The sequence below is a fragment of the Massilia alkalitolerans DSM 17462 genome, assembly GCF_000427785.1.
Lineage (GTDB): Bacteria > Pseudomonadota > Gammaproteobacteria > Burkholderiales > Burkholderiaceae_D > Telluria > Telluria alkalitolerans.
In genome coordinates this window covers 343080-440081 of record NZ_ATYR01000002.1, presented here as the reverse complement: position 1 = coordinate 440081, position 97002 = coordinate 343080, and the positions used below count along the sequence as shown (strand labels likewise).

The following is a 97002-nucleotide window of genomic DNA, read 5'->3' as shown; positions in this document are numbered from 1 at the left end:
ACCTGGTCCGCCTTGAAATCGCCAAGGCTGCGCTGACGGTCAAATGCGAGCCAACTGAGGTCAGCTTCATCCGTGCTTTCCACCTGATCCAGTTCGAGCTGCATTGGGCAGGCGTGACCAGATCATATGGAAAATTGCCCGCATCAATGAAGCATTTGCGGGAAAGGCTGGTTAGCCTTCTGAAAGATGAACGGCCCGGCCGCAAATGCGACCGGGCCGTCAAGGCAACGCCGAAGCGTTATGCCGTCCGGAAGGTCAAGAAGCTACCTTAACTGAACGGCATTAGCCTGCGGGCCGTTTTTTTATTGGGGTTGTCAGGTCAGAAGAAGAACTGCAGCGCCAGGGTCCAGACGTTGGGCTTGAGGACGTCCGGCTTTTTCATGGGCAGGCGCTCGTACTCGAGCGTGACGGCGGCATTCGGGGTGATCGAATACTGCAGGCCGAAGGCGCCATAGGCGCCGGTGTCGGTCTTCTTGCCGAGCGCGGTCGGCGCCGGCGGCGGCAGGGCCGGACGGCGGGTCTGGGCCACGCCGACCTTGCCGTAGGCGCTCAGTTTCTCGGTCAGCGGGATGCTGGGCTTGACGGCGATGTACATGCCGTAGCCGTTCTTCAGGTCGACGGCGCCGCCTTCGACCGCCAGGCGCTTGCCGAACTGGTAGCCGCCGAACACCTTCGGGCTGGCCTTGGTCGCCGCGCCGACGTAGTCGACGCCGGACACCGCCACGCCGGCGTAGGCTTGCCCCGCGCCGGCGCGCACCGGCTCGGCAGCCTGGACGGCGCCGGCGAATGCCATGCCTGCGAAGAGAACGGCCAACACTTTCTGCATACCTTTTCCTTCCGAATTCGAGCCGGTCCGCTGTCGTGAGGAGCGGGCCGGGTTACGGATGAGCAAGGTAACAGTTGAATGCACGCATTAAAATAGCAATTTGTAACTAATTGCAAAAGTTTGGCGCATTCGTGGCCAAGGATTTATCAGTTTAAGTAGCGCTTAAGCAAAACGCCCCGTGCAGGGGCGTTTTGCGTCGAGCAGGGGCGCAATAATCAGATCGCTTCAGCCTCGATCCTGCGCGCCAGCTCCGGCTTGTCCGGACGCAGCGCATCGGTCAGTTCCGACAGCGTGGTGCCGCAGCCGAAGACCAGCACGTCGCCCGGCTGGCACAGCGACAGGCCATGGCGGATCGCCTGGTGCGAGGGCAGCACCACGCTGAGCGAATCGTCGGCCAGCTTGCCGAGCCTGGCGCCGCGTACCAGCAGGGCGGCGGTTTCGCCGTCGGCGCGGCCGCGGTTCTCGGTCTCGTACACTACCAGGTCGTCGAAGCCGGCCGCACAGGTGCGTCCGATGTCGACCAGGTCGGCGTCGCGGCGGTCGCCCGGCGCGGCCACCACGCCGACCAGGCGGCCTGCGCTCAAGGCGCGCGCGCTTTCGGCCAGCGCGGCGTAGGCGGCGCAATTGTGGGCGTAGTCGACGATCACGGTCACGCCATCCACGTCGAACACGTTCGAGCGCATCGGGTTGTGCTTGGCGTCCGAGACGAAGCTGCGCAGGCCCTCGGCGATCTCGAGGTTGCCGAAGCCATGGGCGGTGAGTGCCGCCGCTGCCGCGAGGGCATTCGCGATGTTGTAGCGCGCCGCCCCGCCCAGCGAGACCGGCATCTGGCGCGCATCGACCAGCGCCTCGTGGCGCGCGCCGTTGGCCAGCACCAGGGTCTGGTCCTGCAGGTAGACCGCACGCCCGCCATTTTCCAGGTGGCGCAGCAGGACCGGATTGTCGGCGTCGAGCGAGAAGTAGATGACTTCGACGCCGTCGCGCAGCTCGCCCGCCATCGCCACGCAGTAGTCGTCCTCGGCATTGAGCACCACCACGCGTGAGGCGCGCTGGGCCACCACCGCCTTGACCTTGGCCAGGTCGTCGAGGGTCTCGACGCCGTCCAGGCCCAGGTGGTCGCTCGACACGTTCAGCACCACCGAGACGTCGACGCGGTCATAGGCCAGGCCGCGCTTGAGGATGCCGCCGCGCGCGGTCTCCAGCACCGCGAAGTCGACTTCCGGGCTGGAGAGGACGCTGCGCGCCGAGCGGTAGCCGGTGCAGTCGCCCTTCGTGGTGAGCACGCCGTCCACGTACACGCCCTCGGTGGTGGTCACGCCGGTGCGCAGGCCGGTCTGGCGCACGGCATGGGCAATCAAGAGCGAGGTCGTGGTCTTGCCGTTGGTGCCGGTGATGGCCACGGTCGGGATGCGGCCGTCGCACTCGCCGAACAGGGCGTCGACGATGGCCGCGCCGGCGTCAACCGGGGTGCCGCGGCTCGGGTACTGGTGCATGCGGATGCCGGGCGCCGCGTTGACCTCGATGATGCCGCCGCGCTGTTCGCGCAGCGGCCGGGCGATATCCTGGCACACGATGTCGATGCCGGCGATGTCCAGGCCGATGGTGCGCGCGGCGCGGATGCAGATGTCGCGCGTTTCTTCCGGCAGCAGGTCGGTCACGTCCTCGGCGGTGCCGCCGGTGGACAGGTTGGCGTTGCCGCGCAGGTCGGCCGTCACCCCGCTGGCCAGCACGGTGTCGAAGGCATAGCCCTGCTTGGCCAGGGTCTCCTCGGCCAGCGCATCCATCGGGATCCTGGTCAGGATATTGGTGTGGCCTTCGCCGCGCGCCGGGTTGCGGTTCTCGATCTCGACCAGCTCGCGGATCGTCGAGTGGCCGTCGCCGACCACGCAGGGCGGACGGCGCCAGGAGGCTGCAGCCACCTTGCGGCCGGTGACCAGGACGCGGTAGTCGCGACCCTGCAGGTGTTCCTCGACGATGATCTTGCGGCCGTACTTGCGCGCGTGGACGAAGGCGCGCGCGACTTCTTCCGGCGTGGCGCAGTTGGTGGTCACGCCCTTGCCCTGGTTGCCGTCGAGCGGCTTGACCGTCGCCGGGCCGGAGAGGCGGCGCGCGGCGCGCAGCGCTTCTTCCTCGGTGGAGACGGTGCTGCCGGCCGGGACCGGGACGCCGGCCACGTCCAGCAGGGCCTTGGTCAGCTGCTTGTCGCTGGCGATGCCGACCGCGATCGAATTGGTCGCGCCGGTGATGGTGGCCTGCAGGCGCTTCTGGCGGCTGCCCCAGCCGAGCTGGAACAGGTTGGCTTCATCGGTCAGGCGCAGGGCCGGAATGCCGCGCCGCAGCGCCGCCTGCACCACCGCATTGGTGCTGGTGCCGATCGCGTAATCCTCCGCCAGCTCGCGCAGCGCGTCCAGCGCCTTGGGCAGGTCATGGTAGCGGTCTTCGGCTGCGGCATGGACCAGGTCCAGCGCCACGCGCAGGGCCGCCTCTGCCACCTGTTCGGTCTGGTAGCCACAGACGACGCGGCGGGTGCGCGGGGCGCCGGCCACTGCCAGGGTCGCGCCGAAGCTGCCGGGAGCACCGGCGAGGCGTTGCAGTTCCATCACCACCGGCTCGATCGCCTCGACCAGCAGGGCGTCGTCGGCCAGGCGCACGGCGGCATCCGGCGGCAGGGCCGGGAGCAGCTCGAACAGGCGCGCCGCGAAGCCCGGGGCCTTGGTGAAGCCGTCGTCGATGACTGCCATCAGGCAGGGGCTGGCGGCGTACAGGTTAGGGCCGCGCAGCATTCGTTTTTCTCTGATTTTCATGAAAGCGGGTTCCGTTTCGTTACATTTTCCAAAAAATCGAGCAGCGGGGGCGGCAGGCCTTTGTCGGTCTGGCTGTCCGCACCGGGAAGGCGGTAGCTGCTGCCGGCGGGCAGCAGGTGCAGGCGCACGTCGATCAACTCCGGGGTGTCGCGGTCCTTGATCTCGAATACGTTGGTGATCATGGTGCGGCCGTCGACGATCGTGACGGCGCCCTGGCCCAGCACCTCGATGCCGACGCCGATATCGACCACCAGCGCGGTGTCCTCGTCGATGCCGATGCCTTGCAGGTAAGGGTTCTGGGCCACCACGCTGAGCAGGCGCGAGAGTCGCTGGCGCTCCGAGAAGTGCTGGTCGATCACCACCCGGTGCAGGAAGCCGAGCCCGGCGCCCAGGCTGACCGATCCCTTCTCGGGATGGAGTTCGACGCGGCCGGTGGCCAGCATGTGGCCGGACATCGCCGAGGCGCCGGCGCTGGTGCCGCCGATGGTTGCGCCACGCACCTTGAGTGCGACGTGCATCGCGGCGTCCAGCGCGCTGCCGCCGATCAGGGCCAGCAGGCGCTTCTGGTCGCCGCCGGTCATGAAGATGCCGGTGGCTTCGTCCACCTGGTGCACGAAGTCCTCGCTGTTGGCGTCCTGGCGGCTGGTGACCTCCAGGTGGCTGCGTTTCTGCACGCCCAGGCTGCCGAAGGCCTCGTCGTAGATGCTCCACATCTCGTCGGCGACGGTGCTGGCCGCGGTGATCACGACGATGTTGGCGTCCTCGCCGCCGGACAGTTCGACGAAGCGCTTGAGGATCTCCATCTCGCGCTTGCGGTCCTCGTGGCCGCCGATGATCACGAGGTGGCCATTCTTGTGCTGTTGTTCGCTCATCGCTGGGTCATCTTCGAATAGGGCATGCCCTGGTTGCAGTAAGCGCCGGCCTCAGTGCGGGTGACACCGATCAGGCCGACATCCACGTCCTTGTCGAACAGCTCGACGCCGCGCTTGAGCGCCTCCTCGAGCGACATGCCGTGCTCGATCCAGCCGTAGACCGTGCGCGCCAGCAGGTGGCGCACGATGTGTTCGCCGATCCCGGTGGCGGCGATGGCGCCGAGCGAGCCGACATAGAAGCCGCTGCCGATGATCGGGCTGTCGCCCACCCGGCCCAGCAGGGAGGGCGCCGAGCCGCCGGTGGAGCAGGCTACCGCGAAGTGGCCGTCCGGCCCGCGTACCACGGCGCCGACGGTGTCGCAGGCCGAGGACTTCGGCAGCTGCAGCGGGGTCTTGTAGTTCCAGAAGCGATCGAACAGGCGGTTGTCGATGCCCGGCATGAGCGGCACCGAGCCGGCCAATTCCTGCATCAGCTTGCGGTGGTCGGAGCGCTGGCGTTCCGAGATCGGCGCGCCGCCGGGCAGGCCGATGGTGCGCGCGAAGCGCTGCGCGCCTTCCCCGGCCAGCATCACGTGCGGGGTGTCGGCGATGGCGCGCGCCAGCTTGACCGGGTTCGCCACGTCGCGCACGCAGGCCACCGTGCCGAGCCGGCCGCGGGTATCCATGATCGCCGCATCCATCTCGATGGTTTCGCCGTCCAGCCCCAGCGTGGCGCCGCTGCCGGCGTTGAAGCGGCCGTCGTCCTCGAGGGTGGTGACGGCGATGATGGCGGCATCCAGCGCGTCGCCGTTGACTTCCAGCTGCGCCAGCGCGCGGCGCGCGGCCAGCACGCAGCCGTCTTCGTTTTCCGTCGGAGCGCCCGCGCCGCCGTGAACCACGACGGCGCCAGCCTGTTGATGATTGCTCATGTATTCAGTACGCCTTGTTGTTGTGTGTTGCAAAATGCGTTTTGTTGTCACGCAGTTAAGAACAGCATTATGGGCATGGGCGGGCGTGCACCAAATCGGTACAGTTGCCGTGCTTGTGTAAGAAGTTGCTTACAGGGAGCGGCCGGGTGCGCTATACAGGAGGGAAACGCCGCGCAGGGCGCTGCGCAGGGCGCGGACCAGCTCGAGGCGTGCCGAGGGCGTCAGATAACGCCCAATCTCGACGTGCACGCCGCGCGCCTCGATCAGCACCAGGGTGCGCATGCCGCTGTCGGGCAGGGTGACGCGGGCGTGGCTGGGGTCGAGCTGCACCGTCGACAGCCTGGCGCCGTCGGCACGCTCGACCAGCAGGCAGCCGTGCTCCAGGCGGACGCGCTCGTGATCGAGGGCGTGGCGGCAGTAGTGCAGGAGGGCGGCGCCCAGCGCCCCGGTCTCGAGCAGGGCGAAAGCGAGCACCATCCAGGCGCCGCGCCAGGTGAAGACCAGGGCGATGCCGAGCGTGGCCGTGCACAGCAGCGCATAGACCAGCAGCGCTTGGCGCGGCGTCATCGAGCAGTTGCGCTTCATCAGCCATTCGGCCGGGGCAGGGTCCATGGTCGCTGCTGTCATCCTGTACATACGGGGTGTGTACGAGTTTGCCACAGACCGGAAAAAGGCATCGCCCGGACGGCGAAAACCGCCGCAGATCTGTTACCATACCGCCCCCTCCATTGATAAGCTTCCTATGGCGCTCGCATGCGGCCTTGATTTCGGCACCTCCAATTCCACCGTCGGCTGGCTCCCCGGCAGCAGCTACCAGGCCGGCGCCAGCGCCTTGCTGGCCCTGGAAGACGGCAAGGCGACCCTGCCTTCGGTCGTGTTCTTCAACGCGGACGACGAGCAGGTGAGTTACGGCCGCGCCGCCCTGCTTGACTACCTCGAGGGCTACGAGGGGCGCCTGATGCGCTCCCTGAAAAGCCTGCTCGGCACCAGCCTGATCGACGGCCAGACCGAAGTGGGCGGGCGCGCGCTGCCCTTCAAGGCGCTGCTCGGCCAGTTCATCGGCGAAGTCAAGCGCCGCGCCGAACGCCAGGCCGGCCGCGAATTCGGCAGCGCCGTGTTCGGGCGTCCGGTCTTCTTCATCGACGACGACCCGGAGGCCGACCGCCGCGCCCAGGACACGCTGGAGGAAGTGGCCAGGTCGAGCGGCTTCCGCGACATCTCGTTCCAGTACGAGCCGATCGCCGCCGCCTTCGACTACGAATCCCGGATCGACCGCGAAGAACTGGTCCTGATCGCCGACATCGGCGGCGGCACCTCGGACTTCTCGCTGGTGCGCCTCGGCCCGGAGCGCGCCGGTCGCACCGAGCGGCGCGACGACATCCTCGCCAACGGCGGCGTGCACATCGGCGGCACCGACTTCGACAAGTACCTGAGCCTGGCGAGCGTGATGCCGCTGCTCGGTTACGGCAGCAGCATGCTGTCCGGTGCCGCGATCCCGTCGAGCTACTACTTCAACCTGGCCACCTGGCACACCATCAACCAGGCCTATACGCGCAAGAGCGTCGCCCAGCTGGCCGACCTGGTGCGCGACGCGGCCGAGCCGGCCAAGCTGGTGCGCCTGCAGAAGCTGATCGACGAGCGCGCCGGCCACTGGCTGGCGATCCAGGTCGAAGCGGCCAAGATCGGCCTGTCCAGCAGCCCCTCGCTCACGATGGAGCTCGACCGCCTGGCGCCGCCGGAAACCTTGACCGTCACCCGCGAAGGCTTCGAGGCCGCCATCGGCCACCTGGTCGACAGCGTCGGCGCCACCGTGCTGCGCCTGTTCCTTGATGCCGGCGTGGAACCCGATGCGGTGGACACGGTCTTCTTTACCGGCGGTTCGAGCGGCGTGTCGCTGCTGCGCGAACGGATCGCGGCGCTGGTGCCGCGCGCACGCAAGGTCGAGGGCGACCTGTTCGGCAGCATCGGCGCCGGCCTGGCGCTCGACGCGCTGCGCAAGTATGGTTAACAGCGATAACAGGAGGACGGAATATGAGTGTGTTTGAACGCCCGATCGTGATGCTCGACTTCGAGACCACCGGCCTGTCGCCCGAGATGGGCGACCGCATCACCGAAGTGGCCGCGCTGCGCATCGTCGGCGGCGAGATCCGCGAGCGCTACGTCTCGCTGGTGAACTGCGGCGTGCGCATCCCGTCCTTCATCACCCAGCTCACCGGGATCACCCAGGACATGGTCGACACCGCGCCGCCGAGCCAGAAGGTGGTGGCCGAGCTGCTCGACTTCATCGGCGGCGACACCCTGTCGGCCCACAACGCCAGCTTCGACGAGAAGTTCCTGAAGGCCGAGGGCTGGCGCATCGGCCGCCCGACCGGCCATTGCGGCCTGGTCTGCTCGCTGAAGCTGTCGCGCCGCCTGTTCCCGGGCCTGCCCAGCTACAAGCTCGGTAACCTCTCGAACCGCCTCGGCATCGGGTTCAAAGGGGCGGCCCACCGGGCCGAGGCCGACGCGGAGGTGGCGGCCCACGTGCTGCTGCACGCCGCGCGCCACCTCGGCAGCACGCACGGCCTGCAACGGGTGGCGCCGGACCTGCTGGTTTCGGTGAACAAGCTGGCCGCCGCCAAGGTCCCCGTCTTCCTGGATAAATACGCCAGCCTCGAGCGCGAGCGCGGCGCCGCCTGAGGCCAGTACCGATCCCTTACTACCACGTCCGCGCATGCATGTGGCATTCCCACGATTGTGTGGACGCAAATCACGCGAGGGTCGCTATCCTTAAAATTTTAACAACGGCGGGTGATTCTCCAAACCCGCCTTGTTGAACGGCCCGGAAGGCCGAAGGGGGTAGGGATGAATCGCCAGAACGACGCCCGCGAGGGACACGAAGTCTTCCAGTGGTTCCTGCCCGCCGCCGAGCGCGGCGATCCTTACGCACAGTTCAACCTCGGCCTGCTCTACAAGCACGGCGATGCCGTCGAGCGCGACGACGTGCGCGCGCTCGAATGGATGCAGCGCGCGGCCCGCCAGGGCCTGGCCACCGCGCAGAACCACCTCGGCGCCATGTACTGCAACGGCCGCGGAGGACCCCGCAGCGACGAGCTCGCCGCGCTGTGGTTCGGCCGCGCCGCCGCCCAGGGCGATCCCGCCGCCCAGCAGAACCTGGGCCAGCTCTTCCGTAAGGGACGCGGTGTCCCGCAATCGCACGAACTCGCCTTCGGCTGGTTCTACCGGGCCGCGGAACAGGGCCTCGCCAGTGCCCAGAACCTGCTGGGCGAATGCTACCTCCAGGGTCTGGGTGCGCCGGTCAGCCATCCGCTGGCGATGGCCTGGTTCCGCAAGGCCGCGCGCCAGGGGCATGGCCAGGCGCAGCTCAACCTCGCGCTGATGTACCGCCGCGGCGACGGCATCGAGGCCGACGATGCGCAGGCCGTGTGCTGGTTCCGCGAAGCGGCGGCAGGCGGCATCACGGTGGCGCAGCGCTTCCTCGGCCTGGCCTATGCCAACGGGCAGGGCGTGCCGAAAGACCCGGCGCGCGCCATCGCCTGGCTCGAGCGGGCAGCCGGGCAGGACGACGCCGAGGCGCACTACGGGCTCGGCACGCTGCTGGCGGCCGGCCACGGCAGCGGCGGCGACGAGCGGGCGCTCGAATGCTTCCTGCGCGCGGCGGCGCGCGGACACGTGCAGGCCCAGTACTGTGCCGGCGTCATGTATGCCACGGGGCGCGGCACCCGGCCCGATCCGGCCCGCGCGCTCGACTACTACCTGCAGGCCGCCGAGCACGGCGCGGCCAATGCCCAGTTCAGCCTCGGGGTCATGTACGCCAAGGGCGACGGGGTGCCGCGCGACGAGGCGCGCGCCGCCGAATGGTACCGGCGTGCGGCCCAGCAGGGCGACGCCAGCGCCCAGAACAATCTCGGGGTCCTGTATGCCAACGGCCAGGGCGTGCCCCACGACGACACCCTGGCCAGCTACTGGTACCGGCAGGCGGCCGAGCAGGGCCACGCGCTGGCCCAGTACAACCTGGGCGGCATGGTCAACAGCGGCCGCGGCGTCGAGCGCGACCCGCTGCGCGCGTACATGTGGATGCTGTTGGCCGCCGGCGCCGGCCAGGAAGGCCGGCGCTCGCGCGGCAGCGTGGCCGGCCGGCTGGCCGGCACCGGCGGCACCTGGGCGCGCGCCCTGGCCACCCGGGTCCGGGCCGCGCGCCGCCAGCAGAAGGGGCAGGCGTCCGTGCGCCAGGTTTCCACCCGCCAGGGGTCGAGCGGGCAGGGTATCGCCCGCTAGCGCAGCGGTAAGGCGCTGCCGTGGTCCGCCGCATATGCGAGCCCGGCAATTCGCGTTATGATGGCCGTCGGCGCAAGCCGACCCCATGAATAACTCGAACATGAGAACGACATGACCCTGAGACACGCAACGCTCGTCGCCCTGCTGGCCGCGGCCTTCGGCGCCAATACGGCGCTGGCACAAAGCTGCCCCGCAAACGGCCCCTCCCTGACCTACCCGGTCTCGAAGAAGGTCGACCACACCGACAACTACCACGGCACCGCGGTGGCCGATCCCTACCGCTGGCTCGAGGACGCGAACAGCCTCGAAACCAAGGACTGGGTAACGGCGCAGAACAAGGTGACGCAGGCTTACCTGGCGCAGATCCCGCAGCGTGCGGCGATCCGCGAGCGCCTGACCAAGCTGTGGAACTACGAGCGCTACAGCGTGCCGGGCAAGGAAGGCGGCCGCTACTTCTATTCGCGCAACGACGGCCTGCAGAACCAGTCGGTCCTGTACACCCAGAAGAGCCTGACCGACACGCCGCGCGTGCTGCTCGATCCGAATACCATGTCGAGCGACGGCACCGTCGCCCTGGCCGGCGCCGCCGTCAGCCCGGACGGCAAGCTGCTGGCCTACAGCACCGCCGCATCGGGCTCGGACTGGAACGAGATCCGCGTGCGCGACGTCGACACCGGCAAGGACCTGGAAGACCATATCAAGTGGGTCAAGTTCTCCAGCACCGCCTGGACCAAGGACGGCAAGGGCTTCTTCTACAGCCGCTACGACGAGCCGAAGGAAGCGACCAAGCTGGCCGACGTGAACTACTTCCAGAAGCTGTACTACCACCGCCTCGGCACTCCGCAAAGCGCCGACACCCTGGTGTACGACCGTCCCGACCAGAAGGAATGGGGCTTCGGCGGCCATACCACCGACGACGGCCGCTACCTGATCATCACGACGACCAAGGGCACCGCGCCCAAGTACCGCATCTCGTACAAGGACCTGTCCAAGCCGGAGTCCAAGGTGGTCGACCTGGTCGACAACTTCGACGCCGGCTACGACTTCATCGACAACATCGGCAGCGTGTTCTACTTCAGCACCGATCGCAACGCGCCAAAAAAACGCATCGTCGCGATCGACGTGACCAAGCCGGCGGAAAGCAACTGGAAAGAGATCGTCGCCGAAAGCGCCGACACCCTGGCCGGCGCCGACATCATCAACAACCAGCTGGTGCTCGAGTACCTGAAGGACGCGCGCAGCGTCGTGCGCGTGCACGACCTGAAGGGCAAGCTGGTGCGCGAAGTCAAGCTGCCGGGCATCGGTACGGTCGGCGGCCTGTCGGGCAAGCGCGATGAGACCGAGACCTTCTATTCGTTCGCCGGCTTCACCACCCCGACCACGATCTACCGCCTGAACCTCAAAACCGGCCAGAGCACGGTGTTCCGCCAGCCGAAGGTCGACTTCAACCCGGCCGACTACGAGACCCGCCAGCAGTTCTTCACCAGCAAGGACGGTACCAAGGTCCCGATGTTCATCGTCTCGAAGAAGGGCCTGAAGCTGGACGGCTCGAACCCGACCTACCTGTACGGCTACGGCGGCTTCAACATCTCGATGACGCCTGGCTTCTCGCCGGCCAACCTGGCCTGGATGGAGATGGGCGGCGTCTACGTGGTGGCCAACCTGCGCGGCGGCGGCGAATACGGCGAAGCCTGGCACCAGGCCGGCACCAAGCTGCAGAAGCAGAACGTGTTCGACGACTTCATCGGCGCGGCCGAATGGCTGGTGGCCAACAAGGTGACCTCGCCGGCCAGGCTGGCGATCGGCGGCGGCTCCAACGGCGGCCTGCTGGTGGGCGCGGCAATGACCCAGCGTCCGGAGCTGTTCGGCGCGGCGATCCCGGCCGTGGGCGTGATGGACATGCTGCGCTTCCACAAGTTCACCATCGGCTGGGCCTGGACCTCGGACTACGGCTCGTCGGAGAACCCGGAGGAGTTCAAGGCCCTGGTCAAGTACTCGCCGCTGCACAACCTCAAGCCCGGCACCTGCTACCCGGCGACCATGGTCACCACCGCCGACCATGACGACCGCGTGGTGCCGGCGCACAGCTTCAAGTACGCCGCGGCGGCCCAGGCTGCCCAGGCAGGCGCGGCGCCGATCCTGATCCGCATCGAGACCAAGGCGGGCCACGGCGCGGGCAAGCCGACCACCAAGCAGATCGAGGAAGTGGCCGATCGCTGGGGCTTCCTGGCGCGTGAACTGAAGATGGGAGACGCTGTGCCGACGGCGGTTGGCGGCAGCAAGTAAGCTGATCGCTGAGCTCTAAAAGCAACGGCCGCTCGGAATAATCCGGCGGCCGTTGTTGTTTTCGTACGTTAACGGTACGCTACGAGCGTCAAATTGGGTTCCGGCCTTCGCCGGAACGACGTGCTGTAGGTACTGGCCGAAACAGCAACACTACTTCTCTGCGCTACCCCAAAAACCGTCATGCGCGCCACTGGCGCCCATGACTTCCGGCGAAGGCCGGAATCCAGTTCTTGGATGAGCAGAGCTCAGCGTTGGACAACGACCAGCAGCGCCTTCGCCTCCGTCTTCCCCGCATTCCTGATCACATGGTCATGGTCGGCCGGATACCTCGCCGTCCCCCCATGCTTGATCTTCTTCTTCTCCGGCCCCACCTCCAGTTCGATCGCCCCGGTAATGACGGTCAGGTGCTCGCTGGTCCCCGGATCGTGGGCCTGCGACTTCAGTTCGCCCCCGGGCGCCAGGGTCAGTTCGTACCATTCGTACTTGCCCGCCAGGTCCATCGGACCCAGGATGCGCAGCGAATAGCCGGCATGGGCGCCGGGCAGGGTGGGGGTCTCGTGGGCGTCGACCACGCGGATCAGGTCCACCGAGCGCACTTCGGACGAGAGCAGCTCGCCGATCTCCACACCCAGGGCATTTGCCAGGCGCCAGGTGATGGCGATGGTGGGGTTGGCCTTTTCGCGCTCGATCTGGGACAGCATCGACTTCGAGACCCCAGCGATGCGCGACAGGTCTTCCAGGGTCAGACCGCGGGCCAGGCGCAGGCGCTGTAGCGTGGCGCCAACTTCGGGCGGAGCGTTATTTGTTAGAGTTTTGCTCATTGACTTATTACTGCCTGAATATGCTTATGCTTGTCTTGCCAAGTTCATTAGCTGGGGGTAAGATTCAATATATTGAATTTTCGTTCGACATACAGAACTCGGTTCCATGAACCGAACGGGTCCAACGATACGACATTCGCCAACCACCGGTCAAGCCGGATCAAACCAGGGAGTGGAACACCATGAGCGACGGAGCATTCTATAGCGGCCTGCAATCGAAACTCGAGACGCTGCGCAGCGACGGCCTGTTCAAGCCGGAGCGCGTGATCGCCTCGCGCCAGGGTGCGGAAGTCGTGTCCCAGGACGGCCGCACGCTCATCAATATGTGCGCCAACAACTACCTCGGCCTGTCCGGCGACGAACAGACCTCCCAGGCCGCCGCGGCCGCGCTGGAAAAGTACGGCTACGGCCTGTCCTCGGTGCGCTTCATCTGCGGCACCCAGACCGTGCACAAGGAGCTGGAGCAGAAGCTGTCCGAGTTCCTCGGCACCGAAGACACCATCCTGTACGCGGCCGCCTTCGACGCCAACGGTGGCGTGTTCGAGCCGCTGTTCGACGAGAACGACGCGATCATCTCGGACGCCCTGAACCACGCCTCGATCATCGACGGCGTGCGCCTGTGCAAGGCGGCGCGCTACCGCTACGCCAACAACGACATGGCCGACCTGGAGAAGCAGCTGATCGCCGCGACGGAAGCCGGCAAGCGCCACAAGATCATCGTCACCGACGGCGTGTTCTCGATGGACGGCACGATCGCCCAGCTGGACAAGATCGTCGAGCTGGCCGAGAAGTACGGCGCCCTGACCATGATCGACGAATCGCACGCCTCGGGCTTCATGGGCAAGACCGGCCGCGGCACCCACGAGCACTGCGGCGTGATGGGTAGAATCGACATCATCACCGGCACCCTGGGCAAGGCCCTGGGCGGCGCGATGGGCGGCTTCACCTCGGGCCGCAAGGAAGTGATCGAGACCCTGCGCCAGAAGTCGCGTCCCTACCTGTTCTCGAACACCCTGGCGCCGATGATCGCCGGTGCTTCGCTGGCGGTGCTGGATCGCATCTCGAAGTCGACCGAGCTGCGCGACCGCCTGCATGAGAACACCGCCTACTTCCGCAAGGAGATCGAGCGCATCGGCTTCACCATCAAGCCGGGCACCCACCCGGTGGTGCCGGTCATGCTGTTCGAGGCGCCGATCGCCCAGAAGTTTGCGGCCCGCATGTTCGAGCTGGGCGTGCTGCTGTCGGGCTTCTTCTACCCGGTGGTACCGATGGGCCAGGCGCGCGTGCGCGTCCAGCTGTCGGCCGCGCACACCCGCGAGCAGCTCGACACCGTGCTGAAGGCTTTCGAGCAGGCCGGCAAAGAGCTGGGCATCCTCAAGAATAACTAAGATCTAGATCGGAACAACATGGAACGCATCCTCATCATCGGCGCCAACGGCCAGATCGGCAGCGAACTGGTCACCGCCCTGGCGGGACAGCACGGCGAACAGAACGTGATCGCCTCGGACATCGGCAGCACCAACATCTACTGCGCCGCGCGCTACACCCAGCTCGACGTGCTCGACCGCGAACGCCTGGCCGGGCTGATCGAGCAGGAAGGCATCACCCAGGTCTACCAGCTGGCGGCGCTGCTGTCGGCCACCGGCGAAAAGGCGCCGCTCAAGGCCTGGACGCTGAATATGGACGGCCTGCTCAACATCCTGGAAGTGGCGCGTGAGCGCCTCGAGGCGGGCAAACCGCTAAAGGTGTTCTGGCCGTCCTCGATCGCCGCCTTCGGCCCGAACACTCCGGCCGAGAACACGGCCCAGTACACGGTCATGGACCCGACCACGATCTACGGCATCAGCAAGCTGGCCGGTGAGCGCCTGTGCGAGTACTACCATAGCAAGTACGGCGTGGACGTGCGCTCGATCCGCTACCCGGGCATCATCAGCTTCAAGTCGCCTCCGGGCGGCGGCACCACCGACTACGCGATCGCCATTTTCCATTCGGCGCTCAAGGGCGAGACCTATGAATGCTTCCTGGGGCCGGAAACCACGCTGCCGATGATCTACATGCCGGACGCGATTCGTGCGACCATCGAGCTGATGGACGCGCCGGGCGAGAAAGTCGCGATCCGTTCCTCGTACAATGTCGCGGGCGTGTCCTTCAACCCGCGCGAACTGGCCGCCGCCATCCAGAAGGCCGTCCCGGGCTTCGAGATTGCCTACAAGCCGGACAGCCGCCAGCAGATCGCCGATACCTGGCCGAAGAGCCTGGACGACAGCCGCGCGACCCTCGATTGGGGCTGGAAGGCGCGCGTCAAGCTGGACGAGATGGTCGAGAGCATGCTGAAGAACATCGACGTGGGCATCACGGCCTGAGTCGCTTCACCCACAACACAATAATAAAAAACTGAAGAGTCGAGACAACGATGGACATGAGTGTTTTTGATCTGTTCAAGATCGGTATCGGGCCGTCGAGCTCCCACACGGTGGGACCGATGGTGGCGGCGCGCCGCTTCCTGCTGGAGTGCGGTTCGCTCGAGCAGGCAGTGGGCGTCGAGGCGCACCTGTACGGTTCGCTGGCCCTGACCGGCGTCGGCCACGCCACCGACAAGGCCGTGATCCTGGGCCTGATGGGCGAAACCCCGCAAGGCATCGACCCGGATACCGTCGAGGACAAGCTGGCCGAAGCCGAGATGGACGGCGTCTTGAAACTGCTGGGCGAGAAGGAAGTGCCGTTCCAGTACGCCACCGGCCTGGTATGGCACAAGCAGTCGACCTTGCCCGAACACCCGAACGGCATGAAGTTCGTGCTCAAGCTGGCGGACGGCAGCATCATCGAGCGCATCTACTACTCGGTGGGCGGCGGCTTCATCACCGCGGCGGGCGAAAGCCAGAACCGCGCGGGCGAGCCGGCGTCAAGGCAGGTACCTTTCCCCTTCAGCACCATGAGCGAGCTGCTGGCGCAGGGCAGGGAGCACGGCCTGTCGATCCCGCACATGCTGCGCGCGAACGAACTGGCGCGCATGAGCGAGCTCGACCTGGATGCGGGCCTGGACCGCATCTGGCAGGTCATGCACGACTGTATCGCCCACGGCCTGGTCACCGAAGGCCAGCTGCCGGGCGGCCTGAACGTCAAGCGCCGTGCGGCCAAGCTGTGGAAGCAGGCGCACTGCGTTGAGGGTAAACGCGTCAACGAGCTGCCGCATGATGCGACGCACCACGTGACCCTGTATGCGATGGCGGTCAACGAAGAAAACGCGGCCGGCGGCCGTGTCGTCACTGCCCCGACCAACGGCGCGGCCGGCATCATCCCGGCGGTGCTGCGCTACTACGCCGAAGACTGCCGCCCGAGCGACCCGGTGAAGGGCATCCGCGACTTCCTCTTGAGCTCCGCCGCGATCGGCATGCTGTGCAAGAAGAACGCGTCGATCTCTGGCGCCGAGATCGGCTGCCAGGGCGAGGTTGGCGTGGCCTGCGCGATGGCGGCGGCAGGCCTGGTGGCGGCCCTGGGCGGCTCCAACGAGCGCATCGAGAACGCCGCGGAGATCGGCATCGAGCACCACCTCGGCATGACCTGCGACCCGATCGGCGGGCTGGTGCAGATTCCCTGCATCGAGCGCAACGGCATGGGGGCGATCAAGGCGATCACCGCGGCCTCGCTGGCCCTGAAGGGCGACGGCACCCACTTCGTCAGCCTGGACAACGTGATCGAGACGATGCGCCAGACCGGCGCGGACATGCAGGTGAAGTACAAGGAGACCTCGCTGGGCGGTCTCGCCGTGCACGTGGTGACGGTCAATCACGCGGCCTGCTGAGCAAACTTGGGTCCCGGCCTGCGCCGGGACGACGTGCTGGTGTCACGGACTACGGAGTTGTGACCACTAGCCCTAAGTTCGTCATCCCGGCGAAGGCCGGGATCTAATTTGGCTCTGCAGCCACCAGCTTTTTTTGCAGCACAGCATACGAAGCGCTGGGGCGCTATAATAAAAGTTCAACTTTGGCCCCAACCGGATCCCGACCCGTATGCATTACGTCTCCACCCGCGCGACCAGCGCGTCCGCAGCACGCAATCCCCAGCGCTTTTCCGACATCCTGCTTGCGGGCCTCGCCCCGGACGGCGGTCTGTACCTTCCCGAAGCATACCCGCAGGTCACAGGCGAGGAACTGAATGCCTGGCGCACGCTCTCCTACGCCGAACTCGCCTACGAAATCCTGCGCAAGTTCGCCACCGACATCCCTGACGCCGACCTGCGCGCCCTGACCGCGAAGACCTACACCGCTGAGGTCTACCGCAACGCCAGGAGCGGCGAAGCAGCCGCCGACATCACCCCGCTGCGCGTGCTGGAAGACGGCGCAGGCGGCAAGCTGGTGCTGCAGGCCCTGTCGAACGGCCCGACCCTGGCCTTCAAGGACATGGCCATGCAGCTGCTCGGCAACCTGTTCGAGTACGCGCTGGCGAAGAACAACGACGAGCTGAACATTTTCGGAGCCACCTCCGGCGACACCGGCAGCGCCGCCGAGTATGCGATGCGCGGCAAGCGCGGCGTGCGCGTGTTCATGCTGTCCCCGCACAAGAAGATGAGCGCCTTCCAGACCGCGCAGATGTTCAGCCTGCAGGACCCGAACATCTTCAACATCGCCGTCGAAGGCGTGTTCGACGACTGCCAGGACATGGTCAAGGCGGTGTCCAATGACCTGTCCTTCAAGGCACGCCACAAGATCGGCACCGTCAACTCGATCAACTGGGCACGCGTGGTGGCCCAGGTGGTGTACTACTTCCGCGGCTACCTGGCGGCTACCACCAGTAACGACCAGAAAGTCTCGTTTACCGTCCCGTCGGGGAACTTCGGCAACATCTGCGCCGGCCACATCGCCCGCATGATGGGCCTGCCGATCGACAAGCTGGTTGCCGCCACCAACGAGAACGACGTGCTCGACGAATTCTTCCGTACAGGCAGGTACCGCGTGCGCAAGCCCGCCGAGACCTTCCACACCAGCAGCCCCTCGATGGACATCTCGAAGGCGTCCAACTTCGAGCGCTTCGTGTACGAACTGGTGGGCCGCGACGCCGAGCGCACCCATGCCTTGTTCCGCAAGGTCGACACCCAGGGCGGCTTCGACCTGTCGGGCGGGCCGGGCAGCGATGGCGACGAGTGGAAGCTGGTGGGCCAGTATGGCTTCGCCTCCGGCAAATCGACCCACACCGACCGTCTCGCGACCATCCGCGACGTGGCGGACGACTACGACATCACCATCGATACCCACACCGCCGACGGCATCAAGGTCGCGCGCGAACACATGCAGCCTGGCGTGCCCATGATCGTCTTGGAAACCGCGCTGGCCGCCAAATTCAACGAGACCATCCTGGAAGCGCTGGGCCAGGATGCCGAGCGCCCGGCCGGCTTCGAGGACATCGAGTCGCTGCCGCAGCGATTCGTCGTCATGCAGCCGAGCGTGGAGGCGATGAAGGCCTACATCGCACAGCACACGGGGCTGTGAGATGAAGCCGCCCATGCTGTCCGTGCGCGAGGCCCTGGGCCAGCTGCTCGACGCGGTGCGTCCGGTGTTTGATGCCGAGACGGTCCCGACCCTCGAGGCGAATGGTCGCGTGCTCGCCGAAGACCAGCTCGCGACCATCGACGTTCCCTCCGCCGACAACACCCAGATGGACGGCTACGCGGTGCGCGCGCTTGACTGCGAGAGCGGCAGCGCGACCCTGCGCGTGGCCCAGCGCATCCCGGCCGGCAGCGTCGGCGCGCCGCTGGAGGCCGGCACTGCCGCCCGTATCTTCACCGGCGCCCTGATTCCGCCGGGCGCCGACGCCGTCGTCATGCAGGAGCAGTGCGAGGCGGTGGGCGACAGCGTCACGGTGCGCCACGCGCCGCGTCCTGGGGAGTGGATCCGCCGTACCGGCGAGGATGTCGCCGCCGGCGCCGTGATCCTGCCGGCCGGCACCCGCCTGCGCAGCCAGGAGCTCGGCCTGGCCGCCTCGGTCGGCCTGGCCGAACTCCCGGTACTGCGCCGCGTGCGGGTCGCGGTATTCTTTACCGGCGACGAGCTGGCCATGCCGGGCGAGCCCTTGCAGCCGGGCGCCATCTACAACTCTAACCGCTTTACCCTGCGCGGCCTGCTGGAGAACTTCGGCTGCGCATTCACCGACTACGGCATCGTGCCGGATTCGCTGGACGCCACCCGCGCGACCCTGCGCGAGGCGGCCCGCGAGCACGACCTGATCATCACCTCGGGCGGCGTGTCGGTGGGCGAGGAAGACCACATCAAGCCCGCCGTCGAAGCGGAAGGGCAGCTGAACATGTGGCAGATCGCCGTCAAGCCGGGCAAGCCGCTGGCATTCGGCGAAATCCGCAGGAAGGATGGGAATTGCTTCTTTATCGGCCTGCCCGGCAATCCGGTTTCGAGCTTCATCACCTTCCTGCTGTTCGTGCGGCCCTTCCTGCTGCGCCTGCAGGGCGTGCGCGGCCCGGTGGAGCCACGCGGATACACCATGCGCGCCGACTTCACCCTGCCGAAGGGCGACCGCCGCAACGAGTTCCTGCGCGTGCGGGTGAACGCGGCCGGCGGCCTCGACCTGTTCCCCAACCAGGGCTCGGGCGTGCTGACCTCGACCGTCTGGGGCGATGGATTGGTGGACAACCCGCCGGGCCAGGCGATTCTCGAAGGCGACCTGGTGCGTTTCATTCCCTTCGCCGAACTGCAGCATTAGGATGCACATGAAGATCACATTGCGGTATTTTGCGTCGGTGCGCGAGCAGCTCGGCACCTCCCAGGAAAGCCTGGAGCTGCCGGAAGGCGTGGCGACCGTGGGAGCGGTGCGCACGCACCTGACTGCGCGCGGCGGCGTGTGGGCCGAAGCATTGGGAACGGACCGGGCGGTGCGCACGGCCCACCAGCAGGTGATGTGCGGACCGGACACCGTGGTGCAGGATGGCGCCGAAGTGGCATTCTTCCCGCCCGTGACGGGCGGCTAGGCCGGGCGCTGTAGCCGCCCAGCCGTTTGGAGCATCAGATCATCGCGATCGACTGCTCCGCCAGCGCCAGCAGCTTGGCGCAGTTCGCACTGCGCTCGGCATACTCGCGCCATGCATTGGTGCGCGCTACCGCCTGCCACTTGCGCAGCGCTTCCGCATTCAGGTCGACGATCTGGGCGCCGCTCTTGGCGTACACTGATGCCACCGCGGCGTCGTCCGCACGGGCGGCCTTGAGCGCGAAGGCTTCCATCTCGGCGCCCACCGCCATCACCGCCGCCTGCTGCTGCCTGGTGAGGCGGTCGAACACGGTGCGCGACATCATCAAGGGCTCGAACATGAACCAGTAGGCGCCGCCGCGCGCCGTGGTCAGGGCGCGCGCCGATTCCTGCAGGCGGAACGAGATCAGCGACGTCGAGGAGGTCAGTGCCGCGTCCAGCCTGCCCTCGCGCATGGCGGCCGGGATCTCGTTGGACGGCATGGTGGCCACGGTGGCGCCGGCGTCGAGCAGCAGGCGGTCCATTTCCGGCGAACCGCCGCGGACCTTGAGACCGGCGACATCTTCCGGATGCACGATCGGCTTGCCGGTTGATGCGACGCCGCCGGCCTGCCAGATCCAGCTGACCACGACCAGGCCCTGGTCGTTCAGGATGCGGGTCAGTTCGCGGCCGACCGGCGCATTCTTCCAGGCATAGCCCTGCTCGTACGAGGTGACCAGGCCCGGCATCAGGCCGATGTTGGCCTCCGGCGCCTCGGCGCCGGCATAGGACAGCGGCACCAGCGCCATGTCCAGGCCACCGCTGCGCAGCGCGCCGATCTGGGCGTTCGCGGCCATCAGGCTGGCGGCCGGATGGATCGAGAACTTGAGGCCGCCGCGGGTGCGCCGTTCGACGTTGGCCGCGAACATGCGGCACAAGCGGTCGCGGAAATCGCCTTCTGCCAGGCTGGCGCGCGGGAACTGGTGGGAGATCTTCAGGTTTGGTTGCGCCCATGCGGACTGCATCCAGAGTGGGCTGGACGCGATCGCGCCCAGCATCGTCCTACGGGACATTGCTGCCCTTGTCATTACCGACATACACATCCTCCAAGATGTTGAAACGGACTGCCTTGGCGAATCGTGGCCGACCTCGTCGAGCGGGCGCCATCGTTCGTTGTAGCGGGTACAAGAATATTCCTGTTACATGTATTGTCAAGCAGAATCTTATGGATATGACAAATGCATGCATACGCCAGGGCGGCAGTATCGCCTTGCCGCCCCGCGTCCGTCTTGATGCAGCTTGGAGGAAAAGCGCATCAGCGTTTGGTGTCGGGATGGCGGCACATCGCGCAGCTCGCGCCGCGGTCGGCGCGGTAGTAGCGCGAACCGATGAAGATGGCGGAGGCCATCAGCGACCAGGCCAGCGATTCGCGCCAGCCGGTCTCGAACGCCTCGCCGCGCAGGAACACGTCGATCGAGACCAGCAGGGCGAACATCGAGCCGGCCGCCAGCAGGTATTGTCCGCTCCAGTAGATCAGCTTTTGCATCAGGTTCTCCTTCGTGTTCACAGGTGTTTGAGGAAACGCCGGACTGCATCGGCCACGGCTTCGGGCTGGTCGACCATCGCGAAGTGGCGCGCCTTGTCGATGGCTTCGACTTCCAGGCGAGGGGTGCCGCTCATCAGCTCCTGATAATACGCCAGCTTGTCGGCGATGGTGATGTTATTCAGGACCACGGCGTCCGGCGCGAAGTAGGGCACCAGCATCAAGACCGGGGCCTTGACGTTTGCGAGGCCGGGGCGCAGGTCGCGCGACAGCACCGCGCCCATGTAGGCTGCGACAGCGCCCGGATCGCTGCGCGAGGTCAGCCTGGCCGCGTCGTCGGCCTTGCCCAGGTCGACCATGCCGATGCTGCGCATGTACTGGTGCTGCTGGGAGGCAAACGCAGGACCGGCCAGCGCAGCCATCTGCTTGCGGATGCCCTCGGCCATCGCAGCGCGCTGCTCCGGCGGCATGTCTTCGGTGCGCGGGAATACCGGCAGGCCGTCGATGGCAACCACGCCGCCCACCTGCTGGGGCAGGTCCTGGGCCAGCGCGAGCGCCAGCGTGGCTCCCAGGCTGTGGCCGATCACGACCGGCTTGGACAGCTTGCGTGACGCGATCAGCTCGGCGAGCGCGCCTTTGGCCGCATCGAAGGGATCGCCGTCCACCGCGGGGCGGCCGTCGAAGCCGGGCAGGGTCACGACGTAGACGGTGTGGGTCGGCGCGAAATCGCGCACCATCTGGCCCCATACCCAGCCCCCCGTGGCGAGGCCAGGGACCAGGATCAGCGGGCGCGCGCCATTGCCGTGGCGCTCGACCAGCATGCCCTTGATCTCGAAGCGCTCGGCGGGCGTCGGCTGGGCGGCGAAGCGGTTCGGCGCCTCGGTCGGGGCCTGGGCCGAGGCGGCGGGTACAAGGGTGGCGCCGGCCAGGCCGACGAGTAGTGCGAACAACAGGGATGCTTTCATGCTGACTCCTGGTCTGGGATGAAGATCGATTCGATCGGTAGTTGAAACAGCCTGGCAATCGCGAAGGCCAGCGGCAGGCTGGGGTCGTAGCGGCCGGTCTCGATCGCGTTCACGCTCTGGCGCGAGACGTCGAGCATGTCGGCCAGCTCGGCCTGGCTCCATCCGCGCTCGGCGCGGAGGGTTCGGATATGGTTGTTCATCGGTCAAGCAGCTTGCGCAACAGCTGGACCAGGATGGTGGCGCCGCACAGCACGCACCACACGGTAAACATCGACAGCTTCGGGTAGCCGGCCGTCTCCAGGAAGCCATAGCTGAAGGTCAGGCCGGCGGTGATGGCGGCGGCCAGGGCGACGTTTTCCAGCAGGCGCATGCGCAGGTATTCGTCGATCCGGCCGAAGTGGCGCGCGATCACCCACAGGGCGGCGCAGAAGCCGATCATCGGCGACAGCAGCACCAGCGTGCGCGCCAGGCCGTCTTCCATCGGGCGGCCCCAGCGGATCGCGGCGAACAGCAGGACCATGTACAGCCCGAGTGCGCCCATCAGTTCGCGGACGTAGACTTTTCCAACCCGCTTCTCATGCATGACATCCTCCGCAAAGTAAAGTATGCTTTACATCGTAGTCAAGCGAACTTGACATGTCAAGCTCCCTTTACATCGACTCCCGCATTTTATGCAGGCTGCAAACTCGACTACAATGCCGCTCCTTCGCCTTTCCCCGATATTGCCGATGAACCAGCCGTCCAACCCAAGCAAACGCGTCGCCGTGATCGGCGCCGGTCCCGCCGGCCTGATGGCCGCCGAAACCCTGGCCGCGGGCGGGGTGCAGGTCGACGTCTACGATGCGATGCCCTCGAGCGGCCGCAAGTTCCTGCTGGCCGGGAAGGGCGGCATGAACATCACCCATTCGGAGCCGCTGCCGGCCTTCCGCAGCCGCTACCGGGAGCGCGAGCGCGAAATCGGGCGCTGGCTGGACGGCTTCGACCCGCAGGCGGTGCGCGACTGGATCCATGGACTCGGCATCGACACCTTCGTCGGCAGCTCCGGACGCGTGTTCCCGCTCGAGATGAAAGCCGCGCCGCTGCTGCGCGCCTGGCTGCACCGCCTGCGCGAAGCGGGTGTGCGCTTCCACATGCGGCACCGCTGGCTGGGCTGGCAGGACGGCCGCCTGCGCATGGCCACGCCGGACGGCGAGATCCTGTTGGAGGCCGACGCCACCGTGCTGGCCCTGGGCGGCGCCAGCTGGGCGCGGCTCGGCTCCGACGGCGCCTGGGCGCCGCTGCTGGCCGAGCGCGGCGTCGAGGTGGCGCCCCTGGTCCCGTCCAACTGCGGCTTCGACGTCGACTGGAGCACGCACTTCAGGGAAAAACATGCGGGCGCGCCGCTGACGACCGTGGCGCTTGCCTGGCGCGGCGCAGGGGGCGCCCTGGAAAAGCGCCAGGGCCAGTTCGTCGTCACCGGGTCCGGCATCGAGGGTAGCCTGGTGTACGCCGTCTCGGCGCTGCTCCGCGACCAGATCGCGGCCGCGGGCAGCACCACCATCTGGCTCGACCTGCTGCCCGATCTCGACGAAGCGCGCGTGTTGGCCGAGGTGGCGCATCCGCGCGGCTCGCGCTCGATGTCGAGCCACCTGCAGGGGCGCCTCGGGATCAAGGGCGTGAAAGCCGGCCTGCTGCACGAATGCCTGTCGAAGGAAGCGTATGCCGACCCAGGCAGGGTGGCGCGGGCGCTCAAGGCCTTGCCGCTCGTGCTTATGCGCCCGCGCCCGATCGATGAGGCGATCAGCAGCGCGGGCGGGGTGCGTTTCGAGGCGCTGGACGGGAACAGTGCGATGCTGCGCGCGCTGCCGGGTGTGTTCGTGGCGGGAGAAATGCTCGACTGGGAAGCGCCGACCGGCGGCTACCTGCTGACCGCCTGCTTCGGCAGCGGGCGCGCCGCCGGGCGCGACGCGCTTGCGTTCCTGGAACCTACTCGCTGAAGGTGACCGAACCGCTGCCGGTGCGGCTGACGCTGCGCTCGGCCGGATTGCCGTTCACTTCGATGTCGCCGCTGCCCGAGATCGAGGCAGCGACGCTTTGGCGCGCATGCACCGTGCTGCGGCCCGAGCCGGTCTGGCTCACCTCGACCTTCTCGGCGCGCAGGTGGCGCGCATCGAGTTCGCCGGAACCGCTGGCATTGGCATGCAGTTCGCGGGTGCCGCCGACGATGGTCAGGTGGCCGGAACCGGTCAGCACGGCGTCGAAGCGCTCGATGCTTGGGCCCGCATTCAGGTCCAGTTCGCCGCTGCCGCTCAGGGCCGCGTCGACCTGGCGGAAGCGCCCGTTGAAGCGCAGGCTGCCGGAACCCTGCATGCGCGCTTCGATGCGCTCGCCGGAGAAGCCGTTGACGGTGCTGTCGCCGCTGCCGTCGATCTTGACGCTGTCCAGGCGCGGGAGCACCAGTTCCACCTGCAGCGGGCGGCGATGGCCCAGCACCATGCCGCGGATGCCGATGTGCAGGACCTCGCCATCGGCATTCACGTCGACGTTGTTGAGCAGGCGCGCCTCGCCGCGCACCTCGAGCGAGGGCGCCGCGCCGTAGCGCACGTTCAGGTCGATCGGTCCATCCAGGTCGATCGCCTTGACGCCCGCCGGCACCTCGCGCTTCTCGCTGCTCACCTGGCGCCCTTCGCTGGCCGCGGCCACGCCATTGGCGCGCAGCGCCGCATAGCTCAGGCCAATCAGGACGAAGGCCAGCATCAGGAGACTGAATCCGACTTTCAGCAATGCGCGCATGTTCAGGCTCCCCGTAGCAGCGACAGGTTCATCCTGACGTAGCGCTTCAGGCCGATGAAGGTGTACTTGGTGATGACCAGCGACAGCAGGAACAGCAGGATCCCGCCGAGCACCATGGCGAAGCCGACCAGGGTCTGGGTGGTGCGCGATTCGCCGTCCATGTCGGTGCTGATCTGAATGCCGGCGTCGGCGACCTTCTCGGCGCGGCGGATGACGATCGAGGACTTGGCCACGTCGGCCGGGTCGTCGGCGCCGGCGCTGTCTTCCTGCGGCTCGTCCTCGTAGACGTGAATGCCCTGCTTGCCGATCGAGACCCGGGTGCGGCTGTTCTCGACCGTCTCGCGGCGCTCGCCGTCGGCCATGACTTCGATCCGGTGCAGCGGATTGTTCAACACCAGCTCATTGGCGCCGGCCAGGCCGCTCGCGGTGATCGCGATGCCCGACACGTAGAAGCCGAGCGCGGTGCCGTAGACCGCCACCAGCAGCGAGGCATACACGGCCGCCGGGATCGCCATGAACAGGTTGAAGACCAGCAAGCCAACGCCGGCGACCAGCATGCGCACGGCGTTGGCAGGGGACTTCTTTTCCTTGAACGCGTCCATGTGGGCGTTGGCGCGCAGCGTCACCGCGATTTTCCGCGGGTCGTCGAGTTCTTCGGCGATGCTGGCCTCGCTGCGGCCCGCTGCCACGCCGTCGACGAAGCGCTGCTCATACCAGGCCAGGGTCTTGGCCTGGATCTCCGGCGGCAGGCCGCCCAGGGCCCGCTTGAGCGCGTCGAGATATTCCAGTTTGCCCATGCTGCGGTTCCGATCAGTGATGATTGAGCGCCGGGATTGCGCCGATCGCCAGTGCGGTGTCGCGCTTGCTGCCGCCGATGAGTTCGGGCTCGACCAGGACGGCGGTGCTGAAGGCCACGACGGCCACCAGGGCCAGGGCGCGCACACCGAGTTCGAAGTTGCTCATCTTGTTCATGTTCTTGTTCAATCCGTAAGGCCTGTTTCGATGCTGCTACTTTACGGAAGTCGGCCCCTGGCCGCCATCGGTGTGCGACAGTCTGCGTTTTTCTGGGGGCAGCTTGCCGTAGGCACGGATAAGCGTGGCGGCCGCCACGCCGCTCCGCACCGCGGTCTCGAGCGTCGCCGGGTAGTCACCGGCCGTGTAGTCGCCCGCCAGCACCACGCCGGGCAGGGGTGTTTCATTGCCGGGTCGGACCAGTCCCGGGGTACAGGAAAAGGTCGCACGCTTCTCGGTGATCACCCGGGTCCATTGCGGTGTGGCCAGCTCCGGGCGGCGCAGGTCGTGCGCCAGCTGGGCCGCGATCATCTTGCCGAGCGCCCCCTGGTCGAGCGCTGCCGCCTCGGCGGCGGCGCTGACCACCACCGCCAGCAGCCCCGGCTGGGTGGCATCGAGCTGGCCCCGGTCGAAGGCGAACTGGCCCCAGCGCCCCTGCGCCGGATCGTCGAGCAGGGCGTAGAAGGGCAGCTCGAGGCGAACCGACGGATCGTATGCCAGGTAGCAGGTCGCGATCGGCTCGTAGGCCAGCGCGGCCAGCTGCGCGGCCACGTCCTGCGCGTGCGGCGCCAGGATGGCGGCCGACTGGGTGGCGGGCGTGGCCAGCACCAGCGCGTCGAATTCGGCATCGAAGCCGCCCAGGGCGAGCCGCCAGCCGCTGTCGGTGGGCGCGGCGGCCGTGAGTTTGCACCCCAGGCGCACCTCGCCGCCATGCTGCTCGACGAAGCGCGCCGCCGCCTGCGGGAACAGGGCGCCCATGTCCAGGCGCGGCAGCAGCATGTCCGAGGCCGCGCGCCGCTTCGCCCCCAGGCTGTCGCGCAGCACCGCCAGGAACACCTTGGCCGAGGCGCGTTCCGGCGGCGTGTTGAGCGCGGCGATGCACAGCGGATGCCACAGCAGGCGGTTCAGGCGCGGGGTCTGGTCGAAGCGCTCGAGCAGTTCGTCGACCGTGCAGTCGTCGTACAGCACCCAGCCCATCGTGCGCGCCGCGGTGGTGAAGCGGGCCAGGGCCAGCTTGTCGGCGCGCGCCAGTCCCTTGGCGCGCACCAGGGCGCCAAGCAGGTGCAGCGGCGCCGGCCAGCGCGGAGCGACGAAGTCCATGCCGCCGCTGCCCTCGGGATAGCGCATCTGCACGGGCAGGCGCAGCAGGGCCTGGTCCGGATCGATGCCGACCCGGGCCAGCTGGCGCAGGGTTTCGCCATAGGCGCCCAGCAGGATGTGCTGGCCGTTGTCGAGCATCTTTCCCCCCACCTCGACGGCGCGCGCGCGGCCGCCGAGGCTGCGCGCGGCCTCCACCAGGGTGACCCGGGCGCCGCCGGCCGCCAGTTCGACCGCGGCGGCGCAGCCGGCCCAGCCGCCGCCGGCCACGGCGACCCGCAGGCCGCCGCTGTCAGGTGCGGACATAGGTCTTCCAGGCCAGCCACAGCTTGCGCAGCGGCGTGAGCGAGATGCGTTGGTTCAGCACCTGGAAGTTGTCGTGCGCGATCTCGTTGAGCAGGGTGCGGTAGATGGCGGCCATCATCAGGCCGGGACGCTGGGCGCGCCGGTCCTGTTTCGGCAGCAGGGCCAGGGCCTCGTCGTAGGTGCGCTGGGCGCGTTCATTTTGAAAGCGCATCAGGGCCTCGAACTTCTCGCTGTGGCGGAAGTTGAGGATGTCGGCGGCCGTTACGTTGAACTGCTGCAGCTCGTTGACCGGGATGTAGATGCGGCCCTTGCGCGCATCGTCGCCGACGTCGCGGATGATGTTGGTCAGCTGGAAGGCCAGGCCGAGCTTCTCGGCATAGGCCAGGGTCTCCGGCCTGGTGTAGCCGAAGATGCTGGCCGACAGGATGCCGACCACGCCGGCCACCCGCCAGCAGTACTTCTGCAGGCCGGCGAAGTCGAGGTAGCGGCTCTGGTCGAGGTCCATCTCCATGCCGTCGATGACCGCCTGCAGGTGCTGTTCTTCCAGCTTGTAGGTCGCAACATGGGGCTGCAGCGCCTGGGTGACCGGGTGCGTCGGCGAGCCCTTGTACATGGTCGAGACTTCGGTGCGCCACCAGGCCAGCTTGATGCGCGCGACCGACGCATCGGAAGTTTCGTCGACGGTGTCGTCGACCTCGCGGCAGAAGGCGTACAGCGCGGTGATCGCGCGGCGGCGCTCCGGCGGCAGGAACAGGAAGCTGTAGTAGAAGCTGGAGCCGCTTTGGACCGTCTTTTGCTGGCAGTATTCGTCGGGGGACATGTATTGTTTGTTTTGTTGCTGATTGCTGAGGCGAATCCGCTATCTTAGCCGATGCGGATAGCGTTGCGAACATCGATCACATTCTGAAGGCGCGCCAGGCCACCACGATCCAGTCGGCCGCCGCCAGCGTCGGACGGCGCCGGAACACGTCGTACTCGGCCTTTTCGATCGCTTCCAGGATGCGCAGCCCACCCTGCACCATGAGGCGCAGTTCCCAGCCGATGCGGCCCGGCAGGCGGTGCACCAGCGGCGTGCCGCTGAGCATCAGGGCGCGGGCGCGCTCCACCTCGAAGCGCATCAGGGCGCGCCAGGCCGGCGTGGCCGGCCCGGAGGCCAGCTCCGCCTCGGACACGCCGTGCCGCTCCAGGTCTTCCAGCGGCAGGTAGATGCGGCCCTTGGGCAGGTCGATCGCAACGTCTTGCCAGAAGTTAATGAGCTGTAGCGACGTGCAGATCGCGTCCGAATCGCGCAGGTTGCGCTCGTCGACGGCGTCATAGAGTTCCAGCATCAGCCGCCCGACCGGGTTGGCCGAGCGCCGGCAATAGTCGAGCAGCGCGGTGTAGTCGGCATAGCGGGTGGTCGTCACGTCCTGGCGAAAGGCCGACAGCAGGTCGTGCATGGGCGCGACCGGCAGCCGGAACTCGCGCACCACGCCGGCCAGGCGCGCGAACAGCGGGTCGGCCGGCGTGAGGCCGCGTTCGATGGCCGCGAGCTCCCGCCCATAGCGCTCCAGTTCGGCCAGGCGTTCGGGCGGGGCGGCGTCGCCCTCGTCGGCGATGTCGTCGGCGCTGCGGGCGAAGGCATAGATGGCCTCGACCGCGGGCGCCAGGCGGCGCGGCAGCAGGAAGGAGGCGACCGGGAAGTTCTCGTAATGCTCAACTGGCATATTTGACTGTTGACTCTAATGTCGGTTTTCTGGCTCTTTCACTGATTATAATTGCTTGATTACAAATGCCCTAACTTGGCACATGATCGACAGGGGAACCCACGTGTCTGCATCTCCGAAGTTTCGTCCGAGCTTTTCTCCCATGCGCGCCGCATATGCCGCGCCCTTGCTGCTCTTCCTGCTGGCCGGCTGCGGCAAGGAGGAGCCCAGGCTAGAGGAGGTGCGCCCGGTGCGCGCCATCCAGCTGGCCGCCGGCACCGGCGGCCAGCGGGTCGAGTTCTCGGGCGACGTCCGGCCGCGCTATGAATCGCGCCTGGGATTCCGGGTGGGCGGCAAGATCGTCGAGCGCCGGGTCGATGTCGGCGCCGAGGTCAAGGACGGTCAGGTCTTGATGCGCCTGGATCCGCAGGACCTGCGCCTGGCCGAGGCCCAGGCGCGCGCCACGCTGCGCGCCGCCGAGACCGAGCGCGACCTGGCCCAGGCCGACTACAAGCGCCACCAGAACCTGCGCGCCCAGAATTTCGTCAGCCAGGCCGTCCTCGACGCCAAGCAGGCGGCGCTGCGCGCGGCCCAGGCCAACGTCGATGCGGCGCGCGCGGGCTTCCGCGGCCAGTCGAACCAGGCCGGCTATGCCAACCTGGAATCGGACGCTGACGGCGTGGTGACGGCGGTCGACGCCGAAGTCGGCCAGGTGGTGGCCGCCGGCGCGCCGGTGGTGCGGGTGGCCCGGACCGACGAGAAGGAAGTCGTGATCGGCATCCCCGAGGACCGGGTCGAGGCGCTGCGCCAGGCCAGCAACGTCAATGTGCGCCTGTGGGCCAAGCGCGCCGAAGCAATTCCCGGCAAGATCCGCGAAGTTTCGCCGGTGGCCGATCCGGCGACCCGTACCTATACCGTCAAGGTATCGATCCCGGCGCGCGCCGACATCCGGCTCGGCATGACGGCGACGGTGGAAATGACCACTGGCGGCGGCTCGAACGCCGCGGCGCTGCGGGTGCCGCTCAGCGCCCTGGTGCAGGACAAGGGCGTGACGGGCGTCTGGGTGGTCGACAAGGGCGTGGTGCAGATGCGGAAGGTAGAGGTGGCGGGCCAGTCGGGCAACGATATCCTGCTCTCGGGCGGCGTGCAGCCCGGCCAGACCGTGGTGACGGCCGGCGTGCACCTGCTCAAGCCGGGCCAGAAGGTGCGCATCCTGACGGCCGACGTGGCGCGCCGCGGCGATACCGAGGCCGCCGCGGTCGGCGGCGGTAACGGAGCCGGCAAATGAGGGGCTTCAACCTGTCGCGCTGGGCGCTGGAGCACATCCCGCTCACGCGCTACCTGATCGCCGCGCTCCTGATCGGCGGCATCCTGAGCTACCAGCAGCTGGGCCAGGACGAAGACCCGCCCTTCACCTTCCGCGCGATGGTGGTGAGCGCCGTCTGGCCGGGGGCGACCACGGTGCAGATGGCCGAGCAGGTGACCGACCCGCTCGAGAAGAAGCTGCAGGAGACGCCCTACATCGACCGCATCCGCAGCTTCTCCAAGCCGGGCGAGACCACCATCATCCTCGAGCTGCGCGAGTCGACGCCGCCCCATGAGACCGCGCCGGCCTTCTACCAGGTGCGCAAGAAGATCGGCGACATGGCGGCCACCCTGCCGCAGGGCGTGGTCGGGCCCTTCTTCAACGACGAATTCGGCGACACCTACGGCTCGATTTTCGCGCTCTCGGGCGATGGTTTCACGCCGGCCGAGATGCGCGACTACGCCGACTTCGTGCGCCAGCAACTGCTCAAGGTGCCGCTGGTCGCGAAAGTGGAGCAGTTCGGCGTGCAGGCCGAGAAGATCTATATCGAATTCTCCAGCAAGAAGTTCGCCCAGCTGGGCGTGCCCTTCGAGCAGATCGTCAACCAGATCGCCACCCAGAACCAGGTGGAGGCCAGCGGCGTCCTGGTGACGCCGAGCGACAACCTGCAGGTGCGGGTCACCGGCGCCCTGAAGAGTCTCGAGCTGCTGGAAAACCTGCAGCTGCGCGCCGGGAATGCCACCTTCCGCCTGGGTGACTTCGCCACGGTCAAGCGCGGCTACCAGGACCCGCCGCGCGACAAGATGCGCTTCAACGGCAAGGAAGTGATCGGCCTGGGCGTGTCGATGGAGAAGGGCGGCAACATCATCCGTCTCGGCGAGGGCCTGGACGAGACCGTCGCCCGCATACGTGCCCAGCTGCCGGTCGGCATCGAGCTCGAGCGCGTATCGAACCAGCCGCAGGCCGTCACCGCCTCGGTCAACGAGTTCATCAAGGTGCTGATCGAGGCGGTGATCATCGTGCTGGCCGTGTCCTTCATCGCGCTCGGCCTGCACACCAAGCCCAAGCTGCGCATCGACGTGCGCCCCGGCCTGGTGGTGGCGCTGACGATTCCGCTGGTGCTGGCGATTACCTTCCTGTTCATGCGGGTGCTCGACATCTCGCTGCACAAGATCTCGCTGGGCGCCCTGATCATCGCGCTCGGCCTGCTGGTGGACGACGCCATCATCGCGGTCGAGATGATGGTGCGCAAAATGGAAGAGGGCCTGTCGCGCTTCGAGGCCGCCACCTTCGCCTACACCTCCACCGCGATGCCGATGCTGACCGGGACCCTGATCACGGCGGCGGGCTTCCTGCCGATCGGCCTGGCCAAGTCGGCCGCCGGCGAATACACCTTCACGATGTTCTCGGTGAACGCGCTGGCCCTCCTGATCTCGTGGGTGGTGGCGGTGGTGTTCACGCCCTATATCGGCTACATCCTGCTGAAGGTCAAGCCGCACGGCCAGGGCGAATCCTCGCACGACGTGTTCGACAGCCCGGCCTACGAGCGTTTCCGGCGCCTCGTGAGCCGCTGCGTCGAGTGGCGCAAGACCACGATCGCCCTGAGCCTGGGCGTGTTCGCGCTGGGCGTGTTCGGTTTTAATTTCATCGAGAAGCAGTTCTTCCCGGATTCTAGCCGTCCCGAGCTGATGGTCGAGATGTGGTCGCCGGAAGGCACGAGCTTCGCGGCGAACGAAGCGGTGGTCAAGCGCTTCGAGGGCTTCCTCAGGCAGCAGCAGGGCGTGCAGAGCGTGACCAGCTATGTCGGCACCGGCAGCCCGCGCTTCTACCTGCCGCTGGACCAGATCTTCCCGCAGTCGAACGTATCCCAGCTGATCGTGCTGCCCGTGGATGCGGCCGCGCGCGATGCGCTGCGCTTGACAATCGAGGAAGCCTTCCGCAATGACTTCCCCGAGGTGCGCGGGCGCGTGAAGCTGCTGCCGAACGGGCCGCCGGTGGCCTATCCGGTGCAGTTCCAGGTGCTGGGGCCGGACATCGGCGTGGTGCGCAAGGTCGCCGACGAGGTGAGGGAAGTCATGCGCGCCAACCCGAACACGGTGGGCGTCAACGACAACTGGAACGAAGCGGTCAAGGTGCTGCGCCTCGACCTCGACCAGGACAAGCTGCGCGCGCTCGGCGTCACCTCGCAGGCGGTGCGGCGCGTGATCAACACCACGCTGACCGGCACGCCGGTCGGCCAGTTCCGCGAGACCAACCGCCTGATCGACATCGTGGTGCGCCAGCCGCTCGAAGAGCGTTCGACCATCACCCGCCTGTCCGAGGCCCTGGTGCCGACCGCCGGCGGCGGCGCCGTGCCGGTCGGGCAGGTGGCGCGCGTGGCCTTTGTCTGGGAGCCGGGCGTGGTCTGGCGCGAGGGGCGCGAGTGGGCCATCATGGTCCAGTCCGACGTGGTCGAGGGCATCCAGGGCCCCACCGTCACCGCCCAGGTGGACGAGAAGCTGGCCGCGATCCGCGCCAGGCTGCCGGCGGGCTACCGCCTCAAGGTGGAAGGCGCGGCGGCCGACAGCTCGGATGCGGAAGCCTCGATCATGGCCAACGTGCCCTTGGTGTTGTTCATCGTGTTCACGCTCCTGATGCTGCAGCTGCACAGCTTTTCACGCTCGCTGCTGGTCTTCCTCACCGGACCGCTCGGGATCGCGGGTGCGGCAATGGCGCTCCTGGTGTTCGGCCGGCCCTTCGGTTTCGTCGCCAACCTGGGCGTGATCGCGCTGTTCGGCATGATCATCCGTAATTCCGTGATCCTGGTCGACCAGATCGAGCAGGACATCGCGGGCGGGGCAGAAGCCTGGGACGCGATCGTCGAGGCGGCGGTGCGGCGCTGCCGGCCGATCCTGCTGACGGCCGCGGCGGCGGCGCTGGCGATGATTCCGCTGTCGCGCTCCGTGTTCTGGGGACCGATGGCGGTGGCGATCATGGGCGGCCTGCTGGTGGCGACGGCGCTCACCCTGCTGTTCCTGCCGGCCCTGTATGCGGCGTGGTTCCGGGTCAAGAAGCCGGTTGGCACGAAGACCGTGTAGTGTCCTTTGTTCACTCACCGCGGAGCCGTCATCCCGGCGAAGGCCGGGATCCAGGTTTCGTTGTGGGCCGCAAGCACTTGCGTGCCCCCACCAACGTGACGCAACGAACTTGGGCTCCGGCCTTCGCCGGAGCGACGGTTTGAGGGCTGACGCAGAGGCGTGCGAGCGTGGCTGCGCATACTGCCGAGCACTATCCTTCTATATAGATGAGCTCCCAACCCCCGCACGCACAGCAAAAAACGCCCCAATAGTGACAGAAAATCCAGTAAAATAATCGATTGAAGTTGTAGCCCCTAAACAGAGGAGTGCAGGGCGGCCGGTTTCACTGTCGGGCGCCCTTTGTTTTTGTGGCAAAAATGCAATCCTTCCGCGAGGATGGCGAAATTGGTAGACGCACCAGGTTTAGGTCCTGACGCCAGCAATGGTGTGGGGGTTCGAGTCCCCCTCCTCGCACCACGAATAATTATTTTTTTGGACGATTTTTATAATGGCAACTGCAGTCGAAACCCTGGGTAAACTCGAGCGTCGCTTGACGATCACTTTTCCGGTAGCTGACGTCCGTACGGAGGTCGAAAAGCGCCTCAAGAAGCAGGCCAAGACGGCAAAGGCCCCGGGCTTCCGCCCAGGTAAGGTGCCGCTCAAGATGGTCGCTGCGCAATACGGTTACCAGATCGAATCGGACGTGCTGAACGACAAGGTCGGCCGCGCGTTCAACGAAGCCGCCAACGAGAACCAGCTGCGCGTTGCCGGTTTCCCGAAAATCGAACCGAAAGAGGAAGCACCGGAAGGCATGCTGGCCTTCGACGCGACCTTCGAAGTCTATCCTGAAGTCGTGCTGGGCGACCTGGCCGCCACCGAGATCGAAACCGTTGCCGCCGAGGTGAGCGACGCCGAGATCGACAAGACCATCGACATCCTGCGCAAGCAGCGCGTGCACTACCACACCAAGGGTGAAGAGGGCGAGCACGGCACCGGCGGCGAAGCCGTGGCTGCCGACGGCGACCGCGTGACCGTGGACTTCGTCGGCAAGATCGACGGCGAAGAGTTCGCCGGCGGCAAGGCCGAGAACTACGCATTCGTGCTGGGCGAAGGCCGCATGCTGCCGGAATTCGAAGCCGCTACCGTGGGCCTGAAGGTCGGCGAAAGCAAGACTTTCCCGCTGCCTTTCCCTGAGGATTACCATGGCAAGGACGTGGCAGGCAAGACCGCCGAGTTCACCATCACCCTGAACAAGCTCGAATGGGCCCACATGCCGGAAGTCGACGCGGAATTCGCCAAGTCGCTGGGCATCGAAGACGGCTCGATCGAGAAGATGCGCGAAGACATCAAGACCAACCTGGAGCGTGAAGTCAACGCCCGCATCAAGGCCCGCAACAAGGAAGCCGTGATGGACGCGCTGGTCAAGTCGACCGAACTGGATGTGCCGAAGGCCATGATCCAGCAGGATTCCGAGCGCCTGGCCGAGATGACCCGCCAGGACATGGCGCAGCGCGGCATGGACGTCAAGGCAATGCCGTTCCCGCCGGAAATGTTCGCCGACAAGGCCGAGCGCCGCGTGCGCCTGGGCCTGATCCTGTCGCAGCTGGTGCAAGATAACAACCTGCAGGCAACCCAGGAGCAGGTCAAGGCCCAGATCGAAGACTTCTCGCAGAGCTACGAAGATCCGAAGGAAGTCCTGAAGTACTACTACAGCGACCGCCGCCGCCTGGCCGAAGTGGAAGCTCTTGTTTTGGAAGAAAACGTCGTTAACTATGTCCTCGGCAAGGCGAAGGTCAGCAGCAAGACCATCGCTTTCGATGAACTGATGGGCGGCAACGTCCCGGGTTAATGAATGCCAGCCAACAAGGCTGTTGTGGTTAAATCGTAGGGTGGGCGGGGTAATTCAGGCCAGTGGCCTGAATTACAGACGCCCACTGTTGTATTGGCGGCGAGATCATCGATAGCGAGATCGGAGCCGCCGACAATCACCGCGTGGGGTCCTCAGGTCCAGTGGACCTGAGGACGAGCTGCCCACCCTACGTTTCTGTGAAAACCACGCGCAGCTGCTAAGATTGGACTTCTGAACCCCTATTTACAAGGAACGAGACAGGTATGATTCGTAATCCGGCATTGGATACCCAAGCACTCGGCCTCGTGCCGATGGTGGTCGAACAAAGCGGCCGCGGCGAGCGCGCCTATGACATCTACTCGCGTCTCCTCAAAGAGCGCGTCATCTTCCTGGTCGGCCCTGTCAACGACCAGATGGCCAACCTGATCGTGGCCCAGCTGCTGTTCCTGGAGAGCGAGAATCCGGACAAGGACATCTCGCTGTACATCAACTCGCCGGGCGGTTCGGTCTCGGCGGGCCTGGCGATCTTCGACACGATGAACTTCATCAAGCCGGACGTCTCCACCCTGTGCACCGGCCTGGCCGCCTCGATGGGCGCCTTCCTGCTGGCTGCCGGCGCCAAGGGCAAGCGTTTCTCGCTGCCGAACTCGCGCGTCATGATCCACCAGCCGTCCGGCGGTTCGCAGGGCATGGCTTCGGACATCGAGATCCAGGCCAAGGAAATCCTGTACCTGCGCGAGCGCCTGGCACGCATCATGTCCGAGAACACCGGCCAGAGCATCGAGCAGATCCACCGCGACACCGACCGCGACCGCTTCATGTCGGCGGAAGAGGCCGTTGAATACGGCATGATCGACCGCGTGCTGACGAACCGCGCGTAAGGAAAGCGCGTTGCGACGCCGCCAAGGTGTTGCCAAAAAACGCCCGGGCGCAAAACGTGTTCGGGCGTTTCGTTTTTATTTCGGGTAGCATGTTCGTGTGCGCACTTGTTGCGTACCCGTATTAGCGTTATATTCAAGCAACTTATTAGATAACCTGCCCCATGTCTGACAAAAAATCCTCCAGCGGCGAAAAACTTCTGTACTGCTCGTTCTGCGGAAAGAGCCAGCACGAAGTCAAGAAGCTGATCGCGGGACCGTCGGTGTTCATCTGCGATGAATGCATCGATCTGTGCAACGACATCATCCGCGACGAGACTTCGAACGTCGAATCGGTGGCGGGCGCCAAGTCCGATCTGCCGACGCCTCACGAAATCACCGAACTGCTCGACCAGTACGTGATCGGCCAGCAGACGGCCAAGCGCATCCTGTCGGTGGCGGTGTACAACCACTACAAGCGCCTCAAGCACCTGGGCAAGAAGGACGACATCGAGCTGGCCAAGAGCAATATCCTGCTCGTCGGCCCGACCGGTTCCGGCAAGACCCTGCTGGCCCAGACCCTGGCGCGCATGCTCAACGTCCCCTTCGTGATCGCCGACGCGACCACCCTGACCGAAGCCGGCTATGTCGGCGAAGACGTCGAGAACATCATCCAGAAGCTGCTGCAAAGCTGCAACTACGAAGTCGAGAAGGCCCAGCGCGGCATCGTCTACATCGACGAGATCGACAAGATCTCGCGCAAGTCCGACAACCCGTCGATCACCCGCGACGTCTCGGGCGAGGGCGTGCAGCAGGCCCTGCTCAAGCTCATCGAGGGCACGATGGCCTCGGTGCCTCCGCAGGGCGGCCGCAAGCATCCGAACCAGGACTTCGTCCAGATCGACACGACCAACATCATGTTCATCTGCGGCGGCGCGTTCGACGGCCTGGCCAAGATCATCCAGAACCGTTCCGAAAAGAGCGGTATCGGTTTCGCGGCCACGGTCAAGAGCCAGACCGAGCGCGCCAACAGTGAAATCCTGATGGAAGCCGAGCCGGAAGACCTGATCAAGTTCGGCCTCATCCCGGAACTGGTCGGCCGTCTGCCGGTCGTGGCGACCTTGAGCGAACTCACCGAAGAAGCGCTGATCCAGATCCTGATCGAGCCCAAGAACGCCTTGATCAAGCAATACTCGAAGCTGCTTGAAATGGAGGGCGCGGAACTCGAAATACGTCCTGCGGCACTGCACGCGATTGCGCGCAAGGCACTGGCACGCAAGACCGGTGCCCGTGGCCTGCGCTCGATTCTCGAGCACGCCCTGCTGGACGTGATGTACGAGCTGCCGAGCCAGCAGAACGTCGTGAAGGTCGTGATCGATGAAAATACGATCACGAATGCCGCGAAACCTTTGCTGATTTATAGCGAAACGCCAAAAGCATCTGGCGAAAACTAAAAAAAGGCGCGTTCTTTTGCCACAAAAGTCTTGCCGTACGGATTCTTGAAGGTACACTACTTCATAATAAAGAACGGCTTCAATCGAAAAGCCACTCGCGGGGATTTCCTCGCGCAGTGGCTTTTTCATTTGAAAGCGCGTTCTTTATCGGAACGGCTATATTTTCTAAACATTGATATTCTTTTACTCGTAGAAAATATATTCGCGGTGGCCTTGAGATTTGCGCTGCGAGTGCCCAAGTTCAGCAACACGTTTTTATAAGGTATGCCATGACAACTTCGAAATTAACCGAACAAACGACGCTGCCTCTCCTGCCGCTGCGCGACGTGGTCGTGTTCCCGCATATGGTGATACCTCTGTTCGTCGGCCGTCCGAAATCGATCAAGGCCCTCGAAGCCGCGATGGAGCAGGGCAAGAGCATCATGCTGGCTGCCCAGAAAGCCGCCGCCAAGGACGAACCTTCCGCCGCAGACATCTACGAGATCGGCTGCGTGGCCAATATTCTGCAAATGCTCAAGCTCCCCGACGGCACCGTGAAGGTCCTGGTCGAGGGCGCCCAGCGCGCGCGCATCGATCACATCACCGATGGCGCCACCCACTTTACCGCCGAGCTGACCCCGGTCGGCTCGGAAATCGGCGACGACTCCGAAGTCGAGGCCATGCGCCGCGCCATCGTCCAGCAGTTCGACCAGTACGTCAAACTCAACAAGAAAATCCCGCCCGAGATCCTGGCTTCGCTCGCGGGGATCGACGACGCCGGCCGCCTGGCCGACACCGTCGCCGCGCACCTGCCGCTCAAGCTCGAGCAGAAGCAGGTCATCCTGGAGATCTTCAACGTCGCCAAGCGCCTCGAGCACCTGCTCGGCCAACTGGAAGGCGAACTGGACATCCTGCAGGTCGAGAAGCGCATCCGCGGCCGCGTCAAGCGTCAGATGGAGAAGTCGCAGCGCGAGTACTACCTGAACGAACAGGTCAAGGCCATCCAGAAGGAACTGGGCGAAGGCGAGGACGGCGCCGACATCGAGGAGCTGGAGAAGAAGGTTGTCGCTGCCAAGATGCCGAAAGAGGCACTGGATAAGGCGATGAGCGAGATCAAGAAGCTCAAGATGATGTCGCCGATGTCGGCCGAAGCCACCGTGGTGCGCAACTACATCGACACCCTGGTCGGGCTGCCGTGGAAGAAGAAGTCGAAGGTCACCATCGACCTCGAAAAGGCCCAGCAGGTGCTGGAAGCCGACCACTACGGCCTCGACAAGATCAAGGAACGCATCCTCGAGTACCTCGCGGTGCAGCAGCGCGTCGACAAGCTGAAGGCCCCGATCCTGTGCTTCGTCGGTCCTCCGGGCGTCGGCAAGACCTCGCTGGGCGAATCGATCGCCCGCGCCACCAACCGCAAGTACGTGCGCATGGCGCTCGGCGGCGTGCGCGACGAGGCCGAGATCCGCGGCCACCGCCGCACCTACATCGGCTCGATGCCGGGCAAGGTGCTGCAGTCGCTGTCGAAAGTCGGCGTGCGCAACCCGCTGTTCCTGCTCGACGAGATCGACAAGATGGGCGCGGACTTCCGCGGCGATCCGTCCTCGGCCCTGCTCGAGGTGCTGGACCCGGCGCAGAACCACACCTTCAGCGACCACTATGTGGAAGTCGACTTCGACCTGTCGGACGTGATGTTCGTGGCTACCTCGAACTCCTTCAACATCCCGCCGGCGCTGCTGGACCGGATGGAAGTGATCCGCCTGTCGGGCTACACCGAGGACGAAAAGACCAGCATCGCGCAGCGCTACCTGCTGCCGAAGCAGATCAAGAACAACGGCCTGAAGGAAGGCGAGATCAAGGTCGAGGAATCGGCGATCCGCGACATCATCCGCTACTACACCCGCGAAGCCGGCGTGCGTTCGCTCGAGCGCGAGATCTCGAAGATCTGCCGCAAGGTCGTCAAAATGCTGCTGCTGACCAAGGCCGAGAAGCGCGTGCTGGTGAACGCCAAGAACCTGGATAAATTCCTGGGCGTGCGCCGCTACGACTTCGGCGTGGCCGAGAAGGAAAACCAGATCGGCCAGGTGGTTGGCCTGGCCTGGACCGAGGTGGGCGGCGACCTCCTGACCATCGAAGCGGTGAACGTGCCGGGCAAGGGCGCCATCATCCGCACCGGCACCCTGGGCGACGTGATGAAGGAGTCGATCGAAGCGGCGCGCACGGTGGTGCGTTCGCGCGCCCAGCGCTTCGGCATCAAGGCGGAAGCGTTTGAAAAGACCGACATCCACATCCACGTGCCGGAAGGCGCGACGCCGAAGGACGGTCCCTCGGCCGGTATCGGCATGACGGCCGCGCTGGTTTCGGCCTTCACCGGCATCCCGGTGCGCGCCGATGTGGCGATGACCGGCGAGATCACGCTGCGCGGCGAAGTCCTGCCGATCGGCGGCCTGAAGGAGAAGCTGCTGGCGGCGCATCGCGGCGGCATCAAGACGGTCCTGATCCCCGAGCAGAACGTGAAGGACCTGGCCGAGATTCCGGACAACGTCAAGAACAAGCTCGAGATCGTGCCGGTGCGCTGGATCGAGAAGGTGCTCGAGGTTGCGCTGGAGCGCCAGCCGGAACCGCTGGCGGACGTGGCGGCGGCACCCGTGGCCGTCACCCCGAGCGCGGCGGCGGAAGGGTCGACCGAGGTGGTCAAGCACTGATCGCTTGATTGAACGATGAGACAGGCGCCTGCGGGCGCCTGTTTTTTTGTTCGGAACGTGCGATACGGGAACAAGCGGTGCTATTCCCCACGGATGTTGCTTGACAGACCAATGTTGCCCTTGTTTAATACCGGCTTGCACTTTTGCAGGAAGGCGCCCCGGCGTCCAACGTATACACGAGGGTTAGAGTGAACAAGACAGAACTGATCGAAGAAATCGCGAAGTCCGCGGACATTACCAAGGCCTCGGCGACGCGTGCTCTCGACGCCATGATCGGAGCCGTGACCGAGTCCCTGAAGAAGAACGACAGCGTCACGCTGGTCGGCTTCGGCACCTTCACCGTGGGCGAACGCGCTGCCCGCACCGGCCGCGATCCGCGCACCAAGGAACCGATCAAGATTGCAGCTGCAAAGGTTCCGAAATTTAAGGCTGGTAAAGCTCTGAAAGATGCTGTAAACTAATGCCTTCTCTGCGGTGACATGCAGAGGCACTACCTGCAAGGGTAATGCGATGTCGTGTTTTTGTTGGAGCGGTAGTTCAGTTGGTTAGAATACCGGCCTGTCACGCCGGGGGTCGCGGGTTCGAGCCCCGTCCGCTCCGCCAACATCCACCACATTAGTCTGGAGCGGTAGTTCAGTTGGTTAGAATACCGGCCTGTCACGCCGGGGGTCGCGGGTTCGAGCCCCGTCCGCTCCGCCAGAATACTAGGAGAGAAGTGTTCCCCCTGCGGGGAACACGGATTGGGCAAGAAGGGATTCCCTTGCAAGGGAATCCGCGGCCCGCGGTACGTGGGCGAGCCCCGTCCGCTCCGCCAGAATTCAGTATTGCCCGAGGTGTCCGACGATGCCGAGGGAGACAAGAAGGGGCGAACGCGAGTTCGCCTTTTTTTTTAACTTGTGCTGTTAAAGCATTATCAACCTTGAATGGCTGACCATGTTTGATTTTGTCCGTAACAACAAGCGCGTGATGCAGGGCCTGCTGCTCGTCCTGATCGTGCCTTCGTTCGTGTTAGTCGGTGTCGAGAGCTACCAGGACCGTGGCGACGCCGCGTCGAGCGTGGCGACCGTGGCCGGCCAGAAGGTTACCCAGCAGGAATGGGAAGAAGCCCAGCGCCGCCAGATCGACCAGGCGCGCCAGATGATGGGCCCGCAGTTCGACCAGAAGATGTTCGAGACGCCGGAAGCCAAGCAGGCGATCCTGAACAACCTGGTGGCCGAACGCGCCATCAACGCCGAACTCGCGCGCGCGCACATGACCGTGGGCGACGCCGCGCTGGCCAGGAGGATCGGCGAATACCAGCAGTTTCGCAAGCCGGACGGCAGCTTCGACATGGAGCAGTACAAGCAAGCGCTGGCCGCCCAGGGCATGACCCCGGCGATGTTCGACCAGCGCCTGCGCCGCGACCTGACCCTGGAGCAGCTGACCGGCTCGATCCAGGCCACCGCGTTTGCTCCGCGCTCGGTGTCCGAGCGCCTGTCGAGCATCAGCGACCAGGAACGCGAAGTCCAGGAAATGCTGTTCCCGATCGCGCAGTACCTGCCGCAGGTGAAGGTCACCGACGCGATGGTCAAGGCCTACTACGACAAGAACGCCCAGCTGTTCACCATCCCCGAGCAGGTGAAGGCCGAGTACGTCGTGTTCGACGCCGCCGCGGTGGAGAGCCAGGTGCAGGTCAGCGACGCCGAAGTCACCGACTACTACAACAAGAACCTCAAAAGCTACACCACGCCGGAACAGCGTACCGCGAGTCACATCCTGATCAACGCCGGCCGCGACGCCAAGCCGGCCGAGCAGGCTGCAGCGAAGGCCAAGGCCGAGGGGGTGCTGGCGGAGGTGCGCAAGAACCCGGCGAACTTCGCCGAGATCGCCAAGGCGCAGTCGCAGGACCAGGGCTCGGCCCAGGCCGGCGGCGACCTCGGCGTGGTCGAGAAGGGCACTTTCGTGAAGCCGGTGGAAGACGCGATCTACGCGCTCAAGGAAGGCGAAGTGAGCGGCGTGGTGCAGTCCGAGTTCGGTTACCACATCATCAAGCTCACCTCGCTGAAAGCCGCCGAACAGAAGCCCCTGGCAGCCGCGAAGGATGACATCGCCGCCGACCTGAAGAAGCAGAAGATGTCGAAGCGTTATTCGGAAATGGCCGAGACCTTCACCAATATGGTCTACGAGCAGTCGGATAGCCTGAAGCCGGTGGCCGACAAGCTGGGCCTGAAGATCCAGACCGTCGACGGTCTGACCCGCAAGCCGAATCCGCAGCTGGGCGAGGCGCCGTTCAATAACGAGAAGTTCCTGGCCGCGCTGTTCGGTACCGACGCCGTGAAGAACAAGCGCAACACCGAAGCCGTGGAAGTGTCGCCGAGCGTGCTGATCTCGGGCCGCGTGGTCGAGTTCAAGCCGGCCACCAAGCGCCCGCTGGCCGAGGTCGACGCCATGATCCGCCAGCGCGTCACGCTGGAAGAGGCATCGCGCCTGGCCAAGGCCGCCGGCGAGCAGAAGCTGGCCGCCGCCAAGGCGTCGGGCGATGCGACCGGTTTCGGCGCGCCACAAGTCGTGACCCGCACCAAGGAACCGACCATCAACACCACGGCTGCGATCGCGGTGCTGAAGGCGGATGCAACCAAGCTGCCGGCCTACGTCGGCGTGGAGATTCCGGGCCAAGGCTACGGCGTGTACCGCATCAACAAGGTGTCGCAGCCGGCCAACCCGGACGTGAACCGCCGCAAGCAGGAAGCGCAGCAGATTTCGGGCCTGGTGGGCCAGGCGGAGCTGTTCAACTATGTCGAGGCGCTCAAGACCAAGGCCAAGGCCAAGGTCAATGTGAACGCGTCGCAGCTGGGCGCCAAGCCGGAAGGCGAGTGATTGCGGTTGACAGGTAGGATGCGAAAAAGCCCGGCTGTTTGAGCAGCCGGGCTTTTTGTTTTGCACGTCGAACTAAGCAGAAGCTTCAGTCATTCAGCTGCCATGAAACGTCATTCCCGCCACTGGCGGCAATGACTTCCGGCGAAGGCCGGAATCCAATTCCCACGAACAGTGAAAACGCACGCGCTTGTGGCCATGCTTGCAAAATTGGATCCCGGCCTGCGCCGGGATGACGACTCATAGGCTAACGGTTAGCGCAGTGGGACGGGTGTTCAAGCAGCGTGCAAGCGCCGTGCCGCCGCCACGAAATCTTGCTGGGCAATGTCGTTCAACTCCAGCACCTCCGCCTTCGGAAACTGCACGAAATTCCGGTCGATCGAGCGCAGGTAGGCCGGATCGTAATGCTCCACCAGCAGCTGGTCTACCAGCTCGGCCATGGCGCCGCTGTTGGCCATGTCGCGCCAGGCCTTGATCTTCTCGTTCCCGTGCAGCTGCACCAGGTGGGCCAGCTGGCCGGTGAGCGCGTCCGGGTTCTTGCAGAAGTGCTCGTAGTCTTCCATCAGGAGCCGCACCCGGTTCTCGCGCGACAGCGAGAGCGAGATGCAGGGCGAGGCGCGCATGCCTGCCATGACCGCCTCCGGCACGCGCAGGTTGCCGACCTTCTTGCTCTCGGATTCCACGAACACGGGCTTGGCTGGATCGAAGTGCCGCAGCTTGCCCCAGACCTGGCTCTCGAACATCTTCTGGCTCGGCTGCGGCTCGTCCGGCAGGTGGCCCAGCACCGAGCCGCGGTGCGCCGCCAGTTTTTCGAGGTCGAGCACTTGCGCGCCCATGCGGTCGAGGGTCTCCAGCAGGCGGCTCTTGCCGCTGCCCGTGGTGCCGCACACTACACGGAAATCCAGTTGCGGCGGGTTCTCCAGCGCGCTTGCCACGTGCGCGCGGTAGGCCTTGTAGCCGCCATCGAGCTGCACTACCGGCCAGCCGATCTTGGCCAGGATGTGCGCCATCGAGCCGCTGCGGTTGCCGCCGCGCCAGCAGTACACCAGCGGCTTCCAGTCGCGCGGCTTGTCCGCAAACAGCGTCTCGATGTGGCGCGCGATGTTGGCGGCCACCAGCGGCGCGCCCACCTTCTTGGCCTCGAAGGCGCCGACCTGCTTGTACAGGGTGCCGACGCGCACGCGCTGCGCGTCGTCGAGCACCGGCGCATTGATCGCGCCGGGGATGCGGTCGAGCGCATATTCCGACTCGCTGCGCGCGTCGATGATGGTGTCGAAGGTATCGAGTTCGGGAAGGATGTCGGCGAAGCTGAGGACGGCTGGGTATTTCATTATTTTTTCACGAGTGGCGCGAACTGCGGCCAGATGTTGTTCAGGATGATGGGGTGGGCCGCGGCGGTCGGGTGCATGCGGTCCTGCTGGAACAGGGACGGCTTGTCGGCCACGCCCTCCAGCATGAAGGGCACCAGCGGCGATTTGGTGTCGCTTGAGAGCTTCTTGAACATGTTGAAGAAGCTTTCGGTGTAGGCGCGCCCGTAGTTCGGCGGCATGCGCATCCCCACCAGCATCACCTTCGCATTTTTCTTCTGCGCCATGTCGACCATGGCGCGCAGGTTGCCTTCGGCCGAGGCCACGGGCAGGCCGCGCAGGCCGTCGTTGGCGCCCAGTTCGATCACGACGATGTTCGGCTTGTGCTGGTCGAGCAGCGCCGGCAGGCGGGTACGTCCGCCGATCGTGGTCTCGCCGCTGATGCTGGCGTTGACGACCCTGGCCGGGATGTTTTCGGCCTTGAGCTTTTGTTCGAGCAGGGCTACCCAGCCGGTGCCGCGCGTGATGCCGTATTCGGCCGACAGGCTGTCGCCCACCACGAGTACGGTTTTTGGTGCAGAATAGGCGCTGCTCGACGCGGCCAGCGTCATGATTGCTACGAGAGACAACTTTTTAAGAATGGCTAGCATGCGTGATAACCCCGAGGTGTTCAAGAATGGTAGGACGGCCGACGCTGCAGTGCCAGGCCGGCCGGCGGCAATCGCGGTCAGCGGCCTGTCGAAGCGGGTGGCGGATGCCAGCGGCGAACTCACCATCCTGCAAAACATCGATTTTACCGTGCAACCGGCCGAGACGCTCGCGCTCGTCGGTGCCTCCGGTTCGGGCAAGTCGACCTTGCTGGGCCTGCTTGCCGGCCTGGACACGCCATCGAGCGGCAAGGTCCTGCTCGACGGCACCGACATCTTCGCGCTCGACGAGGATGGGCGCGCCGCCTTCCGCAAGGCCAAGCTGGGCTTCGTGTTCCAGTCTTTCCAGTTGCTGGCGCACCTGAATGCCGTTGAAAACGTGATGTTGCCGCTGGAACTGCGTGGGGACAATGATGCTCGTGCAAAAGCCGAGGCCATGCTGGGGCGCGTGGGCCTGTCCAGCCGCCTGCGCCATTATCCCAAGTACCTGTCGGGCGGCGAGCAGCAGCGCGTGGCCCTGGCCCGTGCCTTTGTCACCGAACCGCCGCTGCTGTTCGCCGACGAGCCGACCGGCAGCCTGGACGCCGCCACCGGCGAAGCGATCATTGGGCTGATGTTCGAACTGAACCGCGAGCGCGGCTCGACCCTCGTGCTGGTAACGCACGACCCGGCCATGGCGGCGCGCTGCGGCCGCACGCTGACGATCGCTGCAGGCCAATTGGCTTGAGTTCGTAGGGTGTGCGGGTCTCCCGCCCACGCGGCGATACGAAGTGGCTCCGATCTCGCGCTCGAAGATCTTGCTACTCACTATCGCCCTGCCCACGCTAGGTTAGGCCAGCTTTCTCCGCAACCAGCAGGTTCAGAACGGCCCGTGCCGCGGCCGGCAATTCTCCCGCCGTCATGCCGATCGGTCCGACCCCGTGCGCGACCAGCAGGTCCGCCGCGGTGCCGTGGATCCAGGCGGCACCGAGCGCCGCTTCCCATGCCGGCCAGCCCTGCGCGAGCAACGCAGCGCAAATCCCCGCCAGCACGTCGCCGCTGCCGGCGGTCGCCAGGCCGGCATTGCCGGTGGGGTTGATGAAAATCGACCCATCCGGGCGCGCGATCACCGAGCCCGAACCCTTCAGGATCACCGCCGCATTGCTGCGCACAGCGATCGCACGCGCGGCCGCCAGGCGCTCGGCCTGGATGCCGGGCGCCGTCATGCCGAGCAGGCGCGCGGCTTCCAGGGGGTGGGGTGTGAGCACGGCCGGGCTGCTTCTTTGCGCCAGGCGTTTCAACAGGTCCGGACTGGCGCCGATCAGGGTGATCGCATCGGCATCGATCACCAGCGGGCTGTCGCTGTCGAGGGCCCTGGCCAGCAGGCGCATCGCGCTGGCCGAGCCGCCCATGCCGGGGCCGATCACCAGCGTGCGCTTGTCGAACTCGAACTCGTCGGCCAGCCGGAACATGATCTCGGGCTGCACGCTGTCGTAGCCCGGCCCGGGATCGATCATCGCGACAAAGGTCCGGCCGGCACCGGCGAACAGGGCGCCGCGCGCGGCCAGCACCGGGGCGCCGGCCATGCCGTGGGCGCCGCCGATGACGGCCACGTCGCCGAAACTGCCCTTGTGGGTGTTGTGGCGGCGGGCCGCCAGGTGCTGTGCGAAGCTGTCGGCCGACCCGAGGCGGGCGGCGGGCGGCGGGAGCAGCCTTGGTGCGACGCCGAGCGGCTCGACCCGCACCTGGCCCGCATGGTCGCGGCCATCGGCCGTGTGCAGGCCCGGCTTGTCGCCCAGGAAGGTGATGGTGTGGGTCGCTCGCACCGCGATGCCGTCGGGGCCGATCACGGCGCCGGTGTCGGCATCCAGTCCGCTCGGCACGTCCAGCGCCAGGATCGGGCAGCGCAGTTCGTCGAGCGCGGCCACCAGCGCGCGGTACTCGCCCTCGATCGGGCGCGTGAGGCCGATGCCGAACAGGCCGTCGACGACCAGGCCCCACTGCGCATCTGGGGGCAGCATGTCGATGAAGCCGACCGTGCCGTCGCGTGCGCGTTCGTGCGCGCTCGCCGCCTCGTCCGAGGTCGTGCGCTGGCCGGGCAGGTAGAGCACGGTCGCATCGACGCCGGCGTCGGCAAGGACGGCCGCCATTTCCAGCGCATCGCCGCCGTTGTTGCCGGGGCCGGCCAGCAGCAGGACGGGCAGGTCGCGCTTGTCGCCCAGCAGTTCGAGCGCATACTTCGCGGCCGCCTCGCCGGCACGGCGCATCAAGCTTCCAGGTTCGAGCTCCGCATAGGCAGCCCGTTCGATCTCGCGCAGCTGCGCGACGGTATACAGGGGATTGTCCATGATCCTATTGTCATGCATTTTGGCCAAAACAGTCGCGCGCCCGGACTACAATAGGCGTTTTGGATCGCGTGGCAAGGGAGTAAGTACATGGACTGGCAGTTCTGGATCGATCGCGGCGGCACCTTTACCGACATCGTGGCGCGCAGGCCCGACGGCCGGCTGCTCACCCACAAGCTGCTGTCCGAGAACCCCGAACAGTACCGCGACGCAGCCGTGGCCGGCATCCGCCACCTGCTGGGCGTGGCAAAGGGCGAGGCGGTGCCGGTCGCGCAGGTGGAGGCGGTCAAGATGGGCACCACGGTCGCCACCAATGCGCTGCTCGAGCGCAAGGGCGAACCGACCGTGCTGGCGATCACCCGGGGCTTTCGGGACGCTTTGCGCATCGCCTACCAGAACCGGCCGCGCCTGTTCGACCGCCACATCGTGCTGCCCGAGCTGCTGTACGCGGAGGTCATTGAAATCGACGAGCGCATGGGTGCGCACGGCGAGACCGTTCGGCCGCTGGACGAAGCCGCCACCCGGGCCGCGCTGCAGCAGGCCTATGACCGCGGCCTGCGCTCGATCGCCATCGTCTTCATGCACGGCTACCGCTACACGGAGCATGAAGCAGCGACAGCGCGCATCGCGCGCGAGATCGGCTACACGCAAATCTCGGTATCGCACGAGGTCAGCCCCCTGATGAAACTGGTGGCGCGCGGCGACACCACCGTGGTCGACGCCTACCTGTCGCCGATCCTGCGCCGCTACGTCGACCAGGTTGCCGGCGAGCTGCCGGGCGTGAATTTGCAGTTCATGCAGTCCAGCGGCGGCTTGACTGATGCGCGTGCCTTCCAGGGCAAGGACAGCATCCTGTCCGGCCCCGCCGGCGGCATCGTCGGCATGGTGCGCGCCAGCCAGCTGGCCGGTTTCGAGCGCGTCATCGGCTTCGACATGGGCGGGACCTCGACCGACGTCTCGCATTTCTCGGGCGAGTTCGAGCGCGTGTTCGAGACCCAGGTCGCCGGCGTGCGCATGCGCGCGCCGATGATGAGCATCCACACGGTGGCCGCGGGCGGCGGTTCGATCCTGCATTTCGACGGCACCCGCTACCGCGTCGGCCCCGACAGCGCCGGCGCCAATCCGGGCCCCGCCAGCTACCGCCGCGGCGGGCCGTTGGCGGTCACCGACTGCAACCTCATGCTCGGCAAGATCCAGCCGCGCCACTTCCCGCGCCTGTTCGGCAAAGGCGGGGACGAAGAGCTCGACCTGGGCGCCGTGCGTGCAGGCTTCGCCGCGCTGGCGAAGCAAATCGGACAGGCTACGGGCGGCACGCCGGCACCGGAAGCGGTGGCCGAGGGTTTCATCCAGATCGCGGTCGGCAACATGGCCAACGCCATCAAGCAGATCTCGGTGCAGCGCGGCCACGACGTGACGGAATATGCGCTGACCAGCTTCGGCGGCGCCGGCGGCCAGCATGCCTGCCTGGTGGCCGACGCGCTAGGCATGAAGACGGTGTTCATCCATGCGCTGGCCGGCGTGCTGTCGGCCTACGGCATGGGCCAGGCCGACCAGACCGCGATGCGCGAGCAGGCGGTCGAGCTGCGCCTGCAGGACGCCGGCGTCGACGCCCTGGCGCTGCGCCTGGCGACGCTTGGCGCCGGTGCCCGCGACCAGTTGCTGGGGCAGGGCGTGGCGCCCGGCCGCATCGAACTGGTGCAGCGGGTGCACCTGCGCTACGAAGGCACCGACTCGGCCATCATCGTGCCCTTTGGCGAGACCGATGCCATGCAGGCCGCGTTCGAGGATGCTTACAAGCGCCGCTATTCCTTCCTGATGCCCTCGCGCGCCCTGGTGGTGGAGGCCGTCTCGGTCGAAGCCATCGGGCGCTCCGACGCGCCCGTCGAGGCGCTTGCAGCGGCCACTTCGCCCGGCGCGCAGCCGGCGCCGGGCGAAGTGGTGCGCATGTTCAGCGGCGGCGCCTGGCGCGACACTGACGTGTTCCCGCGCGACGCTATTCGAGCCGGCGACATCGTGCGCGGCCCGGCGATCATCGCCGAGGCGAATGCGACGACGGTGGTGGAACCGGGCTGGCAGGCCCAGGTCACGCCGCACAATCACCTGGTGCTGCGCCGCGTGGAGGCGCTGCCGGAACGGCGCGCGATCGGCACCACGGCCGACCCGGTCATGCTCGAAATCTTCAACAACCTGTTCATGTCGATTGCCGAGCAGATGGGCCTGCGCCTGCAGAATACGGCGTACTCGGTGAACATCAAGGAGCGCCTCGACTTCAGCTGCGCAATCTTCGATGCTGACGGCAACCTGGTCGCCAACGCCCCGCACATGCCGGTGCACCTGGGCTCGATGGGCGAAAGCATCAAGACCGTGATGCGCAAGAACCTTGGGCGGATGAAGGCGGGCGACGTCTACGTGCTGAACGACCCCTACAACGGCGGCACCCACCTGCCGGACGTAACGGTGATCTCGCCCGTGTTCGATGAATCTGGCGAGGAAATCCTCTTCTACGTCGGTTCGCGCGGCCACCACGCCGACATCGGCGGCACCACGCCGGGTTCGATGCCGCCGGACTCGGATCACATCGAGCAGGAGGGCGTCCTGATCGACAACTTCAAGCTGGTCGACGGCGCGGACGGGATCCTGCGCGAGCAGGAAGCGCGCGAACTCTTGAGCGGCGCACGCTACCCGGCGCGCAACCCCGACCAGAACATGGCCGACCTGCGCGCGCAGGTGGCGGCGAACCAGAAGGGCGTCGAGGAACTGCACCGGATGGTTGGCTACTATGGGCTGGACGTCGTGCGCGCCTACATGGGCCACGTGCAGGACAACGCCGAGGAAGCGGTGCGCCGCGTGATCTCGGCGCTGAAGAATGGGCAGTACAGCTACGATCTCGACAACGGCGCACGTATCGAGGTGGCGATCCGCGTCGACCGTGGCAGCCGTAGCGCCGAGATCGATTTTACGGGCACTTCCGGCCAGCTGCCCAATAACTTCAATGCCCCCTCGGCAGTGTGCATGGCGGCGGTGCTGTACGTGTTCCGCACCCTGGTGGACGACGAGATTCCGCTGAATGCCGGCTGTCTGAAACCGCTGAAGGTGATCATTCCGCCGGGCTCGATGCTCAACCCGCACTATCCGGCCTCGGTGGTATCGGGGAACGTCGAGACCTCCACCTGCATCACCAACGCGCTGTACGGCGCGCTGGGCGTCATGGCCGCGAGCCAGGGCACGATGAACAACTTCACCTTCGGGAATGCGCGCTACCAGTACTACGAGACCATCTCGGGCGGCTCCGGTGCGGGCGAAGGCTTCGTCGGCACCGACGTGGTGCAGACCAACATGACCAACTCGCGCCTGACCGATCCCGAGATCCTGGAATTCCGTTTCCCGGTGCGGCTGGAGAGCTACGAGATCCGGCATGGTTCCGGCGGGGCGGGGCGCTGGCATGGCGGCAATGGCGGCACCCGCAAAGTGCGCTTCCTGGAGCCGATGACGGCGGCGATCCTGTCGAACAACCGTATCCATGCGCCCTTCGGCATGGCGGGCGGGGAGCCGGGCGAACGCGGGAGGAACACCGTGCTGCGCGCCGACGGGACGGTCGAGACCCTGGGCCATATCGGCAAGGTGGGCATGGAAGCGGGCGACCTGTTCGTGATCGAGACGCCCGGTGGCGGAGGCTATGGCGCCCCATAGCGCCTGAGGCGTGCTTTCTCTTCAGGGGCCGGTCCGGCGCGGCTTCCTGGTATATTTTTCCGGAGGCGGCGTATCGATGCTATCGCGCCAGAACTGGTCGAAACTGCCACACAAGGCGGGATGCTCTTCTCGGTTCCGTGCGGCGCAATTCACCATGGATGGGCCGATCGAATCCGAGATGAGGCCGCCGACCACGGCGCCCTTCTCGATCCTGGCAATCGAGTACAGCTCGGTGCCGTTCAGCGCTGCGTCTTCCGCCAGCCAGGCATAAGCGCATCCGCTGAAGTCTTTCGCCAGGCGCTCGGGGTAGAGAACCAGCAAGGGCAAGGGCGTGTTTTCTTCGCCGATGATCACGCTGTCCTCCGGGACCGGGATCGCCGGGCAAGTTCGGGGCTCCCCCGCGCGCTCGACGAGGCGGCATCCTGCCTGGCTGGAGATCGCCAGCAGGAGGATGATCAGTTTGCCGAGTCGCATGGGGCTCCGGTTCACTCCACAGTTCCTCGAGTTCGTCGCACGGTCCGGGTCGAGCCCAGGCTCATGGTGATATTGTCCGGCACCTGAAGCCAGGACGGCGCCAGCCACCATCGACGACATCACCATGCACATCCTGCCGACATCCCCGATCCCCCATCCAGGCCGCGGCCGCCTGCTCCTGGTCGCAGCCGCCCTGTTCGGGTTTTACCAGTTGCCGCAAGCTGCCGGAAACCCCTACCTGATGCTGTTGTTCCCGCCGGTGGCATGGCTGGCTTCGCGCGCATTGGGCTTCAGGGGCATGCGCGCCTGGTACCTGGACGCGCGTCCGGGATGGCTGCGGCTGCTGGCGCTCGGGCTTGCGCTTGCGATCGTTGCCAAGTTCATTGCTGTCGCGGTCGGTACCTGCACCGGTGTCTACAATTTTGCATGGGCGAGCGCTACGCCGGGCATGGCAATGGCGGGGACGCTGGCCTTTCTGGCGTTCTCGACCTTCATCGCGTCTACCGCGGAGGACATCCTCACGCGCGGCCTCGTGCTGCGCGCCTTCCCGCAGCTGGGCCAGCGCTGGATCTTCGTCGTGGTATCGGCGGCACTGTACGTGCTGAACCACCTCCATCGCCTGCATCAGGGCCCGGTCGAGTGGATCATGCTGTTCTGCTTCGGACTCGCCTATGCGGCGGCCTTGTGGCGCACGCGCACGCTGTGGGCAGCGGTCGGGCTGCACTGGGGCTGGAACCTGGCCAATGGACTGCTCGATACCTTCGCCCGGACCGAAGTGGTGCAACCCGCGCTGGCGCCGCTGTATTCCGGCGCCGCTCACCTGATGCTGCTCGCCTGCGCCTTCACATTGATGCGGCCCGCCAGCGCAGGCCGCCCTGGCGTATTGAGTACGCCGGAGCGCCTCAGCCAATGAGCCTGCGCAGCAGCTTAGGCCTCAGCAACTGGGCTGACGCGTCATAGGCGATGCCCACACCGAGCACCTTGGTCCCATTGCTGGTTTCCGCGTCGATCCCGTAGCCCACGGCGATGTCTTTCACGTCCAGGCGCTTTGCGCCCTGGTTGTCGTCCGAGAGGCCGCTCCAGGGGCCGTTTTCGATTTTTTGATATTCGAATGCGAGCCGCCGTTTCGACGATGGCGACACATGGATGCGCAGGCGGATGGAATAGATCGGATCCTCCGGCAACAGCAGGAAGCGTCCGTCGACATCGACGTCGCAAGCGCCGTCTTCGTCGCAAAGAAAATCGCGGTCGACCGCATCCTGGTCCGGCTCATCCTTCAGTTCCACCGTGTCTGCACCATTCTCCCGCATGACAGAAATGCGCATTCTCATGCGGGAATATTCATTCAGACTGATCCTGCCCTTGCCCCGCTCCTCGAGAACGAATTCGATTCCGGTCAAGTAGCCATCGACCTTCAGTTCCCGTTTGTCGACAGTCTTCATGCGCTCGCACTTGCTCGTCGTCTGCGTGGAGAAACCGACAGAATAGGTAATGGGGCGGGTGCCGCCTGGAAGCAGCTCGAATGTCAAGGCCCCGCGCTCATCAAGGACTGGCTCCACGCGTTGACCCGAGATGTCGGCGTCGACGACGGCACTCAGATACATGGGCTTGTTCGCGTCATCGGCCGTACAAGCCTGGCCCTTCCCGTCGGTCGTGAATGTCTTCGCTGCGGTGTTCTGCGCCTGGGCGACGATCGATTTATCCGCAAGCTGGGCGAGATAGACATCTCCTGGCGTCGACGCGCTATTGCTCGAGATTGACAATGCCGAGACGATCACGCCGTCGGACCTGAGGTGCCACAGCTGGTGCTTGCCGCCATTGTCCGGTTGCAGCAACACGCGGCGCCGGTCTGAAAGGACGAACGATCTGGTGTTGTCCTCGTAGCCGTCGATTGCCAGCACCAGCCCGCTTGGATGCCTCAGCTTACCGCACACCCTGCGCGACTCGATCTTTTCCATATCCGCAGGCATTGCCCGCTGCGTGCTCCAGAACGTCGGTCTGTCGTCGTCGCCCTGAACCCGCTTCAGCACCGGTTTGTCGTCCAGGGGCATGGCCAGTGCGTACGCGGATCCGAATGCAGGGTTCCGGAGTTCGCCGCGGCCCGTGAATTCCCAGGTCTGATACTTCGCGCTTCCCAGTTCGCGCAGGCCGACCTCCAGGGTTTCCGGTGGTTTTGCGTCCTTGTCAGGTAGGCCGCCCAGGACGGTGAGCGCGAAGTCGACCGTCTTCTCATGGCCGGGGAAACCGGTATTGACGGGGATGGCGCTGACGATGTTTCCATTCGGTGTAACACGCCAGAGGAACTGGTAGGCCCAATCGAATGGCTTTCCGGTGACCCCTCCGTTTTGCGGCGTTTCCCCCACCATGGCCAGGTAGTGCTGGCTATTGTTGTTCTTGAAAATGACGATGTCGCTTCTGGTCAGCCGGCCGACCTTGAGGTCGTAGTCTCCGTAGAACAGGAAGTAGACCTTGTATTCTTCGATCAGCTGCATTGCCGAGTTTTTCGCGGCGAAGGACTTCAAGGTATTCCAGGCGCGCAAACTCAAATCCTTGCTCAGCACGTCGATACTCGGGATCAGCTTTTCCCGTTGCACCGCCGACCATCGCCGATAGTCATACAGGGACTCCGCCCACTGACCGGCGTTCTCGACGACAGCGCCTTCGCCGCCAACGGCCTGAATCGTGTGGTTCTGTTTCTCGTCCTTGTCGTTCCCGCGACTGTTCGTTTCCTTGCTGCGCTCGACGCTGGTGTCGGAATCGAAGGAGGCCGTGACGGATTCGGCGCTGACCTTGAGGCGCCCTGCGTACCGGCTTGCCACGTCTGATTCGGATTCGTTGCCGATGAATTCCTTGACGTCGGTAGCGAACAATCGGCCACCCACAAGGGTTTGGGTCGGCACAAACTGGCCAAATTTACCGAGGATCGACACCAGGGCGGTAAAACGGTCTTTTTCCGTGTCGGCAGATAGCGCTTCCTCACACGCCGTTTCGAATTCTGCACTTGCACAAGGGCGCGAATCGTCGAAGGATAACTCGACCTTGGGCAGCAGGAAGTTGGCGGTGATGTACAGTTTCTTCTTGATCGCTGCGTCAGTCGAACCCTGCGCATCGTAATACGCTCCGGAGATACCGACGCCGACCGATACGGCCTTTCCGCCGACCACGTTCAGCGAGGACTTGATGTCCACCACACCGTTCTTCTGGACCTGATGCAAGGACTCCGAGGAGGTGTAGTAATTTTCGTAGTAGCCCGAGAAGTTCGGTTTCCGGTACAGGGGATTGGCGACCGCATTCTGTTGCGCAGCGGAGCCGGTTCCAGGTGCTTGCCGCTGGAGGACTTCCCTGAATCCGGTCTCCACCGGATTGGAAAGACTGTGGTCGATCACAATCCCCTTGTAGAATCCGATCCTGCCGAGAAGGTCCTCGCGCTATACGGGATTGAGATCGAAGAAGTCCGGCGAATTCTGAAGTTTCGCATTGTTCTCGAATATATTGACGTCCGGCCCCTGGGCGAAATCGTGCTTCTCCACGCCGGGCTGCGGGCTGCGGGGTGGGCTTGGCGGGAGCTTTACTGACGTCCGGTGCGGGAACCTGGACCGCTTTCCGCACTTGGGAACGCCGATCCTTGGCTTCTTTCTCCTGCTTTTCCAGTGCCGCTTTCGCGTCGTCCTGCGCCTTCTTGTCCTTCGGCGCGCTCTCGGGGGGCTTGTCCTTGGAGGATTTTTCTTCGCTTGCAGGCGGCGATTCAGGCGCAGGTGCAAGCTCGGGTTCAGGCGCAGTCTCGACTTCGGCCTTGGGCTCGGGTTTGAGCTCAGGTTCGAACGCGGGCTCCAGCTCGGGCTTTTCATTCGCCTCGTCGACGACTCCTTGTGCTTGGTTCGGGGATTGGGTCTCCTGCTGACCTGCCTGCACCGGATCTGCCTCAGGTTGACCGTTCTGTGGAGCTGGACTGGGTGGTTTCGTCATGTGTACGCTTGTTCGAATACTGGTGTTGTACTGCTGGCAAAAGCCCGGCCGGCCGGCTGGCAGCGAGCGCTGAGCCAATTGCCCCGTCCGTCATGGAAACACATTATGTGAATCGGCGTCGTCCGCTTTTCGACGCGCAGCCTTGCAAGGACGGGCAGCGCGATCGACGCCGCGTGCCTAGGTCGACATCCCGTACTTGCGCCTGGCCTGCTGGAGCTCTTCCGTGAGGGCCGCCAGGCGCGGATGCCCCGCATCCATCGCCCGCAAGCGCTCGATCTGCTCGGCGGCCACTTCGCCGAGCGCATGGTCCCACCCCAGCTCGTTTACCTGGCGCAGGATGCCGCCCGCCACCGCCACCATCACCTGCAGGTTGCCAGGCGCCATGTGCAGCGCTTCGAGCAGGGTCTGCACCGCGCCGCGCACGTCGCCCATGTTGCGCTTCTCGTCCGCCACGCCGAGCAGGATCTGCGCCTGGGCGCGCAGCTGCTGGCCCATGCCGTCGGCCAGGTCCGGCCGGCCGGCGCGCACGAACACGTTCATCGCCTGGTCCACCGTCACCTGGCTGGAAGCGTCGCCCATCACGCTCATCATGACGTTCGAGGCCTGCTCGTCCATCTGGTGTTCGAGGCAGGCCTGCGCCAGGCCGATCTTGAGGGTCGGCGACAGCCCGCTGCTGGTGCGGGCCGCGCTGACGGCGTTCGACAGTTCGGCCACGGCGGCGCTGACCTTGCCCATCTTTTCCAGCAGCAGGGCGCTCGAGTAGGCCTTGCAGGCATCGACGTTGGCGTTGCCGCGCATCGAGCGCTCCAGGTCGCGGATCACGCCGCCGGCACCCGCGACGTCGCCGCGCGTGACCATTGCCTTGACCAGGTTGACGTGGTCTTCGGGATTGCGAAATTCCGAGTAGCGCGCCTTGCTCACCACCTGCTTGAAGGATTTCTCGGCGGCCTCGGCATCGCCGTTCTCCAGTGCGACTTCGCCCAGCTTACGCAGGCGGCGCACCATGTGCGGGGAGATCGATACGGCCTCTTCCAGCACCTTCTGCGCATCGAGGCTGCTGCCCAGCTGCTCGTGGCAGCGCGCCAGCAGGTCGTAGGCCGCCATCAGGCGCGGATTGGCCTGCACCAGCGCCCCCAAGGTATCGCGCGCATCTTCCGCCCGGCCTTGCGCGAGCATGGTGCGCGCCAGGCCAAGGCCGGCCCAGCCCAGCGGACGCTCGGCCAGCACGTCGCGGTAGATCGCGCCGGCCTGGGCGTGTTCGCCGCTGGCCACGTGCAGCTCGGCCTTCAGGCGCAGGAAGTCGAGCGCATAGCGCGGGGTGGCGATGGCCGCGGTGGCGCAGGCGCGGATCGCCTCCACAGATTTACCCTGCGCGGCCAGCTGCCAGACCGGGAGCAGGGCGCTGCGGCGCTCCAGCGCGCGCTTGATGCGGGTGCTCAGCATGTCGACCGTGAAGGGCTTGAGCACGTAGTCGGTCGGCGTCAGCTCGGCGGCGCTGACGACCTTGTCGTACACGCCTTCCGACGTGAGCATGATGAAGATGGTCGATGCCGTGATCAGGCGGTGGTGGCGCAGGTCTTCCAGCAGCTGCTGGCCGTCCTGGCCGTCCCCCTGGGGGCCGCCCAGGTCGTACTCGCACAGGATGATGTCGTAGCCGCGCTTGGCGAGCTGCTTGATGGCCGTGCCGGCATTGATCGCCGACTCGATCCTGGTGATGCCGGCCTGGTTCAGCATGTTCTGCAGGCTGCCGCGCATGCCCTGGTTGGGGTCGACGATCAGTACCGTGAGGTTGGCGTTCTCTTGCATCTCGCTTCCGTTCCTGTGCGGTGCCCGTGCACCCTGTTTTAATTATGGTGTGCTTACAATACCGATAAGTTCCTGCAGGATCAAGAAATGTCCGTTCTACAAGGTCTGGACTGGTAGGAATGCAACGCTGCCTAGTGACACTGTATAATAGCGGGCTATCTTCCACCCAAGCAGCGACGCTGCATCAACCAACTTCTCAGCCATGTTGATTCTGCCGGGTTCCAACGCCCTGTCCGCCTTCCGTAGCCAACGCCTCCTGTCGCAACTCCAAGCCGTCGCACCATCGATTGCCGCAGTCCAGGCCCGCTTCTATCACTTCATCGACGCCAGCGCGCAACTAGGCGTCGAAGACACCGAGCGCCTGTCGGCCATGCTCACCTATGGCGAGCCTGCGGCGCAGACGCTGTACGAGGGCGTGACCGAGGAGTTCTTCGTCATCCCGCGCCTGGGCACGATCTCGCCGTGGGCCTCGAAGGCCACCGACATTGCCCACAACTGCGGCATGCAGCACGTGCACCGCATCGAGCGCGGCGTGGGCTATACCGTCGTGCTCAAGGGCGGCATCCTCGGCACCGGCATCGGCGCGCCGAAAAAGCTGGGCGAGCAGGAGCTTGCCGCCGTCGCCGCGCTGCTGCACGACCGCATGACCGAGACCGTGCTGCGCAGCGCCGACGAAGCGCAGCGCCTGTTCGACGAACTCGAAGGCCGGCCGCTCGAGACCGTGGACGTGATCGGGCAGGGCCGCGACGCGCTGGTGCGCGCCAATCTTGAACTGGGCCTGGCGATGTCGGTCGACGAGATCGACTACCTGCACGATGCATTTACCCGCGCGCAGCGTAACCCGACCGACGTCGAGCTGATGATGTTCGCGCAGGCGAACAGCGAGCACTGCCGCCACAAGATCTTCAACGCCGACTGGATCATCGACGGCGTCAAGCAGGACAAGTCGCTGTTCGGCATGATCAAGAACACCCACCAGCTGAATCCGCGCGGCACCGTGGTCGCCTACAGCGACAACTCCTCGATCATCGAGGGCGCCAGCGTGACCCGCTTCTTCCCGCGCCTCGGGCAGGAATATGGGGCGTCGACGGAACTGACCCACATCCTGATGAAGGTCGAGACCCATAATCACCCGACCGCGATCTCCCCGTTCCCGGGCGCCTCCACCGGCGCCGGCGGCGAGATCCGCGACGAGGGCGCGACCGGCCGCGGCGCCAAGCCGAAGGCCGGCCTGACCGGCTTCACGGTGTCGAACCTGCTGCTGCCGGACGCCCAGCGTCCGTGGGAGAACGCTTCCGACGTCACCGCCGGCGAAAACGGCCGCGTGGACGCCGTGTATGGCAAGCCGGAGCGCATCGCTTCGCCGCTGCAGATCATGATCGACGGCCCGATCGGCGGCGCCGCCTTCAGCAATGAATTCGGCCGGCCGGTGCTGGGCGGTTACTTCCGTTCCTACGAGCAGAACGTGGGCGCGGCCGGCAGCGTGTACGGCTACCACAAGCCGATCATGATCGCCGGCGGCATCGGCAACATCGCAGCAGAGCACACCCACAAGGACGAGATCCCGGTCGGCAGCCTCCTGATCCAGCTGGGCGGCCCGGGCATGCGCATCGGCATGGGCGGCTCGGCCGCGTCCTCGATGGCGACCGGCACCAATACCGCCGACCTGGACTTCGACTCGGTCCAGCGCGGCAACCCGGAGATGGAACGCCGTGCCCAGGAAGTCATCAACGGCTGCTGGCAGATGGGCGCGGACAACCCGATCATCTCGATCCACGACGTCGGGGCCGGCGGCCTGTCGAACGCCTTCCCGGAAATCGTCAACGACGCCAAGCGCGGCGCGCTGTTCGACCTGCGCAAGGTGCCCCTCGAAGAGAGCGGCATGGCGCCGAAGGAAATTTGGTCAAACGAGTCGCAGGAGCGATATGTGTTGGCGATCTCGCCAATGGACCTTGATAAATTTGCATCGCTGTGCGAGCGCGAGCGCTGCCCGTACGCAGTCGTGGGCACCGCCACCGAAGAGCGCCAGCTGCGTGTGATCGACCCGCAAGCAGGTAACAACCCGGTCGACATGCCGATGGACGTCCTGCTCGGCAAGCCGCCCAAGATGCTGCGCGACGTCGAGCACGTGAAGTATGACTTCCCGGCCATCGACCTGACCGGTATCGCGCTCGAGGAAGCGGCGCGTCGCGTCCTGTTGCTGCCGACCGTGGCCGACAAGTCCTTCCTGATCACCATCGGCGACCGCAGCGTGGGCGGCATGACCGTGCGCGACCAGATGGTCGGCCCGTGGCAGGTGCCGGTCGCCGACTGCGCCGTCACCGCCATGTCCTACGAGGGCTTCGTGGGTGAAGCGATGGCGATGGGCGAGCGTACCCCGCTGGCCGTGATCGACGCCGCCGCCTCGGGCCGCATGGCCGTGGGCGAGGCGATCACCAACATCGCCGCCGCTGCCGTTGATGACATCGGCGACATCAAGCTGTCGGCCAACTGGATGGCGGCCTGCGGCCAGCCGGGCCAGGACGCCGCGCTGTTCGACACCGTCAAGGCAGTGGGCATGGAGCTGTGCCCGGCGCTGGGCGTGTCGATCCCGGTCGGCAAGGATTCGCTGTCGATGCGCACCACCTGGAACGACGACGGCGCCGACAAGTCCGTGATTTCGCCGGTGTCCCTGATCGTGTCCTCGTTTGCCTCGGTACCGGACGTGCGCCGTTCGCTGACCCCGCAGCTGCGTACCGACCTCGGCGACACCGCCCTGGTGCTGGTCGACCTCGGCCGCGGCAAGAACCGCCTGGGCGCATCAAGCCTGGCGCAGGTGTTCCAGCAGATCGGCGACAGCGTCCCGGACGTGGATTCGGCCGACGACCTGAAGTCTTTCTTCAATGCCGTGCAGCGCCTCAACAAGGAAGGCAAGCTGCTGGCCTACCACGACCGTTCGGACGGCGGGCTGTTCGCCACCCTGGCCGAGATGGCCTTCGCCGGCCGCGCCGGCGTGTCGGTCAACCTCGACATCCTGACCATGGAAGGCGAGCACGCTTCCGACTGGGGCGACGCCAAGAACTGGACCTCGCAGGTGGGCGAGCGCCGCAACGAGATGACCTTGCGCGCGCTGTTCAGCGAAGAGCTGGGCGCGGTGCTGCAGGTGCGTGCGGAGGACAAGCAGGCCGTGATGGCCGTGCTGCGCGAACTCGGCCTGGGCGCCTGCAGCCACATCATCGGCAAGCTGAACGACCGCGGCGTGATCGAATTCACCCGCGACGCCAAGCTCATCTACAGCGAGAAGCGGAGCGTCCTGCACCGCCTGTGGAGCGAGACCAGCTGGCGCATCGCGCGCCTGCGCGACAACCCGGACTGCGCCGACCAGGAATACGAGCGCCTGCTGGACGAGAGCGACCCGGGCCTGTCGCCGAAGCTGACGTTCGACCTGACCGACAACGTGGCCGCTCCCTTCATTGCGACGGGCGTGCGTCCGCGCGTGGCGATCCTGCGCGAGCAGGGCGTGAACTCGCACATCGAGACCGCCTGGGTCATGCACCAGGCCGGCTTTGCCGCCGTCGACGTGCACATGAGCGACCTGATCGCGGGCCGCGCCAAGCTGGCGGACTTCCATGGCGTGATCGCCGTCGGCGGCTTCTCGTATGGCGACGTTCTGGGCGCGGGTGAGGGCTGGGCCAAGACCATCCTGTTCAACCCGCAGCTGTCGGATCAATTTGCTGCGTTCTTCGCGCGCCAGGACACCTTCGGCCTGGGCGTGTGCAACGGCTGCCAGATGCTGAGCAACCTGAAATCGATCATCCCGGGCGCGCAGGCGTGGCCGAAGTTCACCCGGAATAAATCGGAGCAGTTCGAAGCGCGTTTCGGTATGGTCGAGGTGCTGGACTCGCCGTCGATCTTCTTCGACGGCATGGCCGGCACCCAGGCGCCGCTGGCGATCGCCCACGGCGAAGGCTTTGCCGACTTCTCGCTGACCGGCGACATCGGGCAAGTGATCAAGTCGCTGCGCTACGTCGACAACCGCGGCCAGGCGACCGAAACCTATCCGTTCAACCCGAACGGTTCGCCGGGCGGCCTGACCGCGGTCACCACCGAGGACGGCCGCTTCACCGCGATGATGCCGCACGCCGAGCGCGTGTTCCGCACCGCCGTGCACTCGTGGGCCCCTAGCGGCTGGCCGGACGAGTCGCCGTGGATGCGCATGTTCCGCAACGCGCGCAAGTGGGTCGGCTGATCGGCTGAAGCCACGACGAAAAGCGCCTCCACGGAGGCGCTTTTTTCATGGTGGAGCGGGTCAGGTGGCCCAGACCGGCTGGTCCGGCGTACCGTTGCCGACCGGAGCCGGCTGGCCGCCGCCGGCGCCGGCATCGTCCGCGGCCCCGCCACCACCCGCACCTGCACCCCCGGGTTCAGGGACGAGGCCGGCGCCGCCGCTGCCGCCGCCGGCGCCCGGCATCGGCTGCGTCTGTGGATCCGCTCCGCCTTGTCCCGCACTGCCTCGGCTGGTCTGCGGCGCGCCCGCAGGCATTGCATTCGCTTCCGGCGGCGACTTCAGGAAGTCGCCCTGCTGGCTGTCACCGCCATGGGCGCCGCCAGTGTAATGACCCGCGTTCGACTGCACGCTGCCCGCGCCCGGATCCTGGGGCGGCACCTCGTACTGCCACAATCCGCCCTGGGAGGCGTTCTTGCCGTCCTGGCTGGCGGGTGCTGTTTTGGCTTGTTCCTTGTCCATGTCGTCCTCCTGTGGATCAAACGGCCCGATAGTAGCCGTCAAGAGAAAAAACAGGCGCAATGGAGGAAGCGCCCGGTGCAGTTCGCGGCGCTAGTTGCGGTCGGTGCCGGCTGAGCCGCTCATGTTGCCATCCGCATTGCTGGCGGCATCGTCAGGAAGCCCGCCAGCCGCGCCGCCCGTGGCTTGTGCTTTCCTGCTGGCCTCGATGCCGCCGATGGTGCCTGGCGCGGGGGCGGTGGCGCTGCCGGCGCCGCTGAGCGGCCGTCCTGGTGCATTGACGTTGCTCTCGGCCGGCGCCTCGACGATCCCGCCACCGTGGCCAGCCGCATTCGGCGTGTAGTGACCTGCATTCGATTGGTCGGCGCCCGTACCGCTGCCCGGCGGTGGCACCTGGTAGCGCCACACCGCCTCGGTGGACTGGTCGGCGCCGGCGCCGGCTGGCAAGCCGGTGGTCTCGGCCGGGCCTTCGCGGCCACCGTCGAGTGCTGCTCCATGCTGGGTGCGTTGTTCGGTGCTCATGCTGGTCTCCTGTTCGGTTGTCCTTGCTAGCGATCTTAGCCAACCGTGCAGGATCCTGAATAGGCGCACACTCCGCGCGGCCGTAGGAGGGTTCCGAAGCGCGCGCTTGGTCATTCCATACGTAAAAATATGGGGCGTCACGACGAGATCGAGCTGGGCAAGCGGGCAATAAAAAAGCGCTCCCTCGGGAGCGCTTTTTAGTTCGGCAAGACCGTGCTTACTGGATCTTGGCCTTCTTGACCAGGCTTTCGCGGTACTGCGCCAGCTGGCGCTGCTGCAGCGATTCCGCGACCTGCTGCTTGACTTCGTCCAGGGCCGGGATCTTGGCCTGGCGCACGTCTTCCAGCTTGATCACGTGGAAGCCGTACTGGCTCTTGACCGGGGTGTCGGTGATGGCGCCTTTTTGCAGGGCAACCATGGCCTTCGAGAACTCAGGCACGTAGTTGGCCGGGCTTGCCCAGTCCAGGTCGCCGCCGTTGGCAGCCGAGCCGTCCTTCGAATGCTGCTTGGCCAGGTCTTCGAACTTGGAGCCGCTCTTGAGCTTGGTGATGATCGACTTCGCTTCGTCTTCGGTCGGGACCAGGATGTGGCGTGCGTGGTATTCCTTGTCGCCCACCTGTGCCTTGTACTTGTCGTACTCGGCCTTGATCTCGGCATCCTTGATCGGGTTCTTCTTGACGTAGTCGGCCAGCATCGCGTTGATGATGATGCTCTGGCGGGCATTGTCGATGGCTGCCTTGACGTCGGCGCGGCCGCCGATGCCTTGCTTGTCGGCTTCCTGGATCAGGACTTCGCGGCCGATCAGGTCTTTCTTGATGGCGTCGCGCAGCTGTGGCGAATCGGTGGCGCGGCCTTGTGCGACCACTTGCTTGACCAGCTGGTCAACCTTTGCCGCCGGGATGGGCTTGCCATTGACGGTGGCGACGTTCTGCGCAATAGCAGGCGCGGCGATCATCGCGGCCGTGGCCAAGCTGATTGCCAAAGTCAGGCGGGCTGGCTTCAAAATCATTGTTAAGGTCCTATCTAAACACGAAAAAGTTCGCCGCGGGCGGCAAGAACCGGTGCCTGGCGGCACCGGCGGTAGTACATCTTACTGCACCTTTGCCTTTTTGACCATTTGGTCACGGAAGTCAGCCAGCTTTTTCTGCGCCAGGGCGTCCTGAATCTGCGGCTTGACTTCTTCCAGCGACGGCAGCTTGGCGGCACGGGTATCGTCCAGCTTGATGACGTGGAAACCGTTGGCGGTCTTCACCGGCTTGTCGGTGACGCCGCCTTTCTGCAGGCCGGTGAAGCCGGCAGCGAATTCAGGCGGGAACGAGGACGGGGTAGCCCAGTCCAGGTCGCCGCCGTTGTTGGCGGTGCCGGTGTCCTTCGACTGCTTGGCCAGTTCCTCGAACTTGCTGCCGGCCTTGATCTTGGCGATCACGGCGTTGGCGTCGGCTTCGGTATCGAGCAGGATGTGGCGCACGTGGTATTCCTTGTCGCCGGTCTGCGCCTTGAAGCGGTCGTACTCGGCCTTGATTTCGGCGTCGGTGACCGGGTTCTTCTGGATGTAGTCGCGGGCCAGCTGGTTCACGACGATGGCCTGGCGCGCGTTGTCGAGGGCGGCGCGCACTTCCGGCTTCTTGTCGTAGCCCTGCTTGATGGCTTCCTGCATCAGCACTTCGCGGGCGATCATCTCTTCCTTGATGGCCAGGCGCGTTTGCGGATTGTCCTGGGCCTGGCCGGCGGCGACCAGCTGCTTGACTGCTTCCTCGACGCGCGAGGTCGGGATGGCTTTGCCGTTGACGACGGCGAGGTTCTGGGCGAAAGCTGGTGCTGCGGACACGGCGATCAGAGCTAACAGCAGGCGTGCTGGCTTAAAAGTCATTTCTGGAATTCCTGTGGGAGGGGTGCTTGGACGAGATTTTGATTAGTTCTTGTACTTCAAGTTCTGGTACTTAGCGTTACAGATTGTCGGCCACTATTCTTAAAGTAGACTGAAGATGAGCAGGGCGGCAGGCCAGCGGCGCCAGCCATCAAGCCGGCTCCGACGGTGCGAGGGCCGTGATGGCCAGTGCATGGATTTCCGCCTTGTTGATCATTTCGTGAACGGCATCATACACAAGACGATGGCGCATGACTAGCGTGAGGCCCTGGAACTTATCCGATACGATTTTCACGCTGTAATGGCTGCCGCCCGAGGCGGCGCCGGCGTGGCCGGCGTGCAGGTGCGAGTCGTCGGTGATTTCCAGCACGGTTGGATTGAGTTCTGCCTGCAGGCGCTCGCGCAGGCGTTCGGTACGGTTAGCTTCCATTTTGAGCATCCTCCTGGATATGTTTGGAGAGGAACAGCGATTGGATGATGATAAAGGCGAACAGGATGCCGCTGATGCCGAACAGCTTGAAACTGACCCAGGCGCCGGTATCGCTACGGAAGACCACGAAAGCCATCAGCAGGTTCAGCAGGCCCAGCCCGATGAAGAAGGCGATCCATGCATACAGGACGCGGGTCCAGACCGCGTCCGGCAGGTTCATCGCGCCCCCGAGCGCCGAGCGCATCAGGTTCTTACGGTATATCAGTTGCGCCAGCAGCAGGGCGACGCCGAAGGCCCAGTACAGGATGGTCGGCTTCCACTTGATGAAGGTGTCGTCGTGGAAGTAGATGGTGGCGCCGCCGGCCACCACCACCACGCCCAGCGACAGCCACAGCATGCCGTCGACCTTGCGGCGGCGCGCCAGCAGGTAGACGATCTGCAGCACCGTGGCGACGATCGTGACCGCCGTCGCCAGCAGGATCGGCGACTGCGCGGCCGGCACCGCGCCGCCCGAGATCAGGAAACCAAGGTGCTCGGTGACGAGCCCGTGGGCCCATTCCTGGTTGTTTTCCCCATATTTGTAGATGCCGAAGAACAGGATCACCGGCAGCATGTCGAACAGGAACTTAATCATTGAGTTCTCCGCCTTCCTCAGAGGGGCTCGAAGCGCATGGCCGCCGAGTTGATGCAGTAGCGCAGGCCGGTGGGCGGCGGACCGTCCGGGAACACGTGCCCGAGGTGGGCGTCGCAGATGGCGCAGATGATCTCGGTACGCAGCATGCCGTGGCTGCGGTCGACCTTCTCGATGACATTATCCGGGTCGAGCGCCTTGAAATAGCTCGGCCAGCCGCAGCCGGAGTCGAACTTGGCGTCGGATTCGAACAGCGGGGTATCGCAGCAGACGCAGTGGTAGATGCCGTGCTCGTGGTGGTCCCAGTACTTGCCCGTGAAGGCGCGCTCGGTGGCGGCGTGGCGGGTCACCTGGTATTGCATCGGGTCCAGCTGGGCGCGCCACTCGGCGTCGCTCTTGGTCACTTTGTCGTTCATGACGGTTCCTTCTTGAGTCTCTTGTTTCTGGTGGTTCAGGACGAGCAGCTCACCTCGAGGTGGGCTGCCCAATCGGGCGGCAGGGCCGCATACGATTCGTTCTCCGGCTGCTCGTCGAAGGGGCGCTCCAGGACGGCGAGCAGCTTGTGCACGCCGCTGAAATCGCCGTTCTGGGCCTGTTCGATCGCGGTCTGGGCCAGGTAGTTGCGCAGCACGTACTTCGGGTTGGTACGGTGCATCGCGGCGCGGCGCAGTTCGTCGCTGCTGTCTTCGAGTCGCAGGCGGGCGCGGTACCGGCCGGCCCAGGCGTCGAAGGCTTCGCGGTCGATGAACAGGTCGCGCACGGGCGCATCCTGTTCCACGCCACCCTCGCGTTGCAAGTCACCCAGGCGGCGGAAGAACAGCGTGAAGTCGGCGTGATTCGCCTGCAGCAGCTTGAACATGTCGTCGAACAGGGCGCTGTCTTCGTCGCGTGCGTCGAACAGGCCGAGCTTGGCATGCAGCAGTTCGTCCAGCCTGGCGCCGAAGGCGGGGCGGTAGACGTCCAGCGCTTCCTCGGTGTCCTCCGGGGTGCCGATCAGCGGCAGCAGGGCATTGCCGAGCGCGTAGCAGTTCCAGTGCCCCACCGGCACCTGGTTGGCATAGGAATAGCGCCCGCCCTGGTCGGTATGGTTGCAGATGTGGTTGGCGTCGAAGGCTTCCATGAAGCCGAAGGGCCCGTAGTCGAGCGTCAGGCCAAGGATCGACATATTGTCGGTGTTCATCACGCCATGCATGAAGCCGACCGCCTGCCAGCCGGCGATCATGTGGGCCGTGCGGCGCGTGACTTCGGCCAGCAGTTCCTTGTAGGGATTGGCGGCGCCAAGGAATTCCGGATACCAGTTCTTGATGACGTAGTCGGCCAGGATCCTCAACTCGTCTTGTTTACCACGGTAATGCCAGTGCTCGAAGGAACCGAAACGCACGAAAGTCGGCGCCATCCGCGTCACCACAGCGGCGGTCTCGACGGTTTCGCGCATGACGCGCTGGTGCGAACCGGTCAGCATCAGGGCACGAGTGGTCGGAATGCCCAGCGCCGCCATGGCTTCCGAGCACAGGAATTCGCGGATCGAGGAGCGCAGCACCGCGCGGCCGTCGCCCATGCGCGAATAGGGCGTCAGGCCGGCGCCCTTGAGCTGCACTTCCATAGTGCCGTTCGGGCCCGGCAGGTCGCCCAGCGTGATCGCGCGTCCGTCGCCGAGCTGGCCGGCCCAGACGCCGAACTGGTGGCCCGAATAGACCGCTGACAGCGGCTGGGAACGCACCGCCACCTTGTTGCCGGTAAAAACGTCGACGAAATCGTCCCCGGCAAGCGCCTGCGGGTCGAGCCCTACCTGCGCCGCCGCGGGTGCACTGGCAGCGATGAAATAGGGCGCCGGCAAGGGCGTCGGCATCAGCCGGGTATGGAAGGCCGGCGGCAACTCGGCAAACGAGTTGTTGAAGGGGAGTTCGTCAGCAGTGATGGCAGCTCCTTCGGTAGGCGGTCGGCACGCTTATGCGTGTGGTATTGGCAGGATTCTACCGTACCGGGCCGATTCCATCGGCGCACGGCTGCATCCGGCCATGCTGCGGCGCGCAATCGAATTGCATTGACGTCAGCGCAACTGGGAGTTGAAACTCGAAATTTGTTGTACTAAGTACATGGAGACCTGATGAACGCTGCTGTGAACGCTTACCCGGCCAGTCCCCTGATAGGGCAGATGATGGACCAGCCGCTGCTGGTCTCGAACATTATCGAGTTCGCCGCCCGCCATTACGGCGCGAGCGAGGTCGTCTCGCGCCGGGTCGAGGGCGACATCCACCGCACCACCTACCGCGAGCTGGAGGCGCGGGCGCGCCGCATGGCCCAGGCCTTGCTGCGGCTCGGCGTGGGCATGGGCGACCGGGTCGCCACGCTGGCCTGGAACGGCTACCGCCACATGGAGCTGTACTACGCGGTGTCGGGTTCGGGCGCGGTCCTGCATACGATCAACCCGCGCCTGCATCCGGAGCAGATCGCCTACATCATCAACCATGCCGAGGGCCAGTACCTGTTCTTCGACCTGACTTTCCTGCCGGCGATCGAGGCGATGGCGCGCCACTGCAAGACCATCAAGGGCTATGTGGCCATGTGCGGGCGCGAGCACATGCCGCAGGAGACCGACATCCCGATGCTGCTGTGCTACGAGGACCTGGTCGACTCCGCCTCCGGCGAGTATGCCTGGCCGCAGTTCGACGAGCGTTCGGCCGCCAGCCTGTGCTACACCTCGGGCACGACCGGCAATCCGAAGGGCGCGCTGTACTCGCATCGCTCGACCGTGCTGCACGCGTATGCGTCCGCCATGCCCAACGCGCTCAACGTGTCCGCCCGCGATACCGTGCTGCCGGTGGTGCCGATGTTCCATGTGAACGCCTGGGGCCTGCCGTATTCGGTGCCGCTGTCGGGGGCGAAGATGGTGTTCCCAGGACCGGCCCTGGACGGCAAGTCGCTGTACGAGCTGTTCGAGGCCGAAGGCGTCACGTTCTCGGCCGGCGTGCCCACCGTCTGGCTCGGCCTGGTCAATCACGTGCTGCAGAACGACCTGCGCTTTTCCACCTTCCGGCGCACCGTGATCGGCGGCTCGGCCTGCCCGCCGGCCATGATGGACCTGCTCATCGACAAACTGGGCGTCGAGGTGGTGCACGCCTGGGGCATGACCGAGATGTCGCCGCTCGGCACCGCCTGCACCCTGCTGGGCAAGCACCTGGCGCTGCCGGACGAGGCCCGGCGCGCCGTGCTGCGCAAGCAGGGGCACGCCATCTACGGCGTCGACATGAAGATCGTCGACGACGACGGCAGCGAGCTGCCCTGGGACGGCGCCACCTACGGCCACCTGCTGGTGAAGGGGCCCTGGGTGGTGTCGGGCTACTTCCGCGGCGAGGGCGGGGACGTCCTGCAGGATGGCTGGTTCCCGACCGGCGACGTGGCCACCATCGATCCGGACGGATACCTGGCGATCACCGACCGCAGCAAGGACGTGATCAAGTCGGGCGGCGAGTGGATCGGCTCGATCGACCTGGAAAACATCGCCATGGCGCACCCGGCGGTGCTGCAGGCCGCCTGCATCGGCGTCGCGCACCCGAAGTGGGCCGAGCGCCCCTTGCTGGTGGTGGTCAAGCGTCCCGGCGCTTCAGTTTCGCGCGAGGAGTTGCTGGCCTGCTTCGAGGGCAAGGTGGCCAAGTGGTGGATCCCGGACGACGTGGTCTTTACCGAGGCGCTGCCGGTCGGCGGCACCGGCAAGATCCAGAAGAACAAGCTGCGCGACATCTACCAGGAGCACCGGCTGCCGACCGCCTGACGCCGTCAGGCCGGCGGCACCCGGTTGACCAGGGCTTCGCCGCGCTCAAAGGCGCTGATGCTGTCGATTGTGGTCTGCATGATCTGGCCGATCGCTTCCACCGTGAAGAAGGCCTGGTGGCCGGTGACGATCACGTTCGGGAAGGAGACCAGGCGCTGGATCACGTCGTCGCAGATGATGGTCGAGGACAGGTCCTGGAAGAACAAATTCGCTTCCTGTTCGTAGACGTCGATCGCCAGGCCGCCGAGCTGTCCGCTCTTGAGCGCCGCGATGGCGGCTTCGGTGTCGACCAGGCCGCCCCGGCTGGTGTTGACCAGGATGCTGCCGCGCTTGAGCCGCGCCAGGTTGTGCGCATTGATGATGTAGCGCGTCGCCTCCGTCAGCGGGCAGTGCAGCGACACCGCGTCGCTGCGCGCGAGCAGCTCGTCGACCGCGACGTAGCTGCCGCCGGCCTCCTCGAAGCCCCGGCTCGGGTAGGGATCGTGGCCGAGGATGGTGCAGCCGAAACCGGCCATGATGCGGGCGAAGATCACGCCGATCTTGCCGGTGCCGATGACGCCGATGGTCTTGCCGTGCAGGTCGAAGCCCATCAGGCCCTCGAGGTCGAAATTGCCGTCGCGGGTGCGGGCGCTGGCGCGCGCGATCTTCCGGTTCACGCCCAGCAGCAGGCCTACCGCGAATTCCGCGACCGAATGGGGCGAATAGTCGGTGACGCGCACCACCTCGATGCCCAGCTGCGTAGCCGCCGCCACGTCGATCTGGTTGTAGCCGGTGGAGCGGGTCGCCACCAGCCGCGTGCCTTGCCGGGCGAGCGCGGCCAGCACCTGGGCGTCGACGCTGTCGTTGACGAACACGCAGACCGCCTCGCAGCCTTCGGCCAGGCTGGCGCTCGCCAGGGTCAGGCGGTCTTCGAAAAAGCGCAGCTCGTGGCCGGCATCCTGGTTGGCGCGTGCCAGCAGGGTCTTGTCGTAGCGGCGCGCGCTGAATACGGCGGTCTTCATCGGATGGTTCCTCCCCTGGTTCAGGCCTGGCGGGTATCCCAGCCCGGCGGATCGCCCTTGCGGTACAGGGCTTCGAGTTCCTCGGCCGGCAGGGGGCGCGACAACAGATAGCCCTGGATCTCGTCGCAACCGTGCTGCCGCAGGAAGCAGGCCTGTCCGGGCGTTTCCACGCCCTCGGCGTTGACCTTCATGCCGAGCGTGCGGGCGAAGGAGATCACGGCCAGCGCCACCGCCGCGGCGCTCTGGTCGCCCTCGATTTCCTTCACAAAGGAACGGTCGATCTTCAGCTTGTCGACCCGGAAGTAGCGCAGCGCGCTCAGGCTCGAGTAGCCGGTGCCGAAATCGTCGATCGAGGTGCGCACGCCCAAGGCCTTCAGCTCTTGCATCAGCGTCGATGCGTACTCGAGGTCGTGCATGATCGAGCTTTCGGTGATTTCCAGCTCCAGGCAGCTGGGATCCAGCTTGGTGTCGCGCAGCACGGCGTCCACCACCTCGACGATGCGGCGGTCGCGCAGCTGCCGGGCGGCGACGTTGACCGCCACCGACTTGCCCGGCAGGCCGGCCCGGTGCCACGCGGCGGCCTGGCGGCAGGCCTGCTCCAGCACGTGCTCGCCGAGGGCCACGATCAGGGACGACTCTTCGGCCAGCGGAATGAAATCCCCAGGCGGCAGCAGGCCGCGCTTCGGGTGCTGCCAGCGCACCAGGGCTTCGACGCCGCGCCAGGCGCCGGTGTGCAGGTCGAGCTTGGGCTGGTAGTGCAGCACCAGCTGCCCGTGGGGAATCGCTTCGCGCAGCTCGGCTTCGCGTTCCATGCGCTCGGCGACCGCGGCGTCGCGCGTGCTGGCGTAGAACTGCATGCCGTCCTTGCCGGAGCGCTTGGCCCGATGCATGGCCGAGTTGGCGCGGCGCAGCAGCAGCTCCGGGTCTTCGCCGTCGAACGGGTAGACGCTGGCGCCGATGCTGCCCGTGACCACCAGCTCCTTGTCGTCCAGCCGCAGCGGCGCGCGCACGGCGGCCAGCATCTCGTGCAGCCAGTGGCTGCTGCGCTCGACGTGGTCGAGTCCGGCCAGCAGGATCACGAATTCGTCCGAGCCGATCCGGGCCACGGCCTCGCAGTCGGGCACCACCCGGCACAGCCGCTGGGCAGTCTCGCGCAGGAAGGCATCGCCGCAAGCATTGCCCAGGCCGGTATTCATGAAACTGAAGCTGTCGAGGTCGAGGTAGACCACCACGACCACGTGCCCGTCGCGGCGCGCGTGCGAAATGGCGGTGTGCAGGCGGTCGAGCAGGAGCGGCCGGTTGGCCAGCCCGGTGAGCAGGTCGTGGGTGGCGCGGTATTCGAGTTCGCGGGTGCGCTCGGCGACCCGCAGTTCGAGGCTGTCGCGCGCCTGGCGCAATTCCTCGTTGAGCCGGACCAGTTGCGCCTCGTACAGGCGTGACGCGAGCACCCGGCTGATCGTGCTGGAGATATTGCTGAGAAAGTCGCGGTAGGGGCGCAGGGCCGCTTCATCCGCAATCTGCACCACCAGGCAGCCAAAATGCTGCTCGGGAGTGCGGATGGGAAAGCAATGCCCCTCGTGGCCGATGTTGCGCTGCAGGTTGCCGGCGGGAGCCGGACCGGCGCCGCCCTTGCAGCATCCGAGCAGGGCCGCGATGGCCGCGGTCGGCGGCGTCGTGCGCCCCTCGAGGTGGACGTGGGCATCGGCGATGCCTGGCACGCCCGAGAGTGCGCGCCGGACGAAGCCGTCCAGGCGGGCGTCGTCGGGCAGGGCATCGATGGCCTGCTGGATCACCAGCAGGCGTCCGAGGACGGCCGCGCTGGGCTCGCCGTTGTCATGCCCCGGGGTGGTGTCCATGCCTGGCGGGCGGATGCTGGTAAAAAGGATTGCGCAGGATGTGGCCGCCGACGATCAGGATCGGATGGACGCTCATGACATCGAACATGGTGGCGCCGTCGAACTGGCGCAGGTCGTACTGGCACATCACCGTCACCGGCGCTTCCAGGACCAGGTCATTGATGCGCGACTCGCACTCGATGATCCGGTCGGCGCCGGGAATGCCGCGCAAGGCCCAGGTCATCTCGCCGGCGAAGCGGGCGCCGGACTGGCCGGCGGCGATGCACTGGTCATACGCGGCGCGCAGGCGCGCCAGCATTGCGTCCGGATCGAAGCGGCCGTCCGGATAATAGCCTTCGCTCGTGGTCGCGATGTCGATGCGGCCAGGCAGGCCGCGCCCGGCGCTCGCCAGGTCGAGTTCCTCCATGACGCGCGGCAATCCAGCGGCGTCGGGAACGTCCGCCACGTAGTTGAAGCATTCATGGTCGAGCAGCGCATGACGTGCGAACAGCGGCAGGATGCGGCGCCGCTCCTCGTCGTCGTTGTAGAGGTAACAGATGTGGGTCCCTTCCGGGTAGCGCTCATCCGTGAAGCCAAGGCAGATGTGCCGTCGTTCTTCGCTCATGCGCAGCTCCAGTGTCCTGTCCGTACAGCATACACCGGCGCCGGAGATGAAGCTGCCCGTTAGGCGCGGCCCGGCAGGACGTGGCGGAAGGTGGGCTCGATGCCCAATGCATGCAGATGGCGCACGATGTCTTCCAGCGTCGCGTCCTTCAGCAGCAGACCGTCGGGTGGCGCCGCGAGCGGAGCCAGCGGGGGCGCGCCTTCGCGCGGCCGGTGCATGGCGGCCATCGCCTGCTCGAACTGCGCAGGAGTGATGCTTTCCAGTCCTTCCAGGAAAGCCAGCTGGGCCGCCACGGGCGGCGCGATGTCCAGCCCTTCCTCCCCGGCGAACGAGGCGCCCATGCCGGGATGGATGAAGGCCGCCCATTTGCCGGTCGCGCCGTGGAGGCAGGGCGGCAGCTCGACCGCGCTGCTGGCGTGCAGGGGCAGTTCCGGGAACCAGGCGGTGCGCAGCAGGGAGAGGAAGCGGCGCACATCGGCTACCGGCACGGGCTCGCGCAGCGACAGCCACAGGCGGAAGGCGTTCGCGCCGGTGACGCTCACCGCCGGGGCCGGGAAGCCCAGCTTCTCCTGCAGGGTATTGGCGACCTCGCACAGCTGGGCCCAGTGGCGGCTCTCGTCATCAGCCGCGCGCGGGAAGTCGATGACGATGGCGCGCGTCAGGCCGTCTTCCGAGACCAGCGGCGTGGCGGCCGGATGGTGGCCGGGTTCGAGGCCGGGCATGAGATAGAGCCGGACCAGTTGTGCGAGCAGTTTTTCCATGTATCGAATGATTCAGGAGCGAGAGGCGCGTATTCTGGCACATTCGGCGCCGCCCGAAAATAATACGAACGTTCTTTTAGTTGAGGTATAGTTAAAAAATTGCGCCAGGCTGGTGCCTGGGTACTGACAAGGAGAAGAAGAGACATGAGCGCCGACTACACCGTCCAGGGCAGCGTTGCCGTAGTGACCCTGAATAATCCGCCGGTCAACGGCCTGGGCCTGGAGACCCGGACCGCCGCGGTCGCGGCTATCGGGCGCGCCGAAGCCGACGCGGCCGTCAAGGCCATCGTCCTCACCGGCGCCGGCAAGGCCTTCTCGGGCGGCGCCGACATCCGCGAATTCAATTCGCCCAAGGCCCTGACCGAGCCGACCCTGCACAGCCTGATCCGCGTGGTGGAAAACTGCAGCAAGCCGGTGGTGGCCGCGATCCACAGCGTCTGCATGGGCGGCGGCCTGGAGCTGGCGCTGGGCTGCAACTACCGCGTCGCTTTGCCGGGCGCCCAGATCGCGCTGCCGGAAGTGAAGCTGGGCCTGCTGCCGGGCGCCGGCGGCACCCAGCGCCTGCCGCGCGTGCTGGGCCTGGAAATGGCCCTGAACATGGTGGTGTCGGGCACCCCGGTGGCGTCCGAAAAGCTGGCCGGCACGGCCTTGTTCGACGAGGTATTCCCGGCCGGGACCGAGCTGATCGGCGCGGCCGTGGCCTTCGCCGACAAGGTCGCGGACTTGCGCCGCGAAGGCGGACCTCCATTGCCGAAGGTGCGCGACCGCGCCGTCGATTATCCGAACCCCGACGCCTTCGTGCAGGCCGCGCGCGAGAAGGTCAAGGCGATGGCCGGGCCGTTCCCGGCGCCTTTGGCCTGCGTCGAGACTGTCGCCGCGTCCGTGAGCAAGCCGTTCGAGGAAGGCTTGAGCTTCGAGCGCGAGCGCTTCCTGCACCTGATGCAGACGCCGGAATCGAAGGCTCTGCGCCACGCCTTCATGGCCGAACGCGCGGCCAGCAAGGTGCCGGACGTGCCGTCGGACACGCCGCTGCGGAAAATCGAGCGCGCGGCCGTGGTCGGCGCCGGCACCATGGGCGGCGGCATCGCGATGAACTTCGCCAACGCTGGCATCCCGGTGACCATCCTCGAAACAAAGCAGGAAGCGCTGGACAAGGGCCTGGCGACCATCCGCAAGAACTACGAGAACACGGTCAGGAAGGGCAAGCTGACGCAGGAGAAGTGCGAGCAGAGGATAAGCCTGATCACCGGCAGCTTGTCCTATGCCGACATCGCCCAGGCCGACATCGTGATCGAAGCCGTGTTCGAAGACATGGGCGTGAAGGAATTGGTGTTCCGCCAGCTCGACGACGCCATGAAGCCGGGCGCGATCCTGGCCTCGAATACCTCGACCCTGGACCTGGACCGCATCGCCGCGTTCACCAGGCGCCCGCAGGACGTGATCGGCCTGCACTTCTTCAGCCCGGCCAACGTCATGAAGCTGCTGGAGATCGTGCGCGGCAGGGAAACCGGCAAGGACGTGCTGGCCACCTGCCTGGCGCTGTCCAAGAAGATCAAGAAGACGGGCGTGGTCTCGGGCGTGTGCGACGGCTTCATCGGCAACCGCATGCTGGAGCAGTACCTGCGCCAGGCTTACTTCCTGCTGGAGGAAGGCGCGCTGCCGGAACAGGTGGATGGCGCGATCGAGCGCTTTGGTTTCGCGATGGGACCGTTCCGCATGAGCGACCTGGCCGGCAACGACGTCGGCTGGTATATCCGCAAGCGCCGCGCCATCGAATCGCCGCACATCGCCTATTCGAAGACCGCCGACCTGCTGTGCGAGGGGGGACGCTTCGGCCAGAAGACCGGGGCCGGCTGGTACGACTACCAGGCGGGCGAGCGCAAGGCGATTCCGTCCCAGCTGGTCAACGACATGATCGTGCAGCATTCGCGCGAGCTGGGCCTGGAGCGGCGCGCGATCGACGACGCCGAGATCGTCGAGCGCCTGGTGTACGCTCTGGTCAACGAAGGCGCGAAGATCCTGGAAGAAGGCATCGCCCTGCGCGCCTCGGACATCGACATGGTCTACCTGAGCGGCTACGGCTTCCCGCTGCACCGGGGCGGCCCGATGTTCCATGCCGAGTCCGTCGGCTTGCCCAAAGTGCTGGAAGCAATCCGCCGGTATGCCCAGGGCCGCCATGGTGACGCCTGGAAGCCGGCGCCGCTGCTGGAGCGCTTGGTGGCCGACGGCAAGGGTTTCGGCGCTTGACCCGCATGAAGAAGAAAACAGTTCCGATCGTGGCGGCGGCCGTCGCCGCCGCGCTTGCCCTGGCCACCTGGGCCAGCCCGCACTGGCAGCTCTACCAGATGCGCGCCGCGGTCGAGGCGCGCGACGCCCAGGCCCTGTCGCGCTACGTCGACTTTCCGAAGCTGCGCGAGAGCGTCAAGGTCCAGGTCATGCGCCGCCTGGGCGCGCAGGGCGCATTGGAAGAATCGCGTTCCAACCCGTTCGCGGCTTTTGGCCGGAGGATGGCGCTGGCGGTGATCGACCCGGTCGTCGATGCCGCGGTCTCGCCGGAGGGCGTGGCGGCCATGCTGGAGGCCGGCGACATCCGCGTGCAGCCCAGGCCGGAAGCGCCGTCCCAGCCGCCCGGCGAAGCGCCGCGCGAAAGGCTCAACTACGACGTCTCCTACCGCAGCTGGAACCAGGTGCTGGTCGAGCGGGCCGACGGCGGCGGTGTGGCCTTCGTGCTGGACCGTCACGGGCTGTGGCGCTGGAAGCTGGCGGGCGTCGAACTGCGCGATGACTGAGCGTGAGGATTGGTGAGTTTATCCGCCGGCCTGGGTGTTAACATCGTTGCCGTTTCGACCGGATGGAGACGAGGATGACCGATGTGATGACGACGAGCCTGGGCCGCAAGTGGTGGTTCCCAGGTATCCTGGGTTTCCTGAGCGCGGTGCTGACCATGCCGCTGCTGCGAACGGCGGGGATGGGATCGCCGGAAAGCTGGGCGCAATGGGTGGTGTACTTCCTGTGCTTCTTTACGATCTGGCGCTGCCTGGGCTTTCTCGGCTGGCTGGCCGTCTTGCTGATCGCGCCGAAGAGCAAGCTGCTCGATCCAGTCAAGCGCTAGGCGGCCTGCGCCGTTAAAAAAAATGCCGCTGTCTCCAGCGGCATTTTTCATTCGACTGACGCTCCCTCAGTCATGGGCGTAGATGTCGTTATCCTTGGTCTCGCGGACGAACAGGCCACCGATCACGACGGTCGCCAGCGCGATGATGATCGGATACCAGAGGCCATAGTAGATGTCGCCCTTGAATGCCACCAGGGCGAAGGTCACGGTCGGCAGCATGCCGCCGAACCAGCCGTTGCCGATGTGGTAGGGCAGGGACATCGACGTATAGCGGATCCGGGTCGGGAACATCTCGACCAGCATCGCCGCGATCGGGCCGTACACCATGGTCACGTAGAGCACCAGGATGAACAGCAGCAGCACCAGCATCGGTTTGTTCATCTCGGCCGGGTCGGCCTTGGCCGGATAACCGGCGGTGGTGAGCGCGCCCGTCACCTGCTTCTTGAGCGCGTCCTCCTGGGCCTTCGAGGCGGCGTCGAAGTTCAGGTTATCTGGCGTCATGACCGCGTTGAAGGACTGGAAGGTGGTCTCGCCCACCTTCACCGCCGCCACCGTGCCGGCCGGCGCTTCCTGGATGTTGTAGCTCACCGAGGCGGCGGTCAGCATGCGGGTCGCGATGTCGCACGAGGACGGGAATTTCTTGGTGCCGGTCGGGTCCACCTGGAAGTGGCAGGTGGCCGGGTCGGCGACGACCACGACCGGTGCGGTCTGGATCGCGCGTTCGAGGGCCGGGTTGCCGTAGTGGGTGATCGCCTTGAAGATCGGGAAGTAGGTGGCGGCGGCGATGACGCAGCCGCCCAGGATGATCCACTTGCGGCCGATCTTGTCCGACAGCGCGCCGAAGAAGATGAAGAAGGGCGTGGCCAGGGCCAGCGCGATCATGATCAGGATGTTCGCGGTCGGCTCGTCGATCTTCAGGGTCTTGGTCAGGAAGAACAGGGCGTAGAACTGGCCGGTGTACCAGACCACGGCCTGGCCCATGGTCAGGCCGGCCAGGGCCAGGAAGGCGACCTTGGCGTTCTTCGGCTTCAGGAAGGCCTCCGACAGCGGCGCCTTCGAGGTCTTGCCTTCGGCCTTCATCTTGGCGAAGGCCGGCGACTCGTTCATCGACAGGCGGATCCACACCGAGATGCCGAGCAGGACGACCGAGATCAGGAAGGGAATGCGCCAGCCCCAGGCCTGGAACTCTTCTTCGCCCATGGCGGTGCGGGTGGTCAGGATCACGATCAGCGACAGGAACAGGCCGATCGTCGCGGTGGTCTGGATGTAGGCCGTGAACAGGCCGCGCTTGCCGTGCGGCGCGTGTTCGGCCACGTAGGTGGCGGCGCCGCCATACTCGCCGCCGAGCGCCAGGCCCTGCAAGATGCGCAGCGTCACCAGGATGATCGGGGCCGCGATGCCGATGCTGGCATGGCTCGGCAGCAGGCCGACCAGGAAGGTCGAGGCGCCCATGATCAGGATCGTCACCAGGAAGGTGTACTTGCGGCCGATCATGTCGCCCAGCCGGCCGAACACCAGCGCGCCGAAGGGGCGCACGATGAAGCCGGCAGCGAAGGCCATCAGGGCAAAGATGAAGGTGGTGGTGGGGTCGCCGATGAAGAACTGCTTGGCGATGATGGTAGCGAGCGAACCGTACAGGTAGAAGTCGTACCATTCGAATACCGTGCCGAGGGAAGAAGCGAAAATGACTTTCCGTTCTTCCTTGGTGATCCCGGCGGAGGAAGGTGCAGCTTTCCCTCCGGCGGTCATGCCGGGTGTGATTGCCATGTGTGTCTCCGTATAGGTTTTAGTGTCACCGGAAATGCTGATTGTTTGTCAGCTGTCGCGGAGTGTGTGCCGGTTTCCTTACACGATAATTACTCCAAACTTACACGGAGCTTACAGTCGAGCTGTGCAATTGCAGCAACTCGGCAGTGATACGTGTCTTTACGCTCTAGGGATCGGCATGCTGCGGCGCGCAATGTGACTTGCCAAAATATTTACGAACGACCGTACTTCTTAGTATGCTATGCTCGATTGCCCCCCCTGATTGAAGGATTTGAAGAATGATCAAGCATATCGTGATGTGGAAGTTGAAGGATGAAGCCGAAGGCGCGGACAAGCTGAGCAACGCGCGCGAGATGAAGCGCCGGCTGGACGAGTGCGCGAACATCGTGCCGGGCCAGCTGAAGTTCGAGGTGATGCTGGCGCAGCCGGGACTGGAAGCGACTTACGACGTGGTGCTGTACTCCGAATTCGCGGACAAGGCGGCGCTGGAAGCGTACATCAACCACCCGACGCACAAGGCGGTGGTTCCTTTTATCGGGGCGGTACGGGAAGGGCGGCAGTGCATGGATTACGAGGTGTAAGCAGGCAGAAGCTTTGCTCATCCAAGCTTGGGTCCCGGCCTGCGCCGGGACGACGTGCGTGAGTCCGTAGCCGTAAGACCGTCGTTCCTGCCACTGGCAGAAACGACTTCCGGCGCAGGCCGGAACCCAGTTTCCTGCCCGAAGTCGGCTCAAGCATCAACACAACAGAACAAAACGGAGACCAAGCATGCGCACCACCCAGGAACTGTTCTCCCTCCGGGACAAGACCGCCATCGTCACCGGCGGCTCGCGCGGCCTCGGCCTGCAGATGGCCGAAGCCCTCGGCGAGCAGGGCGCCCGCGTGCTCCTCTCCGCGCGCAAGCAGGAAGAGCTCGACGAGGCCGTCGCCCACCTGGCGGGCCGTGGCATCGACGCCAGCGCCATCGCCGCCGACCTCTCGATTGAAACCGAGGTCCAGCGCTTCGTGCAGGAAGCCATCGCCCGCCTCGGCCATGTCGACATCCTGGTCAACAATGCCGGCGCCAGCTGGGGCGCCCCGGCCGAGGACTATCCGCTCGAGGCCTGGGACAAGGTGATGGACTTGAACGTGCGCAGCATCTTCCTGGTGACCCAGGCGGTCGGCAAGCTGTCCATGATCCCGCGCCGCTACGGACGTATCATCAGCATCTCCTCGATCGCCGGCCTGGCCGGCAATCCGCCGGGCACGATGCAGACCATCGCCTACAACACCTCCAAGGGCGCGGTCGTGAATTTCACCCGTGCGCTGGCCGGCGAATGGGGCCGCTATGGTATTACCGTGAACTCGATCGCGCCCGGCTTCTTCCCGTCGAAGATGACCAAGGGGGTGCTGGCCGCCTTCGGCGCCGAGAACCTGGCCAAGGATGCGCCCTTGAACCGCCTGGGCGACGACGAGGACCTGAAGGGCGCGGTGGTGCTGTTTGCGTCCGACGCCGGCAAGCACATCACGGGACAGACGCTGGCCATCGACGGAGGCGTGTCCGCGGTCTGATCAACAAGGGGAGGGAACATGAAGGATTTCCGCGGCAAGGTCGCCGTCATCACCGGCGCGGCCAGCGGCCTGGGGCGCGAGTTCGCCAACACCGCGGCCGGCCTTGGCATGAAGCTGGTGCTGGCCGACGTGCAGCCCAAGGCGCTCGAGCACGCGACCGAGGAGCTGCTGGCCCAAGGCGCCGAGGTGCTGTCGATGGTATGCGACGTCAGCAAGGCCTCGCACGTGCAGGAACTGGCCGACTCGGCGATCGCGCGCTTCCACCACGTGCACCTGGTCTTCAACAACGCCGGCGTCGGCTGCGGCGGCCTGGTGTGGGAGAACTCGGAACAGGACTGGGAATGGGTGCTCGGCGTGAACCTGATGGGTGTGGTCCACGGCGTGCGCGTGTTCACCCGGGTGATGCTCGAGTGCGCCCGGCGCGACCCCGGTTTCGAAGGCCATATCGTGAACACGGCCTCGATGGCCGGGCTGCTCACGCCGCCCGCGATGGGCGTCTACAACGTCTCCAAGCACGCCGTGGTGGCGCTGACCGAAACCCTGCACCACGACCTGAAGCTGGTCGATGCGCCGGTCAAGGCCTCGGTGCTGTGCCCGTATTTCGTGCCGACCGGGATCGCGCAATCCGAGCGCAACCGGCCGATTCAGATGGCCAGCCATGAACGCAGTACGGCGAGCCAGACGGCGGCGCGGATGCTGACCGAGAAGGCGGTCGAGTCGGGCAAGCTGACGGCGGCGGAGGTGGCGCGCATCACCTTCGAAGGCATTCGCGAGGAGCGCTTCTACATCTATTCGCACCCGCAGACGCTGGGGGCGGCGGTGGAGCGCTTCGAGGCGATGGTGCAGGGGAAGGAGCCGGCGGATCCGTATGCGGCGACGCCGCAGATCACCGAGATGTTGAGGGCCGGCGTCAAGGGCAGGCTGTAGGTACCACCATCCCCTGTTCTCTGCGCTGACTGTAAGACCGTCGTCCCGGCGCAGGCCGGGACCCAATTTTCGCAAGCAGAACTTGGGTTCCGGCCTTCGCCGGAACGACGTGCTCAAGCTAACGACACCAAAAGGCCTGGCCGAGGAGCGTCAAGCCGGCGTGCTGTCCGGCTGCACCACGCGTTCGTGCAGTTCCGGCTCGCCCTCGCGGTACAGCTTGACGACGGTGGAGGTACGGGTGCCGTAGCCTTCCATCTCGATGCACACCGGCGAGAGCATGCGTTCGACCTCGATCGGCATGCCGGTTTCCGGCAGGCGCAGGTCCGGCGCGCGAGTGGTATCGGCCAGCATCTCGAAATAGGCGTCTTCCGGCGCCGCCTGGCACAGCAGGCTGGCGAACTGCGCCTTGGTGCGCAGCACCTTGGGCCAGGGCGCGTCCAGCAGGCCGTTCGAGATGCCGTAGATGCGGCCCGGCTCGAGCGGCTGGCCGTTGCGTGGATCTTCGCCCCCGCGGTTCGAATACCAGTACAGGGTGTCGCGGTCGCCCAGCACCAGGTTGTAGCCGTTGTAGACGTCGCCGCGCGCGACGATGCTGTCCAGGTAGTCGGCTGCCGATTGCGAACCGGTGAGGAAGCCGGCCACCAGCTCGCCGCGCGAAGGCGCATCCGCGCGCCGTTCGGCGGGACCACGGATGTTGGTCAGGGCGGCGAACTTCGGGCCGTTCGGGCCGTCCGTCGTCACCCCCATCCAGCTGCCGCCGCCCTGCAAATCGCGGCCCGCGATCACGTGCGGATGCTCGGGCCAGGGCGCGGCCTTGGTTGCCGGGCGGTCGTAGTACTCGTCGCGGTTGGCGCAAGCGATGATGGGCACGCCCGGCAGCACCTGCCAGGCAAAGACGATCAGGCACATGTGTCAGGTCCCCGGTATGAGGTCAATGAATACTTCGGAGCGGCGCGCTCCCTGGATCAGGCCGGCGAGGCCGGCATCCAGGACGGCCTGTTCGACCCGGCTGCCGAAGGCCGCATCGACGCCCGGATAGACTTCCATCCAGGTCTGCAGGCCGTCGGACGCTTGCGGGCGGCGCTGGAGCAGCGTACCGCTGCCGCTACCAGCGAGCGCGAGCTGCATGGCACGCACGCGTGGCGCCAGTTGCCCGGCATCCTCGCTGCGCACCTTGTAGTAGACGTACAGGTCGATCATGCCTTAGAGCTCGAGCGCGTCGAGATGGTAGGGCATGTGCTGGAAGGCGAGGGCCGGGCCGCCGGCGGCGCCGTGGCGCACGTCTTCGCCGAGCGCATCGAGCTTCATCTCGACCAGCAGGTCGGCGCCGCCGAGGCCGTTCGCGGCGGCGTTCACCACCATGCCGCAGGGCTGGCCCGGGTCGGCCATCGAAAACACCTCGTCGCCGGCGCGCGCCGCCGGGTTGGCCACCGTGGCCAGCGCCGTGCGTCGTTTGAGCTTGCCAAGATACTGGCTGCGCGCCACGATTTCCTGGCCCGGGTAGCAGCCTTTCTTGAAGTTCACGCCACCCAGCAGCTCGAGGTTGACCATCTGCGGCACGAACTGCTCCTGGGTCGCGGCCGTCACTTGCGGCACGCCGGCGTGGATCGCGGCCAGCTGCCAGGCCTGGTTGCCGCCCAGGGCCAGCTCGCCGGCCAGGCCCGGCAGCGCGGAACTCGCGCTCTCGACCGTGGTCAGCCACAGGTAGCGCGGGGTGCCGAACACGTCCGCCAGGCGGATCACGGTGCCGAACGGGCCGTCGACCTTGCCGTAGGGCGCGGCTGGCAGCTCGGCGACGTGGCGACGCAGGGCGCTCTCGGCCCTAGCGCCGCCCAGGCCCAGCACGGCGGCAAACGGGGCTTCGCCGGTGGCGTCGCGCAGCTTGGCCTTGGCGCGCAGCACGAACATGCTCAAGCGCTTCTGCAGGGGCGGCTGGATGGCGCGCGGCAGCTGCAGGTAGACGGTGTCGGGCTCGGCGCCGGGGCTGCGCCAGTATAGCAAGGTCGCCTGCAGGCGGCCCTTGGGGGTGCAGTAGCCGGCCAGGCGGGCTTCGTTGCGGCCGAGGTGTTCGACGTCGTTGGTCAGCTGGTTGTGCAGGAAACTGGCGGCATCAGGGCCTTCGGCGGCGATGATGCCGAGGTCGGTGACCGTGGCCACGAATCCGTCGGCCAGCTCGCCAGCGGCCAGCGGGCGGCCGAAATCTTCCACTTGCGCGGCTTCGTCGATAGGGAAGCGGGCGCCGAGCGAGGATAGGGTATCTGTCCAGTTATGCATAAATCCAGTTAGTATTAGCAATTCTGTTTGCAAATAAGCTTTATCATTACGGGCTCATTATAAAGATGTCGGCAAAATCGCGCCGAGGACGGCCAAACTCAGGGTCGAACCCGCGGCGAAAACCACAACAACAACATATGGCATTCATCAAAAAACTCCTGGTCACCGGCGTCATCGTGTCGGTGGCCGCGGTCGCCGGCTTCTCGTACTGGGCCAAGATCCCGCTCGACACCGGCGGCAAAGCGGTCGAATTCAGCATCGCTCCGGGCAGCGGCGTGGGCGCGGCCGCCCAGCAGATGGCCAAGGCCGGCGTGCCGGTCAATCCGCAGCTGTTCAACATCCTGGCGCGCGTCACCGGCGAGGCCGGCCGGATCAAGGCCGGCAGCTACGAGCTCAAGCCGAATACCTCGCCGCGCCGCCTCTTGACCCAACTGGTGCGCGGCGAATTCGCGCAAGAGGCCATTACCATCGTCGAAGGCTGGACCTTCCGCCAGATGCGCGCGGCCATCGCGGCCCACCAGCGCCTGCGCCACGACACCGTCAAGCTGTCGGACGAGGAGCTGATGCAAAAGGTCTCGAGCGAGTACAAGGCGCCGGAGGGCCTGTTCTTCCCGGACACCTACCTGTTCGCCAAGGGCTCGTCCGAGCTCGAGATCTACAAGATGGCCCACCAGGCCATGATGAAGCACCTGCAGACCGCTTGGGAGGGACGCGACCCGAGCCTGCCGTACAAAACGCCCTACGAAGCCCTGACCATGGCCTCGATCATCGAGAAGGAAACCGGGCAAAAGAGTGAGCGCAACATGATCGCCGGCGTGTTCGTGAATCGCCTGCGCACCGGCATGATGCTGCAGACCGATCCGACCGTGATCTACGGCATGGGCGAGCGCTACGTCGGCGACATCCGCAAGAAGGATTTGCAGACCGATACCCCCTACAATACCTACATGCGCGCCGGCCTGCCGCCGACCCCGATCGCCTTGCCGGGCATCCAGTCGCTGCAGGCGGCGCTGGCGCCGGCCAAGACCCAGGCTCTGTATTTCGTGGCGCGCGGCGACGGCACCAGCCAGTTCTCGGACAACCTGAACGACCATAACCGGGCGGTCAACCAGTACCAGCGGCGGATCAACCAATGACGGCGCAGGGCAAGGCAGGAAAATTCATCACCTTCGAAGGCATCGACGGGGCCGGCAAATCGACCCACATCGGCTTCGTGACCGACTTCCTGGCGGCGCGCGGCAAGACCGTGGTCTCCTCGCGCGAGCCGGGCGGCACGCCGCTGGGCGAGAAGCTGCGCGAGCTGTTGTTGCACGAGAAGATGCACCTGGAGACCGAGGCATTGCTGATGTTCGCCAGCCGGCGCGAGCACATGGCGCGGGTGATCGAACCGGCGCTCGGACGCGGCGACTGGGTGCTGTCGGACCGCTTCACCGACGCCAGCTTCGCCTACCAGAGCGGCGGGCGCGGCCTGGACCGCGCCAAGCTGGAAGCGCTGGAACACTGGGTGCACCCGAGCCTGCAGCCGGATCTCACCCTGTTGTACGACGTCCCCCTCGAGGTGGCGCGCCAGCGCCTGGACGCCACCCGCACGCTCGACAAGTTCGAGCGCGAGCAGGCCGATTTTTTTGAGAAGTGCCGCAACGAATACCTGCGCCGCGCGGCGCAGTTCCCGGAGCGCATCGTGGTGGTCGATTCGACGCAGACGATCGCGGCCATCCAGGCGCAGCTGGGTCGGATTCTGACGGAAGTATTGGAGAAGTAGTCGTGACGATGTACCCCTGGCAGCAAGCGGCGTGGACGCGCCTCCAGCAGATGCGCGAGCGCCTGCCGCATGCCATCCTGTTCCACGGCCCCGCGGGCGTCGGCAACGCCGGCTTCATGGAAAGCTTCGCGCAGGCCCTCCTGTGCGAGAACGTGCGCCCGGACGGCCACGCCTGCGGCAGCTGCGCCTCCTGCGGCTGGTTCCTGCAGAACAACCACCCGGATTACCGCCGGGTGCGCCCGGAAGCGCTGGAAGACGAGCCGGCCGCCGAAGGCGAAGACGCCGCAGAGCCGGCCGGTAAGTCCAAGTCGAGCAAGGCGCCCTCGAAAGAGATCAAGATCGAGCAGATCCGGGCCCTGGCCGACTTCATGAACATCTCCACCCACCGGCAAGGCCTGCGGGTGGTGGTGCTGTACCCGGCGGAAAGCCTGAACATGCCGGCCTCGAACGCGCTCCTGAAAACCCTGGAAGAGCCGCCGCCGGGCACGGTGTTCCTGCTGTCCTCGAACAGCCTGGACCGCCTGCTGCCGACCATCCTGTCGCGCTGCCGCAAGTTCGCGCTGCCGATGCCCTCGCACGAGGAAGCGCTGGCATGGCTTAAGGAGCAGGGCGTACAGGATGCCGACAGCTGGCTGCGCGAGCAGGGCGGCGCGCCGCTGGCGGCGCTGCTTGAAGCCGAATCCGGCAGCCGCGAAGAGATGGAAGCGCTGCTGCATTTCCTGGCCAATCCGGCCGTCGACGGCGCCCTGCGCACCGCCGAGAAGCTGGCGAAGGCGTCCTTGCCGGCGCTGGTGGCATGGCAGCAGCGCTGGCTCTATGATGTGTTCTCGGTAAAATTGTCGGGCAAGATACGTTATTACCCGCGCTACCAGCGCGAACTTGCGGCCCTGGCCGGCAGGGTGTCTACTGGCAGCCTGAACCGGGCGATCAAGGCCGCCAACGAGCGCCGCGCCGTGGCCGACCACCCGCTGTCGGCAAAACTGTTTGTCGAAGATATGTTGCTTGAGTACACTTCGTGCTGCGCATGAAAGGAAGCCGATGAACGCCAACCCCGCAGAGCCGAACGTTCCGCAGCAGCCGCGGCCGTCCGTGCTGTCGCTGGCGATCAAGGAGAAGGCCGCCCTGTACGCGGCCTACATGCCCTTCCTGAAGAACGGCGGCATGTTCGTGCCGACAACCAAGCCGTATAAAATCGGCGACGAGATCTACCTGATCCTGTCGCTGATGGACGACCCCAACAAGTACCCGATCGCCGGCAAGGTGGCCTGGATTACCCCGGCGGGCGCGAACAACAACAAGGCGCAGGGCATCGGCGTGCACTTCCCGGCGGACGAAGCCGGGCAGCGCGCCAAGCTGCGCATCGAAGAAATCCTCGGCGCGGCGCTGCGCTCGGCGCGCGCCACCCATACGCTCTAATTCAGTTTCTCTCATCTTTGCTGGTACAAGATCAGCTGCGCTTAATGTCTGCCTCCATGCCGTCCTACGTCCACCGCCTCGCCACCCGCGACGACCTGCCCGTCATCGTCGACATCTACAATTCGACCATCGCCTCGCGCGAAGTCACCGCCGACACCGATCCCATCACCGTAGGGTCGCGCGAACAGTGGTTTGCCGACCATACACCCGAGCGCCGGCCGCTGTGGGTGATCCACGCCGCCGGCGATACGGCCGAGAACCCGGAAGTGCTGGGCTGGCTGTCCTACTCGAATTTCTACGGCCGCCCGGCCTATTCGGGCACGGCCGAGGTGTCGATCTACATCGCGGAAAGCGCGCGCGGCAAGGGTATCGGGCGCTACTGCCTGGAGCTGGCGATGGCGCACGCGCCGAATGTGAACGTGCACACGCTGCTGGGCTTCATCTTCGGCCACAATGCGCCGAGCCTGGCCCTGTTCGGCAAGTACGGCTTCGAGAAGTGGGCGCATTTCCCGCGCGTGGCCAACCTGGACGGGATCGAGCGCGACCTGATCATCCTGGGCAAACGGGTTGCCTGAGACTGCATTCGATCTCCCTCCGGGTACAATACCCGGATGTTTATCGATTCCCACTGCCACATCAATTTCCCGGAGCTGGCTGCCCGGATGCCCGAGATCCTGGCCAAGATGGCCGAGAACAAGGTGACGCACGCGCTGTGCGTCTCGGTCGACCTGCCGGACTTTCCGCAGGTGCTGGCCCTGGCCGAACAGCACCCGCACATCTTTGCCTCGGTCGGTGTCCACCCCGACTACGAAGACACGCCCGAACCGAGCGTGCAGCAGCTGGTCGAGCTAGCGCAGCACCCGAAGATCGTCGCCATTGGCGAAACCGGCCTCGACTACTACCGGCTCGAGGGCGACCTCGAATGGCAGCGCGAGCGCTTCCGCACCCATATCCGCGCCTCGCGCGAGACCGGTAAACCGCTGATCATCCATACCCGGGCGGCATCGAGCGACACCATCCGCATCATGAAGGAAGAGGGCGCCGGTACCGATGCGGGCGGCGTGGCGGGCGTCATGCACTGCTTTACCGAGTCCTTGGCGGTCGCCCAGGCGGCGATGGAGCAGGGCTTCTACATCTCCTTCTCCGGCATCGTCACGTTTAAAAGCGCCAAGGAACTGCAGGAAGTGGCCAAGGCCGTGCCGCTCGAGCGCATGCTGATCGAGACCGACTCGCCCTACCTGGCGCCGGTGCCCTACCGCGGCAAGATGAACGAGCCGGGCTACGTGGCCCACGTGGGCGAGTTCATCGCCAACCTCAAGGGGGTCTCCTTGCGCGATGTCGCGGCGCAGACCAGCGACAACTTCTTCACCTTGTTCAAGACTGCAAAGGCCTGACATGACCCGAGTCCGCCGCGCCATCCTCAAGAGCTGCCTTCTGGCATTCCTACTCCACCTTGGCACGGCCGCGGCGGCGACGCCCGGGCAGGTCGCCAGCTTCTTCCGCGCGGTGCAGGTCGATAACGTGTCCGCCGTCAAGGAGATGGCGGGCAAGGTAGTCAACCCGAACGGGATCAACCCGGTCGGCGGCGAGCCGGCCCTGGTGCTGGCGGTGCGCGAGGGTTCGATGCGCGTGTTCGACGCCTTGCTGCTTCAGCCCGGCATCGACCTGGAAGCGCAGGCGATGAACGGCAACACGGCCCTGATGATGGCGGCCTTCAAGAACAACCGGCGCGCCGCCGAAGCCCTGCTGGCCAAGGGCGCCAAAGTGAACCGCGCCGGCTGGACGCCGCTGCACTATGCCGCCGCCGGCGGCGCCGAGGACATCGCGCGCCTGCTCATCGATCGCAAGGCGAAGCTGGACGCACTGTCGCCGAAAGAGAGCGGCGCTTACACGCCCCTGATGATGGCGGCGCGCGAAGCCCAGCCGGGCATGGTGCGCCTGCTGCTGGAGGCGGGCGCCAATCCCGCGTTGAAGAACACCGAGGGATTGACGGCAGCCCAGATCGCCGAACGCGCCGGCCAGGCTGACATCGCGGCCACGATTTCCGGCTTCAAGCGCTAGCAATTTACATTTCCATTGGGAACTAAGCGGTAAATACCCCGCAGCTCCGCGCATGGACCGCGTGCATCCTTGGCCATAATGCCTTCACGGACAATGACCATGAAGGAAGACGGGCCAACCATGCTGAACGAACGCGAAATCGAAAGCTGCTACCTGGGGCAGTTCATTCCAGTGCACTACCATCACAATATGCTGATGGACCAGAACCGGATGCACAGCTTCAAGTCCGCGATCCATTACGCGGTCAAGCCGGGCGCGAAGGTGCTGGAGCTGGGCGGCGGCACCGGCGTACTGTCCTTCTTCGCAGCGCAGAAGGCGTCGAAGGTCTATTGCGTCGAATTCAACCCCGACATGGTGCGCGAGGCGCGCAAGTTCCTGGCGCTCAACCCGAACGGCCACAAGGTCGAGGTGATTCATGCCGACGCCTTCGACTACCTGCCGCCCGAACCGGTCGACGTCGTCATCTGCGAGATGATCCACGTCGCCATGCTGCGCGAAAAGCAGGTCGAGGTGATTGAATCCTTCAAGCGCCGCTACCTGGCCAAATTCGGCGGCCCGCTGCCGGTGTTCCTGCCGGAAGCGGTGATCATGGCGGCCCAGCCGATCGAGCAGGAATACGATTTCGAAGGCTTTCACGCGCCGATCGTGCAGTTCCAGGAAACCGGCGTGGTCTATCCGGGCACCATCGAACTGGGCCAGCCGGCCGTGTACAGCCTGATCGACTTCAACCAGCCGGTCGACAATGTGTTCGCTTGGGAAGGCGGGATCTTGATGGAGAGAAGCGGCATGCTCAACGCCATGCGCTTCATCACCAAGAACGTGCTGGCCATCGTGCAGGAAGAATCGAACACCATCGACTGGCTGAACCACTACATGACCTTGCCGCTGGCCCAGCCGGTGAAGGTGGAGGCGGGCGACCTGGTGCACGTGGCCTTCCAGTACCGGGCGGGCGGCTCGATTCCGTCGCTGCAGGCCTCGCTGCGGGCCCAGGTGGTGAACCAGCGCGTGACGGAGCAGGTGGCGGCCTTCGCCTGATCCTTCCCTGGCGTCGGCCGGCGAGCAGTCGGCCGGCGGCCTAGGGTGCCACCTGCCCGCCATTTTCATCCATTCACCCCGCTTTTTGCCCCGTCTGTCGCAGACCGATTGTCCATCCAGGCGCAGCAACTTATCCTTCTCTCGTCTTGTCAGAACTGCTAGCTGCAGCGATGACTCACCAAAGGAGCGAGAACAATGTTAGGTTTCCTGCTATGGTTGCTGCTGCTGTTCCTGTGCTGGCCCATTGCGCTGCTGGCCCTGGTGCTGTACCCGCTGGTATGGCTCGTCTTGCTGCCGCTGCGGCTGCTTGGCATCGGGGTCGAGGCCGTGTTCGAGTTGCTGCGCGCCATTGTGATGCTGCCGGCGCGCATACTCGGGGCGTCGCCGGGCCGTTGAGCCTGGCGGCTGCCTCCGGCGGCTGAGTGTGGGTCAATTAACAGACGACAGCGTTTCGATCTTCTACTGTGGAAGTGCCCGCTTTCATCGGGAAAGCGGGCTTTGACTTTGAGGAAACGACTATGCGCCTGGATATTTACCGCCGACCAGAAACCGACGGCAAACTGTCTTACCTGGCAGTGCCGGAAGCACGCAATATCCCTGAAGAAGCGACCAACACCGACTGGGAAATCGAGGCTCGCGCCATCGAGGTCGCAGACGACGCCGACCAGCTGGAAGACTACGACATCGAGAACGTGGCCGACCAGATCAGCGAAAAAGGGTATGCGATCACCTCGGTCCAGCACTGAGTAGCGTTTCTCCCGGGTCCGGCCCCTGCCGGACCCCCATGACGCCGGCGCTCCAGGATGGAGTTGCCGGCGTGCCATAGTTTCCCAGAATTACGACCCGGCCGACGACGGCCCATTGGCCGTTGTGATATCCTGCGTCCCTCATCAAGGTAAGCCAGCAAGGACGGAGGTCGCAATGAAATGGGTCGTGGTCGGTTTTTATGTTCTGTCGATCCTGCACATCCACTTCCGTGGCCGTGTGCGCCTGCCTTTCCGCCGCCAGATCTTCGACCATTCGTCGTTCATGGCGCCGATTAACATCTTCATGCACAAGTTCTCGCGGGTTCCGAGCACGCCCTTCATCCCGGTAAGCGAGTTCCCGGAACTGGCGCGCCTGCAGGAAAACTGGCCCGTCATCCGCGCCGAGGCCGAGAACCTGCTGGCACTCAAGAAGATCAAGGCCGCCGAGCAGAACGACGACGCTGGCTTCAATTCCTTCTTCAAGAACGGCTGGAAGCGCTTCTACCTGAAGTGGTACGACGCCAGCCATCCGTCGGCCGAGCGCCTGTGCCCGCAGACCTATGCGCTGCTGCAGTCCATCCCCTCGGTCAAGGCCGCGATGTTCGCCGAGCTGCCGCCGGGCGGCAAGCTGAACCCGCACCGCGACCCCTTCGCCGGCTCGATGCGCTACCACCTGGGCCTGGCCACGCCCAACGACGACCGCTGCTTCATCGAAGTCGACGGAGAACGCCACAGCTGGCGCGACGGCCAGGGCGTGGTGTTCGACGAAACCTACATCCACTGGGCCATCAACGGCAGCGAGAGCGACCGCATCATCCTGTTCTGCGACGTCGAGCGTCCGATGCGCTACCGCTGGATGGGGGCCTTCAACCGCTGGTTCGGCCGCACCGTGATGACCGCCGCCGCCTCGCCCAACGAAACCGGCGACCAGGTCGGCCTGGTGAGCAAGCTGTTCCGCATCTCCTTCTACATGGGCCAGTACCGCCGCCGCCTCAAGGCGTGGAACAAGACGGTCTACAACATCACCCGCGTGGCGCTGGTGATCGCGCTGGCCGCCTTCATCTACTGGATCTGAGCGCCGGCCGTCCATCTTCTGGCGGGTGCCGCAAAAATCCTGTTCGCAGCAGAATAGGGCTTTTGACGATCATCACAGGGAGGAAGGCATGTCGAAAGTCCTGGTGTTGTATTACTCGACCTATGGCCACATCGAGCAGATGGCCAATGCGGTGGCCGAAGGTGCGCGTGCGGCCGGCGCGACGGTGACGGTCAAGCGTGTTCCCGAGACGGTGCCGGAAGAAATCGCGAAGAATGCCCACTTCAAGCTGGAGCAGGACGCCCCGATCGCGACCGTGAACGAGCTGCCCGACTACGACGCCATCATCATCGGTGCGCCGACCCGCTACGGCCGCATGCCCTCGCAGATGGCGGCCTTCCTCGACCAGACCGGCGGCCTGTGGGCGCGCGGTGCGCTGCACGGCAAGGTCGGCGGCGCCTTCACCTCGACCGCCACCCAGCACGGCGGCCAGGAAACCACCCAGTTCTCGATCATCACCAACCTGCTGCACTTCGGCATGATCGTGGTCGGCCTGCCGTACAGCTACGCGCCCCAGATGACGCTCGACGAGATCGTCGGCGGCAGCCCGTATGGCGCCTCGACCATCGCCGGCGGCCAGGGCCAGCGCCAGCCGAGCGAGCTCGAACTGGGCGGGGCGCGCCACCAGGGCGAACTGATCGCCCGCACCGCCAACAAGCTGTTCGGCTAAAGGGGCAGAAAACCGGCCTGCTGCGGCGGGCCGTCCGGAAGTTTGCTATCGTTGGCAGTCCTGCAATCCATAGGACTTCCGCCATGCCAGACCTCAGCGCTTTCGGCATCACCGCCAAGTGGCCCGCGCAGCACCCCGACCGCATCCAGCTGTACTCGCTGCCCACGCCGAACGGCGTGAAGGCATCGATCATGCTCGAGGAGACGGGGCTGCCCTACGAGCCGCACAAGGTCAGTTTCGAGACCAATGACCAGTTGTCGCCGGCCTTCCTCTCGCTCAACCCCAACAACAAGATCCCGGCCATCATCGACCCGAACGGGCCGGGCGGCAAGCCGCTGCCCCTGTTCGAGTCCGGCGCCATCCTGCTCTACCTGGCCGAGAAGAGCGGCCAGTTCCTGCCGAGCGATCCGGCAGGGCGCTACGCCGCCATCCAGTGGCTGATGTTCCAGATGGGCGGTATCGGTCCGATGTTCGGCCAGCTCGGCTTCTTCCACAAGTTCGCCGGCCGGGATTACGAGGACAAGCGCCCGCGCGAGCGCTACGCGAACGAATCGAAGCGCCTGCTGGGCGTGCTCGAGGGCCAGCTGGCCAAGCACCGCTGGGTGGCGGGGGAGGAGTACACGATCGCGGACATCGCGATCTTCCCATGGGTGAACAACCTGGTCGGTTTCTACGATGCCGGCGAACTGGTGGGGATCCAGGACTTCCCGCGCGTGACGGCGGCGCTCGAGGCCTTCCGCGCCCGGCCGGCGGTGGCCGCCGGCCTGAAGATCCCCGGCTGAGAAGGACTCAGGTGCTGCTCAGGTGCTGCGCCGGCGGCGCAGCACGCCCATCGCGGCCAGCGCCAGGCCGAACAGCCAGAGGCTGCCGGGTTCCGGCACTTCCACCGGCGCCGGCGGCACGATCGCCTGCGGGGGCAGTGGCTCCGGCGTCGGCTTGGGCTGCACGGGTTCCGGCACCGGAGCAGGCTGCACGGGTCCCGGCGCCGGAGCGGGTGGCGCGGGCGGCAGCGGCGTCGGCGCAGGGAGCGTCGGTTGCGGCTGCGTCACGGGGCCGGGCGCGGGATTCGTGCCGGGATTCGTGCCCGGCAGCGGCGCTTCGAACCCGGGAGTGGGCGCAGGCGTGCCCGGGGTCGTGGTCGTATCGGGCAGCGGGCTCGTCACCGGCTCGCCGCCGGCCGGGGCGCCGCCAGTCGTGCCGCCATCAAGCGAGGGCGCCGGCGCGCCCGAAGAACCGCCAGTGCTGCCGGTACCCACTTCGGGGACGACTTCCGTAGCGGCAGGTGCCTCGGGCGCGGGGGCAGTGACCGGCCGGCTGGTGGGACGCGGGCGGCTGCCCATGCTGCTCGATGCGCCCGACAAACCCAGGGTCGTGACCGGCCCGATGCTGCTTGCGCTCGAACCCAGGTTCGCGGCGAGCGCGCTGGTCGCGGGCGTGGCGGCGCTGCCGCTGCCGCCGGCTGCGCCGGCGCCGCGGGCCGGGAAGCGCATCCCGGTATGGCGCGGGATGCTGCCGTTGGCGGCCATCGCCACCGGCAACCCGTCCGGTCCCAGCGCGTATTCTTCCCCCTCGGCGAGTTCGATCGCCTGGTCGAGTTCTTCCATGGCGGGCCGGTGGGCTTCCACCGGGTACTGGGGCAGGTCGGAAATGCGGTTGGCGCAGCGCGCCCGCATCTCGTTGCGGCCGTCGCTGAGCAGGGTTTCGCCCGGGGCCAGCATGACCTTGTGGGCAGTCCAGTACACCTTGTCGCCCTTGCGGTAGGACACGTGCACCGCGCGTGGCTGGTCGACCACCACGGTGCGTGCCTTGCCGGTGTCAAAGGTCGCATAATGGGCGGCCACCACGCTGTCGGTGCGGATGATGCGCTGCAGTTCGGACTGACCCGAGACGCCGCCCGGGACCACCGAATACGGGTAGATGCGGCGCAGGCCACGCTGGGGCGATTCACCGGCGCCGGACGCGCCGTTCAGGGCAAGCGCCGGCATGAAGGGCGCGGGCACGGCCGCGGCGACCGGATCTGGTTTCCATGTCAACATGAACACGGCAGCCGCGGCCAGCAGGCCGGCGCCAGCCACGGCGGCGATGCGCTTGCGCAGGCGGGCACGTGAGAGCAGGCGGCGGCTGTAGGGATAGCTGCGGTCCATATTGAACAGAAGTAGGAGTGATCCTACAGGTTAGTTCATTTCTTATAATTAAGCTAGGTTTCCTTTGCGAAAATTGATGACGATGTTGTAATTAGCGCGGGTGCATAGGGGTCTTGCGCCTGAATCACTCAAATCGCTACGTATTTCCACGTAGCGTACAGGCCGTGTTGCTGGACGGCGGATAGGATAAACTGTCCGCTCAATACCAATTCATCAACAAAGGATGGAGACTATGCGACAATTTTTCGGCAACGCCGGACGTACCACCTTGAAGCTGGCATGTCTAGCTGCGGCATCGGCGATTTCTTTCAGCGCGCTGGCCCAGAACTGGCCTGGCTCGACCGTGACAGTGGTGGTGCCATGGCCGCCGGGCGGACCCTCGGACATCGCGGCGCGTCCGCTGGCCAAGGGCCTGACGCAGGGCCTGGGCCAATCCTTCGTGATCGACAACCGCGCCGGTGGCGGCGGCAACATCGGTACGGCGGCCGTCACCCGCGCCAAGCCGGATGGCTCGACCCTCCTGATCACCTCGAGCGCGCCGATCGTGATCAACCCGAGCCTGTACAAGAACATGAGCTTCGACCCGCTGAAGGACCTGGCGCCGGTCACCAACCTGCTGCGCGTGCCGCTGGTGCTGGTCGCCGGCCCGAACGTGCCGGCCAAGAACCTGAAGGAGCTGATGGCCTTCATCCAGTCCAAGAAGGGCCAGTTCTCGTATGGCTCCTCGGGCAACGGCACGCCCCAGCACCTGACCAGCGAACTGTTCGCCAGCGTGACCAAGCTGCAGATGACCCACGTGCCGTATAAAGGGTCGGCGCCGGCGATCTCCGACCTGCTGGGCGGCCACATCCCGATGATGTTCGACAGCACCATCGCGATCATGCCGCACATTAAGAGCGGCAAGGTCAAGCCGATCGCGATCTCGAGCGCCAAGCGCTCGCCGCTGCTGCCCGACGTGCCGACCTTCGCCGAAGCCGGCCTGCCGCAGATCGAGTCCTATGCCTGGTACGGCATGTTCGCTCCGGCCAAGACGCCGGCGAATGTGATCGCCAAGATCAATGCCGAGGCGATCAAGGTCATGAAGGGACCTGAGTTCCAGAAGGTGCTGGCCGATACCGGTTCCGACTTCGTGGGCGACACGCCGGCGAACTTCGGCAAGTTCGTGCAGGCCGAGCATGCTCGCTGGGGCAAGGTCGTGAAGGACAGCGGCGCGACGGTCGACTGATCGCATTCGCGCACAGACAGGACGCCGCCCAGGGCAACCGGGCGGCGTTTTTTTAGCGTGCGACCTGGCGGATGCTGCCGTCCGCCTCGTGCTCGAGCGGTGCGATCGCGATCGAACGGCGGTGGCTGCCGCCGCCGGGCAGCAGATTGTCGTGATAGAAGAGCCAGCTTCTACCCTCATGCTCGACGATGGCCTGGAGGTTGGTCGAGATCTTCAGGTAGTCGAGCACCACGCCGCGGTACGTAAAGGGTCCCAGCGGCGAGCTGCCGGTGGCGTACAGGATCTGCCCGGGCCAGCCGCTGGAAAACGTGAAGTAATAAACGCCTCCGCGCCGGTGCAGGAAGGGCGCCTCGCCGAATTTCTTCTTCGGGTCGGAGGCAGGCAAGCCGACGATGGCCAGGTCCAGGATCGGCCCGTCCAGGCTGACCATGTCGGCTTTCAGCTTCACGACCTTGGGTACCCGGGTGCCGAAGTACAGGTAGGCCTGGCCGTCCTTGTCGACGAATACGGCGGGGTCGATCGGTTCGTCGCCGGCATTCGGGTCGCGCGCCTTGTCGACCAGCGGGTCGAGGCGCGCATCGACGAAACCGCCGTCGGGGCGGCTGGAGACGGCGACGCCGATCTTGTCGCCGCTGACCGGCGCGTAGAAATAGTATTTGCCGTTGCGGTAGGCCGCTTCCGGCGCCCAGGCCTTGGCGTCGGGCCGTGCCCATTTGAACACCGTCACGTCGAGCGGCACGCCGGCATCCTGCCAGCTGCGCATGTCCTTCGAGGTGTACAGGCGCCAGCTGACCGAATCCCAGTATTTGCCGCTATTCGAGGCGTCGTCGGTGGCGTACAGGTAGAACTTGCCGCCGTCCAGCGGGAACCAGTGCGGCGACGGGTCGGCATTGAAGCGCGGCGCGATCGGCTCGGCAGCCTGGGCAGACAGGACGAAGGCAAGGGCCAGCGGTAAGGCGGCCAGGCAGGGCATGGGGCGCTGCATCGTGACATCTCCGCAAATGGACATGCCGCCATGCTAGCGCCCGCGTGCCGCCCTGGGGCGGCCGCAGGCCACATGCTCAACGTGTTGATTGCCCGGCCCGAGCCGGGCGCGGATTTTTTACCAGTTGGTAAAAACCTCAGGCGCGCGGGCGCTGCTTGTGGAAGACCAGCGGGCTGTAAGGCACGGCCGAGGGTGGCGGCTGCTTGAGGATGTTGTCCTTCATCGCGCCCACCACGTGCATCTCGCAGGGCTTGCAGTCGAAGCGCAGGGTGTAGCGCTCGTTGCCGCTCACCAGGGTCATCGGCTCGGCCTTGACCTGGCCCTGCACGCCCTGCACCCCCTTGGCCTGCTTCGGGCACAGGTTGAAGGAGAAGCGCAGGCAGTGCTTGGTGATCATCAGGGACACCTCGCCCGGCTCTTCGTGCGACTCGTAGGCCGCGTCGATCAGCTGCACGCCGTGCTTGTGGTAGAAGGCGCGCGCCTTCTCGTTGTAGACGTTGGCCAGGTAGCTCAGCTGCTGATCAGGATAGACCGCCGGGGGCTCTGCCGCTGCCTTGCGCTGCGGACGGTCCCAGCTTGCCAGGCGCGCCGCTTCATGGGCGGCGATCGCGTCGCGGCGCAGCGCGTTGATCGCGCTCGAGGCCACGAACCAGGGCTGCGACAATTGCAGCTCG

At 65.8% G+C, this 97002-nt stretch carries 86 protein-coding genes, 3 tRNA genes and 1 pseudogene (1 of these 90 cut by a window edge); 48 read left to right on the top strand and 42 right to left on the bottom strand.

Annotated features, from left to right (window positions below; translation table 11 throughout):
• Positions 1-272 (top strand): annotated as a pseudogene (locus YWC_RS33290) (IS4 family transposase); the annotation flags it as partial.
• A gap of 47 nt (positions 273-319) precedes the next feature.
• On the opposite strand, the gene YWC_RS0103890 reads toward YWC_RS33290, so the two are convergent.
• The 5 genes from YWC_RS0103890 to YWC_RS28170 form a co-directional block, all read right to left on the bottom strand.
• On the bottom strand, positions 320-826 hold the full coding sequence (locus tag YWC_RS0103890; protein WP_027864198.1) for an outer membrane beta-barrel protein: 507 nt from the start codon (positions 824-826) through the stop codon (positions 320-322).
• 215 nt (positions 827-1041) lie between these two features.
• Positions 1042-3630, bottom strand: a complete 2589-nt coding sequence (gene cphA, locus YWC_RS0103885; protein ID WP_027864197.1) for a cyanophycin synthetase — start codon at positions 3628-3630, stop codon at positions 1042-1044.
• Positions 3627-4502 (bottom strand): cyanophycinase, encoded by an 876-nt coding sequence (locus YWC_RS0103880; RefSeq protein WP_027864196.1) that lies wholly within the window; start codon positions 4500-4502, stop codon positions 3627-3629. The genes cphA and YWC_RS0103880 overlap by 4 nt, the downstream gene beginning before the upstream one ends.
• Positions 4499-5410, bottom strand: a complete 912-nt coding sequence (locus YWC_RS0103875) for an isoaspartyl peptidase/L-asparaginase (protein ID WP_027864195.1) — start codon at positions 5408-5410, stop codon at positions 4499-4501. The genes YWC_RS0103880 and YWC_RS0103875 overlap by 4 nt, the downstream gene beginning before the upstream one ends.
• Before the next feature lie 129 nt (positions 5411-5539).
• Positions 5540-6022, bottom strand: a complete 483-nt coding sequence (locus YWC_RS28170) for a DUF2244 domain-containing protein (RefSeq protein ID WP_051306187.1) — start codon at positions 6020-6022, stop codon at positions 5540-5542.
• A gap of 130 nt (positions 6023-6152) precedes the next feature.
• Here YWC_RS28170 and YWC_RS0103865 point away from each other — a divergent pair, with 130 nt between their 5' ends.
• From YWC_RS0103865 to YWC_RS0103850, 4 genes are all read left to right on the top strand, one after another.
• On the top strand, positions 6153-7418 hold the full coding sequence (locus YWC_RS0103865) for an Hsp70 family protein (protein WP_027864194.1): 1266 nt from the start codon (positions 6153-6155) through the stop codon (positions 7416-7418).
• A 23-nt stretch (positions 7419-7441) separates the two neighbouring features.
• Positions 7442-8089: a 3'-5' exonuclease gene (locus tag YWC_RS0103860; protein ID WP_027864193.1), complete on the top strand. Its 648-nt coding sequence runs from the start codon at positions 7442-7444 to the stop codon at positions 8087-8089.
• A 165-nt stretch (positions 8090-8254) separates the two neighbouring features.
• Positions 8255-9688, top strand: coding sequence for a tetratricopeptide repeat protein (locus YWC_RS28165; RefSeq protein ID WP_051306186.1), 1434 nt, complete (start codon positions 8255-8257; stop codon positions 9686-9688).
• Between the two features lie 111 nt (positions 9689-9799).
• Complete coding sequence (locus tag YWC_RS0103850; RefSeq protein WP_027864192.1) at positions 9800-11974, top strand: prolyl oligopeptidase family serine peptidase; 2175 nt, start codon at positions 9800-9802, stop codon at positions 11972-11974.
• Between the two features lie 245 nt (positions 11975-12219).
• Here YWC_RS0103850 and YWC_RS0103845 read toward each other — a convergent pair whose 3' ends face one another.
• Positions 12220-12795 carry a helix-turn-helix domain-containing protein gene (locus YWC_RS0103845; protein WP_027864191.1) on the bottom strand — a complete coding sequence of 192 codons (576 nt, stop codon included), beginning with the start codon at positions 12793-12795 and terminating at the stop codon, positions 12220-12222.
• 182 nt (positions 12796-12977) lie between these two features.
• On the opposite strand from YWC_RS0103845, the gene YWC_RS0103840 reads away from it, so the two are divergent.
• From YWC_RS0103840 to moaD, 6 genes are all read left to right on the top strand, one after another.
• Complete coding sequence (locus YWC_RS0103840) at positions 12978-14183, top strand: glycine C-acetyltransferase (protein ID WP_027864190.1); 1206 nt, start codon at positions 12978-12980, stop codon at positions 14181-14183.
• A gap of 18 nt (positions 14184-14201) precedes the next feature.
• Positions 14202-15158, top strand: a complete 957-nt coding sequence (locus YWC_RS0103835) for an NAD-dependent epimerase/dehydratase family protein (protein WP_027864189.1) — start codon at positions 14202-14204, stop codon at positions 15156-15158.
• 50 nt (positions 15159-15208) lie between these two features.
• Positions 15209-16597 (top strand): L-serine ammonia-lyase, encoded by a 1389-nt coding sequence (locus tag YWC_RS0103830; protein ID WP_027864188.1) that lies wholly within the window; start codon positions 15209-15211, stop codon positions 16595-16597.
• 208 nt (positions 16598-16805) lie between these two features.
• Positions 16806-18281 carry a threonine synthase gene (thrC, locus tag YWC_RS0103825; protein ID WP_027864187.1) on the top strand — a complete coding sequence of 492 codons (1476 nt, stop codon included), beginning with the start codon at positions 16806-16808 and terminating at the stop codon, positions 18279-18281.
• Positions 18282-18294: 13 nt separating this feature from the next.
• Positions 18295-19503 carry a molybdopterin molybdotransferase MoeA gene (locus YWC_RS0103820; RefSeq protein WP_027864186.1) on the top strand — a complete coding sequence of 403 codons (1209 nt, stop codon included), beginning with the start codon at positions 18295-18297 and terminating at the stop codon, positions 19501-19503.
• 7 nt (positions 19504-19510) lie between these two features.
• Positions 19511-19768, top strand: a complete 258-nt coding sequence (gene moaD, locus YWC_RS0103815) for a molybdopterin converting factor subunit 1 (protein ID WP_027864185.1) — start codon at positions 19511-19513, stop codon at positions 19766-19768.
• Between the two features lie 34 nt (positions 19769-19802).
• Here the strand turns inward: moaD and dctP are convergent, their stop codons facing one another.
• The 5 genes from dctP to YWC_RS0103790 all read right to left on the bottom strand — a co-directional run bounded on the left by dctP (position 19803) and on the right by YWC_RS0103790 (position 22834).
• Positions 19803-20816 carry a TRAP transporter substrate-binding protein DctP gene (gene dctP / locus YWC_RS0103810; RefSeq protein ID WP_229413000.1) on the bottom strand — a complete coding sequence of 338 codons (1014 nt, stop codon included), beginning with the start codon at positions 20814-20816 and terminating at the stop codon, positions 19803-19805.
• Positions 20817-21058: 242 nt separating this feature from the next.
• Positions 21059-21289 (bottom strand): hypothetical protein, encoded by a 231-nt coding sequence (locus YWC_RS0103805; protein WP_027864183.1) that lies wholly within the window; start codon positions 21287-21289, stop codon positions 21059-21061.
• 17 nt (positions 21290-21306) lie between these two features.
• A complete protein-coding gene (locus YWC_RS0103800; protein ID WP_027864182.1) occupies positions 21307-22251 on the bottom strand; it encodes an alpha/beta fold hydrolase in 945 nt (314 codons plus the stop codon).
• Positions 22248-22451 (bottom strand): helix-turn-helix transcriptional regulator, encoded by a 204-nt coding sequence (locus tag YWC_RS0103795; protein ID WP_027864181.1) that lies wholly within the window; start codon positions 22449-22451, stop codon positions 22248-22250. Before YWC_RS0103795 ends, YWC_RS0103800 begins: the two co-directional genes overlap by 4 nt.
• Positions 22448-22834, bottom strand: coding sequence for a hypothetical protein (locus YWC_RS0103790; protein WP_027864180.1), 387 nt, complete (start codon positions 22832-22834; stop codon positions 22448-22450). Before YWC_RS0103790 ends, YWC_RS0103795 begins: the two co-directional genes overlap by 4 nt.
• Before the next feature lie 145 nt (positions 22835-22979).
• On the opposite strand from YWC_RS0103790, the gene YWC_RS28160 reads away from it, so the two are divergent.
• Positions 22980-24227, top strand: coding sequence for a TIGR03862 family flavoprotein (locus YWC_RS28160; protein ID WP_036212850.1), 1248 nt, complete (start codon positions 22980-22982; stop codon positions 24225-24227).
• Here YWC_RS28160 and YWC_RS0103780 read toward each other — a convergent pair.
• The 6 genes from YWC_RS0103780 to hpnC form a co-directional block, all read right to left on the bottom strand.
• A complete protein-coding gene (locus YWC_RS0103780) occupies positions 24217-25023 on the bottom strand; it encodes a head GIN domain-containing protein (protein WP_027864179.1) in 807 nt (268 codons plus the stop codon). The two genes, YWC_RS28160 and YWC_RS0103780, sit on opposite strands and share 11 nt — an antisense overlap.
• 2 nt (positions 25024-25025) lie before the next feature.
• On the bottom strand, positions 25026-25820 hold the full coding sequence (locus YWC_RS0103775) for a DUF1700 domain-containing protein (protein ID WP_027864178.1): 795 nt from the start codon (positions 25818-25820) through the stop codon (positions 25026-25028).
• Between the two features lie 13 nt (positions 25821-25833).
• The gene (locus YWC_RS32630; protein WP_156923462.1) at positions 25834-25995 is read right to left on the bottom strand and encodes a hypothetical protein; all 162 of its coding nucleotides are present in this window, start codon (positions 25993-25995) and stop codon (positions 25834-25836) included.
• A 36-nt stretch (positions 25996-26031) separates the two neighbouring features.
• On the bottom strand, positions 26032-27438 hold the full coding sequence (gene hpnE, locus YWC_RS28155; RefSeq protein ID WP_036212847.1) for a hydroxysqualene dehydroxylase HpnE: 1407 nt from the start codon (positions 27436-27438) through the stop codon (positions 26032-26034).
• Positions 27425-28258, bottom strand: a complete 834-nt coding sequence (gene hpnD, locus YWC_RS0103760) for a presqualene diphosphate synthase HpnD (protein WP_027864177.1) — start codon at positions 28256-28258, stop codon at positions 27425-27427. Before hpnD ends, hpnE begins: the two co-directional genes overlap by 14 nt.
• 76 nt (positions 28259-28334) lie before the next feature.
• Complete coding sequence (hpnC, locus tag YWC_RS0103755; protein ID WP_027864176.1) at positions 28335-29144, bottom strand: squalene synthase HpnC; 810 nt, start codon at positions 29142-29144, stop codon at positions 28335-28337.
• A 142-nt stretch (positions 29145-29286) separates the two neighbouring features.
• Between hpnC and YWC_RS0103750 the strand changes: the two genes are divergently transcribed.
• From YWC_RS0103750 to YWC_RS0103700, 11 genes are all read left to right on the top strand, one after another.
• The gene (locus YWC_RS0103750) at positions 29287-30411 is read left to right on the top strand and encodes an efflux RND transporter periplasmic adaptor subunit (protein WP_027864175.1); all 1125 of its coding nucleotides are present in this window, start codon (positions 29287-29289) and stop codon (positions 30409-30411) included.
• Entirely contained in the window at positions 30408-33506 is a 3099-nt protein-coding gene (locus tag YWC_RS0103745) for an efflux RND transporter permease subunit (protein ID WP_027864174.1), read from the top strand. Before YWC_RS0103750 ends, YWC_RS0103745 begins: the two co-directional genes overlap by 4 nt.
• Positions 33507-33875: 369 nt before the next feature.
• Positions 33876-33962 (top strand) — tRNA-Leu (locus YWC_RS0103740).
• 31 nt (positions 33963-33993) lie between these two features.
• Entirely contained in the window at positions 33994-35334 is a 1341-nt protein-coding gene (gene tig, locus YWC_RS0103735; protein WP_027864173.1) for a trigger factor, read from the top strand.
• 263 nt (positions 35335-35597) lie between these two features.
• Entirely contained in the window at positions 35598-36215 is a 618-nt protein-coding gene (clpP, locus tag YWC_RS0103730; RefSeq protein ID WP_027864172.1) for an ATP-dependent Clp endopeptidase proteolytic subunit ClpP, read from the top strand.
• A 161-nt stretch (positions 36216-36376) separates the two neighbouring features.
• Complete coding sequence (gene clpX, locus YWC_RS0103725; RefSeq protein ID WP_027864171.1) at positions 36377-37645, top strand: ATP-dependent Clp protease ATP-binding subunit ClpX; 1269 nt, start codon at positions 36377-36379, stop codon at positions 37643-37645.
• 269 nt (positions 37646-37914) lie between these two features.
• On the top strand, positions 37915-40326 hold the full coding sequence (lon, locus tag YWC_RS0103720; RefSeq protein ID WP_027864170.1) for an endopeptidase La: 2412 nt from the start codon (positions 37915-37917) through the stop codon (positions 40324-40326).
• A gap of 143 nt (positions 40327-40469) precedes the next feature.
• On the top strand, positions 40470-40787 hold the full coding sequence (locus YWC_RS0103715; RefSeq protein WP_161783926.1) for an HU family DNA-binding protein: 318 nt from the start codon (positions 40470-40472) through the stop codon (positions 40785-40787).
• A 65-nt stretch (positions 40788-40852) separates the two neighbouring features.
• Positions 40853-40929, top strand: a tRNA-Asp gene (locus tag YWC_RS0103710).
• Between the two features lie 19 nt (positions 40930-40948).
• A tRNA-Asp gene (locus YWC_RS0103705) sits at positions 40949-41025 on the top strand.
• 234 nt (positions 41026-41259) lie between these two features.
• Positions 41260-43182 carry a SurA N-terminal domain-containing protein gene (locus YWC_RS0103700; RefSeq protein WP_027864168.1) on the top strand — a complete coding sequence of 641 codons (1923 nt, stop codon included), beginning with the start codon at positions 41260-41262 and terminating at the stop codon, positions 43180-43182.
• A gap of 272 nt (positions 43183-43454) precedes the next feature.
• Here the strand turns inward: YWC_RS0103700 and mnmH are convergent, their stop codons facing one another.
• Entirely contained in the window at positions 43455-44510 is a 1056-nt protein-coding gene (gene mnmH, locus YWC_RS0103695; protein WP_027864167.1) for a tRNA 2-selenouridine(34) synthase MnmH, read from the bottom strand.
• Positions 44510-45097, bottom strand: coding sequence for an arylesterase (locus YWC_RS0103690; RefSeq protein ID WP_307175256.1), 588 nt, complete (start codon positions 45095-45097; stop codon positions 44510-44512). The genes mnmH and YWC_RS0103690 overlap by 1 nt, the downstream gene beginning before the upstream one ends.
• Before the next feature lie 37 nt (positions 45098-45134).
• Between YWC_RS0103690 and YWC_RS0103685 the strand changes: the two genes are divergently transcribed.
• Complete coding sequence (locus YWC_RS0103685) at positions 45135-45860, top strand: ABC transporter ATP-binding protein (RefSeq protein WP_027864165.1); 726 nt, start codon at positions 45135-45137, stop codon at positions 45858-45860.
• Between the two features lie 97 nt (positions 45861-45957).
• Here YWC_RS0103685 and YWC_RS0103680 read toward each other — a convergent pair whose 3' ends face one another.
• Positions 45958-47460 (bottom strand): bifunctional ADP-dependent NAD(P)H-hydrate dehydratase/NAD(P)H-hydrate epimerase, encoded by a 1503-nt coding sequence (locus YWC_RS0103680; protein ID WP_027864164.1) that lies wholly within the window; start codon positions 47458-47460, stop codon positions 45958-45960.
• An 87-nt stretch (positions 47461-47547) separates the two neighbouring features.
• On the opposite strand from YWC_RS0103680, the gene YWC_RS0103675 reads away from it, so the two are divergent.
• Positions 47548-51147 carry a hydantoinase B/oxoprolinase family protein gene (locus YWC_RS0103675; RefSeq protein WP_027864163.1) on the top strand — a complete coding sequence of 1200 codons (3600 nt, stop codon included), beginning with the start codon at positions 47548-47550 and terminating at the stop codon, positions 51145-51147.
• Between the two features lie 21 nt (positions 51148-51168).
• Here the strand turns inward: YWC_RS0103675 and YWC_RS28150 are convergent, their stop codons facing one another.
• Entirely contained in the window at positions 51169-51621 is a 453-nt protein-coding gene (locus YWC_RS28150; protein WP_027864162.1) for a hypothetical protein, read from the bottom strand.
• Positions 51622-51745: 124 nt separating this feature from the next.
• On the opposite strand from YWC_RS28150, the gene YWC_RS28145 reads away from it, so the two are divergent.
• Entirely contained in the window at positions 51746-52534 is a 789-nt protein-coding gene (locus YWC_RS28145; RefSeq protein WP_051306184.1) for a CPBP family intramembrane glutamic endopeptidase, read from the top strand.
• On the opposite strand, the gene YWC_RS0103660 is transcribed toward YWC_RS28145, so the two are convergent.
• Positions 52524-55007: a ricin-type beta-trefoil lectin domain protein gene (locus YWC_RS0103660; RefSeq protein WP_156923461.1), complete on the bottom strand. Its 2484-nt coding sequence runs from the start codon at positions 55005-55007 to the stop codon at positions 52524-52526. The two genes, YWC_RS28145 and YWC_RS0103660, sit on opposite strands and share 11 nt — an antisense overlap.
• Before the next feature lie 757 nt (positions 55008-55764).
• Positions 55765-57393, bottom strand: a complete 1629-nt coding sequence (locus tag YWC_RS0103645) for a tetratricopeptide repeat protein (RefSeq protein WP_027864158.1) — start codon at positions 57391-57393, stop codon at positions 55765-55767.
• Positions 57394-57595: 202 nt separating this feature from the next.
• On the opposite strand from YWC_RS0103645, the gene purL reads away from it, so the two are divergent.
• Entirely contained in the window at positions 57596-61621 is a 4026-nt protein-coding gene (gene purL, locus YWC_RS0103640) for a phosphoribosylformylglycinamidine synthase (protein ID WP_027864157.1), read from the top strand.
• A 60-nt stretch (positions 61622-61681) separates the two neighbouring features.
• Here the strand turns inward: purL and YWC_RS0103635 are convergent, their stop codons facing one another.
• The 8 genes from YWC_RS0103635 to YWC_RS0103600 form a co-directional block, all read right to left on the bottom strand.
• Positions 61682-62119 carry a hypothetical protein gene (locus YWC_RS0103635; protein ID WP_027864156.1) on the bottom strand — a complete coding sequence of 146 codons (438 nt, stop codon included), beginning with the start codon at positions 62117-62119 and terminating at the stop codon, positions 61682-61684.
• Positions 62120-62209: 90 nt separating this feature from the next.
• Positions 62210-62638: a hypothetical protein gene (locus tag YWC_RS0103630; protein ID WP_027864155.1), complete on the bottom strand. Its 429-nt coding sequence runs from the start codon at positions 62636-62638 to the stop codon at positions 62210-62212.
• Positions 62639-62855: 217 nt separating this feature from the next.
• Complete coding sequence (locus YWC_RS0103625; RefSeq protein ID WP_027864154.1) at positions 62856-63647, bottom strand: peptidylprolyl isomerase; 792 nt, start codon at positions 63645-63647, stop codon at positions 62856-62858.
• An 81-nt stretch (positions 63648-63728) separates the two neighbouring features.
• Positions 63729-64508 carry a peptidylprolyl isomerase gene (locus YWC_RS0103620; RefSeq protein WP_027864153.1) on the bottom strand — a complete coding sequence of 260 codons (780 nt, stop codon included), beginning with the start codon at positions 64506-64508 and terminating at the stop codon, positions 63729-63731.
• Between the two features lie 148 nt (positions 64509-64656).
• A complete protein-coding gene (locus YWC_RS0103615) occupies positions 64657-64935 on the bottom strand; it encodes a BolA family protein (RefSeq protein ID WP_027864152.1) in 279 nt (92 codons plus the stop codon).
• Positions 64925-65566: a septation protein A gene (locus tag YWC_RS0103610; RefSeq protein WP_027864151.1), complete on the bottom strand. Its 642-nt coding sequence runs from the start codon at positions 65564-65566 to the stop codon at positions 64925-64927. The genes YWC_RS0103615 and YWC_RS0103610 overlap by 11 nt, the downstream gene beginning before the upstream one ends.
• A 20-nt stretch (positions 65567-65586) precedes the next feature.
• Positions 65587-65982, bottom strand: a complete 396-nt coding sequence (msrB, locus tag YWC_RS0103605; RefSeq protein WP_027864150.1) for a peptide-methionine (R)-S-oxide reductase MsrB — start codon at positions 65980-65982, stop codon at positions 65587-65589.
• A gap of 35 nt (positions 65983-66017) precedes the next feature.
• The gene (locus YWC_RS0103600) at positions 66018-67484 is read right to left on the bottom strand and encodes a protein adenylyltransferase SelO (RefSeq protein ID WP_084416281.1); all 1467 of its coding nucleotides are present in this window, start codon (positions 67482-67484) and stop codon (positions 66018-66020) included.
• A 189-nt stretch (positions 67485-67673) separates the two neighbouring features.
• On the opposite strand from YWC_RS0103600, the gene YWC_RS0103595 reads away from it, so the two are divergent.
• A complete protein-coding gene (locus YWC_RS0103595; protein ID WP_051306182.1) occupies positions 67674-69338 on the top strand; it encodes a 3-(methylthio)propionyl-CoA ligase in 1665 nt (554 codons plus the stop codon).
• 5 nt (positions 69339-69343) lie between these two features.
• Here YWC_RS0103595 and YWC_RS0103590 read toward each other — a convergent pair whose 3' ends face one another.
• From YWC_RS0103590 to YWC_RS0103575, 4 genes are read right to left on the bottom strand one after another with little or no spacing between them, the layout of a single operon-like run.
• Positions 69344-70339: a 2-hydroxyacid dehydrogenase gene (locus YWC_RS0103590; protein WP_027864147.1), complete on the bottom strand. Its 996-nt coding sequence runs from the start codon at positions 70337-70339 to the stop codon at positions 69344-69346.
• Between the two features lie 20 nt (positions 70340-70359).
• A complete protein-coding gene (locus tag YWC_RS28140) occupies positions 70360-72195 on the bottom strand; it encodes a putative bifunctional diguanylate cyclase/phosphodiesterase (RefSeq protein ID WP_051306181.1) in 1836 nt (611 codons plus the stop codon).
• On the bottom strand, positions 72173-72799 hold the full coding sequence (locus tag YWC_RS28135; RefSeq protein ID WP_051306180.1) for an MEDS domain-containing protein: 627 nt from the start codon (positions 72797-72799) through the stop codon (positions 72173-72175). The genes YWC_RS28140 and YWC_RS28135 overlap by 23 nt, the downstream gene beginning before the upstream one ends.
• Before the next feature lie 59 nt (positions 72800-72858).
• Positions 72859-73560 (bottom strand): hypothetical protein, encoded by a 702-nt coding sequence (locus YWC_RS0103575; protein WP_027864146.1) that lies wholly within the window; start codon positions 73558-73560, stop codon positions 72859-72861.
• A gap of 144 nt (positions 73561-73704) precedes the next feature.
• Here YWC_RS0103575 and YWC_RS0103570 point away from each other — a divergent pair, with 144 nt between their 5' ends.
• The 3 genes from YWC_RS0103570 (at position 73705) to YWC_RS0103560 (ending at position 76672) form a co-directional block, all read left to right on the top strand.
• Complete coding sequence (locus YWC_RS0103570; protein ID WP_027864145.1) at positions 73705-75807, top strand: 3-hydroxyacyl-CoA dehydrogenase NAD-binding domain-containing protein; 2103 nt, start codon at positions 73705-73707, stop codon at positions 75805-75807.
• Positions 75808-75812: 5 nt separating this feature from the next.
• Positions 75813-76349, top strand: a complete 537-nt coding sequence (locus YWC_RS0103565) for a DUF2939 domain-containing protein (RefSeq protein WP_027864144.1) — start codon at positions 75813-75815, stop codon at positions 76347-76349.
• Between the two features lie 74 nt (positions 76350-76423).
• Positions 76424-76672: a hypothetical protein gene (locus tag YWC_RS0103560; protein ID WP_027864143.1), complete on the top strand. Its 249-nt coding sequence runs from the start codon at positions 76424-76426 to the stop codon at positions 76670-76672.
• A 66-nt stretch (positions 76673-76738) separates the two neighbouring features.
• On the opposite strand, the gene YWC_RS0103555 is transcribed toward YWC_RS0103560, so the two are convergent.
• On the bottom strand, positions 76739-78439 hold the full coding sequence (locus YWC_RS0103555) for an MFS transporter (protein ID WP_027864142.1): 1701 nt from the start codon (positions 78437-78439) through the stop codon (positions 76739-76741).
• A gap of 278 nt (positions 78440-78717) precedes the next feature.
• Here YWC_RS0103555 and YWC_RS0103550 point away from each other — a divergent pair, with 278 nt between their 5' ends.
• The 3 genes from YWC_RS0103550 to YWC_RS0103540 all read left to right on the top strand — a co-directional run bounded on the left by YWC_RS0103550 (position 78718) and on the right by YWC_RS0103540 (position 80917).
• Positions 78718-79020 carry a Dabb family protein gene (locus tag YWC_RS0103550; RefSeq protein ID WP_027864141.1) on the top strand — a complete coding sequence of 101 codons (303 nt, stop codon included), beginning with the start codon at positions 78718-78720 and terminating at the stop codon, positions 79018-79020.
• Between the two features lie 187 nt (positions 79021-79207).
• On the top strand, positions 79208-79990 hold the full coding sequence (locus YWC_RS0103545) for an SDR family oxidoreductase (protein WP_027864140.1): 783 nt from the start codon (positions 79208-79210) through the stop codon (positions 79988-79990).
• An 18-nt stretch (positions 79991-80008) separates the two neighbouring features.
• Positions 80009-80917 (top strand): SDR family oxidoreductase, encoded by a 909-nt coding sequence (locus YWC_RS0103540; RefSeq protein ID WP_027864139.1) that lies wholly within the window; start codon positions 80009-80011, stop codon positions 80915-80917.
• 150 nt (positions 80918-81067) lie between these two features.
• Here the strand turns inward: YWC_RS0103540 and YWC_RS0103535 are convergent, their stop codons facing one another.
• From YWC_RS0103535 to ygfZ, 3 genes are read right to left on the bottom strand one after another with little or no spacing between them, the layout of a single operon-like run.
• Entirely contained in the window at positions 81068-81826 is a 759-nt protein-coding gene (locus tag YWC_RS0103535) for an NRDE family protein (protein ID WP_027864138.1), read from the bottom strand.
• Between the two features lie 3 nt (positions 81827-81829).
• Positions 81830-82117: a DUF4936 family protein gene (locus tag YWC_RS0103530; RefSeq protein WP_027864137.1), complete on the bottom strand. Its 288-nt coding sequence runs from the start codon at positions 82115-82117 to the stop codon at positions 81830-81832.
• A 3-nt stretch (positions 82118-82120) separates the two neighbouring features.
• Positions 82121-83191: a CAF17-like 4Fe-4S cluster assembly/insertion protein YgfZ gene (gene ygfZ, locus YWC_RS0103525; RefSeq protein ID WP_027864136.1), complete on the bottom strand. Its 1071-nt coding sequence runs from the start codon at positions 83189-83191 to the stop codon at positions 82121-82123.
• A 137-nt stretch (positions 83192-83328) separates the two neighbouring features.
• Here ygfZ and mltG point away from each other — a divergent pair, with 137 nt between their 5' ends.
• The 13 genes from mltG (at position 83329) to YWC_RS0103460 (ending at position 92756) form a co-directional block, all read left to right on the top strand.
• Positions 83329-84327: an endolytic transglycosylase MltG gene (gene mltG / locus YWC_RS0103520; protein WP_027864135.1), complete on the top strand. Its 999-nt coding sequence runs from the start codon at positions 83329-83331 to the stop codon at positions 84325-84327.
• Positions 84324-84953: a dTMP kinase gene (gene tmk / locus YWC_RS0103515; RefSeq protein WP_027864134.1), complete on the top strand. Its 630-nt coding sequence runs from the start codon at positions 84324-84326 to the stop codon at positions 84951-84953. The genes mltG and tmk overlap by 4 nt, the downstream gene beginning before the upstream one ends.
• A gap of 8 nt (positions 84954-84961) precedes the next feature.
• A complete protein-coding gene (locus YWC_RS0103510; RefSeq protein WP_036212833.1) occupies positions 84962-85981 on the top strand; it encodes a DNA polymerase III subunit delta' in 1020 nt (339 codons plus the stop codon).
• A 10-nt stretch (positions 85982-85991) separates the two neighbouring features.
• Entirely contained in the window at positions 85992-86369 is a 378-nt protein-coding gene (locus YWC_RS0103505) for a PilZ domain-containing protein (RefSeq protein ID WP_027864132.1), read from the top strand.
• Between the two features lie 56 nt (positions 86370-86425).
• Positions 86426-86944: a GNAT family N-acetyltransferase gene (locus YWC_RS0103500; RefSeq protein WP_027864131.1), complete on the top strand. Its 519-nt coding sequence runs from the start codon at positions 86426-86428 to the stop codon at positions 86942-86944.
• A gap of 36 nt (positions 86945-86980) precedes the next feature.
• A complete protein-coding gene (locus YWC_RS0103495) occupies positions 86981-87763 on the top strand; it encodes a TatD family hydrolase (protein WP_027864130.1) in 783 nt (260 codons plus the stop codon).
• A 1-nt stretch (position 87764) separates the two neighbouring features.
• Entirely contained in the window at positions 87765-88430 is a 666-nt protein-coding gene (locus YWC_RS0103490; protein ID WP_036212830.1) for an ankyrin repeat domain-containing protein, read from the top strand.
• A gap of 120 nt (positions 88431-88550) precedes the next feature.
• On the top strand, positions 88551-89465 hold the full coding sequence (locus YWC_RS0103485) for a class I SAM-dependent methyltransferase (protein ID WP_027864128.1): 915 nt from the start codon (positions 88551-88553) through the stop codon (positions 89463-89465).
• Positions 89466-89660: 195 nt separating this feature from the next.
• On the top strand, positions 89661-89861 hold the full coding sequence (locus YWC_RS0103480) for a hypothetical protein (protein ID WP_027864127.1): 201 nt from the start codon (positions 89661-89663) through the stop codon (positions 89859-89861).
• A 122-nt stretch (positions 89862-89983) separates the two neighbouring features.
• Entirely contained in the window at positions 89984-90211 is a 228-nt protein-coding gene (locus YWC_RS0103475) for a DUF6139 family protein (protein WP_027864126.1), read from the top strand.
• Positions 90212-90386: 175 nt separating this feature from the next.
• A complete protein-coding gene (gene lpxO, locus YWC_RS0103470) occupies positions 90387-91286 on the top strand; it encodes a lipid A hydroxylase LpxO (RefSeq protein WP_027864125.1) in 900 nt (299 codons plus the stop codon).
• Between the two features lie 88 nt (positions 91287-91374).
• On the top strand, positions 91375-91974 hold the full coding sequence (wrbA, locus tag YWC_RS0103465) for an NAD(P)H:quinone oxidoreductase (RefSeq protein ID WP_027864124.1): 600 nt from the start codon (positions 91375-91377) through the stop codon (positions 91972-91974).
• An 83-nt stretch (positions 91975-92057) separates the two neighbouring features.
• The gene (locus tag YWC_RS0103460; RefSeq protein WP_027864123.1) at positions 92058-92756 is read left to right on the top strand and encodes a glutathione S-transferase N-terminal domain-containing protein; all 699 of its coding nucleotides are present in this window, start codon (positions 92058-92060) and stop codon (positions 92754-92756) included.
• 18 nt (positions 92757-92774) lie between these two features.
• Here YWC_RS0103460 and YWC_RS0103455 read toward each other — a convergent pair whose 3' ends face one another.
• Positions 92775-94118 carry a PEP-CTERM sorting domain-containing protein gene (locus YWC_RS0103455; protein WP_027864122.1) on the bottom strand — a complete coding sequence of 448 codons (1344 nt, stop codon included), beginning with the start codon at positions 94116-94118 and terminating at the stop codon, positions 92775-92777.
• A gap of 232 nt (positions 94119-94350) precedes the next feature.
• Here YWC_RS0103455 and YWC_RS0103450 point away from each other — a divergent pair, with 232 nt between their 5' ends.
• Positions 94351-95343, top strand: a complete 993-nt coding sequence (locus tag YWC_RS0103450; RefSeq protein WP_027864121.1) for a Bug family tripartite tricarboxylate transporter substrate binding protein — start codon at positions 94351-94353, stop codon at positions 95341-95343.
• Positions 95344-95395: 52 nt separating this feature from the next.
• Here the strand turns inward: YWC_RS0103450 and YWC_RS0103445 are convergent, their stop codons facing one another.
• Together YWC_RS0103445 and YWC_RS0103440 are read right to left on the bottom strand one after the other, a co-directional pair.
• On the bottom strand, positions 95396-96328 hold the full coding sequence (locus tag YWC_RS0103445) for a family 43 glycosylhydrolase (protein ID WP_211238937.1): 933 nt from the start codon (positions 96326-96328) through the stop codon (positions 95396-95398).
• A 136-nt stretch (positions 96329-96464) separates the two neighbouring features.
• A protein-coding gene (locus tag YWC_RS0103440; RefSeq protein WP_027864119.1) for a peptidase U32 family protein crosses the window boundary here: on the bottom strand, positions 96465-97002 show its final stretch. 1433 nt of this gene lie beyond the right edge of the window; 538 of the gene's 1971 nt are visible here — the last part of the coding sequence; its start codon lies beyond the right edge, outside the window — the gene reads right to left on this strand; it ends in the stop codon at positions 96465-96467.

What these genes read in the sequence shown, in the direction of transcription:
- YWC_RS0103630 (WP_027864155.1), bottom strand. Translation starts at nt 62,638, where the DNA reads ATGAGCACCGAACAACGCACCCAGCATGGAGCAGCACTCGACGGTGGC.
- YWC_RS0103460 (WP_027864123.1), top strand. Translation starts at nt 92,058, where the DNA reads ATGCCAGACCTCAGCGCTTTCGGCATCACCGCCAAGTGGCCCGCGCAG.
- YWC_RS0103540 (WP_027864139.1), top strand. Translation starts at nt 80,009, where the DNA reads ATGAAGGATTTCCGCGGCAAGGTCGCCGTCATCACCGGCGCGGCCAGC.
- YWC_RS0103820 (WP_027864186.1), top strand. Translation starts at nt 18,295, where the DNA reads ATGCTGTCCGTGCGCGAGGCCCTGGGCCAGCTGCTCGACGCGGTGCGT.
- YWC_RS0103590 (WP_027864147.1), bottom strand. Translation starts at nt 70,339, where the DNA reads ATGAAGACCGCCGTATTCAGCGCGCGCCGCTACGACAAGACCCTGCTG.
- purL (WP_027864157.1), top strand. Translation starts at nt 57,596, where the DNA reads ATGTTGATTCTGCCGGGTTCCAACGCCCTGTCCGCCTTCCGTAGCCAA.
- YWC_RS0103450 (WP_027864121.1), top strand. Translation starts at nt 94,351, where the DNA reads ATGCGACAATTTTTCGGCAACGCCGGACGTACCACCTTGAAGCTGGCA.
- YWC_RS0103845 (WP_027864191.1), bottom strand. Translation starts at nt 12,795, where the DNA reads ATGAGCAAAACTCTAACAAATAACGCTCCGCCCGAAGTTGGCGCCACG.
- moaD (WP_027864185.1), top strand. Translation starts at nt 19,511, where the DNA reads ATGAAGATCACATTGCGGTATTTTGCGTCGGTGCGCGAGCAGCTCGGC.
- clpP (WP_027864172.1), top strand. Translation starts at nt 35,598, where the DNA reads ATGATTCGTAATCCGGCATTGGATACCCAAGCACTCGGCCTCGTGCCG.
- dctP (WP_229413000.1), bottom strand. Translation starts at nt 20,816, where the DNA reads ATGTCCCGTAGGACGATGCTGGGCGCGATCGCGTCCAGCCCACTCTGG.
- YWC_RS0103890 (WP_027864198.1), bottom strand. Translation starts at nt 826, where the DNA reads ATGCAGAAAGTGTTGGCCGTTCTCTTCGCAGGCATGGCATTCGCCGGC.
- YWC_RS0103700 (WP_027864168.1), top strand. Translation starts at nt 41,260, where the DNA reads ATGTTTGATTTTGTCCGTAACAACAAGCGCGTGATGCAGGGCCTGCTG.
- YWC_RS0103795 (WP_027864181.1), bottom strand. Translation starts at nt 22,451, where the DNA reads ATGAACAACCATATCCGAACCCTCCGCGCCGAGCGCGGATGGAGCCAG.
- mltG (WP_027864135.1), top strand. Translation starts at nt 83,329, where the DNA reads ATGGCATTCATCAAAAAACTCCTGGTCACCGGCGTCATCGTGTCGGTG.
- tmk (WP_027864134.1), top strand. Translation starts at nt 84,324, where the DNA reads ATGACGGCGCAGGGCAAGGCAGGAAAATTCATCACCTTCGAAGGCATC.
- YWC_RS0103860 (WP_027864193.1), top strand. Translation starts at nt 7,442, where the DNA reads ATGAGTGTGTTTGAACGCCCGATCGTGATGCTCGACTTCGAGACCACC.
- YWC_RS0103625 (WP_027864154.1), bottom strand. Translation starts at nt 63,647, where the DNA reads ATGATTTTGAAGCCAGCCCGCCTGACTTTGGCAATCAGCTTGGCCACG.
- YWC_RS28140 (WP_051306181.1), bottom strand. Translation starts at nt 72,195, where the DNA reads ATGGACACCACCCCGGGGCATGACAACGGCGAGCCCAGCGCGGCCGTC.
- YWC_RS0103685 (WP_027864165.1), top strand. Translation starts at nt 45,135, where the DNA reads ATGCGTGATAACCCCGAGGTGTTCAAGAATGGTAGGACGGCCGACGCT.
- YWC_RS0103545 (WP_027864140.1), top strand. Translation starts at nt 79,208, where the DNA reads ATGCGCACCACCCAGGAACTGTTCTCCCTCCGGGACAAGACCGCCATC.
- clpX (WP_027864171.1), top strand. Translation starts at nt 36,377, where the DNA reads ATGTCTGACAAAAAATCCTCCAGCGGCGAAAAACTTCTGTACTGCTCG.
- YWC_RS0103595 (WP_051306182.1), top strand. Translation starts at nt 67,674, where the DNA reads ATGAACGCTGCTGTGAACGCTTACCCGGCCAGTCCCCTGATAGGGCAG.
- hpnD (WP_027864177.1), bottom strand. Translation starts at nt 28,258, where the DNA reads ATGTCCCCCGACGAATACTGCCAGCAAAAGACGGTCCAAAGCGGCTCC.
- YWC_RS0103680 (WP_027864164.1), bottom strand. Translation starts at nt 47,460, where the DNA reads ATGGACAATCCCCTGTATACCGTCGCGCAGCTGCGCGAGATCGAACGG.
- YWC_RS28145 (WP_051306184.1), top strand. Translation starts at nt 51,746, where the DNA reads ATGCACATCCTGCCGACATCCCCGATCCCCCATCCAGGCCGCGGCCGC.
- YWC_RS0103800 (WP_027864182.1), bottom strand. Translation starts at nt 22,251, where the DNA reads ATGAAAGCATCCCTGTTGTTCGCACTACTCGTCGGCCTGGCCGGCGCC.
- cphA (WP_027864197.1), bottom strand. Translation starts at nt 3,630, where the DNA reads ATGAAAATCAGAGAAAAACGAATGCTGCGCGGCCCTAACCTGTACGCC.
- YWC_RS0103750 (WP_027864175.1), top strand. Translation starts at nt 29,287, where the DNA reads ATGCGCGCCGCATATGCCGCGCCCTTGCTGCTCTTCCTGCTGGCCGGC.
- YWC_RS28135 (WP_051306180.1), bottom strand. Translation starts at nt 72,799, where the DNA reads ATGAGCGAAGAACGACGGCACATCTGCCTTGGCTTCACGGATGAGCGC.
- YWC_RS0103615 (WP_027864152.1), bottom strand. Translation starts at nt 64,935, where the DNA reads ATGGAAGCTAACCGTACCGAACGCCTGCGCGAGCGCCTGCAGGCAGAA.
- YWC_RS0103480 (WP_027864127.1), top strand. Translation starts at nt 89,661, where the DNA reads ATGTTAGGTTTCCTGCTATGGTTGCTGCTGCTGTTCCTGTGCTGGCCC.
- YWC_RS28150 (WP_027864162.1), bottom strand. Translation starts at nt 51,621, where the DNA reads ATGCGACTCGGCAAACTGATCATCCTCCTGCTGGCGATCTCCAGCCAG.
- thrC (WP_027864187.1), top strand. Translation starts at nt 16,806, where the DNA reads ATGCATTACGTCTCCACCCGCGCGACCAGCGCGTCCGCAGCACGCAAT.
- YWC_RS0103555 (WP_027864142.1), bottom strand. Translation starts at nt 78,439, where the DNA reads ATGGCAATCACACCCGGCATGACCGCCGGAGGGAAAGCTGCACCTTCC.
- YWC_RS0103565 (WP_027864144.1), top strand. Translation starts at nt 75,813, where the DNA reads ATGAAGAAGAAAACAGTTCCGATCGTGGCGGCGGCCGTCGCCGCCGCG.
- YWC_RS0103645 (WP_027864158.1), bottom strand. Translation starts at nt 57,393, where the DNA reads ATGCAAGAGAACGCCAACCTCACGGTACTGATCGTCGACCCCAACCAG.
- hpnC (WP_027864176.1), bottom strand. Translation starts at nt 29,144, where the DNA reads ATGCCAGTTGAGCATTACGAGAACTTCCCGGTCGCCTCCTTCCTGCTG.
- YWC_RS0103530 (WP_027864137.1), bottom strand. Translation starts at nt 82,117, where the DNA reads ATGATCGACCTGTACGTCTACTACAAGGTGCGCAGCGAGGATGCCGGG.
- YWC_RS0103675 (WP_027864163.1), top strand. Translation starts at nt 47,548, where the DNA reads ATGGACTGGCAGTTCTGGATCGATCGCGGCGGCACCTTTACCGACATC.
- ygfZ (WP_027864136.1), bottom strand. Translation starts at nt 83,191, where the DNA reads ATGCATAACTGGACAGATACCCTATCCTCGCTCGGCGCCCGCTTCCCT.
- YWC_RS0103780 (WP_027864179.1), bottom strand. Translation starts at nt 25,023, where the DNA reads ATGCGCGCATTGCTGAAAGTCGGATTCAGTCTCCTGATGCTGGCCTTC.
- lon (WP_027864170.1), top strand. Translation starts at nt 37,915, where the DNA reads ATGACAACTTCGAAATTAACCGAACAAACGACGCTGCCTCTCCTGCCG.
- YWC_RS0103805 (WP_027864183.1), bottom strand. Translation starts at nt 21,289, where the DNA reads ATGCAAAAGCTGATCTACTGGAGCGGACAATACCTGCTGGCGGCCGGC.
- wrbA (WP_027864124.1), top strand. Translation starts at nt 91,375, where the DNA reads ATGTCGAAAGTCCTGGTGTTGTATTACTCGACCTATGGCCACATCGAG.
- YWC_RS0103550 (WP_027864141.1), top strand. Translation starts at nt 78,718, where the DNA reads ATGATCAAGCATATCGTGATGTGGAAGTTGAAGGATGAAGCCGAAGGC.
- lpxO (WP_027864125.1), top strand. Translation starts at nt 90,387, where the DNA reads ATGAAATGGGTCGTGGTCGGTTTTTATGTTCTGTCGATCCTGCACATC.
- YWC_RS0103535 (WP_027864138.1), bottom strand. Translation starts at nt 81,826, where the DNA reads ATGTGCCTGATCGTCTTTGCCTGGCAGGTGCTGCCGGGCGTGCCCATC.
- hpnE (WP_036212847.1), bottom strand. Translation starts at nt 27,438, where the DNA reads ATGTCCGCACCTGACAGCGGCGGCCTGCGGGTCGCCGTGGCCGGCGGC.
- YWC_RS0103505 (WP_027864132.1), top strand. Translation starts at nt 85,992, where the DNA reads ATGAACGCCAACCCCGCAGAGCCGAACGTTCCGCAGCAGCCGCGGCCG.
- YWC_RS0103500 (WP_027864131.1), top strand. Translation starts at nt 86,426, where the DNA reads ATGCCGTCCTACGTCCACCGCCTCGCCACCCGCGACGACCTGCCCGTC.
- YWC_RS28165 (WP_051306186.1), top strand. Translation starts at nt 8,255, where the DNA reads ATGAATCGCCAGAACGACGCCCGCGAGGGACACGAAGTCTTCCAGTGG.
- msrB (WP_027864150.1), bottom strand. Translation starts at nt 65,982, where the DNA reads ATGAACGACAAAGTGACCAAGAGCGACGCCGAGTGGCGCGCCCAGCTG.
- YWC_RS0103865 (WP_027864194.1), top strand. Translation starts at nt 6,153, where the DNA reads ATGGCGCTCGCATGCGGCCTTGATTTCGGCACCTCCAATTCCACCGTC.
- YWC_RS28160 (WP_036212850.1), top strand. Translation starts at nt 22,980, where the DNA reads ATGAACCAGCCGTCCAACCCAAGCAAACGCGTCGCCGTGATCGGCGCC.
- YWC_RS0103495 (WP_027864130.1), top strand. Translation starts at nt 86,981, where the DNA reads ATGTTTATCGATTCCCACTGCCACATCAATTTCCCGGAGCTGGCTGCC.
- YWC_RS32630 (WP_156923462.1), bottom strand. Translation starts at nt 25,995, where the DNA reads ATGAACAAGATGAGCAACTTCGAACTCGGTGTGCGCGCCCTGGCCCTG.
- YWC_RS0103775 (WP_027864178.1), bottom strand. Translation starts at nt 25,820, where the DNA reads ATGGGCAAACTGGAATATCTCGACGCGCTCAAGCGGGCCCTGGGCGGC.
- tig (WP_027864173.1), top strand. Translation starts at nt 33,994, where the DNA reads ATGGCAACTGCAGTCGAAACCCTGGGTAAACTCGAGCGTCGCTTGACG.
- YWC_RS0103745 (WP_027864174.1), top strand. Translation starts at nt 30,408, where the DNA reads ATGAGGGGCTTCAACCTGTCGCGCTGGGCGCTGGAGCACATCCCGCTC.
- YWC_RS28170 (WP_051306187.1), bottom strand. Translation starts at nt 6,022, where the DNA reads ATGGACCCTGCCCCGGCCGAATGGCTGATGAAGCGCAACTGCTCGATG.
- YWC_RS0103575 (WP_027864146.1), bottom strand. Translation starts at nt 73,560, where the DNA reads ATGGAAAAACTGCTCGCACAACTGGTCCGGCTCTATCTCATGCCCGGC.
- YWC_RS0103455 (WP_027864122.1), bottom strand. Translation starts at nt 94,118, where the DNA reads ATGGACCGCAGCTATCCCTACAGCCGCCGCCTGCTCTCACGTGCCCGC.
- YWC_RS0103790 (WP_027864180.1), bottom strand. Translation starts at nt 22,834, where the DNA reads ATGCATGAGAAGCGGGTTGGAAAAGTCTACGTCCGCGAACTGATGGGC.
- YWC_RS0103880 (WP_027864196.1), bottom strand. Translation starts at nt 4,502, where the DNA reads ATGAGCGAACAACAGCACAAGAATGGCCACCTCGTGATCATCGGCGGC.
- YWC_RS0103510 (WP_036212833.1), top strand. Translation starts at nt 84,962, where the DNA reads ATGTACCCCTGGCAGCAAGCGGCGTGGACGCGCCTCCAGCAGATGCGC.
- YWC_RS0103830 (WP_027864188.1), top strand. Translation starts at nt 15,209, where the DNA reads ATGGACATGAGTGTTTTTGATCTGTTCAAGATCGGTATCGGGCCGTCG.
- YWC_RS0103875 (WP_027864195.1), bottom strand. Translation starts at nt 5,410, where the DNA reads ATGAGCAATCATCAACAGGCTGGCGCCGTCGTGGTTCACGGCGGCGCG.
- YWC_RS0103445 (WP_211238937.1), bottom strand. Translation starts at nt 96,328, where the DNA reads ATGCAGCGCCCCATGCCCTGCCTGGCCGCCTTACCGCTGGCCCTTGCC.
- YWC_RS0103850 (WP_027864192.1), top strand. Translation starts at nt 9,800, where the DNA reads ATGACCCTGAGACACGCAACGCTCGTCGCCCTGCTGGCCGCGGCCTTC.
- YWC_RS0103620 (WP_027864153.1), bottom strand. Translation starts at nt 64,508, where the DNA reads ATGACTTTTAAGCCAGCACGCCTGCTGTTAGCTCTGATCGCCGTGTCC.
- YWC_RS0103690 (WP_307175256.1), bottom strand. Translation starts at nt 45,097, where the DNA reads ATGACGCTGGCCGCGTCGAGCAGCGCCTATTCTGCACCAAAAACCGTA.
- YWC_RS0103490 (WP_036212830.1), top strand. Translation starts at nt 87,765, where the DNA reads ATGACCCGAGTCCGCCGCGCCATCCTCAAGAGCTGCCTTCTGGCATTC.
- YWC_RS0103560 (WP_027864143.1), top strand. Translation starts at nt 76,424, where the DNA reads ATGACCGATGTGATGACGACGAGCCTGGGCCGCAAGTGGTGGTTCCCA.
- YWC_RS0103475 (WP_027864126.1), top strand. Translation starts at nt 89,984, where the DNA reads ATGCGCCTGGATATTTACCGCCGACCAGAAACCGACGGCAAACTGTCT.
- mnmH (WP_027864167.1), bottom strand. Translation starts at nt 44,510, where the DNA reads ATGAAATACCCAGCCGTCCTCAGCTTCGCCGACATCCTTCCCGAACTC.
- YWC_RS0103485 (WP_027864128.1), top strand. Translation starts at nt 88,551, where the DNA reads ATGCTGAACGAACGCGAAATCGAAAGCTGCTACCTGGGGCAGTTCATT.
- YWC_RS0103570 (WP_027864145.1), top strand. Translation starts at nt 73,705, where the DNA reads ATGAGCGCCGACTACACCGTCCAGGGCAGCGTTGCCGTAGTGACCCTG.
- YWC_RS0103835 (WP_027864189.1), top strand. Translation starts at nt 14,202, where the DNA reads ATGGAACGCATCCTCATCATCGGCGCCAACGGCCAGATCGGCAGCGAA.
- YWC_RS0103840 (WP_027864190.1), top strand. Translation starts at nt 12,978, where the DNA reads ATGAGCGACGGAGCATTCTATAGCGGCCTGCAATCGAAACTCGAGACG.
- YWC_RS0103635 (WP_027864156.1), bottom strand. Translation starts at nt 62,119, where the DNA reads ATGGACAAGGAACAAGCCAAAACAGCACCCGCCAGCCAGGACGGCAAG.